This is a genomic window from Paraburkholderia sp. MM6662-R1 (assembly GCF_050436245.1).
GTDB lineage: Bacteria > Pseudomonadota > Gammaproteobacteria > Burkholderiales > Burkholderiaceae > Paraburkholderia > Paraburkholderia tuberum.
Window position 1 is genome coordinate 3,028,000 of sequence record NZ_JBNDLV010000001.1, and the last position, 115,000, is coordinate 3,142,999.

A 115,000-nucleotide genomic window follows, 5' to 3' on the forward strand; every position below is an offset into this window, starting at 1 on the left:
GTCAATCAAGAGCTTGCGGAGCTGCAAGTCGTTCTAGAAGCAGCGTTGTCGTTGTTGGAGCAAGGGGGGCGGCTGGTGGTCATCAGCTTTCATTCGCTCGAGGACCGGATCGTCAAGCGATTCATGCAGGCGCACGCGAGCACGCCGGCGGTGGATCGCCGTCTGCCGATCCGCGCGGTCGACCTGCCGAGCCCTCCGCTCAAGATCATCGGCCGCGTATTCGCGAGCGACGCTGAGGTCGCCGGCAACCCGCGCGCCCGTTCTGCCGTGATGCGCGTGGCGGAGCGGATCGCGCCATGAACCGCCTCAATATTTTCCTGCTGATCATCGTGATGGGCTGTGCCTTGTCGGTCGTCAACGCGACCAATCAGCAGCGTCAGATCTTTATCCAGCTGCAGCGCGCGCAGTCGCAGGAGCGTCAGCTGCAGCAGGACTATTCGCAGCTTCAATATCAGCAGAGCGCGCTGTCCAAAACGTCGCGCATCGAGCAGCTCGCCACCGCCTCGCTGAAGATGCAATCGGTCACCACGGGCCGCACCCAGTACCTGACGCTCGCCCCGGGCGCCGCGACGGCGATCGACGCACCCATTCCGACTTCCGCGCCGGCCTCGGCGCCGGTCGCGACCCGTCGCGGAGCCACGCGATGAAAAAATCGTCGGCCCACAAGAGCGTTGCGTTTTCGGCCAACCCGATTCTGTCGGTGCGCCTGCCGATGTGGCGCTCGAAGCTCGTCGTGTTCCTGCTGTTCATGGCGTTCGTCGCGCTTGCCGCGCGCGCGTTCTGGATTCAGGGCCCGGGCAACGCGTTCTATCTGAAGCAGGGCGAGATCCGCTATCAGCGCCGCATCGACATGCCGGCCACGCGCGGCAAGATTCTCGACCGCAACGGTCTCGTGCTCGCCACGAGTCTGCCGGTGCGTGCAATCTGGGCGATTCCCGAATCGGTGCCCGACGACCTCGGCGCCGACAAGCTCGACGCGCTCGGCAAACTGCTCGGCATGACCACTAGGGAATTGCGCTCGAAGCTGTCGGAAGACAAGACCTTCGTCTACGTGAAGCGCCAGGTGCCGGTCGACGTCGCAGAAAAAGTCGCGGCGCTCGACATCCCCGGCATTTACTCGCGCGACGAGTACAAGCGCTTCTATCCGGAAGGCGAGATCACCGCTCACCTGATCGGCTTCACGAACGTCGAGGACGAGGGCCAGGAAGGCGTCGAGCTCGGCGACCAGAAGCTGCTCGCGGGCATGTCGGGCAGCCGTCGCGTGATCAAGGACCGGATGGGCCACATCATCGAGGACGTCGACGAACAGGTCGTGCCGCACAACGGCAAGGACGTCGATCTGTCGATCGACAGCAAGATCCAGTACATCGCCTATACGAACCTGAAAGCGGCCGTCGAGAAATTCAAGGCGAAGGCCGGCGCGGCGATGGTGATCGACGTGCGCACCGGCGAAGTGCTCGCGCTCGTCAATTACCCGACCTACAACCCGAACGACCGCTCGCACCTGACCGGCGACCAGCTGCGCAACCGCATCCTGACCGACACGTTCGAGCCGGGTTCGATCATGAAGCCGTTCACGGTGTCGCTCGCGCTCGATCTGCACCGGGTGACGCCGACTACACTGGTAGATACGGGCAACGGCCACTTCGTACTCGACGGCGCGCCGATTACCGACGACAGCGGCTTCGGCGTGCTGACGGTCGGCGGCGTGATCCAGAAGTCGAGCAACATCGGCGCGACCAAAATCGCGATGCAGTTGCGGCCCGAAGAGATGTGGAACATGTACACCAGCATCGGTCTCGGCCAGGCGCCGAAGGTCGGCTTTCCGGGCGCGGCGGCGGGCCGTCTGCGTCCGTGGAAGAGCTGGCGCCGTATCGAGCAGGCGACGATGTCGTACGGCTATGGCCTGTCGGTGTCGCTGTTCCAGCTCGGCCGCGCGTACACCGCGATCGCGCACGACGGCGAAATCATGCCGGTGACGATTTTCCACACGCCGGGCGACCCGCCGGCCACCGGTCCGCAGATCTTCTCGCCGACCACCGCGCGTGAAGTGCGCGCGATGCTCGAAACCGTGGTGTCGCCGCAAGGCACGTCGCCGGATGCGGCGGTGCCCGGCTATCGCGTCGGCGGCAAGAGCGGTACCGCGTACAAGCACGGTCCGCACGGCTACGACCACTCCAAATATCGCGCCTCGTTCGTCGGCATGGCGCCGATGCCGAATCCGCGCATCGTCGTTGCGGTGTCGGTCGACGAGCCGACGGCCGGTAGCCACTTCGGCGGCCAGGTGTCGGGCCCGGTGTTTTCGGGCATCGCCGGGGATACGCTGCGCGCGCTGAACGTGCCGCCCGACATGCCCGTCAAGCAGATGGTCGTGTCCGACGATTCGGCGCCGCCCGCGCCCGGCGCGCCGGCCACGCCGCCCGTGGTGAAGAAGCTGTCGACGAGCCCCGGCGTGAAGAAGATGACCATTTCCGCCAACCCGAAAAATCATCCAGGAGTCGAGCGATGAGCGCGCTGCGCGAGCAACATCCAGCGCACCGGCAGATCGCCGACGCCCTCGCCTGGCTGCACGCACACGTGCAGCCAGGCGCGCATCTGCACGCCGACACGCGCTCGCTCGCGGCCGGCGACGCGTTCTTCGCGTACGCGGTCGATGGCGCGGACAACCGCGCATTCATCGACGCGGCCATCGAGCGCGGTGCGGCCGCCGTGCTCGTGCAACCCGAAGGTTTCAGCGGCACGCTCGACGCGGCCGCCGCACATGCGGTGCCGGCGTTGAACGAACTCGCCGGCACGATCGCGAGCGCGTGGTATCGCGATCCGAGCGACGCGATGCTCGCGGTCGGCATCACCGGCACGAACGGCAAGACCTCGTGCAGCCAGTGGGTCGCCGCGGCGCTGTCCGCGCGCGGCACGCGCTGTGCGATCGTCGGCACGCTTGGCACTGGGCTCGTTGGCCAACTCGTGCACACCGGCTTCACGACGCCCGACGCACCGCAATTGCAACGCAGCCTCGCGCAATTGCGCGACGCGGGCGCGCAGGCGGTGGCGATGGAAGTGTCGTCGCATGCGCTGCACCAGGGGCGCGTGAACGGCACCGCTTTCGACATCGCGGTGTTCACGAACCTGACGCAGGACCATCTCGACTATCACGGCACGTTCGAAGCCTATGAAGCCGCCAAGGCGCGTCTGTTCGCCTGGCCCGAGCTGCGCGCGGCCGTAATCAATCGCGACGATGCCGCCGGCCGGCGTTTGCTCGCGAGCACGCGTAGTCACGCGCGCACGATCGCGTATGGCATCGAGGGCGAGCATGGCGACGCCGACGCTGACGGCACACCGCAAGCCGACGCGTGGCTCACTGCATCGAACGTGCATGCCACCGCGACCGGCACCGCGTTTCATCTGAGCACCTCGGACTGGGGCAACGCCGAAGTCGAAGTGCAAACGCTCGGCCTCTTCAACGTCGGCAATCTGCTCGCGGTGCTCGGCGTGCTGCTCGCCGCCGACGTGCCGTTCGACGCTGCGCTCGCCGAACTCGCGAAGCTCGAACCGGTGAACGGCCGCATGCAGCGTCTGGGCGGCCGTCTGCAGAACGACGAGCCGCTCGTCGTGATCGACTACGCGCACACACCCGACGCGCTCGAAAAGACGCTCGAAGCACTGCGGCCGATCGCGACCGCGCGCGGCGGCGAACTCGTCTGCATGTTCGGCTGCGGCGGCGACCGCGATGCGACCAAGCGTCCGCTGATGGGCGCGATCGCCGAGCGGCTGGCGGACAACCTCGTCGTGACGAGCGACAACCCGCGCAGCGAAGATCCGCTCGCGATCATCGAGCAAATTGCCGCGGGCATGCAGGAAGCGTCGCAGGCGCGCCGCATCGAGGACCGCGCGAGCGCGATCCTGCAGGCGATCCGCGGCGCCGCGCGCGAAGACGTGATCGTGCTGGCCGGCAAGGGGCACGAAGCCACACAGGAAATCATGGGCAAGAAACGCGCTTTCTCCGATCAGGACCACGCCCGCCTCGCGCTTGCCGCGCGCGCCACACAAACACGCGGAGGTGGCGAATGAACATGTTCTCGCTACGTGCAGCCGCCGCGCAGATCCCCGGCGCGAGCGTCACCGGCGACGACAGCGTGCGCTTCGAGCGCGTGTCGACCGACAGCCGCAGCGCTGGCCCCGGCGATCTGTTCATCGCGATCAAGGGCGACCGTTTCGACGCGCACGACTTCCTGCCGCAAGTGGCCGAGCGCAACGTCGCGGCGGTGCTCGTCGCGCGCACGCCGGATAGCTGGAGCGTGCCCGCGATCCGGGTCGCCGATACGCGCGAAGCGCTCGGCGCGCTCGCGCGCGGCTGGCGTCGTCAGTTCGACCTGCCGCTCGTCGCGGTCACGGGCAGCAACGGCAAGACCACGGTCAAGGAAATGATCGCCTCGATCTTCGCGGCCGCGGTCGGCGCGGATGCGCGTCTCGCGACCGCGGGCAATTTCAACAACGACATCGGCCTTCCGCTCACGCTGTTCCGTCTGCATGCCGCGCATCGGCTCGCGGTGGTCGAACTCGGCATGAACCATCCGGGCGAAACTGAACAGCTCGCGAAGCTTGCCGAGCCGACGGTTGCCGTCGTCAACAACGCGCAGCGCGAGCACCAGGAATTCATGGCGACCGTCGAGGCGGTCGCGCTCGAACACGCGAGCGTGATTCACGTGCTGTCGCCGGAAGGCACGGCGGTATTCCCCGCCGACGACGCATACGCGAGCATCTGGCGCGTCGCCGCGACCGGCAGCCGCATCATCGATTTCGCGTTGGACAGCGCGGAGCGCACGACCGAAGCCGCGGTGAAGGGCAGGTTCGACGGCAAGCGTTTGAGTATCGACACGCCGCAAGGCCATCTCGACGTCACGCTGCAGGTGCTCGGCAATCACAACGCGCACAACGCGCTCGCGGCGGCCTCCGCCGCGTTGGCAGCGGGCGTGTCGCTCGACGCGATCCAGCGCGGCCTCGAATCGTTCGGCGCGGTGAAGGGCCGTCTGCAGGTCAAGCAGGCCGTGCTCGGCACGCTCGCGGGCGCAACCGTGATCGACGACACCTACAACGCGAATCCCGATTCGATGCGCGCCGCGATCGACGTGCTCGCGTCACGTGAATCGCCGCGTGTGCTCGTGATGGGCGACATGGGCGAAGTCGGCGACAACGGCCCGGCGTTTCACCGCGAAATCGGCGCGTATGCGAAAGAGCGCGGTATCGACGCGCTGTATGCGATCGGCGACGCCTCGCGCGACGCCTGCGCCGCATACGGCGCGGGTGCGCACCACGTCGCCGATGTCGGCGCACTGGTCGCGCACCTGCAGCAGGCCGGCTTCGGCGCTGCCGCAACGCTTCTCGTGAAAGGCTCGCGCTTCATGCAGATGGAGCGCGTGGTGGACGCCGTTACGAGTCCACAACCCAACGCCGCGGGCACGACGCCCGCTGCACATTGAAATAGAAGGATCCAGGCATGCTACTGGCGCTGGCGCAATGGCTGCAGAATGACGCAAGCTTCTTGCGCGTGTTCAGTTATCTGACGTTTCGCGCGGTGATGGCGACCATCACCGCGTTGTTGATCGGGCTCGTTTGCGGCCCGGCGGTCATTCGCAAGCTGACCGCGATGAAGGTAGGCCAGGCCGTTCGCAAGGACGGCCCCCAAACTCACCTCGTCAAATCGGGCACGCCGACGATGGGCGGCGTGCTGATCCTGCTCGGCATTGCCGTGGCCACGCTGCTGTGGGCCGATCTGACCAACCGCTTCATCTGGATCGTGATGCTCGTCACGTTCGGCTTCGGCGTGATCGGCTGGGTCGACGATTACCGCAAGGTCGTCCACAAGGACCCGCGGGGCATGTCGTCGCGCGAGAAGTATTTCTGGCAATCGGTGATCGGCTTGTTCGCGGCGGTTTATCTCGCGTTCAGCGTGTCCGAGGCGAGCAACGTGCGCGTGTTCGACCTGTTCATGGCGTGGGTGCGCAGCGGCCTGTCGATGGGCCTGCCCGCGCGCGCCGACCTGCTGTTGCCGTTCTTCAAGTCGATGACCTATCCGCTCGGCGTGTGGGGCTTCATCGTGCTCACGTATCTGGTGATCGTCGGCGCGAGCAACGCGGTGAACCTGACCGACGGCCTCGATGGCCTCGTGATCATGCCGGTCGTGCTGGTCGGCGCGTCGCTCGGCGTGTTCGCGTACGTGATGGGCAGTTCGGTCTACTCGAAGTACCTGCTGTTTCCGCACATTCCCGGCGCGGGCGAATTGCTGATCTTCTGTTCGGCGATGGGCGGCGCGGGTCTCGCGTTCCTTTGGTTCAACACGCACCCGGCGCAGATGTTCATGGGCGACGTCGGCGCGCTGGCCCTCGGCGGCGCGCTCGGCACCGTTGCGGTGATCGTGCGTCAGGAAATCGTGCTGTTCATCATGGGCGGCATTTTCGTCGCGGAAACGCTGTCGGTGATGCTGCAGGTCACGTGGTTCAAATACACGAAGCGCCGTTACGGCGAAGGGCGGCGGCTCTTCAAGATGGCACCGCTGCATCACCATTTCGAATTGTCGGGCTGGAAGGAAACGCAGGTGGTCGTGCGTTTCTGGATCATCACGTTGATGTTGTGCCTGTTCGGTTTGTCCACGCTCAAATTGCGTTAAGCAGCAGTATTTAAGGAAGCAGGCGATGTTCGGCGAGAAGTTTCGGGATCGGCAAAAGCCGATGGTGCTCGTGCTGGGACTGGGTGAATCCGGTCTCGCGATGGCGCGCTGGTGCGCCAGGCACGGCTGTCGGCTGCGCGTGGCCGATACGCGCGAAGTGCCGCCGAATCTGTCCGCGCTCGAAGCGCATGGCGTCGATGCCGATTTCGTCGGCGGTCCGTTTTCGCCGGTGCTGCTCGAAGGCGTCGAGCTGGTCGCGATCAGCCCGGGACTGTCGCCGCTGGCCGCCGATCTGCTGCCGCTGGTCACGGCGGCGCGCGAGCAGGGCATCCCGGTGTGGGGCGAACTCGAACTGTTCTCGCAGGCGCTGCGCACGCTCGGCGAGTCCGGCTACGCGCCGAAGGTGATCGCGATCACCGGCACGAACGGCAAGACCACGACGACGAGTCTCGCCGGCTTGCTGTGCGAACGCGCAGGCAAGAAGGTCGCGGTGGCGGGCAACATCAGCCCGTCGCTGCTCGACAAGCTCTCCGAAGCGATCGACCAGACCGCGCTGCCCGACGTGTGGGTGCTCGAACTGTCGAGCTTCCAGCTAGAGACCTCGCATACGTTTACGCCGGACGCGGCCGCCGTGCTCAACATCACGCAGGATCATCTGGACTGGCACGGCGGACTCGATGCGTACGCGGCCGCGAAGGGCCGCATCTTCGGTACACGGACGGTGCGCGTGCTGAACCGCGACGACGCACGCGTGATGGCGCTCGCGCCCGCCAGTGGCGACGCGGAGGTCGTCACGTTCGGCGTGACCGAGCCGAAGAACGACGGTGACTATGGCCTCCTGCGCGACAACGGCATGGTGTGGCTCGTCGAAGCGCAAGATCGCGACGCGAGCGACGAGTCCCCCAAGGGGACTTCCTTCGGGGCGCCGACGCCGAAGCGCCGTCGCAAGAACGAAGCAGCCGCAACGCCCGACATCGCGTCGAAGCGTCTGATGCCCGCCGACGCACTGCGCATCCGTGGCCTGCACAACGCCGCCAACGCGTTGGCCGCGTACGCGCTCGCACGCGCGATCGGCCTGCCCGGCGCGCCGCTTTTGCACGGCCTGCGCGAATATCGCGGCGAGCCGCATCGCGTGGAACTGATCGCGTCGATCGACGGCATCGACTATGTGGACGACAGCAAGGGCACCAACGTCGGCGCGACGGTCGCCGCGCTCGACGGTCTCGCGCAGCGCGTCGTGCTGATCGCCGGCGGCGACGGCAAGGGTCAGGAGTTCGAGCCGCTCGCCGCACCGGTGATGCGCTGGTGCCGCGCGGTGATGCTGATCGGCCGCGACGCGCCACAGATTCGCGCGGCGCTCGAACATTGCGGCGTCGCGATGACCGATCACGCGACTCTTGAAGACGCGACGCGCGCGGCCACCGCGCTCGCGCAGCCCGGCGACGCGGTGCTGCTGTCGCCCGCGTGCGCGAGCTTCGACATGTTCAAGGGTTACGCACACCGCGCGGCGGTATTCCGCAGCACGGTCGAAGATATCGCGGCCGAACGGGGGACGATGATATGAGCTGGTCGGAACGTTTCGGCTCGCGCGAACCCTCCGGCGGCAACGGCGCCGCGGCGCGCACGTCCACCCGCACGGGCGGCAGCGGTCTCGCGAGCGCGGTCAACGGCGTGCGGCCGCTGCGCTCGCGCATGCTCGACTACGACCACTCGCTGCTGTGGGTCGTCGTCGCGCTGCTCGGGCTCGGCGTCGTGATGGTGTACTCGGCGTCGATCGCGATGCCCGATTCGCCGAAGTACGCGTCGTATCGCGATTGGGCGTTCCTCGTGCGCCAGCTCATCTTCGTGCTGATGGGCGCGGCGGTCGGCGTCGCGTCGTTCCGCATTCCGATTTCGACGTGGGACAAGTACGCACCGAAGCTCTTCCTGATCTCGCTCGTCGCGCTCGTGATCGTGCTGATCCCGCACATCGGCAAGGGCGTGAACGGCGCGCGCCGCTGGATTCCGCTCGGCATCACGAACATGCAGCCGTCGGAAATCATGAAGCTCGCGGTGACGATCTACGCGGCGAACTACACGGTGCGCAAGCAGGAATACATGCACAGCTTCGCCAAGGGCTTTCTGCCGATGGCCGTCGCGGTCGGTCTCGTCGGCATGCTGCTGCTGCTCGAGCCGGACATGGGCGCGTTCATGGTGATCGCGGCGATCGCGATGGGCGTGCTGTTCCTCGGCGGTGTGAACGGCAAGCTGTTTGGCGGCCTCGTCGCGACCGCGGTGGGCACGTTCACGTTGCTGGTGTGGGCGTCGCCGTGGCGTCGTGAGCGGATCTTCGCCTACCTCGATCCGTGGGACGATCGCTAACGCGCAGGGCAAGGCGTATCAGCTGACGCACTCGCTGATCGCGTTCGGGCGCGGCGAGTGGTTCGGCGTCGGTCTCGGCGGCAGCGTCGAGAAGCTCAACTATCTGCCGGAAGCGCATACCGACTTCATTCTCGCGGTGATCGGCGAGGAGCTCGGTTTCGTCGGTGTGCTCGTCGTGATCCTGATGTTCTACTGGATCGTGCGCCGTTCGTTCGAGATCGGCCGCCAGGCGCTCGCGCTCGATCGCACGTTCGCGGGTCTGGTCGCGAAGGGCGTCGGCATATGGTTCGGCGCGCAGACCTTCATCAACATGGGCGTGAACCTCGGCCTACTGCCGACCAAGGGCCTGACGTTGCCGCTCGTCAGTTACGGCGGCTCGGGCATTTTGTTGAACTGCGTGGCGATCGCGGTGCTGATGCGGGTCGACTATGAAAATCGTGTGTTGATGCGCGGGGGCAAGGTATGACGGCTCTGCCACAACGCACGCTGATGGTGATGGCCGGCGGCACCGGGGGACACGTGTTCCCGGGGCTCGCGGTCGCCCATCTGATGCAGGCGTGGGGCTGGAAAGTCGTGTGGCTCGGCAACCCCGCGGGCATGGAAGCGACGCTGGTACCGAAGCACGGCATTCCAATGGAGTACCTGCGCTTCGGCGGCGTGCGCGGCAAAGGCCTGAAGACCAAGCTGATGCTGCCGGTGAATCTGCTGCGCGCGTGCACGCAGAGTTTGAGCGTGCTGCGTCGCGTGAAGCCCGACGTCGTGCTCGGCATGGGCGGCTACATCACGTTCCCGGCCGGTCTGATGACCGCGCTGAGCGGCCGGCCGCTCGTGCTGCACGAACAGAATTCGATCGCGGGTCTCGCGAACAAGGTGCTCGCGAAGCTCGCGAAGCGCGTGCTGGTCGCATTTCCGGATGCGCTGCCGCACAGCGAATGGACCGGTAATCCGATTCGCGAGGAACTTGCGCGGGCGAATCCACCCAAAGCACGCTACGCGCAGCGTAATGGTCCGCTGAACATGCTCGTCGTGGGCGGCAGTCTCGGCGCCGCGGCGTTGAACGAAGTCGTGCCGCGCGCGCTCGCGCTGCTTGGCTCCAACGAGAGACCGCGCATCGTGCATCAGGCGGGCGCGAAGCATATCGACGCGCTGCGCGAGAACTACGCGGCGGCTGGTTTGCAGGCTGGTGCGGACGTCTCGCTCGTGCCGTTCATCGACGACATGACGAGCGCTTACGAAGCAGCCGATCTGGTGATCTGCCGCTCGGGCGCGATGACCGTGTCGGAGATCTCGGCGGTCGGCGTCGCGGCGCTGTTCGTGCCGTTCCCGTACGCGGTCGACGATCACCAGACCACTAATGCAGCGTTCCTCGCCAGCAACGGCGCGGCGCTGGTCGTGCAACAACGCGATCTGTCGGCGGAAAAGCTCGCCGACTGGTTGCGCAGCCAGACGCGGGAAAGTCTCGCGGAAATGGCGGAGCGTTCGCGCTCGCTCGCGAAACCGGATGCCACCGAACAGGTCGCGCAGATCTGCGCGACCGTGGCGGCTGCGGGTTCGATGGCGGGCGTGAGCCCGGAAGGAAAGCAATGAAACACATCGTCAAACACATTCATTTCGTCGGCATCGGCGGCGTGGGCATGAGCGGCATCGCCGAAGTGCTCGTCAATCTCGGCTATCAGGTGAGCGGCTCGGACCTGTCGGGCAACGCGGTCACCGAGCGCCTCGCCGGGCTCGGCGCGCGCATTTCGATCGGGCACGCGGCGCAGAACATCGAAGGCGCGAACGCGGTGGTGGTGTCGACCGCGGTGCGCAGCGACAACCCGGAAGTGCTGGCCGCGCGTCATCGCCGCATTCCGATCGTGCCGCGCGCGGTGATGCTCGCGGAGTTGATGCGTCTGAAGCAGGGCATCGCGATTGCCGGCACGCACGGCAAGACCACGACCACGTCGCTGGTCGCGAGCGTGCTCGCCGCGGGCGGGCTCGATCCGACCTTCGTGATCGGCGGCCGGCTGATCAGCGCGGGCGCGAATGCGCGCCTCGGCACCGGCGACTTCATCGTCGCCGAGGCGGACGAATCGGACGCGTCGTTCCTGAACCTGTTCCCGGTGATCGAGGTCATCACGAACATCGACGCCGATCATATGGACACCTATGGTCACGACTTCGCGCGTCTGAAGCAGGCCTTCATCGAATTCACGCACCGTTTGCCGTTCTACGGCATCGCGGTGCTGTGCGTCGACGATCCGAACGTGAAGGAGATCCTGCCGTTCGTGTCGAAGCCGATCATCCGCTACGGTTTCGCGGCCGATGCGCAGGTGCGCGCGGTCAACGTCGAAGCTCGCGAAGGCCGCATGCATTTCACCGTGATGCGCGAAGACGCGGCGCCGCTCGACGTCACGTTGAACCTGCCGGGCGAGCACAACGTGCAGAACGCGTTGGCCGCAATTGCAATTGCGACTGAACTCGAAGTGAAAGATGCCGATATCCAGCGAGCGCTCGCGGATTTCAACGGCGTCGGCCGACGCTTCCAACGCTATGGCGAAGTGCCGGTTCTCAGCGACGGCCAGGCCGCGGGCTCCTACACGCTGGTGGACGACTACGGTCACCACCCGGTCGAAATGGCCGCCACGTTGGCGGCGGCGCGCGGCGCATTTCCGGGCCGGCGTCTGGTGCTGGCGTTCCAGCCGCACCGCTTCACGCGCACGCGTGATTGCTTCGAGGATTTCGTGAAAGTGCTGTCGACCGTCGACGCGCTCGTGCTGACCGAAGTCTATGCGGCCGGCGAAGCGCCGATCGTCGCCGCCGACGGCCGCGCATTGGCGCGCGCGCTGCGCGTCGCGGGCAAGGTCGAGCCGGTGTTTGTCGATACGGTGGATGAAGTGCCGGACGCGCTGTCCACGGTGGTGCGCGACGGCGATGTGGTGATTACGATGGGCGCGGGTTCGATCGGCGGTGTGCCGGTTCGACTCGCTCAGGAACAGAAGGTGTGAGATGAGCAGTATCGACCCTAAACAATTCGGCAAGGTGGCAGTGCTGCTCGGCGGTAATTCCGCCGAGCGCGAGGTGTCGCTCAATTCCGGGCGCCTGGTGTTGCAAGGCCTGCGTGACGCGGGCGTCGACGCGCATCCGTTCGATCCGGCCGAGCGTCCGCTGTCCGCGTTGAAGGATGAAGGCTTCGTGCGCGCGTTCAACGCGCTGCATGGCGGCTACGGCGAGAACGGCCAGATCCAGGGCGCGCTGGATTTCTATGGCATCCGTTACACCGGTAGCGGCGTGCTCGGCTCGGCGCTCGGTCTCGACAAGTTCCGCACCAAGCTCGTGTGGCAGCAGCTCGGCATTCCGACTCCGCCGTTCGAAGCGGTGCTGCGCGGTGACGACTACGAAGCGCGCGCCAAGGAGATCGTCGCGAAGCTCGGTCTGCCGCTGTTCGTGAAGCCGGCGAGCGAAGGTTCGAGTGTCGCCGTGATCAAGGTGAAGCGCGCGGATGCGCTGCCGGCCGCGTTGATCGAAGCCGTGAAGCACGACCGTATCGTCGTGGTCGAGAAGAGCATCGAAGGCGGCGGCGAATACACCGCGTGCATCGCCGGCAATCTGGACCTGCCGGTGATCCGCATCGTGCCGGCCGGCGAGTTCTACGACTACCACGCGAAGTACGTCGCCAACGACACGCAGTATCTGATTCCGTGCGGTCTCGGCGCCGAAGAGGAAGCGCGCCTGAAGGTGCTCGCGCGCCGCGCGTTCGATGTGCTCGGCTGCACCGACTGGGGCCGCGCGGACTTCATGCTCGACGGCGAAGGCAAGCCGTACTTCCTCGAAGTGAATACGGCGCCCGGCATGACCGATCACTCGCTGCCGCCGAAAGCGGCGCGCGCGGTCGGCATCAGCTATCAGGAACTGGTGGTCGGCGTGTTGGCGCTGACGCTGCAGGATTAACCAAGGCAACCGCAAGCGACACCATGTGGAACAACGTTCGCCAGCTCAATCTCGCCACCAACGCGCTGCACGCGTTGCTGGTGCTCGTGCTGCTGGCGGCGGGCGGTTACTGGCTGATCCAGCGCCCGAATTTCGCGCTGCGCGAGATCCAGATCGACGGCGATACCGAGCACATCAATTCGCCGACGGTACGCGCCGGCGTGGTGGGGCGACTGAAGGGCAACTTCTTCACGGTCGATCTCGACGCCGCACGGCAGGCGTTCGAGCAGATGCCGTGGGTGCGTCACGCGAGCGTACGGCGCGTGTGGCCGAATGCACTGGCTGTCACGCTCGAGGAGTACAAGCCGCTTGGGACGTGGGGCAGCGATCAGCTGGTGAGCGTCGACGGCGAGCTGTTCACCGCGAATCAGGGCGAGCTCGACGGAGACCTGCCGGCGTTCGACGGCCCGGACGGTACGGCGAAGGAAGTCGTCGCGCGTTATCACGACTTCCAGAAGTGGTTCGCGGCGATCCACGAGACGCCCGAGGAAGTGACGCTGTCGCCGCGCTACGCGTGGACGGTGAAGCTGTCGAACGGCACGCAGGTGGAGTTGGGCCGCGAACGCAATCAGGACACGCTGGCCGATCGCAGCAAGCGCCTGACCGCGGCATGGAGCGCGGTGACGCAACGTTGGGGAAAGGATATCGAGAATGCGGACTTGCGCTATCCGAACGGTTTCGCGATTCGTGCCACTGGCATGCGCTTCATCAGCGAACCCGACAAGGGCAAGAAGTAAACGGACATCACACGCACTGAGCACGCTATGAGTAAAGACTATAAAGATCTGCTGGTCGCCCTCGACATCGGAACGTCGAAGGTAGTGGCCATCGTCGCCGAGTTGAAGGGCGAGGGTCACTACGAGGTGATCGGTCTCGGCCAGAGCGAATCGAAGGGGCTCAAGAAGGGCGTGGTGGTGAATATCGAAGCCACCGTGCAGTCGATTCAGCGCGCGCTCGAGGAAGCCGAGCTGATGGCCGACTGCAAGATCACGAACGTGTTCACCGGGATCGCCGGCAGCCATATCCGCAGCTTCAATTCGAGCGGCATGGTCGCGATCAAGGAGAAGGAAGTCACGCAGGCCGACGTCGCGCGCGTAATCGAAACCGCGAAGGCGATCAACATTCCGACCGACCAGCAGGTGCTGCATATCCTCACGCAGGAATTCATCATCGACGGTCAGGAAGACGTGCGCGAGCCGATCGGCATGAGCGGCATCCGCCTCGAAGTGAAGGTGCATATCGTGACCGGTGCCGTGAGCGCGGCGCAGAACATCGTCAAGTGCGTGCGTCGCTGCGGCCTCGAAGTGAACGACCTGATTCTGCAGCCGCTCGCGTCGTCGCTCGCAGTGCTGACGGAAGACGAAAAGGAACTGGGCGTGGTGCTGGTCGACATCGGCGGCGGCACGACGGACATCGCGATCTTCAGCGAAGGCGCGATTCGCCACACGGCCGTGATTCCGATCGCCGGCGACCAGATCACGAGCGACATCGCGATGGCGCTGCGCACGCCGACGCCGGATGCCGAGGACATCAAGGTCGACTACGGCATCGCCAAGCAGGCGCTCGCCGATCCGGACGAGATGATCGAAGTGCCGGGTCTCGGCGAGCGCGGTCCGCGCACGCTGTCGCGCCAGGCATTGGCGGCCGTGATCGAGCCGCGCGTCGAAGAACTGTTTTCGCTCGTGCAGCAGGTGGTGCGCGAGTCGGGTTATGAGGAACTGCTGAGCTCGGGCGTCGTGCTGACGGGCGGCGCGTCGATGATGATCGGCATGGTCGAGCTCGGTGAGGACATTTTCCTGAAACCGGTGCGCATCGGCGTGCCGGAGTATGCGGGCGGTCTCGCCGACGTCGTGCGCAATCCGCGCTATTCGACGGCGATGGGTCTGCTCGTCGAAGGACGCTCGCAGCGCATGCGCGGGCGCAAGGTTGCGGTGCAGTCGGGGTCGATGGGACAGGTGTTCTCGCGCATGAAGGACTGGTTCCTCGGCAACTTCTGACCACGGGTTTCGAGAAATTCGCGCTGGTGCCGGCGGCCGGCGCGCGACAGGGGGTTGCCCGATCTCCTGCCGGATAACGCCGAGTGGCGGTAACTTTTTATCTTGACGGAGGCAACATGGAATTCCAGATGCTGGAAACCGAAACGAGCGGCACGATCATCAAGGTCGTCGGAGTCGGTGGCGCTGGCGGCAATGCCGTTCAGCACATGATCAACAAAGGCGTGCAAGGCGTCGACTTCATCGTGATGAACACGGACGCGCAGGCGCTGTCGCGTTCGCGCGCCACCGCGGTGATCCAGCTCGGCAACACGGGTCTGGGCGCGGGCGCCAAGCCGGAAATGGGGCACGCCGCCGCTGAAGAAGCACGCGAGCGTATCGCCGACGCACTGCGCGGCGCGCACATGGTGTTCATCACCGCCGGCATGGGTGGCGGTACCGGCACGGGCGCGGCACCGGTCGTCGCGCAGATCGCGAAGGAAATGGGTATTTTGACCGTTGGCGTCGTCAGCAAGCCGTTCGAATTCGAAGGCGGCAAGCGTATGCGCGTGGCGGAAGCCGGTTCGCAGCAACTGGAGGATCACGTCGACTCGCTGATCGTCGTGCTGAACGACAAGCTGTTCGAGGTGATGGGCGACGACGCCGAGATGGACAAGTGCTTCCAGTGCGCTGACGACGTTCTGAACAACGCGGTCGCGGGCATTGCGGAAATCATCAACGTCGACGGTCTCGTCAACGTCGACTTCGAAGACGTGAAGACCGTGATGGGCGAGCAGGGCAAGGCGATGATGGGCACGGCGACGGTTGCCGGCGTCGATCGCGCGCGTCTTGCGGCCGAACAGGCCGTCGCGAGCCCGCTGCTGGAAGGCGTCGATCTGTCGGGCGCGCGTGGCGTGCTGGTCAACATCACGTCGAGCCGTTCGCTGCGTCTGTCGGAAACGCGCGAAGTGATGAACACGATCAAGAGCTATGCCGCGGAAGATGCCACGGTGATCTTCGGCGCCGTGTACGACGACGCGATGGGCGACGCGCTGCGCGTGACGGTCGTCGCGACGGGCCTCGGCCGCGCGGCGAAGAAGCAGCAATCTGCACCGATGACGCTGCTGCGCACCGGCACCGACAACCAGCCGATCGGCGCGATGACGCATGCGGCGTACGCACCGGCGGCAGGCCACGCCAGCACGGCCGACTACGGCGCGCTCGATACGCCGGCCGTGTGGCGCACCTCGCGCGACACGGCGGCCTCGCACGTGCAGGCGCTGCAGGAAAAGGGCGTCGATACGTACGACATTCCGGCATTCCTGCGCAAGCAGGCGGACTGAGCGCACGGGCAGGCTTCGTTGCCGCGTTGCGAGTAAGGTCGCAGATGCAGCGCTGGCGGACGAACGCACGAGCGTGGCGGGTGAACGGCAAGCAGGTCGCTTATCGTCTGATTCGCGGCAGGGGCAACTGCCCTCTGCGGATTCGCGAAGCGGACGAAGTGGCTGCCGCCGAACGGCGTTGGCTTATAGTTGAATGGGCCGAACCGAAATTCACTGCGACACGAGGACGTGCGAGCGTGCTTCGCATCGATGCAAAGGACTGAGCATGATCAAGGAAGGTGAAAAGTTGCCCGACGCGACGCTCTTCGAGTACGTCGAAGACGACCGGGCGGGCTGCACGATCGGACCGAACAGTTTCGACGTGCACGAGCAGACGGCGGGCAAGCGCGTGGTGATCTTCGGATTGCCCGGCGCGTTCACGCCGACCTGTTCGGCCAAACATGTACCGGGCTATGTCGAGCATGCCGAGCAGTTGCGCGCTGCCGGCATCGACGAAATCTGGTGCGTGTCCGTCAACGACGCGTTCGTCATGGGCGCGTGGGGACGCGATCAGCACACCTCGGGCAAGGTGCGCATGATGGCGGACGGTAGTGCGGCTTTCACACGGGCGCTTGGTCTGGAGCAGGATCTGTCGGCGCGCGGCATGGGGATCCGTTCCCTGCGCTACGCGATGGTGATCGACGACGGCGTGGTCAAGACGCTGAATGTCGAGGCTGCCGGCAAATTCGAAGTCAGCGATGCAGCGAGTATTCTCGCCACGTTGAGCTAGTTGCTGACGTCGCACCTTCGCCGCGACCCTGCGCTTATGCCGCGTGGCGTTACGGCAACGGTGATTACGACGCTTTTGTGACAGGCCGTTACGCGGGCCGATGACCGGAAACGCCTCCGTTCCGGGGCATCGGCCCGTCACGCTTTCCGTCGGGGAGCCCGGTGGGTAATGCAGCGAAACAGATTGTCACGTTCCCCGCAAAGACGCTGGTCTGGGGATTGGAGTATAATTCGCGCTATGAAATAAAAAATCCTGATTAGGATTTTCAATCGAACAGAATGCCACCATGTTGAAGCAGCGCACAATTAAATCGATCGTCAAGACTGTCGGCATCGGGCTGCACTCCGGCCGTAAAGTCAATCTGACGCTCCGCCCGGCGGCGCCGGGCACTGGCATCGTTTTTTCGCGCGTGGATTTGCCCACGCCGGTGGACATTCCTGCGTCGGCGCTGGCGATTGGCGATACGCGTCTGGCTTCCGTGTTGCAGAAAGACGGCGCGCGCGTGTCGACCATTGAGCATCTGATGTCCGCCTGCGCCGGTCTTGGCATCGACAATCTTTACGTCGACGTCACCGCCGAGGAAATCCCGATCATGGATGGCAGTGCGGGTTCGTTCGTGTTCCTGATCCAGTCGGCGGGTATCGAAGAGCAGAACGCGCCGAAGAAATTCATCAAGGTCACGAAGCCGGTCGAAATCCGTGACGGCGACAAGTTCGCGCGCCTCGATCCGTACTTCGGTTTCAAGCTCAAATTCACGATCGACTTCCGTCACCCGGCCGTGGACAAAACCGGTCAGGCGTTGGAAGTGGATTTCGCCAACACGTCGTACGTGCGCGAAATCGCGCGTGCCCGCACGTTCGGCTTCGCGCACGAAGTGGAAATGATGCGTGAGCTTGGCCTCGCGCGCGGCGGCAGCATGGACAACGCGATTGTGCTCGACGAGTATCGCATCCTGAACAACGACGGCTTGCGTTACGACGACGAGTTCGTCAAGCACAAAATGCTCGACGCCATCGGCGACCTGTACGTGGTCGGCCACCCGCTGCTCGCGTCGTACACCGCGTACAAGTCGGGCCACGGTCTGAACAACGCGTTGCTGCGTGAGCTGCTCGCGCACGAAGACTCGTACGAAATCGTCACTTTCGACGACACGCAGAAGGCCCCACGCGGCTTCGCGTACGAGACGCAGACTGCGTTCGCATAAAGCCAGCGTAACGGGCAAGCGAATGAAAAACGGCCCCTCGGGGCCGTTTTTTTTCGTCGAGCGTTCAGCGATTGCGCCGATGCCGCGCGGCCATGCGCGCGAGCGCCTCCTGCAACGGCGAAGGCTCAAGCGATTCGCTCAACGCCTGCAGTGCGGCGGCGCCCGCCGGCGTCATGCGCGCTTGTTTTACGGGCGGCGGTTCTTTCAGCGGCTGCGGCCGCACGCGAATCTTCAGCGCCTGCACGGGCCAGCCGCGCTGCTGCAAATCCGCCAGCAGCCGCGGCTCCAGATGCCGCAGACGCGCCGCGAGCGCGTTGTGCGCGGCGAACAGGGCCAGCACGCCCTCCTTGATGAAGCCAGGCTCGACGCTCGTCGCCAGATAATCGGGCAGCAGCTCGCGCAGATCCTTCTCGAGCGCGGCGATCTGCTCGACGCCTGCGCGCAGCGCAGCGAACGCGTCCGTGCGGCCGAGTACCTCGGCAAGCGGTTGCGGACGGCGCCGATCGAACTGCTTCGGCGGCCTTGAAAAGGACGAAAAACGGCTCATGTTTGGGATTGACGACGTGAGCTCGCCCCATGCGCGCTCACGCCGCGATTGTACCGCGCGGGCAGCTTGCGAAGTCGGTCCGCGCCGCGCCGGAGGTTGCCGGGCGGGGCTGGCGGAGGCCGGCGCCGTCACGCCTGCGACACGAGCGCGGCCGGAGGCGCGTGCTAAAATGCCCGATTCGAATTCACACTTGGACTAAGCCGCCGAGGACTTTCCGACCCAGGCGCGGTATGCGCATAGTGCATACCGCGAGCCAGCCGAAGCCGCGACGCAGACACCGATCCGATGACCACCGGTTTTCTACAGAAGATTTTTGGCAGCCGTAATCAGCGGCTAGTCAAGCAATATCAAAAGACCGTCGCGGCGATCAATGCGCTCGAGCCGCAGATCGAGCAATTGACGGATGACCAACTGCGCGCCAAAACGGGTGAATTCCGCCAGCGCGTCGCGAGCGGCGAATCGCTCGACAAGATCCTGCCGGAAGCGTTCGCGGTCTGCCGCGAGGCCAGCAAGCGGGTGCTGAAGATGCGCCACTTCGACGTGCAGCTGATCGGCGGTATGGCGCTGCACTACGGCAAGATCAGCGAAATGCGCACCGGCGAGGGCAAGACGCTCGTCGCGACGCTGCCGGTGTACCTGAACGCGCTGTCGGGCCGCGGCGTCCACGTGGTCACGGTCAACGACTACCTCGCGCAGCGCGCGACGCCGAATGGATGGCGCGTCTCTACAACTTCCTCGGTCTGTCGGTCGGTATCAACCTGTCGCAGATGGAGCACACGGCGAAGCAGCAAGCCTACGCCGCCGACATCACCTACGGCACCAACAACGAATTCGGCTTCGACTACCTGCGCGACAACATGGTCTACGAGACCGACGCGCGCGTGCAGCGTAGCCTGAACTTCGCGGTCGTCGACGAGGTGGACTCGATCCTGATCGACGAAGCGCGTACGCCGCTGATCATCTCCGGCCAGGCCGAAGATCACACCGAACTCTACGTGCGCATGAACGCGTTGCCGCCGCTGCTCGAGCGCCAGATCGGCGAAGAGAAGGCGGACGGCACCGGCGTCGAGAAGCCGGGCGACTACACGCTGGACGAAAAAGGCCGTCAGGTCTTCCTGACCGAGTCGGGCCACGAAAAGGCCGAGCGCCTGCTCTCCGAGTGGGGCCTGATCGGCGACGGCGAAAGCCTGTACGCGCCGCAGAACATCACGCTGATGCACCACGTGTACGCGGCGTTGCGCGCGCACACGCTGTTCTTCAAGGATCAGCACTACGTCGTGCAGAACGGCGAAGTGATCATCGTCGACGAATTTACCGGCCGTCTGATGGCCGGCCGCCGCTGGTCTGACGGTCTGCACCAGGCGGTCGAGGCGAAGGAACACGTGAAGATCCAGAGCGAGAACCAGACGCTCGCATCGATCACGTTCCAGAACTACTTCCGCATGTACGCGAAGCTGGCCGGCATGACCGGCACGGCCGACACCGAAGCGTACGAATTCAACGAGATCTACGGTCTCGAAACGGTCGTGATCCCGACCAACCGTCCGCCGAAGCGGATCGACAAGCAGGATCAGATCTACAAGACCGCGAAGGAACGCTACGACGCGGTGATCCGCGACATTCGCGAGTGCTTCGAACGAGGTCAGCCGGTGCTGGTTGGCACGACGTCGATCGAGAACTCGGAGCTGCTGTCGCATCTGCTGAAGCAGGTCAGCTTGCCGCACGAAGTGCTGAACGCGAAGCAGCACGCGCGCGAAGCGGAGATCGTCGCCGAAGCGGGCCGTCCGCAGCGCGTCACGATCGCGACCAACATGGCCGGCCGTGGTACGGACATCGTGCTCGGCGGCAACGCGGAGAAGCAGGCGTCGTTCATCGAGCAGGACGAAACGCTCGCCGCCGACGAAAAGCAGCGCCGCATCCAGAAGCTGCACGACGAATGGCAGACGCTGCACGACCAGGTGAAGGCCGCGGGCGGTCTGCACATCATCGGCACCGAACGTCACGAGTCGCGCCGGATCGACAACCAGCTGCGCGGCCGTGCGGGCCGTCAGGGCGACCCGGGTTCGTCGCGCTTCTATCTGTCGCTGGAAGATCCGCTGCTGCGCATTTTCGCGGGCGACCGCGTGCGCGCGATCATGGACCGCCTGAAGATGCCGGAAGGCGAGGCGATCGAAGCAGGCATCGTGTCGCGCTCGATTGAATCGGCGCAACGCAAGGTCGAGGCGCGCAACTTCGATATTCGTAAGCAATTGCTCGAATACGACGACGTATCGAACGACCAGCGCAAGGTGATCTACCAGCAGCGCAACGAACTGCTCGAAGCGAACGACATCACCGAGACCATCAGCGCGATGCGTCACGGCGTGGTCGGCGACATCGTGCATCAGTTCGTGCCGGTGGGCAGCATCGAAGAGCAGTGGGACGTGCCCGAGCTCGAGGAAGTGCTGCGCAACGAATGGCAGCTCGACCTCGCGATTCAGGAAATGATCAACGAGTCGAACTCGATCAGCGCGGAAGAGATTCTCGAAGCGGTCGAGGCCGCCGCGGACGAAGGGTACGAGGCGAAGGTCCAGCTGGTCGGCCGCGAATCGTTCAGCGCGTTCGAGCGCTCGATCATGCTGCAGACGCTCGACCGCGCGTGGCGCGAGCATCTGGCCGCGCTCGATCATCTGCGTCAGGGCATCCATCTGCGCGGCTATGCGCAGAAGAACCCGAAGCAGGAATACAAGCGCGAGGCGTTCGAACTGTTCGCCGCGATGCTCGACGCCGTGAAGCTCGAAGTCACGCGCATCGTGATGAACGTGCAGATCCAGTCGCCGGAGCAGCTCGAAGCGGCCGCGGAGCAGATGGAAGAGCAGGGCGGTCATCTGGAGAACGTCGAGTTCCGTCATGCCGAGTTCGCGGAAGCCGGCGCCGCCGCGCCGGTCGCGGCCGAAGCGGCCACCGCCGCGATGATCGGCGACGCGATGAGCCACGGCCACGGCGCAGCGCCGCAGGCGGCCGTGCACATGAATGCCGACAACGTGCCGAAGGTCGGCCGCAACGACCCGTGCCCGTGCGGCAGCGGCAAGAAGTACAAGCAGTGCCACGGCAAGATCGCCTGATGGCGATGCGGCGCGCTTCCGGGCGCGCCGTGTCGTTTTTAAGCGCCGTTTGGCCGTTCTGATTTCGCGGATGACCCGGCAACACACCCTGGTCATCAGTTCCGTTTCCCAGATGCCGGCGTCCGCCGGCATTTTCTTCGACAGGTCGCGACCATGGCTGTCAACTTTCCCTCGATCGATCCCGCTCAACTCCACCCCGTCGCCGGCGTCACGCTAGGCTGGGCGGAAGCGAATATCCGCAAACCGAACCGCAAGGACGTGCTCGTCATTTCCGTCGACGAAGGCGCGACGGTAGGCGGCGTGTTCACGCAGAACCGCTTCTGCGCGGCGCCCGTCACGGTCTGTCGCGAGAACCTGCAGCGCGTGCGCGCGGGCGGCAAGCCGATTCGCGCGCTGGTGATCAACACCGGCAACGCGAACGCGGGCACCGGTGAGCCGGGCCTCGCCGCGACGCGCGAAACCTGCGCGGAACTCGCGCGTCTCGCCGACATCGTGCCCGAGCAGGTGCTGCCGTTCTCGACGGGCGTGATTCTCGAACCGCTGCCGGTCGATCGTCTGAAGGCGGGCTTGCCGGCCGCGCTAGCGAACCGCAAGGAAGCGAACTGGTACGACGCGGCGCAGTCGATCATGACGACCGACACGCTGCCGAAGGCGAGCTCGCGCCAGGTCACGATCGACGGTCACACGGTCACGCTGACCGGCATCAGCAAGGGCGCCGGCATGATCAAGCCGAACATGGCGACCATGCTCGGCTTCCTCGCGTTCGACGCAGCCGTCGCGCAGCCGGTCCTCGACGAGCTCGTGAAGCACGTCGCGGATCGCTCGTTCAACTGCATCACGATCGATGGCGATACGTCGACCAACGATTCGTTCATCCTGATCGCGTCGGGCAAATCGAGCCTGCCCGCGATCACGTCCACCGATTCGCCCGCTTATGCAGCGCTGCGCGACGCGGTGACCGAGGTCGCGCAGAACCTCGCGCAACTGATCGTGCGCGACGGCGAGGGCGCGACCAAATTCATGACCGTGCATGTCGAAGGCGGCTCGAGCGTCGGCGAATGCCGCCAGATCGCCTACGCGATCGGCCACTCGCCGCTTGTCAAGACGGCCTTCTATGCATCGGACCCGAACCTCGGCCGTATTCTCGCGGCCATCGGCTATGCCGGCGTTGACGATCTCGACGTCGGCAAGATCGATCTGTATCTGGACGACGTGCTGGTCGCGACTGCCGGCGGACGCAACCCGGCCTACCGCGAAGAAGACGGCCAGCGCGTGATGAAAAAAAGCGAGATCGGCATTCGCGTCGTGCTCGGCCGCGGTAATGCGCAAGCCACGATCTGGACCTGCGATCTGTCGCACGACTACGTGAGCATCAACGCCGACTACCGCTCGTAATCAGCTTCAAAGCGCGGCCACGGGCCGCCTACTCACCATGGACAAACTCGAACAGTTTCTGAACCGGGCCGAAGCCGTGCTCGGCCGCCTGGAAGCGATGCTTCCGCCCGCCGCGCCGGACATCGACTGGTCGGCCGCGGTCGCTTTCCGCTGGCGCAAGCGCCAGGGTCGCGGCTACTTGCAGCCGGTGCATGCCATTTCGCCGATCACGCTCGACGACTTGCAGAACATCGATCGCCAGAAGGGGTTGATCGAACAGAACACGCGCCAGTTCGTGCGCGGTCAGCCGGCCAACAACGTGCTGCTGACGGGCGCGCGCGGTACCGGCAAGTCGTCGCTGATCAAGGCGTGCCTGAACGCGTATGCGAAAGACGGCCTGCGCCTGATCGAAGTGGACAAGGACGATCTGCACGACCTCGGCGACATCGTCGATCTGATCGCGAAGCGGCCGGAGCGCTTCGTCGTGTTCTGCGACGACCTGTCGTTCGAAGAAGGCGAGTCGGGCTACAAGGCGCTGAAGGTCGCGCTCGACGGCTCGGTGGCCGCGCAGTCCGACAACGTACTGATCTATGCGACGTCGAACCGCCGCCATCTGCTGCCCGAGTACATGAGCGACAACGAGACGTACAAGCACACTTCGGACGGCGAGATTCATCCGGGTGAACTGGTCGAAGAGAAGATTTCGCTGTCCGAGCGTTTCGGGCTGTGGGTCAGCTTCTATCCGTTCAAGCAGGACGACTACCTGACGATCATCGCGCACTGGCTGCGCCATTTCGGTTGCGACGACGCCGAGATCGAATCGGCGCGCGGCGATGCGCTCGTGTGGGCGCTCGAACGTGGCTCGCGCTCGGGACGGGTCGCATGGCAGTTCGCGCGCGACTGGTCCGGCCGTAAGACGCCGGCATGAGCGACGCTAACAAAAGCGCCGGCCATAGCGTCGGCGCCAACGGCGCGGGCCGTCCGGTCACCGAAGTCGCGGTTGGCGTGCTGGTGCAGCCGGATGGGCGCTATCTGCTCGCGCAGCGTCCGACGGGCAAGCCGTACGAGGGCTACTGGGAGTTTCCGGGCGGCAAGCTCGAAGCGGGCGAATCGGTCGAGGCCGCGCTCGCGCGCGAACTGCACGAGGAGCTGGGAATCGAGGTCGAGGCGAGCCATCTGTGGCATACGCTCGAACACGATTATCCGCACGCCTATGTGCGCCTCTTCTTCTGCAAGGTGACACAGTGGTCGGGCGAGCCGCACGGGCGTGAAGGCCAGGCCTTCGTCTGGCAGAGCTTGCCTGCGGATGTCTCGCCGTTGCTGCCGGCCACGATCCCGGTGCTGGAGTGGCTCGCGGCTGAGAAGAAGTGATTGATTGAAGGCAGTGACTGAAAAAGCCACGCGGTAGCGGGCGCTGTATCGGCAGCGCCGGTTCGCGTGGCTTTTTTACTGACTCGCTCAGTGCGGGTTGTAGTCGCCGCGCGGCGTTTCCTCTTCGGACGAAGATCCTTCCTGTTCGTTGCCGCCAATCCTGTATTTTTCGGCGGCCCATGCGCCCAGATCGGTCTGTTTGCAGCGCTCGGAGCAGAACGGACGGAAGCGGCTCTCGGAGGTCCAGCGGACATCTTTACCGCAGGTAGGACATTTGACGACGGTAGGCATACGGTCGGACGGTCAATCGCAAACGGAACAAGTAACGAATATAGGGCTATTTCGCGCCGGTTCAAAGGCGCGTTCGGTCAAATCCGGTGTGCGCTGCTCAATGCGGCGGTGATTGACAGGCGATTACAGGCTGCAGAGCGTGAGTTGGAACGGCACGTCGACGTCGACCGCGCGCGGCCGCAGATCGCCGTCCTGCACCGTAAAGCGCACCCACAGCATATACTTGTTGGCGCTCGCTTCGGGAATCACGCGCAATTCGGGAGCGACGCGAACCTGCATCAATTGATACGAGCGGCCCGACAGCATTTGCTGATAGCTGCCTTGCATCGCCATCACCTTCGACGCCTGGCCCGACTCACGCGCGAGCCGCAGCACGATGGTGGCCGCGTCGCGCAGCGGCAAAAGCGGTGTCACCCACTTGGCGATGTCCTGGCGACGCTGATCAGGATGCAACTGTTGCCACGCGTAATACGAGGGCAGGTCGAATTTGCAGGTACCACCGGGGATGATTGCGCGGCTGCGAATGCTCGCGAGCCACTCGTTGTCTGCAAGATGCTGGCCGGTCTTGCCTTGCATCTGCGTGAGCCCCGCAAGCGTCTGCTCGATTTCGCCGAGCACCGCTTCGAGCGCGTTCTGCTCGATGCCCGGATTGCCGCGAAATGGCGCGAGCGTTTGCCGCTGCCGCTCGAGCTCTTTCATCAGATCCGATTTCAGATCCGCGCGGCCCGCCACTTCGGAGATTTCGAACAGCGTTGTCAGTGCGACGTGATGTTCCCGCGCGTCTTCCTGAGTCAGAAAGAACGTGAAGCGCTCGAACAGATCTTCGAGCCGCAACAGCGTCCGGATTCGCTCATTGAAGGGGTACTCGTAAAGGATCAAGCGGGCTCGCCTCGGGCGTGGTCGGTGACAGGAATGCAAAACATTCTAATGCCGTGGGACTACCCAGGCAATCACGCACTTTTTCTGCGCGCTTTCGCAACTTTTTTGTGAGTTCCCGGTGTTATGAGCGCTTCGGCTGCCAGGTGCGCGCAAAGTTCAATGTGCCGGTGACGACGCGTCTGCGCGCGCTACAACTCGGCATCGCCCTTCGCCAGCGACAGATAGGCTTGATGGTGAGCGTCCACCTGCGCCTCGAGTTCTTCGAGCGGCGCATTGTCATTGACGATCACGTCGTCGGCGGCGGCGAGTCGCGCTTCGCGCGTGGCCTGGCGCGCAATGATTGCGAGCACCTGCTCACGGCTGAAGCCGTTGCGGCTCACCACACGCGCGATCTGCGTGTCGACGCTGCAATCGACGGTGAGCACGCGATTCACGCGGTTCTTCCAGGTCCCGGACTCGACCAGCAACGGCACCACGACGATCACATACGGTCCTTTCGCTTCGCGCTCTTCGCGCTCGGTTTCCGCGCGAATCAGCGGATGCGTGATGCCTTCGAGACGTTTGCGCGCGGTCTCGTCGCTGAACACGAGCGTGCGCATGCGCGCGCGATCGAGGGAGCCGTCGGCGGCGACGAATTGCGCGCCGAATGCGGCGGCGATGTGCGGCATTGCGAGGCCATGCGGCGCGGTGATGCGATGCGCGATCACGTCCGTGTCGACGAGCGGCACGCCGCGCGCGGCGAACAGATCGGCCACCGTCGATTTGCCGCTGCCGATGCCGCCAGTGAGTCCCACAACGAACATGGTTCAGCCCCCCAGAGCCAGATAAAGCGGCGTGCCGGCAAACAGCGTCAACACACCGCCCGCCGCGAGAAACGGCCCGAACGGCAGCGGCTCCTCGAAGCGCATTCGGCCGCGCCACGTCGCCGCGAGGCCGATCACGGCACCGGCCACCGCGGCGACCAGCACGATCTGCGGCAGCGCGGGCCAGCCGAGCCACGCGCCGAGCGCGGCGAGCAGCTTGAAGTCGCCATAGCCCATGCCTTCGATACCACGCACGAGCTTGAACGCCCAATGCACGGCCCACAACGCCAGATATCCGAAGATAGCGCCGAGCACCGCATCATGCAGATTCGTGAACATGCCGTTGAAATTGACGATCAGGCCGGCCCACAACAGCGGCAGCGTCAAGGAGTCGGGCAGCAAATGCGTGTCGACGTCGATCGCGCTCATCGCGAGCAACGTCGCGCACAGGCCGAACGCGGCGAGTGCCGTCAGCGTCGGGCCGAACGCTATCAGTGCGCCTGCCGCGAAAGCGGCGCTCGCGATTTCGAGCAGCGGATAGCGTGCGCTGATATGCGTGCCGCACGCGGAACAACGGCCGCGTAACAGCAGGTAGCTCAGCACCGGCAAGTTTTCCCACGCGCTCAGCACATGGCCGCAATGCGGGCACGCGCTGCGCGGCACCCACAGGTTGTAGCGCGCGGGCAGTCCGTGGTCGGGCGGCGGCACGTCGGTGGTCTCGCTGATTTCGGCGCGCCATGCACGCTCGAGCATGATCGGCAATCGATGCACGACCACGTTCAGGAAGCTGCCAATCACGAGGCCAAGCACGATCGCGAATGCGATCTGCACGCCGGCGGGCAGGCTCGCGAGCGCGAGGCCGATATCGCTGGCAAAGCGGCCCGGCAGTAAGCCCGCGAGCAGGCTGGAGAAAGTTTGTGACACGAGCGGAAGAGGAGCCTGCATGGTGACGAAGTGGATTCGGCTGCGATGCTACACCACGTTGCCGAGTTGAATAATGGGAAGATACATCGCGATGACGAGGCCGCCGACCAGTGTGCCGAGCACGACGATCACGAGCGGTTCACACAGGCTCGATAGCGTGCCGATCCTGTCGTCGACCTGGCGATCCGCAAGCGACGCGACATCGAGCAGCATGCTGTCGAGCGCGCCGGATTCCTCCGCGACCGCAACGGGCTGCACGACTTCGGGAGGAAAGCAGCGGGCCGCGAGCATAGCCGCGGCGAGTCGTTCGCCGCGCCGCAATCTGATGGCGATGCTTGCCGTCGCGCGATCGAAGAAGGCATTGCCGGTCGCCTGAGTGAGCGAATCGAATGCGTCGGCGAGCGGCGTGCCGGCGGACAGCAAGGTGCCAAGCGCGCGACTCCAGCGCGCCGCGCACAGCGTGCGCAGCAGCGGGCCGGCCACCGGCAGGTCGAGCGACAGGCGCGCGAAGCGGATGCGCGCGCCTACCGAACGACGCAGCACGAGCGTGAAGGCCGAGCTCATTGCGAGCATCAGTATGAACAGCGGCACACTCCAGCGCGCGGCGGCCGCCGAGAGCGCCAGCACGAACTGCGTCGGCGCGGGCAGCTTCGCGCCGAAGCCATCGAAGATCTGCTTGAACGTCGGCACGACCCACACCAGCAATGCGGCAGTTATCGCGAGCGCGAGCAGCAGGATCGCGGCTGGATAGGTGAGAGCCGCGCGCACCTTCGCGCGCTGCGCAGCGGCGCGTTCGCGATCGTCGGCGAGGCGGGCGAGCACGGTGACGAGCGCGCCCGCCGCTTCGCCCACCTCGACGAGCTGGCAATACAGCGCATTGAACTGCGCCGGGTGCCGCTGCAAGGCCGCCGAAAACTGCAGGCCGGCGGTGATGTCGCGCGCGATAGTGCCGACGATGCGCGGCATGCCTTGCCGCTGACCCGACGTCGACGCCTGCGCGAGTAGTTCGAGCGCGGGCGCGAGCGCCAAACCGGCACGCAGCAGACTGGACAGTTGTCGCGTGAACAGCGTGACAGCGGCCGCGCTCGTCTTCGGGCGTGGCGCCGGCCCTTGCGTTGCGAGTTCGACGATAAAGAGGTTGTCGCGTTTGAGCATCGTGCGTGCGGCGCTCGCGTCGGGCGCGATCAGCGTGCCGCTCTGGCGCGTGCCGTCCGCGTCGACGCCGCGCCATCTGAAGCGTAGGTCGGCTGAGACGGACCGGGTTGGTGACAGCGCGGCGGTACTCATGCGACCTCCGTGGCGGCGAGCGCTTCGGCGAGACTCGTGGTGCCGTCGCGCACGCGCGCAAGCGCCGCGTCGCGTAACGTCGCGACCTGTTCCATCTGCGCGAGGCGCGCCAGCTCGTGCGCGCCCGCGCTTGCGACGATCTGCTCACGCATCGCGTCGGAGACGGGCATCACCTGATGAATGCCGACGCGCCCCCGATAGCCGATGCCATGACAAACCGCGCAGCCGGTCGCCGCATACGGTTGCCAGCCGTCGAGGTCATGTTCGCCAAAGCCCGCGGCGTGGAGTGCCGCCGGCGAATGCGGCGCGGGCGCGCGGCATGCGACGCACAGTCGCCGCACCAGCCGCTGCGCGGTCACCATGCGCAGCGCGGCGGCAAGGTTGTACGGCTCGACACCGATGTCGATGAGCCGCGCGATGGCCGCGGGCGCGTCGTTCGTATGCAGCGTGGACAGCACGAGGTGACCGGTTTGGGCGGCCTTCACGGCAACGTCGGCGGTTTCGTTGTCGCGGATTTCGCCGACCATGATCACGTCCGGGTCCTGACGCAGAAAAGCCCGCAGCGCGACCGCGAAAGTCAGTCCGGCTTTTTCGCGCACGCTGACCTGGTTGATGCCGGCCAGCTGGATCTCGGCTGGGTCTTCCACCGAGCAGAGGTTGCGTGCCTCGCCGTTCAGCAGGTTCAGGAAGCAGTACAGCGATAGTGTCTTGCCGCTGCCCGTCGGTCCGGTGACGAGCATCAGACCGTGCGGCGCGCGGATCGCGGCGTCGACGGCTTCGCGCTGCTGCGGATCGAGGCCGAGCGAATCGAGCGAAAGATCGGCGGGCAACGCGTCGAGCCGTCGTAGCACGAGCTTTTCGCCGAACAGTGTCGGCAGCGAATTGACGCGGTAATCCTCGAGCCGCCCTGGCGACGTCGCGAGGCGTAGCCGGCCGTCCTGCGGCACGCGTCGCTCGGCGATGTCCATGCGCGCGAGCACTTTCACACGCGTGACGAACGCGTCGCGCAGATGGGCGGGCGGCCGCGGGATTTCATGCAGCACGCCGTCGATACGCAGGCGCACACGCCAGCCATGCTCGGCCGGCTCGATGTGGATATCCGACGCATTGCGCCGCGTCGCTTCGTGCAACGTGTCGGTCAACAGACGCACGGCTGGGGCGTTGTCGGGATCGTTCAGACTCGTTGCGCTGGATTCGCCGTCGATAGCGAGTGGGCGCGGCAATGCCGCGGCGGTGGCAAAAGGTGTTTGCATGAGAGACCGGTGATGAGCCGCCTTTAGAACATGACGGCTTCATCTTCCGGTTGCGGGCGTCCGAATGCCATTCGGCCATTCGGCTAATGGCGCGTTTCGCGAGCCTGTGCGATGCTGACCGTAAATCAGCGTGCGGCGGCGCGAAGTTCACCCTGACCGTGCTTTACCGGCCTTCGTGCGCGACGGCGGTTTGAAAAGCTTGACGGTGCGGATCGCCTGATCGTCGCTGCGCATCACTTCGAGCTTGGTGTCTCCGATGTGGACGCAGACGTCGCCGTCGGGGATGTCTTCGAGGATTTCGAGAATCAGGCCGTTCAGCGTTTTGGGGCCATCGGTGGGTAGCCCCAGTTGCAGCCAGCGGTTCAGCTCGCGCAACGGCATGCTTCCCGCGACGATGCATTCGCCCGCCTCGTTCCAGCCGCCGCGCGAGCTGGCGCTACGCGGAATCGACGTGGTGAATTCGCCGATCAGTTCCTCGATGATGTCTTCCGGTGTGACGAGGCCTTGCAGTTCGCCGTATTCGTTGACGACGAGCGCGATGCGTTGCCGGCTCTCCTGAAAGTATTGCAGCTGCTGGAACACCGGCGTGCCGCTTGGCACGAAGTACGGCTCGGCGAGCAGCTCGCGCAAGGTATCGCGCTCGAGCTCCTGGTTGTGCAGCGCTGACAGCGTCTTGCGCACGTGCAGCACACCGAGCACGCGGTCGATGTCGCCCTGGTAGACGATCAGCTTGTTGTGATAGCAGGTCTCCAGTTGATGCAGGATCTGTTCGAACGGGGCATCGAAGTCGAGGGCCTCGATACGGCGACGCGGGATCATCACGTCATCGACGGAGATGTTTTCGAGGTCGAACAGGTTCAGCAGGATGCTGCGGTGCTTGGTGGGCATGAAGCTTCCCGACTCGAGCACGATGGTGCGCAGTTCTTCGGTGGACAGCCGCTGGTCGCGCGCGCCCTTCGTGTTGATGTGCAGCACGCGCAGGATGCCGGTCGCGAACAGGTTGACAAACCAGATCAGTGGTCTCGCGACGCGCATCAACGGCGCGATCAGCAGGCTCGCGGGTAGCGCGATTTTCTCGGGAAACGTCGCGCCGACGATCTTCGGTGTGATCTCCGCGAACACGATAATGAGGAACGCGACGATACCGGTCGCGATCGACAGCACGAGGCTATTGCGGCCGAACGTATGCAGCGCGAGCGATGTCGTCAGTACCGGAATGATCGTGTTGAACAGGTTGTTGCCGATGAGGATCACGCCGAGCAGCTGATCGGTTTTTGCGAGCAGGCCCTGAGTCGTCTTTGCGCCGAGCGTGTTCTTGCTGGCGAGATGTTTGAGGCGATGACGATTGAGCGCCATCATCGCTGTCTCGGAAATGGAAAAGAAGGCGGAGCAGACAAGCAGCAGAAGGACGGCGCCGATCTGCGCCCATAAGGGAAGTTGTTCCACGCGTCGTGAAAAATAAGGGAAAGGATGGAGAGAATATAGCAGAGGGGGCCGGGTGCTCCGGTGTGGACGACGGCCGACGCCGCTAGGACGACAACGTGGCAACGTACGCGCTGTGCCTGGCGAGCCGGAGGAAAGAAAGCGGCGAAGGGCAGCACGAGAGCAACGAAAAAAGCGCCGCGCAAAACAAAAAACCGCCCAGCAACGCTGCGGCGGTTTTGAACCTTGAGCTAACAAGGAGAATCTGGTCGGGGTGAGAGGATTCGAACCTCCGGCCTCTACGTCCCGAACGTAGCGCTCTACCAGGCTAAGCTACACCCCGATTGGGTACTGCTGACTCGATTCAGACTAATTCGGTGTTTCAGTCTCGTTCAAGACTGTCTTGCCGTCGAGTAAGAGCATAATTCTAGCAGGCTCTCTTTGAAAATGGAATGGGGAAATGACGAAATTGCTGCCGCGGCTGCCTGCGCCTCCTGTTTCGCGCACTCGAGCGTGTGATCCAGCGCGCCCGAGCGCGTGATCGCGTCGAAAATCGTATCGAAACGGTCAGTGCCACCTTGCTCGATGGCTTCGCGCGCGAGCGCCGACTGCTCGGGCGTGCCGCGTTCGATCAGATAGATGAGCGGAAGCGTCGGTTTGCCTTCGCGCAGATCGTCGCCGGCGTTCTTGCCCATCGACTCGGCCGTGCCCGTGTAGTCGAGCCAGTCGTCCATGATCTGGAACGCGGTGCCGATGCGACGACCGTACTCGGCGGCGGCGGCTTCGGTTTTCGCGTCCGCGCCGGCCAGCACCGCGCCGAGCTGGGCGGCCGCCTCGAACAACTTTGCGGTCTTGTAGCGGATCACCTGCATGTAACGGGCTTCGTCGACGTCGGCATCGTGCATGTTCAACAACTGCAGCACTTCGCCTTCAGAGATGATGTTGGTCGCCTCCGACAGAATTTCCATCACGCGCATCTTGCCCACGCCGACCATCATCTGGAACGACCGTGAGTAAAGAAAGTCACCGACCAGCACGCTCGCCGCGTTGCCGAACAGCGCATTGGCGGTCTGGCGGCCGCGCCTCAGGTCGGACTCGTCGACCACGTCGTCATGCAGCAGCGTGGCCGTGTGGATGAATTCGACGACCGCTGCCAGCTCGTGCCGGTGCCCCGTCGTATCGCCCAGCGCGCCCGCCACCAGCAACAGCAGCGCGGGCCGCAGCCGCTTGCCGCCGGCGCTGATGATGTACTCGGAAATCTGATTGATCAGCATCACGTCCGACGCAAGACGTTGCCGGATGACGCGATTGACCTGCTGCATGTCTTCGGCGATCGGAGCAAGCAGGCTGGCGACGTTGGGGGAGGTGGTGGCAGTCGACGACATGATGGCTGAATTGGGTAGTGCCGCGAATTATAAGGCGATCGGGGCGCTTCCGGGTCGTCGGCTGCGGCGTGGATGCGTTCCGCATGGCGCGCGGGGCGCCTGCCAAGGCCGTCTGCGGGGCGCCGCGCGTCGCAGGTATGCCATCTGCGAGCGCCTGCGAGGGAGGGCAAAGCCGGACGGTAGACGGTTTGGTAAGCAGGTTTTGACCGAGCAGCTAACTCTATGTATAATTGACAGTTTCCGCGCGCGGTGCGTGGGAAAAATGAATACAGAGTGAGGTTCTCAATGTACGCGGTCATAAAAACCGGTGGCAAGCAGTACAAGGTTGCCGTCGGCGAAAAACTTAAAGTAGAACAGATACCGGCAGACATTGACGCTGAAATCACGCTCGACCAGGTTCTCGCAGTGGGCGAAGGCGAATCGATTAAGTTCGGTACGCCGCTGGTCAGTGGGGCTTCCGTCAAGGCTACCGTCGTGTCGCAAGGTCGTCACGCCAAAGTGACGATCTTCAAGATGCGTCGCCGGAAGCACTACCAGAAGCATGGCGGCCACCGCCAGAACTATACCGAACTGCGCATCGACGCGATCGACGCGTAAGCGCACCGGTTAAGGAGCAAATCAAATGGCACACAAAAAGGCAGGCGGATCGTCCCGAAACGGCCGCGACTCCGAGTCGAAGCGCCTCGGCGTGAAGGTTTACGGCGGCCAGGCTATCAACGCTGGTGGCATCATCGTGCGTCAGCGCGGTACGCGCATGCACGCTGGCGAGAACGTCGGCATGGGCAAGGATCACACCCTGTTCGCGCTGAAGGACGGCCACGTCCAGTTCTCGACGAAGGGCGCGGCGAAGAAGCACACCGTTTCCGTCGTCCCGGCAGCCTGAGTTTAATCAAGCACGGGCTTCAGGACCGGAAAAAGGCCCCGCGAAGTACGCGGGGCTTTTTTTATTGCGGCGCCTCTTTAGCTTGGCGCCGAAGCCGCGCAGCCGACCGCTCCTCATCGGCGGACTACGCCGGTCGGTCGATTGATCAACGCGCGGCGCGCGCGGCAAAATAGCAGCATCCAATCAGTATCAACCCCTGCATCGAATCGGGCAGTACACCACGGGACGGAGTAACACATGAAGTTCATTGACGAAGCGAGGATTGAAGTCATCGCCGGCGACGGAGGGGATGGCAGCGCGTCGATGCGCCGCGAGAAGTTCGTCCCGTTCGGCGGCCCCGATGGCGGTGACGGCGGCCGGGGCGGCAGCGTGATCGCGGTGGCTGACCGCAACATCAACACGCTGATCGATTACCGCTACGCGAAAAAACATCTGGCGCGCAACGGCGAAAACGGCCGCGGCTCGGATTGCTACGGCAAGGGCGGTGATGACATCACGCTGCGCATGCCGGTCGGCACCACCATCACGGACATGGAAACCGGCGAGCTGATCGCCGATCTGACCGAGCACAACCAGAGCGTGCAAATCGCGCAAGGGGGAGCCGGCGGCCTCGGCAACCTCCATTTCAAGTCCAGCACGAACCGCGCGCCGCGTCAGAAGACCGACGGCAAGCCGGGCGAGCGCCGCATGGTCCGCCTCGAACTGAAAGTGCTGGCCGACGTCGGTCTGCTCGGCATGCCGAATGCCGGCAAGTCGACGTTTATCTCGTCGGTGTCGAACGCGAAGCCGAAAATCGCCGATTATCCGTTCACCACGCTCGCGCCGAACCTCGGCGTCGTGCGCGTCGGGCCGAGCCGCAGCTTCGTGATTGCCGACATTCCGGGGCTGATCGAAGGCGCGGCGGAAGGCGCCGGCCTAGGCCATCAATTCCTGCGTCACCTGCAGCGCACCGGGCTGCTGCTGCACATCGTCGACATCGCACCGTTCGATGAATCGATCGATCCGGTCGCCGAAGCGAAGGCGATCGTCAACGAATTGCGCAAGTACGACGAAGAGCTTTATCAGAAGCCGCGCTGGCTTGTGCTGAACAAGCTGGACATGGTGCCTGAGGACGATCGCGAAGCGCGCGTGGCGGCGTTCCTCGAAGGCTTCGGCTGGGACGGTCCGGTGTTCGAGATCTCGGCGCTGACTGGCCAGGGCTGTGAAAATCTTTGCTACGCCGTGTTCGACTATCTCGCCGAGCACTCCGACGCGCAACGCGCGGCCGAAGCCGAAGACCTGGCCTCCGACGTGCGTTTCCGCGACGGGACGCAAGTACCGGCCGCGACCCGCGAAGCCGGCACCGATCCGCAGGAATAACAACTCGAGCGCCGGCGCCAGCGGCGGGTGCCGGTATGCATCACGCGTCATCTTGGGAGACAGCGCACAATGCGTTCCGTCATCGCAGATTCACGGCGATTGGTCGTCAAAGTCGGTTCGAGTCTCGTCACGAACGACGGGCGCGGCCTCGATCATGCGGCGATCGGCCGCTGGGCCGCGCAAATTGCCGCACTGCGCGCGCAAGGCAAGGAAGTGGTGCTGGTCAGCTCGGGCGCGATCGCCGAGGGCATGCAGCGGCTCGGCTGGACGAAGCGGCCGCGTGAAATCGATGAGCTGCAGGCGGCCGCGGCGGTCGGTCAGATGGGGCTCGCGCAAGTGTACGAAAGCCGCTTCGCCGAACATTCCATCCAGACTGCGCAGATCCTGCTTACTCACGCTGACCTTGCTGACCGCGAGCGCTATCTGAACGCTCGCTCCACGCTGCTCACGCTGCTGGGGCTCGGAGTTGTACCGATCATCAACGAGAACGACACGGTCGTCACCGACGAAATCAAGTTCGGCGACAACGACACGCTCGGCGCGCTGGTTGCCAATCTGATCGAGGGCGACGCGCTGATCATTCTGACGGACCAGCAAGGCCTCTTCACCGCAGATCCGCGCAAGGACCCGACCGCGACACTAGTCCAGCAAGCCGACGCCGGCGCGCCCGAGCTCGAGGCGATGGCGGGCGGTGCGGGCTCGAGCCTCGGCCGCGGCGGCATGCTGACCAAGATTCTCGCTGCGAAGCGTGCGGCCCATAGCGGCGCCAATACGGTGATCGCGAGTGGGCGCGCGTCGGACGTGCTGGTGAGACTGGCGGCCGGCGAGGCGATCGGCACCCAACTGATCGCGCGCACCGCGCGCATGGCGGCGCGCAAGCAATGGATGGCCGATCACCTGCAGGTGCGCGGCCACGTCGTGATCGATGACGGCGCGGTCGAAAAACTGACCGCCGGCGGCAAGAGCTTGCTGCCGATCGGCATCGTCGGTGTGCAGGGTGCATTCGCGCGCGGCGAGGTGATCGCGTGTCTGAGCGCGTCAGGCCGCGAGGTCGCACGTGGTTTGACGAACTACAGCAGCGCGGAAACCAAACTGATCCAGCGGCGTCCGAGCGGCGAAATTGAGTCAGTGCTCGGCTATATGCTCGAGCCCGAACTGATTCATCGCGACAATCTCGTGGTGCTTTGATCTGCGAGGCGGCGCGCATATCGCGCGTATGAAGAGCCAACAATTAAGCCGTTCCAGCGCAGGCTGGAACGGCTTTTTAATCGTCACGGATAAGCAACGGCGCCTGAGTCGGGCGCGCGCCGCGCAACCGGCCTCAATGAATCTGCGACGTCTGCGTGCGCTTGTAACGAATGTTCTCGACGATGTGCTGCGCGCTGCCGGTCGGAATCTTGTTGGCGCACATATAGTCCTGATACAACGCGGCCTGGTACGCATTCAGCGCGCCGTTTTCTATCCGCGAAAACGGGTTTGCGACCGTCGTGTCCCAGCCGTCGTGATCGGCGTTCAGGCCCGCATACTGACGCCATTCATACGTATCGCAACGGATGCCCTCGTAATTGACGTTGCGCGCACCGCCCGGGCTCGTGACGACCACCGTGTAACGCACCACGCCGTCGTCGCCGACGCTGACGGACTTCGGGTCGATCGCAAATTGCAGCGGCGTATTGCCGGAGACTTCGAACGGCAGCAGGTTCGCGTCGGAGGGCAGCGGCGGCAACGTGTCGACCTTGTTTTCAACCCAGTTGCTCTTGCGATCCAGCAGATAGGTGAACTCGCTGTCGTCTTTGTTGGTCGGTTTGCCGGCGCTCGAACAGCCTGCCAGCAGGGCGCCGGTGGCGACGCACGCCACGGCGAATGCAAGTGCTTTCAATCTGATTCCCTCGAGAGACAGACGCGGCTCGAAAGCCGCGCCAGAGAGAGGCGGCGCGAGCCGCCGCCTGGAATGGTTAATCGCGCACGCCTCGTCGGACTAACGGGGCGACGGCCTCGTCGGCTTCGGCCGTTTCGCGCTCATCCTCCGATCTCATGTTGGCATCCGGTGAGCCGGGACCGCAATCCGGCGCGACCAGCACGTGCGTCGAAGTTTCGACGCTGACCGAAGTTACGGTCGTGACGGTGGTGACCACCGTGCTTACCGTGGAATCCGGCGGGCTTTGCATCGACGACGCTATCCGGGGATAACGCGACCCATGATGCCCGCCAGGTTTTTCCGCACGCGGCGCAGGCCGGCGCATGAAACGGGACAGCTCCGTTAGCGCCAACTGATACACATCCCGCTTGAACTCGATCACACAGTCGAGCGGCACCCAATACTCGTTCCAACGCCACGCATCGAACTCAGGGTGGTCGGTGGCGCGCAAACAGATGTCGCAGTCGCGTCCTACCATCCGGAGCAAAAACCAGATTTGTTTCTGGCCGCGGTAATGACCGCGTACTTCGCGCTTGATGAACTTGTCAGGCACCTCATAACGCAACCAGTCGCGCGTGCGACCGATCACCTTGACGTGCTCAGGAAGCAGCCCGGTCTCTTCGTGTAACTCCCGATACATCGCTTGCACGGGGGTCTCACCATATTTGATGCCCCCTTGCGGAAACTGCCAGGAATGTTCACGGAGTCGTTTGCCCCAAAACACCTCGTTGTGCGCGTTCAAGAGGATGATGCCGACGTTCGGGCGAAAGCCTTCACGATCCAGCATACAACCACCTTCGAATCCTTTAAAATTGCTTTGATTATAAACAGATAACGGACCCTTCGCACCGAATCGCATCAGAATGGAGCGATTCGCCGCAACAGGCCCGGGTTTGCGGTAGCCTGTCGGTTTTCCGTGCCTATCCCTTGTGAGAGAGGCTTTGCGCGGCGGTTTCGGCGCCGCACGGGGGCAGGGCGCCCCCAGTCGGGCGAACCCTGCCGGCTTCGCCGCGGATCTGTGTCGATTTCCCTCATTTTCCCCTTTTCTGGCGGTCCTACCGGAAGCCGCCGCTTTTGGACACCTTGAATGAAAGCTTCCCGTTTCTTTATCGGCACTCTCAAAGAAGCGCCCGCCGACGCCGAAATCATCAGCCACAAGCTCATGGTGCGCGCGGGCATGATCCGTCGCGTCGCGGGCGGTATCTATAACTACCTGCCGGTCGGCCTGCGTTCGATCCGCAAGGTGGAAGCGATCGTGCGTGAGGAAATGAACCGGGCGGGCGCCATCGAGCTGTTGATGCCGGCCGTGCAGCCGGCCGAACTGTGGCAGGAATCGGGGCGCTGGGAGAAGTACGGTCCCGAGCTGCTGCGCTTCAAAGACCGCAAGCAGGCCGATTTCGTGATGGGCCCGACGCACGAGGAAGTGGTCACCGACATCGCGCGCAAACCAGATCAAGAGCTATCGCCAACTGCCGGTCAACTTCTATCAGATCCAGACGAAGTTCCGCGACGAGATCCGTCCGCGTTTCGGCGTGATGCGCGGCCGCGAGTTCATCATGAAAGACGCGTATTCGTTCGACAAGGACGCGCAGGGTCTGCGCGAGTCGTATCGCAAGATGTACGACGCGTACGTGCGCATCTTCACGCGCCTCGGTCTGGACTTCCGCGCGGTGGCGGCCGACAACGGCTCGATCGGCGGCAGCGGCTCGCATGAGTTCCATGTGATCGCCGACACCGGCGAAGACGACATCGCGTATTGCCCGACCTCCGATTTCGCCGCGAACGTCGAGGCGGCCGAAGCGCTACCGCTGATCGCAGAGCGCGCGGCGCCGGCAGAAGAGATGAAGAAGACCGCGACGCCCGGCAAGGCGAAGTGCGAGGCGGTTGCCGAGCTGCTGAACATTCCGCTCGAACGCACGATCAAGTCGGTCGTGCTCGCCACCGAGAACGAAGGCGCCGAGCCGACGATCTGGCTGCTGATGCTGCGCGGCGATCATGATCTGAACGAGATCAAGGCGGCCAAGCTCCCGGGCCTCGGTAGTTTCCGCATGGCGACCGAAGCCGAGATCGTTGAGACGTTCGGCACACCGCCGGGCTATCTCGGTCCGATCAACACGAAGAAGCCGGTCAAGGTGATCGCGGACCGCACGGTCGCGAACATGAGCGACTTCGTGGTCGGCTCGAACGACGTCGACTATCACACCACCGGCGTGAACTGGGGCCGCGACCTGCCGGAGCCGGTCGTCGCCGACATCCGCAATGTGAAGAAGGGCGATCCGTCGCCGGACGGAAGGGGCGTGCTCGACATCTGCCGCGGCATCGAAGTGGGCCACGTGTTCCAGCTCGGCACCAAGTATTCCGAAGCGATGAACGCGGCCTGTCTCGACGAAACCGGAAAGCCTCGGCCGATGGAAATGGGCTGCTACGGCATCGGCGTCACGCGGATTCTCGGCGCCGCGATCGAACAGAATTTCGACGACAAGGGCATCATCTGGCCGGAGTCGATTGCGCCGTTCGAAGTCGTGCTGTGCCCGATGGGCTATGACCGCAGCGACGCGGTGCGTGAGCAGGCCGACAAGCTGTACGCGGAACTCGTCGCGGCCGGTATCGACGTGATCCTCGACGATCGCGGCGAGCGGCCGGGCGTGATGTTCGCCGACTGGGAACTGATCGGCGTGCCGCATCGACTGGTGATCGGCGACCGTGGTCTGAAGGACGGCAAGATCGAGTATCAGGGCCGTCGCGAGGCCGAAGCGACGCTGCTGCCGGTCGCGGATGCCGCGCAGACCGTGATCGGCAAAGTGCGCGCGGCGCTGGCGAACTAAGCGGAGCGGGCGGTGGAGTACACCTTCCTGTCCGCGACGGTGCTGCTGATCCTGATCACCGATCCGCTCGGCAACATCCCGATCTTCGTCAGTTGCCTGCGAGGTGTGTCGCCGGAGCGTCGCACGGTCGTGATCCTGCGCGAGGTCGCGATCGCGTTTGCGATCCTGCTGGTGTTCATGATGCTCGGGCAGAGCTTTCTGCGCATGATGAGCCTCAGCGACCAGTCGTTGCGGATCGGCGGCGGCATCGTGCTGTTTCTGATTGCGCTGCGCATGGTGTTTCCGCATCCGGACGGTCCGTTCGGCGGCGACGCGCGCGGGGGCGAGCCGCTGATCGTGCCGCTCGCGATTCCTGCGCTAGCGGGTCCGTCGGCGTTGGCGACGGTCATGCTGCTGACCTCGCAGGCGCCGGGCAAAACGGTCGAGTGGGTCGGCGCGCTGACCGTCACGATGATCATCTGTGCGATCGTGCTGATGCTCGCCGAGCGCATTCAGGCGTGGCTCGGTGAACGTGTGATGGCGGCGTTCGAGCGACTGATGGGGCTCGTGCTCGTCGCGATTTCAGTCGAGATGATGCTCGGTGGAATCCGCTCTTTCGTGCACAAGCTGTGAAACGCGAGCCGGTGCGCGCATTGCCACCGTCGCAGCCATAAAAAAAGCAGCCAGGCAGGCTGCTTTTTTTTCGCCGGTGGGGCGGGGCGGATGCCCCGCTCACGCTCCCTCGGTCAACGCCCGAATGGTCGGCAGGTTGCGCCAGTAGCCCTTCGCATCCATCCCGCAGCCGAACACGTACCGGTCCGGCACTTCGAAGCCGCAGTAATCGGGGCGCAGCGGTTTCGCCTTCGGAATGATCTTCTCGCACAGCACCGCGGACAGGAAGCGCTTCGCGCCCATCGCGAGGATGCGGTCGCGGATTGCGGCCATCGTCTCGCCTTCGTCGAGGATGTCGTCGAGCACGAGCACCGCGCGATCCTTGACCGACTCGGCCGGCGCGACGCGCCATTGCATCTCGTTGCTGCCCTTCGTCGTATTGCGGTAGCGCGTCAGGTGGATGTAGTCGAACTCGAGCGGGAAATCGAGGTGCGGCAGCAGCATGCCGGTGAATACCGCGGCGCCGCCCATCACCGACAGCACGAGCGGGAAGTCCTCGCTCATCTCGTCGCGGATGGCAGCCGCCATGCGGGCGATCGACGCAGTGACGTCCGAGGCCGAAACTATCTCTTCGGAGTGTTGAAAAATATGGAGGGCTTCTTCGCGGTTCATGACGTCTGACGGACGGTAACTGTATACATAGTGTGAGTGGCAACGTCCCGAGGGACGTTCCCGCGAGGGACGGCGCAATGCGCTACAGAATAAACCCGCACGGTGCCGAAGTCAGCCGCGCCGCCCTCGGCGCGAGCGCGCGCCGGTCCCATCAAGCTTAGCGCATGCCGGGCATCATGCCCTTCATGCCGCGCATCATCTTCTGCAGGTTGCCGCCCTTGAGCTTCTTCATCATCGTGCGCATCTGTTCGTACTGGTTCAGCATGCGGTTGACTTCCTGCACCTGCACGCCCGCGCCCGCGGCGATGCGGCGCTTGCGGGTCGCCTTGATCAGTTCGGGCTTGGCGCGCTCGGCCGGCGTCATCGAGTTGATGATGCCTTCCATGCGGCGCATCTGCTTCTCGGCCTGACTCATGTCGGCGCCGGCCGCGGCTTGCTGAAACTGCGCGGGCAGCTTGTCCATCAGCGACGACAGGCCGCCCATGCCCTTCATTTGCGTGAGCTGAGCGCGGAAATCGTTGAGGTCGAAGTCGCCGCCTTTCTTGACCTTGTCGGCGAGCTTCTGCGCCGCCTGCACGTCGACGCCGCGCTGCGCTTCCTCCACCAGCGCGAGAATGTCGCCCATGCCGAGAATCCGGCTCGCCATGCGGTCCGGGTGGAACACTTCGAGGCCGTCGAGTTTTTCGGCGACACCCACGAACTTGACCGGCTTGCCCGTCACGTGACGCACCGAGAGCGCCGCGCCACCGCGCGAATCACCGTCGAGCTTGGTGAGCACGACGCCGGTGAGCGGCAGCGCGTCGCTGAACGCCTTCGCGGTGTTGACCGCGTCCTGGCCGAGCATCGCGTCGACGACGAACAGCGTTTCCGCCGGCTTCAGCTCGGCGTGCAGCGCGGTGATTTCGTTCATCATCACCTCGTCGATACCGAGACGGCCGGCCGTGTCGACGAGCAGCACGTCGTGATAGTGGCGCTTGGCCCAGTCGAGCGCGGCGCGGGCAATGTCGACCGGCTTCTGGTTCAGCTCCGACGGGAAGAAGTCCGCGCCGACCTGCTCGGTCACCGTTTTCAGCTGCGCGATGGCGGCTGGACGATAGACGTCGCACGAAACGGTCAGCACCTTCTTCTTGTACTTCTCGCGCAGCAGCTTGGCGAGCTTGCCGACCGTGGTCGTTTTGCCGGCGCCCTGCAGACCCGCCATCAGGATGATCGCGGGCGGCGCGACGGCGAGATTGAGCTCGGAGGCCTTGCCTTCGTAATCGCCGCCGATCACCGCGGTCAGTTCGCGCTGCACGACGCCGACGAGCGCCTGACCCGGCGACAGGCTGGAGATCACTTCCTCGCCGAGCGCCTTCTCCTTGACCTTCGCGATGAACTCGCGCACGACGGGCAGCGCCACGTCGGCCTCGAGCAGTGCGAGACGCACCTCGCGCAGCATTTCCTGGGTGTTCGCCTCGGTGAGCCGGGCTTCGCCGCGCAGCGTCTTGACGACGCGCGCCATCCGTTGAGTCAGATTGTCGAGCATGGGGAGCGATGAACGGTGGGGCCCGCGCAGCGCGCGAAGCGCAAGACGTCGCGGAGTAGGGCCCTAGTGTAAACTTCGAATATGGATATTGTACTGTATGCCCTCACCGCGCTTCTCTATGGCGGTCTTGCCGTGGCCGGCTGGCGCTCGCACCGGCACGCGGCCGTGCGGCCGCTGCTCGAGAGCGTGCCGCCGCTGCCCGGTCATGCCGCCAACGCGGGCGCTCTGGTGGCCTCCGGCATGAGCGCGCCCGGGCGCGCGCTGCTGTTCGTCGCGCTGCTCGCTCACGGCGTGCTGCTGCATAGCACGATCTTCCCGCAGAACGCGATGGTGTTCGGCTTCGCGTTCGCGCTGTCGGCGATGTTCTGGCTCGGCGCCGGCATCTACTGGATCGAGAGTTTCTTTTTCCCGCTCGACGGACTGCGCCTGCTGGTGTTGCCACTCGCGTGCGTCGCGTCGCTGCTGCCGCTCGCGTTCGGCGGCGTGCGCGTGCTGCCGTATGCGGCCGCGCCGATGTTCAAGCTGCACTTCCTGATTGCGAATATCGCGTACGGTCTGTTCGCGATCGCGGCGCTGCACGCGGTGCTGATGCTGGCGGTCGAGCGGCGTCTGCATTCGATGCGCGGTGGTCTCGCGCAAAGGCACGCGGCGGCGGACAATGGCTGGTGGTCGAGTTGGCTCGACGCGCTGCCGCCGCTGCTCACGCTCGAGAAGCTGCTGTTCCGTCTGATCGGCGCCGGCTTCGTGCTGCTCACGCTGACGCTGCTGTCGGGCATCCTGTTCAGCGAGCAGCTGATCGACCGCGCGTTGCGGCTCGATCACAAGACCGTGTTCGCGATTCTTTCGTGGGTGATGTTCGGCGCGCTGCTGACCGCGCGCAAGGTGTCCGGCTGGCGCGGCCGTGCGGCGTTGCGCTGGGTGCTGGCCTCGTTCGTCGCGCTGTTGCTCGCGTACGTCGGCAGCCGTTTTGTTTTCGAGGTGCTGTTGCACCGGCCCGTGGTGTGAGTGTCCCCATGCGACAAATCTTTTTGCTGATTCTGCTGTTCATCGTCGGTCAATGGCTCGTGAAGGCGCTGCGCCGCCACGACGCGCAGTCCGCGCAACGCACCGGTGCCGGCGGTGCCAACGCTGCCGGCACCGCAAATGGCGGCGCGCGTTCTTCGAATGGGCAACAGCCGCAGCTTGCCGAGCCGATGATCCGCTGCGTCGAGTGCGGCGTGCACGCACCGAAGAGCGACTCGGTCAGCGTCGCGGGGCAGGCGTTCTGCTGCGCCGCGCACGCGCAGCGCCACGGCGCGCGTCCGAGCGGCCGCGACGCCCGATGAGCGGCGCGTACACCGTCGATGCCGACGGTTGGGTTCCTGCCGCACGCAAGCTTGCCTCGCCAAACTTCGAAGCGCGGCCGCAAGGCGCGCTGCCGACGCTGATCGTCGTTCACAACATCAGCCTGCCGCCGAACGAGTTCGGCGGCACCGCGATTGCCGAGCTGTTCCAGAACGCGCTCGACTGCAACACTCACCCGTACTACGACACGCATCTGCGCGGCGTGCGCGTGTCCGCGCATTTCGTGATTCATCGCGATGGCGCACTCGAGCAGTTCGTGTCGTGCAACGAGCGCGCGTGGCACGCGGGGCCGTCGAATTTTTTTGGCCGCGAGCGCTGCAATGATTTCTCGATCGGCATCGAGCTCGAAGGCAGCGACACCACCGCCTTCGAAGCGGCGCAATACCGCACGCTCGCCGCGCTCGTCAGAGCACTGAAGGCACGCTATCCGATCGACGCGCTTGCCGGCCACTCCGACATCGCACCCGGTCGCAAGACCGATCCCGGTCCGTATTTCGAGTGGCCGCGACTGCAGCGCGACACCTTGCTCGACGGTCGGTATTTCCCCTATCGCAAGTTTTCCGAAACGCGGTAACCCCTTCGCACGATCTTGCGTGATCCACGCAGAACGAGGCGCAGCCTGCTTCTCCGGGGAGCTTCTGCGCGCCGCGTGAAGCAAAAGTCAAGACTGCAAGCGCAAATAAAAACCTTTTGACCTGTCTCGAAACTCCACTATACTTGGTGCCGACAACTGAGTTTCGCACTATATCTTGTGTTGTGCTGTGAATAACCATGTGCATAACCGAGTGAATAAGAGTGGATAAGTCTGCGGCGTCCCGCTCCCCGAGCCTGGCACCGCAAGCATTCCAGACAGCGAAAAAAATTCCTGGGGAGCAGCCGGTAGGGGATCTCCGGCCGCATCCAGAAGCATTCAGGAAAGGACCAGCCAGTGATCGCGACCGACCCGATGAAGACCGTCATCAAATCGAACCAGGCTTCCTCGCAGTTGCATCCCGCCAACCGGCGTAGCCGGCCTTCCTGCACCTCATCGCACGCGCACGCGCACGCGGCGGCGCGGCGTTTGATTTAATCCGCGGCACTCGCCGCAATATTTCCAAGACCAGGAGCTTTGCACATGCAAACCACCGACAACGTGACGACCCGTTACGAGGGCTCACCGACTGGCCAGGCCTTCGGCCAGACCCAAGGCGCGCAGGCGCTCGCGCCGCAAGCGAATTACGCCGACTACAAGGTGATCCGCCGCAACGGCAGCGTGGTGTCGTTCGAGCCGTCGAAAATCGCGATCGCCGTGACGAAGGCGTTCCTCGCCGTCAACGGTGGTCAGGGCGCGGCGTCGGCACGGGTGCGCGAACTGGTCGAGCAACTCACGCAGAACGTGGTGCGCGCGCTGGTGCGCAGCCGTCCGAATGGCGGCACGTTCCATATCGAAGACATTCAGGATCAGGTCGAACTCGCGCTGATGCGCGGCGGCGAACACAACGTCGCGCGCGCTTACGTGCTGTATCGCGAGAAGCGCAACCAGGCGCGCGCGCATGACGCTCATGAAGGTCAGGCAGCGGAAGGCGCCAGCACCCCGGGCCTGAACGTGACCGACAACGGCATCACGCGTGCGCTGGACATGGCTGCGCTGCGCGGCATCATCGAATCCGCGTGCGCGAACCTCGGCGAGGCCGTAAGCGCCGAGCCGATCGTCGCGGAAACGGTGAAGAACCTGTACGACGGCGTGCCGATGAGCCAGGTGTACGACTCGGCGATCCTCGCTGCCCGTACGATGATCGAAAAGGACCCGGCCTACAGCCAGGTCACCGCGCGCATCCTGCTGCATACGATCCGCCGCGAGATTCTCGAAGAGGAAGTCACGCAAGCCGAGATGGGCGAGCGCTACGCCGAGTACTTCCCGCAGTTCATCAAGCGCGGCGTGCAAGCCGAGCTGCTCGACGACAAGCTGCTGCAGTTCGACCTGAAGCGCCTCGGGGCCGCGCTCGACGCGAACCGCGACCTGCAGTTCGGCTACCTCGGTCTGCAGACGCTGTACGACCGCTACTTCCTGCATCACGACAACGTGCGTATCGAAATGCCCCAGGCATTCTTTATGCGTGTCGCGATGGGTCTGTCGCTGAACGAGATCGACCGCGAAGCGCGCGCGATCGAGTTCTACAACGTGCTGTCGAGCTTCGACTTCATGAGTTCGACGCCGACGCTGTTCAACTCCGGCACGCGCCGCTCGCAGCTGTCGTCTTGCTACCTGACCACGGTCGACGACGACCTCGACGGCATCTACGAAGCGCTGAAGGAAAACGCGCTGCTGTCGAAGTTCGCCGGCGGCCTCGGCAACGACTGGACGCGTGTGCGCGCGCTCGGCTCGCACATCAAGGGCACCAACGGCAAGTCGCAGGGCGTGGTGCCGTTCCTGAAAGTCGTCAACGACACGGCGGTCGCCGTGAACCAGGGCGGCAAGCGCAAGGGCGCGGTGTGCGCGTACCTCGAATCGTGGCACCTCGACATCGAGGAATTCCTCGAGCTGCGCAAGAACACCGGCGACGACCGTCGTCGCACGCACGACATGAACACCGCGAACTGGATTCCCGATCTGTTCATGAAGCGCGTGATGGAAGGCGGCGACTGGACGCTGTTCTCGCCGTCCACCTGTCCGGACCTGCACGACAAGTTCGGCGCCGCGTTCGAAACGGCTTACACGGCTTACGAAGACAAGGTCGCGCGCGGCGAGATCAAGCTGTTCAAGAAGATCCCGGCGGCGCAGCTGTGGCGCAAGATGCTGGGCATGCTGTTCGAAACCGGCCATCCGTGGATCACGTTCAAGGATCCGTGCAACGTGCGCTCGCCGCAGCAGCACGTCGGCGTCGTCCACTCGTCGAACCTGTGCACGGAAATCACGCTGAACACGAGCGACGCCGAAATCGCCGTCTGTAACCTCGGCTCGGTGAACCTCGTCGCGCACCTGAAGGAGCAGGCCGACGGCACGCTCGCGCTCGACCACGACAAGCTGAAGCGCACGGTCAGCGTCGCGATGCGCATGCTCGACAACGTGATCGACATCAACTACTACGCGGTCGCCAAGGCGCGTAACTCGAACCTGAAGCACCGTCCGGTCGGCCTCGGCATCATGGGCTTCCAGGACTGCCTGCACGTGCTGCGCACGCCGTACGCGTCGCAGGAAGCGGTCGAGTTCGCCGATCGCTCGATGGAAGCGGTTTGCTACTACGCGTACTACGCGTCGACCGAGCTTGCCGAACAGCGCGGCCGCTACTCGAGCTACCGCGGTTCGCTGTGGGATCGCGGCATCCTCCCGCAGGATTCGGTGGCGCTGCTCGCCGAGGCGCGCGGCGGTTATGTCGAGGTCGATTCGAGCGAGTCGATGGACTGGCCCGCGCTGCGCTCGCGCATCTCGACCTACGGCATGCGCAACTCGAACTGCGTGGCGATCGCGCCGACCGCGACGATCTCGAACATCATCGGCGTGTCGGCGTGCATCGAGCCGACCTATCAGAACCTGTACGTGAAGTCGAACCTGTCGGGCGAGTTCACGGTGGTCAACGACTACCTGGTGCGCGACCTGAAGGCGCGCGGCCTATGGGACGAAGTGATGGTCGCCGACCTGAAGTACTTCGACGGCACGCTGTCGCGCATCGACCGCATCCCGGCCGACCTGCGCGCGATCTACGCGACCGCGTTCGAAGTCGATCCGGTGTGGCTCGTCGAGTCGGCTTCGCGTCGTCAGAAGTGGATCGACCAGGCGCAGTCGCTGAACATCTACATGGCGGGCGCATCGGGCAAGAAGCTCGACGAGATCTACAAGCTCGCATGGCTGCGCGGACTGAAGACCACCTACTACCTGCGCACGATGGCGGCGACGCACGTCGAGAAGTCGACGGTTGCGCACGGCGCGCTGAACGCGGTGAGCTCGGGTCATGACGGCTCGGGTGGCGCGGGCGGCGCGGCAGGCGGCTTCGGCGTGGGCGGCGGCGCGGCGGGTGGTGTGGGCGGCGGCTTCCAGGCTGCTGCAGCGGTCGCAGCGACTGCCGCGGTCGCGCTCGACGCGGCACCCGAAGCGGATGGTCCGGTCTGCATGATGCGTCCGGGCGATCCTGGCTTCGACGAGTGCGAGGCTTGCCAGTAAAGATTGGCAAGCAGCGGGAGCGATGCTTGCTGACTGCACGCGAGGGTCGTAGGTGGTGATCCGCAGGCGGTGAGCGACGCGCCCCGTCGATGAAGTAGAAAGCAGGTCGACGAGCGGTGAGCAGTATCGAAGTCTCACCGCTCGTCGATGCAGTGAAGCAATCCAGCCGTTGGCAACACCAGACGATCGCTCGACATGGCATCGCACCTCGACCGCCAACGCTGACGCAACACGCTCGACACGGCTCACCGCCGACTCTCGCGATGCGCGGCTCGTGCGGCATCGATCAGTCCATCGATCAGTGGGCGGATGCCGCGAACGCACTGCGCAATACATATAGATAGAGCAACGAAACGTCGTGTCGAAACGTTGCTCTTCGAGTTCGCGAAGGACCTCGGCAACACATGTTCAACACGCGTTCATCACGCGTCACTCGATGCGTCACTGGATGGGTCACACGCAGCATGTCGAACAAAGTGTTGTATGAACGTAGCAACGCGAATCGAAAACAGGAATTTTCGCGAGTGAACTCTTTTATCGCTCGTGAAAAGATGGTACAAACCGTTCTAAATTGATGGTGACATTTATGCTCAACTGGGATGACGAGATCACTGCCGTAACTCCCTCGAGCGCGACGCAACCGAACGTGTTGCGCAACGCTGCGGGGTCGGCTGTTGATTCGCAAATCGGAACGCGTTCCGCTCCGCATGCTCCCTCCGCTCAAGAAGTCTTCGCGAACGACGTCGCTGTCGCTCCCGTCGCTCATATTGGCAACGCGGTTGCCAACGCGGCGGCCGCTTCCGAAGCGCGCGTCAATGTCGCCGACAAGCGCATCATCAACGGCCAGACTGACGTCAATCAGTTGGTGCCGTTCAAGTACAAGTGGGCTTGGGAAAAGTATCTGGCGGGTTGCGCCAACCACTGGATGCCGCAGGAAGTGAACATGTCGCGCGACATCGCCCTGTGGAAAGACCCGAACGGGCTGACCGAAGACGAGCGCCGCGTCGTCAAGCGCAACCTCGGCTTCTTCGTGACGGCAGATTCCCTCGCCGCCAACAACATCGTGCTGGGCACCTACCGCCACATCACGGCGCCCGAATGCCGCCAGTTCCTGCTGCGCCAGGCGTTCGAAGAGGCGATCCACACGCACGCTTACCAGTACATCGTCGAGTCGCTCGGTCTGGACGAGGGCGAAATCTTCAACGCGTATCACGAGGTCCCGTCGATCCGCGCGAAAGACGAATTCCTGATTCCGTACATCCACGTGCTGACCGACCCGGCCTTCAAGACCGGTACGCTCGAAGCAGACCAGACGCTGCTGCGCTCGCTGATCGTGTTCGCCTGTGTGATGGAAGGCCTGTTCTTCTACGTCGGCTTTACGCAAATCCTGGCGCTCGGCCGCCAGAACAAGATGACCGGCGCGGCGGAGCAGTACCAGTACATCCTGCGTGACGAGTCGATGCACTGCAACTTCGGCATCGACCTGATCAACCAGATCAAACTCGAAAACCCGCACCTGTGGACGGCCGAATTCCGCGCCGAAATTCGCGCGATCTTCCAGCAGGCGGTCGAGCTCGAATACCGCTACGCCGAAGATACGATGCCGCGCGGCGTGCTCGGCCTCAACGCGTCGATGTTCAAGAGCTATCTGCGCTTCATCTGCAACCGCCGTTGCCAGCAGATCGGTCTCGATCCGCTGTACCCGAACGAGGAAAACCCGTTCCCGTGGATGAGCGAGATGATCGACCTGAAGAAGGAACGCAATTTCTTCGAGACGCGAGTGATCGAATATCAGACTGGCGGTGCGCTTTCCTGGGAGTAAGCCGGGATTCGTATCGCGGATGTATTCATTGATGGGGATGCCGCCGCCTGTGGCCGCGGCGCCCCGGGTTAGGAGCAGAACGGCCTGATGCAAAGCGTGCCCGGTGCCTTGACGGCCCACAAACATGACAGGCACTTTGCGGACCCTTCAGTGGGATGGGCAAACTTCCCCCCGGAAAAAGCCGCTGGCGTCGTTGCCGGCGGCCCGATCAAGCAATTGCCGGCGTCGCCTTGCGACGCCGACCAGATTTGGCGCGCGGTGCCTTCGGGCACGGCGCGCCTTACCGCATTCATTAGCGTAAGCGCGCCGCACCTGCGTACGCCGATGAATAGCCCGCTTCGTAGCGCGCGCCCTGAGAAGCGTCCGCGGGAAGCGGGTTTTGACGAAGGGTGTAGTTTGAACTGACCTCATCTGAAAACCTGAAGGAGAAAATGATGGCAACTGCAAAGAAGGCCGCGGCCAAGAAGCCCGCAGCAAAGAAGACCGCAGCAAAGAAGGCTGCTCCGGCTAAGAAGGCTGCTCCGGCCAAGAAGGTCGCCGCGAAGAAGGTCGCAGTGAAGAAGGTCGCCGCGAAGAAGGTTGCAGCGAAGAAGGTCGCGGCGAAGAAGGCAGCACCGGCGAAGAAAGCCGCAGTGAAGAAGGTCGCGGCGAAGAAGGTTGCAGCCAAGAAGGTCGCGGCGAAGAAGGCAGCACCGGCGAAGAAAGCCGCGGTGAAGAAGGTTGCAGCGAAGAAGGTCGCAGCGAAGAAGGCAGCACCGGCGAAGAAGGCCGCAGCGAAGAAGGCAGCACCGGCGAAGAAGGTCGCGGCGAAGAAGGCCGCTGCCAAGAAGGCGGCGCCTGCCAAAAAGGCTGCAGCCAAGAAAGCTGCACCTGCCAAGAAGGCTGCCGCGAAGAAGGCCGCTGCGCCTGCGAAGAAGGCTGCCCCTGCGAAGAAGGCTGTCGCCAAGAAGGCCGCGCCTGCTCCCGCTGCGCCTGCTGTCTCGAGCGCACCGGCGGCGACGGTGAAGACCGCGCTGAACCCGGCAGCGGCATGGCCGTTCCCGACGGGCAGCCGTCCGTAAGCAGTAGCAGTAAGTCGACACATCGTACGATGTGCCGGATGACCGGGTCGTGCTCGATTTCTTGCGGGCGCCACCCGGTCAATGACCCGTTACCGGTGTGCCGGTGGCGGGTTTTTTTTGCCCGTCGTCCCGAAAAGAAAAAACACGCATGGACCCGTGAGGACCCATGCGTGTGAAGTCGTCGTCGCGGCGCTGAACTACGCGCCGCCGCGCGGGAGGTGCGCTTAGTGTGTGACGCGCGTGACGCCGCCGCTCGACAGCAGCCTCACGCGATCGCCTGCGCGGAAGATTTCGCCGGTAGCAGTTTGGGTGACGGCGCGCATGTCGCCGTTGTCGAGGCGCACGGTGATTTCGATACCGTCGCGCATGGCGACGCGGTTTTCGATTGCATTGCCGGCGACCGCACCGCCGATGCCGCCGACGATACCCGTCGCGACCGAGCCACGTCCGCCGCCGATCGTGCTGCCGGCGAGCGCGCCGAGCGCCCCGCCACCGAGTGCGCCGATGCCGATCGGCTGACCGTCGTTCGTGCTGATCCGCACCGCGCGCACGCTCTCCACCGTGGCCATGCGAACCGTCTGTTCACGCTGCGCCTGCGAGGCGGTGAAAACGTCGGGAGAGCTGCTGTTGACCGCACACCCCGACATGGCCAGCGAACCGGCGAACAAGGTGACGACGATCAGGCGACTCGATGTTCTCATTCCCAAACTCCCATAGCACGCGATATCAGTGCAGGTCGTATCCGAAGGCCTGCTTGAACCGCTCGTTGATTTCCGCCCGACTGGGCGCGTAGTTTTGCGGGCCTTGATGCTCGATCTTCAGTGCGCCCATCAGGCTGGCGAGACGGCCGGTCGTGGCCCACCCGAGACCCTTCTCGATACCGTAGAGCAAGCCGCCGCGAAACGCGTCGCCGCAGCCGGTGGGATCGAGCACCTGCCTGGCCGTGACCGCCGGAATCTCTTCGATACCCGCCGCCGTGATGGATCTGCGCACCCTTCTCGCCGAGCGTGATGATCAGCGCGTCGACCTTGCCGGCGATCTGTTCGATCGACCAGCCGGTCTTGTTGCTCACCAGCGCGGCTTCGTAATCGTTGACCGCTACATAAGTAGCAAGTTCAATGATGCGCCGCAGCGTCTCGCCGTCGAACAGCGGCAAGCCCTGGCCCGGATCGAAGATGAACGGCACGCCTGCGGCGGCAAGCTGTTCGGAGTGCTGGACCATGCCGTCATAGCCGTCCGGCGCGACGATGCCGAGCGTCAGGCCCGCCACTTCGTCGGCGCGGTTCTGATGCGACTGCATCATCGCGCCCGGATGGAAAGCGGTGATCTGGTTGTTCTCGAGGTCGGTCGTGATCATCGCCTGCGCCGAGTAGGTGTCGGGCACGACGAGCACGTTTTCCGTCGACAGGTCGAGCTGCGCGAGCCGGTCCAGATAGAGCTGTGCGTCGACGGCGCCGATCGCGCCCATGATCCGTGCCTCGCCGCCGAGCAGATTCAGCGCATAGGCGATGTTGCCCGCGCAGCCGCCGAACTCGCGACGCATGGTCGGCACGAGAAAGCTCACGTTCAGGATGTGGACCTGCTCCGGCAGGATGTGCTCCCGAAAGCGGCCTTCGAAGGTCATGATGTTGTCGTACGCGAGCGAGCCGCAGATGAGCGTAGCCAAGGCGAGCGTTCCTGTATGAAAGCGGTGGGAAGAGACGCGCCGCGCCGACGGCGCCGCGCGCGAGGCGCGGCGCCGTGGTTCGCGCGCGAGAGGGCTTACTTCAGCGCGGCGAGCGCTGCGTCGTAGTTCGGCTCGTTCTTGATCTCGCCGACCAGCTCGGCGTGCACGACCTTGTCGTTTTCGTCGAGCACGACGACCGCGCGCGCGGTCAGGCCGGTCAGCGGACCGCTCGTCACGTCGACGCCGTACGCTTGCGCGAACTCATGGCCGCGAAACGTCGACGCGGTCACCACGTTCTCGATGCCCTCGGTCGTGCAGAAGCGCGACGCCGCGAACGGCAGGTCGCCCGACACGACGATGACGGCCGTGTTGCTGAGCTTCGCGGCGGCTTCGTTGAACTTGCGCGTCGACGTCGCGCAGGTCGGCGTGTCGAGACTCGGGACGATGTTGAGCACCTTGCGCTTGCCGGCGAAGTCGGCGAGCGTCAGCGGCTTCAGGTCTCGGCCGATCAGGGAGAATGCGGCGGCCTGCTGGCCGACCGACGGGAACGTGCCGCTTACTTCGATCGGGTTGCCGCCCAGCGTGACTTGACTCATGTGTTGTGCTCCGAAAAGGGCTTCAGTGATGACAATGATGCGCCCGCTCGGGAGCGGGCGCGCGAGGGTGCGTTACGGATAAAAAATCTGTACGCGAAAATTGGAGGCAATCGCGCTGCCGGTGTCGAGGTGCACGATCATCGTCTGCGTCGCGTGCGCGGGCAGGCCGGACGCGATCACGGTGCCGGGCGGCACGTAATCCTGCGGCCACAGCACGCGCCGCACGGCGACGTTGTTCTGATCGTCGAGCAGCGTGAGTTCGATCGCGGGGTAGGCGAGCGCGATGTTCAGGCGGTTGTGCAGCGGCATCTTCAACTCGAGCTTGTGCGGGCCGTCGATCTGCCGCAGATCGGACGGCTCGACCAGCAAGCCTTCGAGGTCGTGCGGCGGCGTCAGCTGACAGCCGAGATGCGCGCAGGCCTGCGCGTACAGGATCTGCGAGCGCGGCAGGTTGACCATCACGGTCTCGCGTTGCCACCACGCGAGTTGCGCGAGCAGCGCAATGACGAGCAGCGCGGCGAGCACCACACCGGCGACGATCCAGCCGACGCGTCCGGCGTCCACCGGGCGGGTTTCGCGCACGACCGGGAACGGATCGTCGCCATCGCTGACGGGCGGATTGACCGAGAACGGTTCGCCGCTCGATGGGGCGAGCGACGGACCGCCCGGCGGGCGCGGGCCGCCGGGACCGCCGGCGCCCGAAGCACCTGCGGCAGCCATGCCTGCGGCGGCGCCGAAGCCGCCCACGCCCCCACCGACCGGGCCGAAGTGCGGCTCGTTGTCGGGCATGCCATGCAGACTTGCTGGTTCGCGCAGCGCCGGTTCATCGAGCGTGGACGGCTCGGGGCGTTCGATCTTGTGCCAGACGCGCGGCGCTTCGTCTTCGACTCGCGGTGGGGGAGCAGACGCGGTGGGCGGGACGACAGGTGGTTCATCGACCGCATTGTCGGCGGGATAGGCGAAGGGTTCGAGCGGCGCGTCGGCCAGCGTCGGCTCATCGTCCGCGGGTAGCGGTGCCGTGAAAGCGCCGGCGCGCAATTCCGGTTCGGTCGCCTGGCGAGGAGTGTCCGATGCGACGGGTGCGTGCTCGTTGCCGCCAGGCGGCAGCGGCGCGAGCGGCACGCTGCTCACGTGGTCGCGCAAACGGGCATCCAGCGTGCTGCGGGAAATGCTGGTGGAGTCTTGTTCCGAAGCCGGCGCCCATGGGTCCCACGCGACCCCGCTGAAGTCCGGGTTGGGTTGCCGCACACCCGACAGCGCTTCGATTGCCGCCGCGGCGGCAACCGGTTTGGCCGTGGAAAAATCGCCGCCTTCGGAGACGTCGAACAGACTGCTCGACGCGTCGAAGACTTCTTGGCAATGCCCGCACCGCACGAGGCCGCGGCGCTGCGCAAGCTGCGCCGGTTGCAGAAGGAAGACAGTTTCGCAGAAGGGGCAACGCGTCGCCAGGTGCATATCGAGCCGTTGAGCCTGAGGCCGTTAGGTTGACAATACGCCTTATTCTAATTGCTTTCGCGGCGCGTTCCGGCGAGGCACACCCAACCTTCATGTTCGCGCCACACGCTGATATCGATCCAGCGCGCGTAGACCTGCGCGACCTCCTCGGCCTGGCGGGCGAGAATGCCCGACAGCGCGATGTGGCCGCCCGGCTTCACCTTCGACGACAGCATCGACGCCATCAGCTTGAGCGGATTGGAGAGAATGTTCGCGACCACGACGTCGAATTCGCCGGCCGGACAGGCGTCGGGCAGGCCATAGGTGACTTCGGCGTGATTGCGTTCGCTATTGTGACGCGCCGATTCGACCGCCTGCGGATCGATATCGATGCCGATCACCGGATCGGCGCCGCACTTCTTCGCGAGAATCGCGAGGATGCCCGAGCCGCAGCCGTAGTCGAGCACGGACTGGCCGGGCTTGATCGACTGCTCGATCCACTCCATGCACAGACGCGTAGTGGGGTGGCTGCCGGTGCCGAACGCGAGACCCGGATCGAGTTCGAGCACGAGCGCGTCGGGGTCCGGCGCATCGTGCCACGACGGCACGACCCAGATGCGCTCGCCGATCTGGATCGGATCGAACTGCGACTGCGTGAGCCGCACCCAGTCCTGCTCCTCGACCTCGCGCACGGTATATGCCGGCGCGGCATCGAGTCCGATCTCGTTGGCCGCGGCGGTCAGCAGCACGGCCGGATCGTGTTCCGGCGCGAGCAGCGCGATCACCCGCGAATGCTGCCATGCCGTGCGATCCGGCGTGAGGCCGGGCTCGCCGAACAGCGGCTGCTCGTCGGGCGTGTCGGCGTCGGCGTCTTCGACCGATACCGACAGCGCGCCCAGCTCGAGCAGCGCGTCGGACAACTCCTCCGCGTGCTCGCGCGCCAGTTCGGCAACCAGTTCCCGATAGCTCATGACTTACGCTTCTTCCGCGACCTGCTGACGCGCGGCCAGCCGGTTTTCGAGGTAGTGGATGCTGGTGCCGCCTTCGACGAACTTCGCGTCGAGCATCAGCTCACGGTGCAGCGGGATGTTGGTCTGAATACCTTCGACCACCATTTCCGACAGCGCGATGCGCATCCGCATGATCGCCTGTTCGCGCGTGGCGCCGTAAGCGATCAGCTTGCCGATCATCGAATCGTAGTTCGGCGGCACGAAATAACCATTGTAGGCGTGCGAATCGACGCGGATGCCGGGACCGCCCGGCATATGCCACGAGGTCAGGCGTCCCGGTGACGGCGTGAACTTGAACGGATCTTCGGCGTTGATCCGGCATTCGATCGCATGGCCGCGGAACTGGATGTCGCGCTGACGGAACGTGAGCTTCTCGCCGGCCGCGATGCGGATCTGTTCCTGCACGATGTCGACACCGGTGATCAGTTCGGTCACCGGATGCTCGACCTGCACGCGCGTGTTCATTTCGATGAAGTAGAACTCGCCGTTCTCATACAGGAACTCGAAGGTGCCCGCGCCGAGATAGCCCATCTTCTTGCACGCGTCCGCGCAACGATCGCCGATGCGGTCGATCAGACGGCGCGCGATGCCCGGCGCCGGCGCTTCCTCGATCACCTTCTGGTGACGGCGTTGCATCGAGCAGTCGCGCTCGCCCAGCCACACGGCGTTCTTGAACGAGTCGGCCAGCACCTGGATTTCGATGTGCCGCGGGTTCTCGAGGAATTTCTCCATGTAGACCTGCGGGTTGCCGAACGCGCGGCCGGCTTCCTCCCGGGTCATGATGACCGCGTTGACGAGCGCCGCTTCCGTGTGGACCACGCGCATGCCGCGGCCGCCGCCGCCGCCCGCCGCCTTGATGATGACCGGATAGCCGACCTGGCGGGCGATCTTCACGATTTCTTTCGGATCGTCCGGCAGCGCGCCTTCCGAACCCGGCACGCAAGGCACGCCGGTCTTGATCATGGTCTGCTTGGCCGTGACCTTGTCGCCCATCATGCGGATCGTTTCCGGACGCGGGCCGATGAAAGTGAAGCCGGACTGCTCGACGCGCTCGGCGAAGTCGGCGTTCTCCGACAGGAAGCCGTAGCCGGGGTGGATCGCTTCGGCGTCGGTGACTTCGGCCGCGCTGATCAGCGCGGGCATGTTCAGATAGCTCAGATTCGACGGTGCCGGGCCGATGCAGACCGCCTCGTCGGCGAGCTTCACGTACTTGGCTTCCTTGTCGGCTTCCGAATAGACGACGACCGTCTTGACGCCGAGCTCGCGGCAGGCGCGCTGGATACGAAGCGCGATCTCGCCACGATTGGCAATGAGGATTTTTTCAAACATAGCGGGTTTTCGACTCATCAATGGGCGCCGGGTCGGTCACGACGCCGGCTGCCGCAGAGGATCGGTCGCGCGCCTCGGGACGAGCGGCGCGCGGGCGGCAAATCGTGCGTGCCGCGTTAGCCGACCACGAACAGCGGTTGGCCGTATTCGACCGCCTGGCCGTTTTCGACGAGGATTTCCTTGACCACGCCGGACTTGTCCGACTCGATCTCGTTGAGCAGCTTCATCGCTTCGATGATGCAGATGGTCTGGCCTTCCTTGACCGTGTCGCCGACCTGCACGAACGGATCGGCGCCCGGCGACGGCGCGCGGTAGAACGTGCCGACCATCGGCGAGGTGACGACGTGACCCTGCGGTGCGGCGGCGGCCGGCGTGGCCGGAGCGCCCGCGGGGGCTGCCGGTGCTTCGACAGCGCCGAACGGTGCGGGTTGTGCGAATTGCGGTACGGCGTATGAGGCGGACGGCTGGACGTAAACCGGCGGCGCATTCTTGACGATGCGGACCTTGCCTTCGCCCTCGGTCACTTCGAGTTCGGAAATACCGGACTCCGAGACGAGGTCGATCAGAGTTTTGAGTTTACGTAGATCCATCAGGTTGCCCCTTTTCAATGCGTAGTGTGCCGGCGTGTGCAAGTCGCAGTAGCCGGCTCAAATTGGACGTGTTTGGATTCAGCCGCGCGACGACCCGGCCGCGAGCCGGTCGAGCGCGAATTCGAGCGCGTACAGATACCCCTTCCAGCCGAGGCCGCAAATGACGCCCTCAGCCTGGTCGGAGAAATACGAGTGATGCCGGAACGGTTCGCGGCGATGCACGTTCGACAGATGAATCTCGACGAACGGGATGCCGACCCCCGCCAGTGCGTCGCGAATGGCCACGCTCGTGTGTGTGTACGCGGCGGGATTGATCAGGATGAAATCGGTTTGCTCGGTGCGGGCCGCCTGAATACGGTCGACCAGTGCGCCTTCGTGATTGCTCTGAAACGACGCGAGTTCGACGCCTGCGTCGGCTGCGCGGTCCGCCAGCGCCTGATCGATCTGCGGCAGGGTCACGCGACCGTAGACCTCGGGTTCCCGGCTGCCGAGAAGATTGAGGTTGGGTCCGTGCAGTACCAGCAGTCGCGTCATGGTCGCTTCTTTTTCCGTGGAATTGCGCGCACTTTAGCGCTGATTAGAGAAACTTGTCTAGTTTTGCGCGCGTACGCGGCGACGGCCGGCGCGGGCCGCCGCGCAGCCTTGGGTCCAACTTCACTCAAATTCGGGAATTATCCGCGTATTTTTGCTCGTTCTGCACGGAATCGCATGCCAAAAGCATAGCGTGGGAAATCGGGAAATTTACAGCGCGTCGAGCGTCTGACGCAGCGCCGTCGGGTCGATCTGGCCCAATTTTGTCGAGCGGATGTTGCCTTTTGCGTCGATCACGACGGTAAACGGCAAACCGCCCGCATTGTTGCCGAACGCGCGCGCGAGGTCGGCGCCCCCGAAGCCGGTCACGTAGATGGGGTACGCGACCTTGACCTTCTGCAGGAAGGTCTGGATGTTCTTTTCCGAGTCGACGCCGAGGCCGACGAACTGGATGCCTTTCTTCGCGTACTCGCGCTGGATCTGCGACAGCGCCGGCATTTCCTCGACGCACGGAGCGCACCACGACGCCCAGAAGTTGACGACGATCGGGTGGCCCTTGAGCAGGTTCAGCGACTGCGGTTTGCCGTCGACGTTCGTGACCGGCGCGGTCCACAGTTGCTGCACGGGACTCGCAGAGGTGGCAGGCTGCGCTACGGCCTGCGCCCCGGCGTGCGCTCCGGCCTGCGCCGCGTTCGCGACGTCGGAACCGCGATTGAGCCAGTGATTGGCCAGTACGCCGCCGCCCGCGGCAATCAGCGCGACGAGCGCGCCCGCCAGCATACGTCTCGTATTCATCGTGCTCCGTTCTGTCTGATCAATTGGTGAAGGACGGCACTTCGTCGCCGTCGAGCAGCGCCTGCACCGCCGGCAAATTGGCCCGCGCCGTGCGGCCGCGCGCGTCGGCGCGTACCGCGCCACGCAGGTCGTCGGTTTCGTACAGCGCGACGTGGATGCCGACCGGCTCGGCGTTGCGCTCGCCCGCGGGGCGCCACAGAAAGCTCAGCGTCTCCACGTAGCCGCGGCCCGCGAAGTGGCGCGTTTCCGACACGTCGTACTGGATGTTTGCATTGAGCATGTAGATCGCGACTTCCTTCGGGTTGTCGCAAAACACCTGCAGATGCACATCCGAATGCTCGCCGGCCGTACCGCCGAGCACCGCGCCCGTCAGATACGGATTGAACGGCGCGAGCCGCTCCATCCAGTCGACCGCGATCATGCGCAGGCGCCGCAGCAGCGCCGGCTGGCTGTCGCTCTGGAACAGCGACTGATATTCGCGGATTTCTTCTTCGATCTGATCGTTGTCCGGCAGCCATTCGCCGGCAACACGAGTCTCGCCGACGACCTGCCGGGCCGCCTTGCGCTTCGCGCTGGCGTAATCCAGGCCGTCTTCGGCAATCAGGCGTGCCGCCGCGATTGCGATTTCCTCGCGCACGCGCTGCGGATCGAAATGTGATTTGCGGACCATCCTTGCATGATACTCGATCGAGCCTGCGACGCGGTTCGGCGGCCCGCACGGGGCGGCGCCTGGCGTGGCCGGCAGGGGGCAGCGCGCGTCGCGTCGGTTACAATAGGCGTCCTTTGCAGACGGACGTTCCGACCGTCCTGTGGCTCTCTCATCCCTCGCAAGAAACGCCCCCGCGGCACGACAGGCTTATGCATATCCACATCCTCGGCATCTGCGGCACCTTCATGGGCGGTCTCGCGGTGCTCGCGCGCAATGCGGGCCACACGGTGACCGGCTGCGACGCCGGCGTCTATCCGCCGATGAGCACGCAGCTCGAGGCGCAAGGCATCGGTCTGATCGAGGGTTATGACGCGGACCAACTGAACGGCCTGAACGCGGATCTATTCGTGATCGGCAACGTGGTCACGCGCGGCAACCCGCTGATGGAAGCGATTCTGGACCGCGGCCTGCCGTACGTGTCCGGTCCGCAGTGGCTCGGCGAGCACGTGCTGAACGGCAAATGGGTGCTGGCCGTGGCCGGCACGCACGGCAAGACCACTACGAGCTCGATGCTGACCTGGCTGCTCGAAGACGCGGGCCTGAACCCCGGCTTCCTGATCGGCGGTGTGCCGCTGAATTTCGGCGTGTCGGCGCGGCTCACCGATTCGAGCTTCTTCGTGATCGAAGCCGACGAATACGACACCGCATTCTTCGACAAACGCTCGAAGTTCGTCCATTACCGCCCGAAAACGGCGGTGCTGAACAATCTCGAATTCGATCACGCCGACATCTTCCCCGATCTCGCCGCGATCGAAACGCAGTTCCATCATCTGATCCGCACGGTGCCGCGCTTGGGCCGCGTCGTCACGAACGGCCGCGAGAACGCGCTCGAGCGCGTACTGACGCGCGGCTGCTGGAGCGAGGTCGAGCGCTTCGGCGTCCAGGGCGGCTGGGAGATCCAGGCGGCGGAGCAGGGCGTGCCCGTCGACGAACGCTTCGCCGTCTATCACAACGGCGAGCGCGTCGGCGTGGTCGACTGGCAGGTGCAGGGCGAGCATAACCGCCTGAACGCGCTCGCCGCGATCGCCGCCGCGCGCCATGTCGGCGTGCCGCCCGCGCAGGCCGCGAAGTCGCTGTCCGGCTTTCGCAACGTGAAGCGCCGCATGGAAGTGCGTGGCAGCGTCGAGGGTGTGACCGTGTACGACGACTTCGCGCATCACCCCACCGCGATCGAGACGACGGTGGCCGGCCTGCGCGCGCGGGTCGGCCGCGACAACACGCGAATCCTTGCGGTGCTGGAACCACGCTCGAACACGATGAAGCTCGGCGTGATGAAAGCGCAACTGCCGGCGAGCCTCGCCGACGCCGATCTCGTGTTCGGCTACGGCGCGCCGAGCGGGCGCGACGCGCTCGGCTGGAACCTCGGCGAAGCGCTCGCGCCGCTCGACGGCAAGGCGCAGGCGTTCGACAACCTCGACGCGCTCGTGAAGGCGGTGGTCCACGCGGCGCGCCCCGGCGACCAGATTCTGGTGATGAGCAACGGCGGCTTCGGCGGCGTGCATCAGAAACTGCTCGACGGTCTTTCGACGCGAGGCGCGTCGTGATTCTGTATCTGCACGGTTTCCGTTCGTCGCCGAATTCGTTCAAGGCGCGCCTGCTCGCGGCGCGTCTCGCCGAGCTGGGTCGCGCCGACGAGTGGTGCTGCCCGATGCTGCCGGTGTCGCCGTTCGAGACCGTGGCGCTCGCCGAATCGCTGGTCGCCGACGCACGCGCGAAGGGCGATGCGCGGCAGGTGACCGTGATCGGCAGTTCGCTCGGCGGCTACTTCGCCACCCATCTGGCCGAGAAACACGGCTGGCCGGCCGTGCTGCTGAACCCGGCGGTCGTGCCGCAGCGCGACCTGAGCGCGTATCTCGGCGAGCAGCCGTTGTGGCACGGTGGCGGCAGCATCGTCGTCGAGCCGCATCATCTGGATGAATTGCGCGCGCTCGGCGTGGCGTCGATCACGCAGCCCGAACGCTATTATTTGATGGCAGCCACCGGCGACGAAGTGCTCGACTACCGCGAAATGCTCGCGCACTATCCGGGCGCGCGCACCACGCTGATCGAGGGCAGCGACCACGCGATCAGCGAGTTTGCGCAGTATCTCGGCGACGTGCTGGCCTTTTGCGACGCCGAATATGTCGAGCCGCCGGCGCCGCGCGCGGCGGCCTGACGGCATGCAAGGGCGGCGGCACCGAACCCTGCCAGGACGTCAGTCAGAGAGGCACACCGACCGCCACCGCTGGTCGCAAGATTCAACCCGCTGGCACGCGCAGTGCGCGCCGCGGATTCACTATCACGAACAGGTTGCCGTGCCGCGCATGCAGTGATCGATCGCCACAGGGCGTCGGGCGCGACGGCAGACGCAAGTCAGAACGAGAGTATTGAGTGAACGTCTTCTTCGAGGAATCGGGCAGTTTCAAGGCCGGCAGCGTGCTGTCGCGCCAGGGCGACGCGTTTCAGGTCGAGTTGCCGGGCGGGCGGCGCGCGAAGGTGCGCGCGAAGGATGTGCTGATCGAGTTCGAGAAGCCCACCGCGGCCGAACTGATGCAGCAGGCCGACGCGTTGGCGCAAGAGATCGATCTGGACTTCCTGTGGGAATGCGCGCCGGACGATGAATTCCCGTTCGCGACGCTGGGCGCCGAGTACTTCGGCGCGAGCTTCGGCGCGATCGAGCGCGCGGCGCTGGTGCTGCGCATGCACGGCTCGCCGGTGTACTTCCGCCGCAAGGGCCGCGGCATGTACCAGCGCGCGCCGCAAGAGCAACTGAAGATGGCGCTCGCGGGCCTCGAGCGCAAGCGTCAGCAGGCGCTCGTGCAGGCGCAGTACGAGGAAGAGCTGAAGGCAGGCCGTCTGCCTGAAGCGTTCGCGGGCGGCAAGGGGCTCGCGCTCCTGACGAAGCCCGACAAGAACACGATCGAGTACAAGGCGCTCGAGGGCGCCGCGGCCGCGCGCGGCATCTCGCAGGCGCGGCTGATGCTCGAATGCGGCGCGATCGCGTCGCCGCGCGCGCTGCACGAAGCGAAGTTCCTGTCCGAGTTCTTCCCGCACGGCACCGGCTTCCCGTCCGTCGCGGCCGCGAACGTGCCCGACGATCTGCCGCAGGCGGACGTCGAGGCGTTCTCGATCGACGACATCACCACGACCGAAATCGACGACGCGTTCTCGGTCGAGCATCTGGCCGACGGCCGTGTGCGCATCGGCGTGCACATCGCCGCGCCGGCGCTCGGCATCCAGCGTGGCGACGACGTCGATGCGATTGCGCGCGCGCGTCTGTCGACGGTCTACATGCCCGGCGACAAGATCACGATGCTGCCCGACAGCGTCGTCGACACCTTCACGCTTGCCGAGGGTGGGTATCGGCCGGCGCTGTCGCTGTACGTGATCGTCAATCGCGAGACGCAGGAGATCGTCGCGAGCGAAACGCGCGCCGAGCGCGTGTTCGTGAAGAACAATCTGCGCCACAACACGCTCGACGAAATCGTCACCGAGAAGGCGCTCGCCGAGGGCACCGGCGAGTATCCACACAAGGACGATATCGCCGTGCTGTGGCCGTTCGCGCAAGCGCTGTTCGAAAAGCGCCAGACCGCGCGCGCCGGCTACGGCCTGCGCCGCGAAGTGCAGCGCAATACCGACTTCAATTTCTACGTCGACGGCGAGCACGTCACGATTACGCCGCGTCGGCGCGGCTCGCCGCTCGACACGATCGTCGCCGAGCTGGCGATTCTCGCGAACTCGTCGTGGGGCGGGTTCCTGCACGATCACGGCGTGCCGGGCATCTATCGCACGCAGCGCGCGTTCGGCGTGCCGAGCGGCCCGAAGCGCACGCGCATGCAGACCAACGCCGCGCCGCACGAAGGGCTCGGCGTCACGCAGTACGCGTGGAGCACGTCGCCGCTGCGCCGCTACGTCGACCTCGTGAATCAGTGGCAGCTGATCGCGTGCGTGCAGCATGGCGTGACCGCCAAGCTCGCCGCGCCGTTCAAGCCGAAGGACGCCGATCTGTTCGCGGTCGTGCAAGGCTTCGACGACACCTACACCGCGTACGCCGACTATCAGCGTCGCATGGAGTACTTCTGGTGTTTGCGCTGGCTCACGCAGGAAAACCGCAAGCAGGTGGTCGCGTCGGTCGTGAAGGGCGACCTCGTGCGTCTCGAGGAAATTCCGCTGCTGCTGCACGTGCCGGGCCTCGGCGTGCATGCGCGCGGCACGCGTTTGCAGATGGAAGTCATGTCGATCGATGAACTGACGATCGAAGCGTCGGTGCGTCTGTTGCACGTGCTCGATGCACCGACCGTGACGAGCGGCGCCGAAGCCGAAGAAGGCGAGGACGAGAGCGAGGAAGAGTTGCTCGACGCATCCGACGACAGCGCCGAAAGCGAAGCCGAAGCTGAAGCGGAAGCCGAAGCCGACGGCGGCAATCCCAACGACAATCCCAGCGCAGACGAATCCGCGGCGGCCGGCGACGGCAACGACGCCGCGAACAACGCCGACAACGACCAACACATCACGGAGCCGGGACGATGAGCGGCAACCCAACGCGCGAGCGCTACGCGGTCATCGGCAACCCCGTCGGGCATAGCAAGTCGCCGTTCATCCACGGCCGCTTCGCCGCGCAAACCGGCGAGCCGGTCGAGTACGGTCATCTGCTCGCGCCGCTCGACGCGTTCGTGCCGCACGTGCGCGCGTTCATCGAAGCGGGCGGACGCGGCCTGAACGTGACGGTGCCGTTCAAGCTCGACGCGCATGCATTCGCGAATACGCTGTCGCCGCGCGCGGCGGCGGCGGGTGCGGTCAACACGCTGCGGGTCGACGCCGACGGCATCTACGGCGACAACACGGACGGCGTCGGCCTCGTGCGCGACATCGAGGTGAATCTCGGCGTGTCGCTGAAGGGCGCGCGCATCCTGCTGCTCGGCGCGGGCGGGGCCGCGCGCGGTGTCGTGCTGCCGATGCTCGAGCGCGCACCGCATACGCTGACGATCGTCAATCGCACGGCGCAGAAGGCCGAGGCGCTGGTCGACCAGTTCGCGCAGGCTGCCAGCGGCGCGCACTGCCGTCTGACCGGCGGCAGCGCGCGCGCGATCGAAGCGGGCCGGTACGACGTGATCGTCAACGCGACCGCGGGCAGCCTCGATGCGTCGCTGCCCGAGTGCGACGATTGCGCGTTCGGCAACGGCACGCTCGCCTATGACATGATGTACGGCGCGCATCCGACCATCTTCATGCAGCACGCGGCGAAACTCGGCGCGCGCGGCGCCGACGGACTCGGCATGCTGGTCGAGCAGGCCGCCGAATCGTTCCATGTGTGGCGCGGCGTGCGTCCGGACAGTGCGCCGGTGCTCGCCGAATTGCGCGCGCTGCTGACGGCGCCGTCGCCCGCGTAACGTCGGCGCGCGGATAGCACGCACCATGACAGCGACGCGGCGCGCCAGCGGTTCACGCGGCCAGTCCGGCCCGCTGCGCTGGCTCGCCTGGTTGACCGCGGTCGTGGCCATCGCCTGGCTCGCGACGCAGGCGTACTACTTCGCGCAGATCGCAATCTGGAACGTCGTCAATCCGCGTTCGACCGCGTTCATGCGCTCGGACGCATGGCGTCTGTCGCAGGACCGGCCGGATCTGTCGGTGCAGCGAACGTGGGTGCCGTACGAGCAGATTTCGCGCAACCTGAAGCGCGCGATCATCGCGTCCGAAGACGCGAACTTCGTCAACAACAAAGGCTACGAAACCGACGCGATCCTGCAGGCGTGGGAGCGCAACAAGGCGCAAGGCCGGATCGTGCGCGGCGGCTCGACGATCTCGCAGCAGCTTGCGCGCAACCTGTTTCTGTCGCGCGAGAAAAGCTATATTCGCAAAGGCCAGGAGCTGATCATCACGTGGATGCTCGAAACGCTGATGGACAAGCAGCGCATCTTCGAGATCTATCTGAACTCGGTCGAATGGGGCAGCGGCGTGTACGGCGCCGAGGCGGCCGCGCAGTACTACTTCAAGACCTCGGCGAGCAAGCTCACGGCCGCGCAGTCGGCGCGGCTCGCGGTGATGCTGCCACGCCCCAGGTATTTCGATGAACACAGGAATTCGGCGTATCTCACGCAACGCGCGCGCGTGATTGCGCGGCGGATGGGCGCGGCCGAATTGCCGGATTGAAAGAGCCCTCGATCCCGTTGTCCTGCTTCGAAGCCCGCCTCGCGCGGGCTTTTTTGCGTCAGCAGACCGCGACCGTGACAGCTCGCTAAACACTCGATCGCCCACTAAAATCTCACTATATGGACTCAACATTCACATATTGGTGATTCTCAAAAGTCGCCCTACAATCCAAGCCGACATGCATCGCGAGTCGGCGCCCCAGCGCGCCGAAACAGCGAACAGCGACAGAAAAAAACCGGAGACGAGACCGACCATGTCTGGCAGCCAACCACAGCAGCCGCGCGAGCGCGGCGCCGCACCCGTTTCCGCCCTGTTCTCCGGCCCCGCGCGCTAAGCGCAGAAACCATCCGAAGGCGAATCGCCATGAACAAAGCGATGCCCACTCCCGCCGCCAGCGCGACCGAGGCCGCGCAGGGCTCGAACGGCGGGCCGAACAGCGCCGCGAATCCGGCGCTGAATTCCGCGCCGCGCGAGGCTTCAGCCGTCACCGCCAATGTCGCCGCCAGTGCGTCCGCTACCGCGAGGGCGTCGCGCCCGGTGGCGCGCGCGGCGACCGTCGACGATCTCGGGCTGCCGGTCACGCTGCTGGAAATCACACCGCAGCAGGCCGGCACGCAGACACTGTTGCGCGGCCTCGCGATTCTCGAGGCGGCCGCGGCCGGTGTGCGCGATCTGCGCAGCTTCGGCGCCGCGCTCGGCACGACCCGCAGCACCACACACCGGCTCGTCAGCAGCCTCGTGCAGGCGCGCTATCTGCGCCAGGTGCAGGGCGGCTATCTGCTCGGGCCGAAGCTGATCGAGCTCGGCACGATCGCGCTCGAACAGATGCCGCTGACGGCCGTCGCGCGTGCGCACCTCGAGTCGCTGGCCGAGCAGACGCGCGACACGATCCACCTCGGCGTGCGCGACGGCGACGACGTGCTGTACATCGACAAGATCCCCGGCACGCGCGGCCTCGAAATGCGCTCGCGCGTCGGCCATCGGATGCCGCTCGCGTCGACCGGCATCGGCAAGGCGATGATGCTCGACCTCGCGCCGGACGCATGGCAGTCGCTGTTCGACGCGTCGCGCCGCGCGCTCGCAGGCGTCAGCTTCAAGCCGGACAACCGCCCCGATGCGCCGACCTTCCTGCAGCGCATGACGAACTACGCGGCCGGCGGCTACACGTTCGATCTCGAAGAGAACGAAGCGGCGATCCGTTGCGTCGCGGCGCCGGTGCGCGATGCGTCGGGCGCGATCGTCGCGGCGTTGTCGGTGGCCAGCACGATTCCCTATATGCCGCTCGAACGGATGGACGAACTGATTCCGGTCGTGCAGCGCGAGGCGCGCGCGATTTCGGAAGAACTCGGTTGGCGCGCACCGCGACCGGCCACGCGCAGGATCAAGCGATGAAACAAGCGGGCACCGCCACGCCGGCGAACCACCGGGCGTCCGCCGCGCCCACCTCGGGCGTGAAGCCCGACGCGACCGCCGCCGCCGATACCGCCGCCGTCGATTTCACGCACGCCGCGCTGATCGCGCTCGACTGGGGCACGACGTCGCTGCGCGCCTATCTGTTCGACGCGCACGGTCGCGTGCTGGCGACGCGCGCATCGACGGCCGGCATCATGAATCTGCCGCGTAGCGCGGCCGAGGGCGGCTTCGACGCCGCGTTCGACGACGCCTGCGGCGCATGGCTCGACCATGCGCGCGGCGTGCCGGTGATCGCGGCGGGGATGGTCGGCAGCGCGCAGGGCTGGCTCGAAGCGCCGTATGTCGAGACACCCGCGAACGCCGATGCGTTGGTGGCCGGTATCGTCCGCGTGCAGACCGCGCGCGGCGCGACGCTGCATATCGTGCCGGGCGTGCTGCAACGCGGTGAATTGCCGAACGTGATGCGCGGCGAGGAGACGCAAATTTTCGGCGCGCTCAGCGCGGAGGCGGACGGCGTGCACGACGCGAACTCGGTCGACAGCAACGCCCGCTCGCTGATCGGCCTGCCCGGCACGCACGCGAAATGGGCGGTCGTGCAGGCGGAGCGCATCGAGCGTTTTCATACGTTCATGACCGGCGAGGTGTTCGCCGCGCTGCGCGAGCACACGATTCTCGGCCGCACGATGGTCACGCCGGATCGCCCGGATACCGAAGCATTTCTGCGCGGCGTGAACATCGCGCGCGAGCAGGGCCAGGCAGGCGTGCTCGCGACCGTGTTCAGCACGCGCACGCTCGGCTTGACCGGCGCGCTGTCGAGCGAGGCACAGCCGGACTATCTGTCGGGCCTGCTGATCGGGCACGAACTCGCCGGCCTCGAAGCGGTCCTCGCGCAGCAAGGCAGCTCGCTCGCGCAGCAGAGTCTGCGGCTGATCGGCAACGAAGCGCTGTGCGAGCGCTACCGCCTCGCGCTCGCGCAATTCGGCTGTCTGCGCGCGGAGCCGGTCAGGCATGCAACCGAACGCGGCCTGTGGCGCGTCGCCGTCGAAGCGGGGCTGGTCCGGCCGCCCGCCCAGGCGGCGCGCGCAGGCTGACCGGCGGCAGAGCCCTTTACGACGCTCACGAAACAAGGAACCGACATGCAACCACACATCAATCTTCCCGCACCGTACATGCCGCACGCGGGTCTGATCGCCGCGTTCGAAGCCTGTCCGCTGATCGCGATCCTGCGCGGCGTCACGCCCGCCGACGCGGCCGATCACGGTCAGGCCCTGTACGAAGCCGGTTTTCGCATCGTCGAAGTACCGCTCAATTCGCCGCAGCCGTTCGACAGCATCTCGGCGATCCGCAAGGTGCTGCCGGCCGACGCGATCGTCGGCGCGGGCACGGTGCTGCATCCGCTGTTCGTGGACGATGTGAAGGCCGCAGGCGGCGAACTCATCGTGATGCCGCACAGCGATCCGGAAGTCGTGATCGCCGCGAAGGCGCGGGGCCTCGCCTGCGCGCCCGGCGTCGCGACGCCGACCGAGGCGTTCGTCGCGCTGAAGAACGGCGCGGACGTGCTGAAGATGTTCCCCGCCGAGCAGCTCGGCTGCCAGGTCGTCAAGGCATGGCGCGCGGTGATCGCCGCGCAGGTGCCGCTCGTGCCGGTCGGCGGCGTCACGCCGGACAACATGGGGCCGTTCCTGAGCGCCGGCGCGAACGGTTTCGGCCTCGGCTCCGCGCTGTACAAGCCGGGCCAGAGCGCGGCGGTGACCGCGTCGCATGCGAAGGCGTTCATCAACGGTCTGCGGATCGCCCGCGCGGGCGTGAAGAAATGAACCGGCTCGCCGGCAAAGCCGCTCTCGTGACGGGCGCTGGACGAGGCATAGGCGCGGCGATCGCGCTGGCGTTCGCGCGCGAGGGCGCGGCGGTCGTGCTGGCGGAACTCGACTTCGACACGGCGCAGCGCACGGCCGCGCAGATCGAGGCAGACGTTGGCGCCGGCGCGCGCGTGCTCGCGGTGCAGACCGACGTGACGCAATCCGCGTCGGTGCGGCACGCGGTCAGCGAAGGCGAACGCGCGTTCGGCGCGCTCGACATCCTCGTCAACAACGCGGGCATCAACGTGTTCTGCGATCCGCTGACGATGACCGACGCCGACTGGCGGCGCTGCTTCGCGGTCGATCTCGACGGCGTGTGGAACGGCTGTCGCGCGGTGCTGCCGGGCATGGTCGAGCGTGGCGCGGGCAGCATCGTGAACATCGCGTCGACGCACGCGTTCAAGATCATTCCGGGCTGCTTTCCGTACCCGGTCGCGAAGCACGGCGTGATTGGCCTCACGCGCGCGCTCGGCATCGAGTACGCGCCGCGCAACGTGCGCGTGAACGCGATCGCGCCGGGCTACATCGAAACGCAGCTGACGCACGACTGGTGGAACGAGCAGTCCGATCCGGCCGCCGCGCAGCAGGCGACACTCGATCTGCAGCCGATGAAGCGCATCGGCCGTCCGGCGGAGGTGGCGATGACCGCAGTGTTCCTCGCGTCGGACGAGGCGCCGTTCATCAACGCGAGCTGCATTACCGTCGATGGCGGACGCTCGGCGCTGTATCACGACTGAATTTGCGTCGCCAAAAGACGCACAGAACACCGGACGACGCGCTGGCCGCGTGTGTCAGACCGGTACAAGAAGACGCGGCCGATTACCTTCTCGTTATCAATTAGTCAGGAGACACGCATTATGAAACGCAGAATTTTCCTCACGCTGGCAGCGGCGGCGGCGGGTGTGCTCTTCAACGCACCGGTCGTACAGGCCGCCGATTCGGTCAAGATCGGCTTCCTCGTGAAGCAGCCGGAAGAGCCGTGGTTCCAGGACGAATGGAAGTTCGCCGAGATCGCCGCCAAGCAGAAGGGCTTCACGCTCGTGAAGATCGGCGCGCCGTCGGGCGAGAAGGTGATGAGCGCGATCGATAACCTCGCCGCGCAGAAGGCACAGGGCTTCGTGATCTGCACGCCCGACGTCAAGCTCGGGCCGGGCATCGTCGCGAAGGCGAAGGCCGACGGCCTGAAGATGATGACGGTCGACGACCGCCTCGTCGACGGCGCGGGCAAGCCGATCGAAGCGGTGCCGCACATGGGCATCTCGGCGTATAACATCGGCAAGCAGGTCGGCGACGGCATCGCGGCTGAAATCAAGAAGCGCGGCTGGGACATGAAGGACGTCGGCGCGATCGACGTGACCTACGAGCAGTTGCCGACCGCGCATGACCGCACCACCGGCGCGACCGACGCGCTGGTCGCCGCGGGCTTCCCGAAAGCGAACATCGTCACCGCGCCGCAGGCGAAGACCGACACGGAAAACGCGTTCAACGCCGCCAACATCGCGCTGACGAAGAACCCGCAGTTCAAGCACTGGGTCGCTTACGCGCTGAACGACGAAGGCGTGCTCGGCGCGGTGCGCGCGGCGGAAGGCCGTGGCTTCAAGGCCGACAACATGATCGGCATCGGCATCGGCGGTTCGGAGTCCGCGATGAACGAGTTCAAGAAGCCGCAGCCGACGGGCTTCTACGGCACCGTGATCATCAGCCCGAAGCGCCACGGCGAGGAAACCTCGGAACTGATGTACGCGTGGATCACGCAGGGCAAGGAACCGCCGCTGCTGACGCTGACGACCGGCATGCTGGCGACACGCGACAACGTCGGCGAAGTGCGCGAGAAGATGGGCCTCGCGTCGAAGTAGTCGCAAGACTGGCGGTGGTATGAAGTACACCGCCGGCGCGTCGCTTTCCCTGCCTGGCGCAGGGGACCGCACGCCGGCGGCGAGAGAAGATCTGCGGTAGACAGACGGACCGTCCGCGATACGCGTACGGTAAACATGAGGCAGCAATATCTTGCATGGGACCAGAGTAAGCGCTAAAGCGCTAACTCCGGTCGACAAGGAGGCGAAGTGTCAGCGACGCTACGTTTTGACAATATCGGCAAGGTTTTTCCAGGCGTGCGTGCGCTCGACGGCGTGTCCTTCGACGTCAACGTCGGCCAGGTGCACGGCCTGATGGGCGAAAACGGCGCCGGGAAATCGACGCTGCTGAAAATTCTCGGCGGCGAGTATCAGCCCGATTCGGGCCGCATGATGATCGACGGTAACGAGGTGCGCTTTCCGAGCGCGGCCGCGTCGATCGGTGCCGGCATCGCGGTGATTCACCAGGAACTGCAGTACGTGCCCGACCTCACGGTCGCGGAGAATCTGCTGCTCGGCCAGCTGCCCAATGCGCTCGGCTGGGTCAACAAGCGCGAGGCGAAGCGCTTCGTGCGCGAGCGGCTCGAAGCGATGGGCGTCGCGCTCGATCCGAACGCGAAGCTGCGCAAGCTGTCGATCGCGCAGCGGCAGATGGTCGAAATCTGCAAGGCGCTGATGCGCAACGCGCGCGTGATCGCGCTCGACGAGCCGACCAGCTCGCTGTCGCATCGCGAGACCGAGGTGCTGTTCAAGCTGGTGCGCGATTTGCGCGCCGACAACCGCGCGATGATCTACATCTCGCACCGCATGGACGAGATCTACGAGCTGTGCGACGCGTGCACGATCTTCCGCGACGGCCGCAAGGTCGCGTCGCATCCGACGCTAGAAGGCGTGTCGCGCGACACGATCGTCAGTGAGATGGTCGGGCGCGAAATTTCGGACATCTATAGCTATTCGGCGCGGCCGCTCGGCGAAGTGCGTTTCGCGGCGAAGGCGATCGAAGGTCATCCGCTCGCGCAGCCGGCGAGCTTCGAGGTGCGGCGCGGCGAGATCGTCGGCTTCTTCGGACTCGTCGGCGCGGGCCGCAGCGAGCTGATGCATCTGGTGTACGGCGCCGAGCATCGCAAGGGCGGCGAACTCATACTCGACGGCAAGCCGATCAAGGTGCGCAGCGCGGGCGAGGCCATTAAGCACGGCATCGTGCTGTGCCCCGAGGATCGCAAGGAAGAGGGCATCGTCGCGATGGCGAGCGTCGCGGAGAACATCAACATCAGCTGCCGCCGTCACTATCTGCGCGCGGGCGTGTTTCTCGATCGCAAGAAGGAGGCGCAGACGGCCGACCGTTTCATCAAGCTGCTGAAGATCAAGACGCCGCATCGGCGGCAGAAGATCCGCTTCCTGTCGGGCGGCAACCAGCAGAAGGCGATTCTGTCGCGCTGGCTCGCCGAGCCCGATCTGAAAGTCGTGATTCTCGACGAACCGACACGCGGCATCGACGTCGGCGCGAAACACGAGATCTATAACGTGATCTATCAGCTCGCGGAGCGCGGCTGCGCGATCGTGATGATTTCGTCGGAATTGCCGGAAGTGCTCGGCGTGTCCGACCGGATCATCGTGATGCGCCAGGGCCGCATTTCCGGCGAGCTCGCGCGCAAGGACGCGACCGAACAGTCGGTGCTGAGCCTCGCGCTGCCGCAAAGCTCGACCGCGCTGCCTGAAAACGCGAACGCCAACGCCGCCAACCAGAGCGCGTCGCGCGCGGCCTGAACCTTATCCGGACGCGAGTCCGCAACCCGTGGGGAACGGGGAGGAGTATTGAACATGCAAGCCAGAGAAAACCTCGCGCAGCAGACCGCCAAGAGCGCGGCCGACGCGCTGATTCCGCAGACCGGCGACAAGGCCAAATGGTGGCAGCAGATCACCGAATACAGCCTGATCGTGATCTTCATCCTGATGTTCGTCACGATGTCGCTGACCGTCGATCATTTCTTCTCGATCGAGAACATGCTCGGCCTCGCGCTGTCGATCTCGCAGATCGGCATGGTCGCGTGCACGATGATGTTCTGCCTCGCGTCGCGCGACTTCGACCTGTCGGTCGGCTCGACCGTCGCGTTCGCCGGCGTGCTGTGCGCGATGGTGCTCAACGCGACCAACAGCACGGTTATCGCGATCATCGCGGCGGTCGCGGCGGGTGCGATGATCGGCTTCGTCAACGGCGCGGTGATCGCGTACCTGCGCATCAACGCGCTGATCACGACGCTCGCGACGATGGAAATCGTCCGCGGCCTCGGCTTCATCGTGTCGCATGGGCAGGCGGTCGGCGTGTCGTCGGATACGTTCATCGCGCTCGGCGGCCTGACGTTCTTCGGCGTGTCGCTGCCGATCTGGGTCACGCTGATCTGCTTCATCGTGTTCGGCGTGATGCTTAACCAGACCGTGTACGGCCGCAATACGCTGGCGATCGGCGGTAATCCGGAAGCGTCGCGGCTCGCCGGTATCAACGTGGAGCGCACGCGCGTCTACATCTTTCTGATCCAGGGCGCCGTCACCGCGCTTGCCGGCGTGATTCTCGCGTCGCGTATCACGTCGGGTCAGCCGAACGCCGCCGAAGGCTTCGAGCTGAACGTGATCTCCGCGTGCGTGCTCGGTGGCGTGTCGCTGTTGGGCGGCCGCGCGACGATTTCCGGCGTCGTGATCGGCGTGCTGATCATGGGTACGGTCGAGAACGTGATGAACCTGCTGAACATCGACGCGTTCTATCAGTACCTGGTGCGCGGCGCGATCCTGCTCGCGGCCGTGTTGCTCGACCAGTTGAAGAACCGCGGCTCGCGCGATTGAGTCGCTTTCACCCCATCCCAAGCACATCCAAGCTCATAAAGGAATCGAACGATGTCGTCTCCGGCCAATGCAAACGCCAGCCTCGCTGACACCGCGTACGCGCGCTATCCGAGCCTCGTCGACCGTACGGTGCTGATCACGGGCGGCGCGACCGGCATCGGCGCATCGTTCGTCGAGCACTTCGCGGCGCAGGGCGCTCGCGTCGCGTTCTTCGATATCGACGCGAGCGCGGGCGAAGCGCTCGCCGACCAGCTCGGCGATTCGAAGCACAAGCCGCTGTTTCTGGCCTGCGATCTGACCGACGTCGACGCGCTGCAAAAAGCGATCGCCGACGTGAAGGCCGCGCTGGGTCCGATCCAGGTGCTCATCAACAACGCTGCGAACGACAAGCGCCATCAGATCGGCGACGTGACGCGCGAGTCGTTCGACGCGGGCATCGCCGTGAACATCCGCCATCAGTTCTTCGCGGCGCAGGCCGTGATGGAGGACATGAAGGCCGCGCGTAGCGGCTCGATCATCAACCTCGGCTCGATCAGCTGGATGCTGAAGAACGGCGGCTATCCGGTGTACGTGATGTCGAAGTCGGCGGTGCAGGGTTTGACGCGCGGGCTCGCGCGCGACCTCGGCCACTTCAATATCCGCGTCAACACGCTGGTGCCGGGCTGGGTGATGACAGACAAGCAGCTGCGCCTGTGGCTCGACGACAACGGCCGCCGCCAGATCAAGGAAGGCCAGTGCATCGACGCCGAGCTGATGCCGGCCGACCTCGCGCGCATGGCGCTGTTCCTCGCCGCCGACGACAGCCGCATGATCACCGCGCAGGACATCGTCGTCGACGGAGGCTGGGCGTGAGCGCCAGCCCGCGCGTGCAGCGGGCCACGCTGCTGCTCGACGCGCAATGCGAGCTCGGCGAAGGCGCGACCTGGTGCGCGAGGAGCGGCCGCTTCTACTGGACCGACATCGAAGGCGCGCGGCTGTGGCGCTACGATCCGGCCGACGGCCGCAGCGATTCGTTCGACATGCCCGAGCGGCTCGCCACCTTCGCACTGTGCGAAAACCCGCGCTACGTGCTGCTCGGGCTCGCATCGCACCTCGCGTTTTTCGATCTGCGGACAGGCAGCACACAGCGCATCGTCGACGTCGAGCCCGGCATGAATACACGGGTCAACGACGGCCGCTGCGATCGGCAAGGGCGTTTCGTGTTCGGCACCAAGGACGAAAGCGGGCAACGGCAGACGGTCGCCGGCTTTTATCGGTTGAATCACGATCTGTCGCTCGAACGTTTACCGTTGCCAGCGCCGGCGATTTCGAACAGCATCGCATTCAGTCCCGACGGCGCGACGATGTACTACTGCGATTCGCCGACGCGTGAAATCCGCGCGTGCGACTATCGCGCGGACGGCGGCATCGCGAACGATCGCCTGTTCACTCGCCTGACCGATGCGAACGGCATCCCCGACGGCTCGACCGTCGACAGCGACGGCGGCCTGTGGAACGCGCAATGGGGCGGCGCGCGCGTGGTGCGTTACGGCCCCGATGGCGTGGAAACCGAGCGCATCGACGTGCCCACCACGCAGCCGAGCTGCGTCGCGATCGGCGGTGCCGCGCTCGGCCAGGCCACGGGCAGCGCCCAGGGCGAGACGGCGCTCGACACGCTGTACATCACGAGCGCCTACGCCGAGCTCGATGCGACGGCGCGCGCGGCCGACACGCTCGCGGGCGACCTGTTCGTCGCGACGCTCGCGCGGCGCGGTGTTGCGGAGCCGCTGTTCCAGGGCGCGCCTATCTAGCGCAGAATGACGCAGCCCCGGCCGCACGCCGGGGCCGCGATCCTGAAGGTGAAGCAGAAGTCGATGTGGCAGTTTCGGTCCGCGAGCAATACGCCCGCGACCGGCCGGCAACGAATCGGCAACATGCAGTTCGGACTCGAGGCGAATTGGTCACAAAAAGTCGCCCGCCACTCCCGTCAACCCTGACGGCAACGTCCCACGCCTCTCGATGGAGCCAGATATGACTGTTGCGAATCTCGTTTCAGCCTCATCCCCAACCTCTCAAACGCGACGCTCGCGACTCGCCGCGGCCGCCAATCCCGTGCTGGCGGGCCCGAGCACGTCGGCGGTGGCCCTCGGCGAAGGCAGCGCCGGCGATGTCGCGTGCATCACGCTCGCCAACTCGCAATTGCGTCTCGATGTCGCGCCGACGCTCGGCGGCGGTGTGACCCGCTTCGACTGGCGCGACGACGGCGCGCTGACGCCGATCTTCCGGCGCTGCAGTCACGTCGGTGGCGATACGCAACCGAACCAACTGGCCTGCTATCCGCTCTTGCCGTACTCGAACCGCATCGGCGGCGGCCATTTCAGCGTGGCCGGGCGGCGCGTCGAGGTGCCGCGCAACCGCGCCGACGAGCCGCTGCCGATTCACGGCGACGGCTGGCTCGCGCAATGGCAGGTGCTCGACGCGGGCCGCGAGCACGTGCGTCTCGCGCTCGACCGCAGCGACGGCAAGCCGTACGCGTTCCGCGCGACACAAACCTATACGCTGGACGGCCCAACGCTGGTCGTCTCGCTCGACATCGAAAACGCTGGCCGCGAGACGCTGCCGTTCGGGCTCGGCGTGCATCCGTTCTTCGTGCGCGACGCGGACACCGAGCTGTCGGCGGCGGCCGGCGGCCTGTGGCTCTCGGGCGACGACTGGCTGCCGGTGCGCCACGTGCCGGCGCCCCCCGCGTGGCAGTTCGGCGTCGCGTATCCGCTGCCGGAGACGATCGTCAATCACGCGTTCACCGGCTGGAGCGGCCAGGCGGCAGTGGTGTGGCCGAAGCGCCGTCTGTCGCTGAACATCGCCGCCGACACCGACTATTACGTGCTGTACACGCCGCCCGGCGAAGACTTCTTCTGCTTCGAACCGGTCGATCATCCGATCAATGCAATGAACCTGGCGGGCGGCGCGAGCGAAAACGGCATGACGCTGCTCAAGCGCGGCGAGCGGTTGACGCGCACGTTCCGCTTCACGGTCGAGCGGACTGGACTGCGCTCGATGCCGGGCGGGCGTGGCGCGCGGCGCAGGTAGTAGTCGCAGCCGTAGCCGCAGTCGTAGCCGCCGGGCCGCCGGCCGGACGAACGTCCGAACGGGCGGCCTGGCGCTGCTATCGCCTATGAGGCGCGGGCCGCGCGGTGACCGCCATCGACGGACGGCGTTCGTGGGACAGGTAAAATACGCGCCTCCTCCGATTACCGGCTCGCCGCGAGACTCACCATGTCCAATTTCATCCAGACACTCAACGACGCCTGGCAGCGCACGAATTCGCTGCTGTGCGTTGGCCTCGATCCCGAGCCCAGCAAATTCCCGGGTGCGCTCGCGGGCCGCGCCGACGCGATCTTCGAGTTCTGCCGCACGATCGTCGATGCAACCGCGCCGTACGCGTCGTCGTTCAAGCCGCAGATCGCCTACTTCGCCGCGCATCGCGCAGAAGAGCAGCTCGAGCAGCTGATCGCCCACATTCACGCGAACCATCCGGGCCTGCCGGTGATTCTCGACGCCAAGCGCGGCGATATCGGCAGCACGGCCGAGCAATACGCACGCGAGGCCTTCGAGCGCTACCAGGCCGACGCGGTGACGGTCAATCCGTACATGGGTTTCGATTCCATCGAGCCGTATCTCGAGCACGCAGGCAAGGGCGTGATCGTGCTGTGTCGCACGTCGAACGCGGGTGGCTCGGATCTGCAGTTTCTCGAGACAAGCGGTCGGCCGTTGTATCAGGTCGTCGCGCAACTGGCCGCGCAGAAGTGGAATGCGAGCGGCCAGCTTGGGCTCGTGGTCGGCGCGACGTTTCCGAAGGAAATCGAAGTGGTGCGGGGGATCGTCGGCGACATGCCGCTGCTGATTCCGGGCATCGGCGCGCAAGGCGGCGACGTGCAGGCCACCGTGAGCGCCGGACGCACCGCGAACGGCACCGGCATGCTGATCAACTCTTCGCGCGCGATCATCTACGCGGGCAAGGGCGACGATTTCGTGCAAGCGGCCGCGCAGGCCGCGAAGGACACCCGCGACCGGATCAACGCGTTTCGTTGAACCGGCGGGCGATCTCGCGGCGGGCGATCCCGCGGCGGCCGGCGCGGCGCGTCAGCGCGCCGGTGCGAGCCGCCCGATCAACCCCGCATGCCGCGGATGCCGCGCCTTCAGCGCATCCACCTCCGCGAGTTCGAACTCGCTGAATTCGAAACCCGGCGCGACCGTGCAGCCGACCAGCGCGAACGATGCCGGATCGGCGCACTCGGCCGCGAACCACAAGCCGGCCGGCACGACGGCTTGACAGACCGTATCGGGATGCGTGAGCGGATTGCCGAGCCGGTGCGTGACGAGCGCACCGCCGGCATCGCTTTCATCGAGCACGTGGACCAGCAGCGGCTCGCCGGCATAGAAATGCCAGACTTCATCGGAACGGATCCGATGCCACGCCGAATGCGCGCCGTCGCACAGCAAGTAATGGATCGCAGTCGACGCCGCACGGGCGTTCCCAACCTCGCTCGGCTCGCCGGCGCGCAGCACACGCGCGGCCGAGCGGTAGGTCTCCGCAAAAAAGCCGCCTTCAGGATGGGGCTTCAGATCGAAGCGGCGGATCAGTTCGTCTGCGATCGCGCGCGAATCCGGCATTGTCCGCCTCCTCAGTGATAGTTAGCCGCCGCTCAATGCTCGCGTTCGTCGAGTAGCGCCAGCAGGCCGCGCAGCGCGTGCGCCGCGGCCTGCACGCGGATCTGGTCGCGGTCGCCCTTGAAAATCTTCGTTTCCACCGACGTGTGCAGCCGGTTGCTCCAACCGAACGACACCATGCCGACCGGCTTGGTTTCCGTGCCGCCGCCGGGGCCGGCGACGCCGGTGATCGACAGCGACACCTGCGCTCGGCTGTTGCGCAGCGCGCCTTCGGCCATCGCTCGTGCGACCGGCTCGCTGACCGCGCCGTGCTTTTCGATCAGGTCGGCCGGCACGCCGATCATTTCGCTTTTCGCCTGGTTCGAATACGTGACGAAGCCGCGTTCGAACCAGCCGCTGCTGCCGGAGATGTCGGTGATCGCGGTCGCGACCATGCCGCCCGTGCAGGACTCGGCGGTCACGAGCATCAGGCGCTCGTCGCGCAGACGGTTGCTCACGCGGATCGCAAGCTGGTGAACGACGGAATCGGTAGGCATGGCGTCAGTCAATCCGGAAAACGAAGCCGGCCGGGCGGCGCGGCGAACGGCAGGGGCCTGGCGGCGACCAAAAGAGTCGAACGGTACTCGAACGGTGAACAGGCAGCGCTCAAACCGACATCCGCCACAGCGCAATCACCAGCAACGTAAAAAATGCGGCGATCAGGTCATCGAACATGATGCCAAAGCCACCTTTCAGCCGGCGGTCGAAGTAGCCGATCGGCGGCGGCTTCACCATGTCGAAGAAGCGGAAGATCAGGAACGCGCACACCTGGCCGGTGAGCGTGGCAGGCGTGACCATCAGCAGCACGAGCCAGATCGCGACGATTTCGTCCCACACGACCGCCGACGGATCCTCGACGCCGAGCCGCTTCGCGGTAAAGCCGCACAACGCGATGCCGCCGAGAAAGCCGACGCCGATCAGCACGCCCCATTCAATAACTGTCAGATAACGACTCAGCACCGCGAACGAGGCCCACCCGAGCAGCGTGCCGATCGTGCCCGGTGCGACGGGCGACAGCCCGCTGCCGAAGCCGAGCGACAGAAGGTGGACTGGATGCGACAGCATGAAGCGCGCGGTCGCGCGGCGCGGCTGAGCAGGCTTCGGCTCGCGCGGTCCAGGCGGCTGGGGCGGCTCGCCGCCGAGGAAGTCGTCGGCGGGGCCGAGCGGGGGGTCATTCTGCATGAAAGTGATCGAAACCTTGCAAGGTCAGAGTGAGCGGCGCGCCGCTGGCGTTGCGCCACGCGATGGCCGGGCGGTCGGTGGCCGCCTCCAGTGCGCTTATTGTACCGATGCGGGTGACCGGCACGGCGGCCTTCTGCGCGGCGGCCTCGACCGCGGCGCGCGCGGCGGCGGGCGCGGTGAAGCACAGCTCGTAGTCGTCGCCGCCGGCGAGCGTGCAGCGCTGCTGGACGTCGGGCGGCAGGCGGCGTAGCGCGGCCGAGCGCGGCACCGCATCGACGTCGACGCTCGCGCCCACCGACGAGCGTTCGAGGATGTGCCGCAGATCGCCGGCGAGTCCGTCCGACAGGTCGAGCGCCGCGTGTGCGATGCCGCGCAGCGCGAGGCCGAGCGCGATGCGCGGCTCGGGGCGTTCGAGCGCCCGGCGGAACGTCGCGGCGTCATTCGGGGTGGCGGACCATTCGCCGCGCTGCGCGCCGAGGCCGGCGCGCGCATCGCCGAGAGTGCCGGAGATCCAGATGTCGTCGCCGGGTTGCGCGGCATCGCGGCGCAAGGCTGTTCGTGGCGGCACGCTGCCGAATACCGTAATGCACAGATTGAGCGGCCCGCCCGTCGTATCGCCGCCGATCAGCTCGCAACCGTAGCGCTCGGCGAGCGCGAACAGGCCTTCGCTGAAACCGGAAAGCCAGGCTTCGTCGGCTTTCGGCAGCGAGAAGGCCAGCGTGAACGCCCGCGGCTGCGCGCCCATTGCGGCGAGGTCAGACAGATTGACGGCAAGCGCCTTGTGACCGAGCGCTTCGGGATCGATATCGGCGAAGAAATGACGGCCTTCGACCAGCATGTCCGTCGATATCGCCAGCATTTCGCCGGCAGGCGGCGCCAGCAACGCGCAATCGTCGCCGATGCCGAGCGTGCCGCCTTCGGCATTGGCGGGCCGCCCGGCGGCGGCGCGGCGGGCAAAGAAACGATCGATCAGCGAAAACTCGGAAAGCATGATGGCGGACGGTGAGCGGAGAACGATTGGAGAAATGGCGCGGATCAGGGCGATTGAGCATGATGCCCCGTCGCAAGCGCCGGACCATCCGGACAACGGGCAACGCGCGCTTTCACGCTGTTTCAGTCGCGGCTGTTGTACCCGTATTGAAGGAATTGCGTAGGCAATTGGGGCTACAATGCCGTCGAACGTCTATTCTAATCCGCCCTCCGAAGCCCGCCTTATGTCGAATTCCGTCAATACCAAACTCCGCGAAGCAGCTCTCGATTACCACGAGTTCCCGACTCCCGGCAAAATCGCGATCGCCCCGACCAAGCAGATGATCAACCAGCGCGACCTCGCGCTGGCGTATTCGCCTGGCGTCGCGTTCGCGTGCGAGGAAATCGTCGAAAGCCCGCTGAACGCCGCGCGCTTCACCGCGCGCAGCAACCTCGTTGGCGTCGTCACGAACGGGACCGCGGTGCTGGGCCTCGGCAACATCGGGCCGCTCGCGTCGAAGCCGGTCATGGAAGGCAAGGCCGTCCTGTTCAAGAAGTTCGCCGGCATCGACGTGTTCGATATCGAGATCAACGAGAACGATCCGCACAAGCTGGTCGAGGTGATCGCCGCGCTCGAACCGACCTTCGGCGGCATCAACCTCGAAGACATCAAGGCGCCGGACTGCTTCATCGTCGAACGCGAATGCCGCAAGCGCATGAAGATTCCGGTCTTCCACGACGACCAGCACGGCACCGCGATCGTCGTCGCGGCGGCGGTCACCAACGGCCTGAAGGTCGTCGGCAAGGACATCAAGGAAGTCAAGCTGGTCGCGTCGGGCGCGGGCGCGGCGGCGCTCGCGTGTCTGGACCTGCTGGTCGACATCGGCCTGTCGCTCGAAAACATCACCGTGACCGACCTCGCGGGCGTCGTGTACAAGGGCCGCACCGAACTGATGGACCCGGACAAGGAGCGTTTCGCGCGTGAAACCGACGCGCGCTCGCTTGCCGAGGTGATCGAAGGCGCGGACGTGTTCCTCGGGTTGTCGGCTGGCGGCGTGCTCAAGCAGGACATGGTCAAGCAGATGGCCGCCAGGCCGCTGATCCTCGCGCTTGCGAACCCGACGCCGGAAATCCTGCCGGAACTCGCGCTCGAAGTGCGTCCGGACGCGGTGCTGTGCACGGGCCGCACCGACTACCCGAACCAGGTCAACAACGTGCTCGTGTTCCCGTTTCTGTTCCGCGGCGCGCTCGACGCCGGCGCGACGACGGTCACGCGCGAAATGGAAATCGCCGCCGTCAACGCGATCGCCGAGCTGGCGCGCCAGGAGCAGAGCGACATCGTCGCGACCGCGTACGGCATCCAGGACCTATCGTTCGGACCGGAATACCTGATTCCGAAACCCTTCGATCCGCGTCTGATCGTGAAGGTCGCGCCCGCGGTGGCGAAGGCCGCGATGGAATGCGGCGTCGCCGAGCGTCCAATCGAGGACATGGACGCATACGCGCAGCATCTGCAACAGTTCGTTTATCACAGCGGCACGACGATGAAGCCGATCTTCCAGCTCGCGCGCAGCATCGAGCCGGAGAAGAAGCGCATCGTGTTCGCGGAAGGCGAAGAAGAGCGCGTGCTGCGCGCGATGCAGATCATCGTCGACGAAAAGCTCGCAAAGCCGATCCTGATCGGCCGGCCGGCCGTGATCGAGCAGCGGATCGCGCGTTATGGCCTGCGGCTCGTCGCGGGGCAGGACTACACGGTCGTCAACACCGATCATGACGAACGTTACCGCGAGTTCTGGCAGGAATACGCGAAGATGATGTCGCGCAAGGGCATCACCACGCAGATGGCCAAGCTCGAGATGCGCCGCCGCACCACGCTGATTGGCTCGATGATGGTCAACAAGGGCGAGGCGGACGGCATGATCTGCGGCACGGTCAGCACCACACACCGCCACCTGCACTTCATCGATCAGGTGATCGGCAAGAAGCCCGGCGCGAAAGTCTATGCGGCGATGAACGCGCTGGTCCTGCCGAATCGGCAGATTTTCCTCGTCGATACGCACGTGAACGTCGATCCGACACCGGCCGAGCTGGCTGAGATCACGATCATGGCAGCCGAGGAAGTGCGCCGTTTCGGCATCGAGCCGAAGGTTGCACTCGTGTCGCACTCGAACTTCGGTTCGAGCAATGCGCCGACGGCGCAGAAGATGCGCGATACGCTCGAGATCCTGCGCGAACGCGTGCCGGAGCTGCAAGTTGACGGCGAAATGCACGGCGACGTCGCGCTCGACGCCAACCTGCGCCGTGAGGTATTGCCCGATTCGACGCTCGAAGGCGACGCGAACCTGCTGGTGCTGCCGAACATCGACGCGGCCAATATCTCGTACAACCTGCTGAAGACGGCGGCCGGCAACAACATTGCGATTGGCCCAATTCTGCTCGGCGCGGCCAAGCCGGTGCACGTGCTGACGCCGTCGGCGACGGTGCGCCGGATCGTCAACATGACGGCGCTGCTGGTCGCGGACGTCAGCGCAACCCGCTAACTGCGCATCGTGATCGGGCCGCGACGGGCCCGGCGCCGGTTTTCCAACCGGTGTACCTGAAAAAAAAGGCGTGCCCGCAATGGGCACGCCCTCAGGGCAAGCAGGGGATCGCCACCCCGAAAAATGGCAATGACACGGCCTTTCGGCTCAGTGGTTACAGGCTCTAACAACCGCAATCGAGCGCTTCGGCCAGCGGCCGCTTGCACCGCCCGCACTGCATTCGATCACGGTTGAGCTCAGTTTAGCCTGATTGAGCTAAACATTTTGTCAAAAGTCGTCAAAGTCCGCGCCACCGGCTTTTCCGCGGGGTGAGGCGGGGTGCCATCGGCCGTCGAACGTTGATTCCAAAGGCTATTAGCGATACCCTTACGACTTTCATGGTCGTCAAACTCGTGATCTGACAGCGGGGAAACCGGATACATGGCACGCAACTGGTTGCGCATGAAAGGCGTGCTGATCGGTGCCGCCGCACTCTGCGCGTTGTCCAGTTCCGCGCCCGACGCGCTGGCGCGAGATTACTCGGCGCCAACTGGGGTGGAAGCGCAGGTGGGCACCATCGCGCTGGCGCAATTGCCGCGCGAGGCGGTCGATACGTTGAACCTCATTGCCGCCGGCGGGCCTTACCCGTATCAGAAGGACGGCATCGTATTCGGCAACTACGAACGGGTGCTGCCCGCCCACCGGCGCGGCTATTACCATGAATACACCGTCCCCACGCCTCACGCGCGTAATCGCGGGGCGCGCCGCATCGTCTGCGGAGGTCCGCTACAGCGGACCGACAATTGTTATTACTCGGACGACCATTACACCAGTTTTAACCATATTGTTGAATGACATTGGGATGAACGGCATGAGCGACAACATCTACGCGCACGATTCCGGAGTCGCGACGGATCTTTTCGCGGCCGGCGACGGCAATTTGTTCCAACGCGTCATGAAGATGCGCGCCGACCAGCAGGGTCGCGACAATCAAAGCGAGGCTGCCACGGTGGTTTCATCGAACGAGGAGCCCATGAGCCTTTTCAGGACGGTGCGGCCGAACATCGTGCAGTCGATCCGCGCGTTCCGCGTGCAGGATCTCGCCGACGAGGCCAACCTGCTCGGCCAGCACTTTCTGTATGCGTACTGCGCGAACGCCGCCTCGAAGCAGGAAGTGCTCGAGACGATCGCGACGTCGTTCCTGTTTCCCAAGCATTTCGGCAAGAACTACGACGCGCTCTACGACTGCCTGACCGACCTCGTGCACAAGGCCGGCGCGCAGCCCGGCTTCGTGATCGTGCTCGAACACCTGCCGATCGCGCAGAAATTCGACAAGGAAGGGCGCGAGACGCTGCTCGACGTGTTCCGTGAAGCGGCCGAATTCTGGGCCGAGCGCAAGGTCGCGTTCCGGGTGTTCTACTCGTTCGCTTGAGGTTCGCCGGATTTTCGCCTGTTCAGGCGTAGCTGCTTGAGTCTGACAGTCAACGTCGCGGTATAAACGGCAAAGGCCCGCTAATTGGCGGGCCTTTGCTTTTGTCGCGCTGCTTGGGCAAGCTCCCGCTCACCAGCCGCCCCAGCGCGCCGCGAGCCCCGCCAACACTGCGATTCCGGCGGTCTCTGTGCGCAGCACACGCGGTCCCAAGCCAATCGCGGTAAAGCCCTGTTCGCCGGCGGCGGCTTCCTCGTCGGCGCAAAGGCCGCCTTCGGGGCCGATCAGCAGCGTCACGCCACCAGGCGGCGGCGCGTCAGGCAGCGCCGCAAAGCCGATGCTCGCGCGCGGCGATAACAGCAGGCGCAGCTCGTCAGGCGCCGGCTCGCGCGACAGCGTATCGAGCCACGCGCCAATCTCGCACACCGGCATCACGTCCGGAACCCGATTACGTCCGCACTGTTCGCACGACGCCCGCACCACACCCTGCCAGTGCTGCCGCCGCCGCTGCGCGCGCTCGCCGGTAAGCCGCACGACGCTGCGCGCGGTCGCGAGCGGCACGAAGCCCGAGGCGCCGAGTTCGACCGCCTTCTCGATCAGCCAGTCCATCTTGTCGCCGCCGGCGATGCCTTGGGCGAGCGTCAGCCGATACGGCGGCTCGACCTCGATCGCGCGAAATTCGCCGATTTTCACGCGAGCCGCACGACGCTCGACCTCGACGAGTTCGGCGCCGTATTCGCCGCCCTGGCCGTTGAACAACGCCAGGGAATCGCCTGGCTGCAGACGCAGCACGGCCACGTGGCGCACGACGTCGTCGGGCAGTGCGATCACGTCGTCGGCGTAAAGCGGGATATCAACAAAAAAACGGGGCATCGACGGGAGACTCTTGAATTCAGGACAGGTGGCGGGCGAGTGCCCAGCGATAGCCGTCGATATCCTCGACCTGCGCGAAGCGGTCGCCCCAGAACTGGTCCTGTGGCTCGCTCAGCGACTTCGCGCCGGCCGCGAGCGCGCGAGCATACACGGCGTCGACGTCCTCGACATAGACATAGAACGATTGCGGCGCGATCGTGCCCGCGCTTTTCGGCGTCTTCGCGGTCGAGCCGAACGCGCCTTCAGGCGCGAACATCACGATCAGCTGGCCTTGATAGGTCATCTCGACATGCATGACGACGCCGTCGTCCTGCACGCTGTCGCGCACGTCGAAACCGAACGCCGCCGAGAAGAATGCCGTCGACGCGCGCGCGTCGCGCACCGTCAGATAGGGGGTGAGCCAAGGCACACCGGCGGGGTGGGGGGCGGTCATGGAGTTCTCCGGATCTCGTGAGGCGGCGAGGCCACGGTTGCGGGTTTCGGTCGGGCGCGGCACGCCGGCATCACACGAACCGATTCGCGCAAGGTGTCCGCGCTTCAAAAGGACGACTTCGTCAACGGGCTCAGTTTATCGCGCGCCGATCGCGCCGCCGAGAATAGCCCCGCGTGCAGGGCTGGTTCGTAATGACGCAGCGAATCGATGCCGCGCGCGGCGAGACGCTCGGTGAGCGTGTCGGCGGTGAGCACGGCGGGGTCGAGCGTGTCGCTGGCGATCGCCATCAGCCATAGCGAGCCGTAGAGCGGCACGAAGGTGCCCAGCGTGCGCACCTGTGCGAACGCGGCGTGCAGATCGCCGAGCAGCGCGGCGATGCGCGGCGCGTGGTGGTACGGCGAGCCGAGATGGAGCGACAGCAACGCATCAGCACGTAGCACGCGCTTCAACTGCGCGTAGAAGCTCGGCGTGTACAGGCCGGCCGCGGGCGAATCGGGTGGCGTCAGGTCGAATACGACGAGGTCGAACTGCGCGGCCGCGACGTTCGTTGCACCCTGCGTCGCGCGGGCCGCCGCCGCGACGTAGTCCGCCGCATCGCCGATCACCAGCTCGACGCGCGGATCGTCGAACGCACCGCCATGCACCTGCGGCAAATGTCCGCGCGTGAGCCGCACGACCTCGGGATCGAGCTCCGCGACGACGATCCGCTCGATGCCCGGATGCCTGAGCAATTGCCTCGCGGCCCCGCCATCGCCGCCGCCGAGCACCAGCGCCGCGCGCGGCGCCGGATGCGCGAGCGCGGCCGGATGCACCATGCATTCGTGGTAGATGAACTCGTCGCCTGCGGACGTCATCGGACGGCCGTCGAGCGTGAACAGCGCGCCGAGCTGCGGCGTGTCCCAGATCTCGATCGTCTGATAACGGGATTCGACACGCTCGACGAGGCGCGCGTGAGGAAAGCCGTAGACGGCGTCGGGACAAGGCTGGAACAATAGCGGGGCGTTCACGGCGGACGGGCTCGATCGGTAGTGCGGACACACAGCTGCTCGAATTGTAAATGCCGCCGCCTGGCGGTGCGCGTTGAACCACGCGGCCAGGCGGCTTTCCGGCCGGATAGGGGGTAGCCTTCTGCTAGAATGTGACGCTTTCAGCCTTGTCCGCTTGCTCTGCCCGTTTCGCGTCTCCTGGCGCCGCATCGTGCGCCGTAGCGAAGTGACCGCCGAGCTTCCGGGCCTCAAGCGCGCCCCCGCTTTCTGACTCTGTCTCCGGACTCGACATGACGACCCCGTCTCCCGCACCCACCTCCCTGATGGCCAACGCGATCCGCGCGTTGGCCATGGACGCCGTTCAAAAGGCGAACTCCGGTCACCCCGGCATGCCGATGGGCATGGCCGAAATCGGCGTCGCCCTGTGGTCGCGTCATCTGCGCCATAACCCGAAGAACCCGCAATGGGCCGATCGCGACCGCTTCGTGCTGTCGAACGGTCACGGCTCGATGCTGCTGTACTCGCTGCTGCATCTGACCGGCTACGACCTGCCGATGGACGAGCTGAAGAACTTCCGCCAGCTCCATTCGAAGACGCCGGGTCACCCGGAATACGGCATCACGCCGGGCGTCGAGACGACCACCGGCCCGCTCGGCCAGGGTCTCGCGAACGCGGTCGGCATGGCGCTCGCCGAATCGCTGCTCGCCACCGAATTCAACAAGCCCGACGCCAGGATCGTCGATCACCACACGTACGTGTTCGTCGGCGACGGCTGCCTGATGGAAGGCATCTCGCACGAAGCCTGCTCGCTCGCGGGCGTGCTGAAGCTGAACAAGCTGATCGCGTTCTACGACGACAACGGCATTTCGATCGACGGCGAAGTGGTGCACTGGTTCCACGACGACACGCCGAAGCGCTTCGAAGCATACGGCTGGAACGTGATCCCGAACGTGGTCGGCCATGACGTCGACGCGGTCGACGCGGCGATCAGGCAGGCGAAGCTGTCGGACAAGCCGACGCTGATCTGCTGCAAGACCGTGATCGGTGAAGGCGCGCCGACCAAGGCGGGCTCGCACGATTCGCACGGCGCGCCGCTCGGCGACAAGGAAATCGCGGCGACGCGCGAAGCGATCGGCTGGAAGTGGGAGCCGTTCGTGATTCCGCAGGAAGTCTACACGGCATGGGACGCGAAGGAAGCGGGCGCGCGCTTCGAAGCGGAATGGGACGAGGCGTTCGCTGCCTACGCGGCGAAGTACCCGCAGGAAGCGGCCGAATTCAAGCGCCGCAGCGCGAAGCAACTGCCGGCCGACTGGAAAGATAAGGCGAAAGCGATCATCGCCGGCGCGAACGAGCGCGCTGAGACCGTGGCGACGCGTAAGGCATCGCAGCAGGCCATCGAAGGTCTGTCGGTCGTGTTGCCCGAACTGCTCGGCGGTTCCGCCGACCTGACCGGCTCGAACCTCACCAACTGGAAGGCCGCCAAGCCGGTGCGCGTGAATGCCGAAGGCCGTGCCGCCGGCAACTACGTGAACTACGGCGTGCGCGAATTCGGCATGAGCGCGGCGATCAACGGCGTCGCGCTGCATGGCGGCTACAAGGCGTTCGGCGGCACGTTCCTGACGTTCTCCGACTACAGCCGCAACGCGCTGCGCGTCGCCGCGCTGATGAAGTCGCCGTCGATCTTCGTGTTCACGCACGACTCGATCGGTCTCGGCGAAGACGGCCCGACCCACCAGTCGATCGAACACGTCGCGAGCCTGCGCCTGATCCCGAATCTGCAAACGTGGCGCCCGGCCGACACGGTCGAAACCGCGGTGGCCTGGACCCATGCGATCGAGCATGAAGGTCCGTCGTGCCTGATCTTCAGTCGCCAGAACCTGCAGTTCAACGAGCGCACCGACGCGCAGATCGCCAACATCGAGAAGGGCGGCTACGTGCTGCGCGACTGGGATGAAGAGATCGTCGCGCGTAAGATCATCCTGATCGCGACGGGCTCGGAAGTCGAACTCGCGATGAAAGCCGTCGAGCCCCTCGCGCGCGAAGGCATCGCCGCCCGCGTCGTGTCGATTCCGTCGACGACCGTGTTCGACAGGCAGGACGCCGAGTACCGCGAACGCGTGCTGCCGCATGGCGTGCGTCGCGTCGCGATCGAAGCGGGCGTGTCGGATTTCTGGCGCAAGTACGTGGGTCTGGAAGGCGGCGTGGTCGGCATCGACACGTTCGGCGAATCGGCCCCGGCAGGCGTGCTGTTCAAGCATTTCGGTTTCACCGTCGAGCACGTGGTGGCGACGGTCAAGGCCGCGCTCGGCTGATGGTTGCGTCGCGTTGCCGTCGTGCACCTCGTGGCTGCGCGCGGCAACGCACCGAACCGGATGTCCGACCAGGCGAACCTAAACGGATTTTTTAGCCATCAGGAGATAAATCATGACGATTCGCGTCGCAATCAACGGCTACGGCCGGATCGGCCGCAATACCCTGCGCGCCTTCTATGAAAACGGCAAGAAGCACGATATCGAAATCGTTGCCATCAACGATCTGGGCGATGCGAAGACCAACGCCCACCTGACGCAGTACGACACCGCGCACGGCAAGTTCCCGGGCGACGTGTCGGTGGACGGCGACTACCTCGTCGTGAACGGCGACAAGATCCGCGTGCTGGCGAACCGCAACCCGGCCGAACTGCCGTGGGGCGAGCTGGGCGTCGACGTCGTGATGGAGTGCACGGGCTTTTTCACGACCAAGGAAAAGGCGAGCGCGCACATCAAGGGCGGCGCGAAGAAGGTCATCATCTCGGCGCCGGGCGGTAAGGACGTCGACGCGACGATTGTCTACGGCGTGAACCACAACGTGCTGAAGGCGTCGGACACGGTCATCTCGAACGCATCGTGCACGACCAACTGCCTCGCGCCGCTGGTCAAGCCGTTGAACGACAAGATCGGCCTCGTGAACGGCCTGATGACGACGATCCACGCGTACACGAACGACCAGGTTCTGACCGACGTGTACCACGAAGACCTGCGCCGCGCGCGTTCGGCCACGCATAGCCAGATCCCGACCAAGACCGGCGCGGCATCGGCGGTCGGCCTCGTGCTGCCGGAACTGAACGGCAAGCTGGACGGCTACGCAATCCGCGTCCCGACGATCAACGTATCGGTCGTCGACCTGTCGTTCATCGCCGCGCGCGACACGACGGTCGAGGAAGTCAACGCGATCATGAAGGAAGCATCGGAAGGCGCGCTGAAGGGCGTCCTCGGTTACAACGACGCACCGCTCGTGTCGATCGACTACAACCACAACCCGGCTTCGTCGACGTTCGACTCGACGCTGACCAAGGTGTCGGGCCGACTCGTGAAAGTGTCGAGCTGGTACGACAACGAGTGGGGCTTCTCGAACCGCATGCTGGACACGGCTGTGGCGCTCGCGAACGCGAAGTAAGTTTCGGGTTTCACGCTGCATGAAAAAGCCGCTCTTCGGAGCGGTTTTTTTTCGTCTGCGATTTTTGCCGTCTACGGCGTGGGGAAATAGACGCCGGCGCGCTGTGCGGCGTTCGCGATGTGCGTCTCGATCGCCTTGCCCGCGGCGAGCGAATCGCGGGCCTTCAACGCGTCGAGAATCGCGCGATGTTCGGTGTACGTGGACAGCACCCGCTCGCGCCGGTAGAACGGCATGCGCTGGCTTTCCTGCATGATCTCGGCGCTGCTGCGCAGGATCGACTCGATCGCCGCATTGCCCGCGATGCTGACGATGCGCATATGGAACGCGTAGTCGAGCCGAGCTGCTTCGTCGAGTTCCTCGCAGGCGAGCGCGCTTTGCATCGCGGTGATGTTTTCCTCGAGCCACGCAAGGTCGTCGTCGGTGACCGCGAGCACCGCCATACGCGCGACGAAGCCTTCAAGCGCGTAGCGCATTTGATACGTGTCGGGCAGCGACGACTGCTCGGCGAAGCGCCACGCCTGCGCGTTTTTCGCCTGCGCGCTTTCCACGTAGACGCCTTTGCCAGGGCGGATCACCAGCAGACCAAGCGCTTCCAGCGTGGAAAGCGCTTCGCGCAGTGACGCGCGGCTGATCGACAGTTCATCGGATAGCTGGCGCTGCGCCGGCAGCAGACTGCCCACCGGATAGACGCCCCCCTCGATACGCTCGCGGATGGTCGCGATGGCCGCGTCGGTGACGGTGTGCGGGACGTTTTTCATGAGGGATCGCTCGGTAGCGTGGTCTGACCGCAATTCTAATACTTGCGCGCGCGAAGGCGCGCCGCGCGCCGTCTGAAATCCCGAAATCCGACCCGAAATCGCCGAAAACACAACGGGTAAACACTGCTCGATGAGTCCTTGACGCGGGTATATCGGCTTTCTACTATTCGCCATAACAGCACTGGTCGGACCAGTCTGAACAGAAGTGATCGAGATAACCATCCGCAGGAGGAAGCCGTGTTGAAATTCTTCAATTCGCTATTTGGCCGGGTCGTGATAGCGCTCGTGGCCGGCATCGTGCTCGGTGCCGTGTTTCCGCATTTCGCGCAGTCCTTGCGGCCGCTTGGCGATGGTTTTCTGAAGCTGATCAAGATGGTGATCGGGCCGATCGTGTTCTGCGTGGTGGTGAGCGGCATGGCGCACGCGGGCGATCTGCGCAAGGTCGGCCGCGTCGGCTTGAAGTCGGTGATCTACTTCGAGGCGATGACGACGATCGCGCTCGTGATCGGCGCGGTGCTCGCTTACGCGACGCGTCCTGGTGCAGGTATGAACGTGAACCTGAACTCGCTCGATGCGGCGTCGCTCGCGACCTATACCGAACACGCGAAGAGCCTGAAGGACACAGCGGGCTTCCTGCTGAAGATCATCCCCGACACGGCGATCAACGCGTTCGCGACCGGCGACATTCTGCAGATCCTCGTGTTCTCGGTGCTGTTCGGCTCGGCGCTGTCGCTGCTCGGCAAGCGCGCGCAGCGCGTGAGCGGGTTGATCGATGAGCTGTCGCAGGTGTTCTTCCGCGTGATGGGCTTCATCATCAAGCTCGCGCCGCTCGGTGTGCTCGGCGCGATCGCGTTCACGACCGGCACCTACGGCGTCGAGTCGCTGAAGCAGCTCGGCATGCTCGTGCTGGTGTTCTACGCGAGCTGCGTGGTGTTCGTCGTGCTCGTGCTCGGCGCGGTGATGCGGCTCGCCGGCTTCAGCATCTTCAAGCTGATCCGCTATCTGCGCGAAGAACTGTCCATCGTGCTCGGCACCGCGTCGTCCGACGCCGTGCTGCCGCAGATCATGCGCAAGCTCGAATGGATGGGCGTCAAGGATTCGACGGTCGGTCTCGTGATTCCGACCGGCTACTCGTTCAACCTCGACGGCTTCTCGATCTATCTGACGCTCGCCGTGCTGTTCATCGCGCAGGCGACCAACACGCCGCTGTCTATTCATGACCTGATCGTCGTCGTGCTGGTGTCGCTGGTGACATCGAAGGGCGCGCACGGCATTCCGGGCTCTGCGATCGTGATTCTCGCGGCGACGCTGTCCGCGATTCCCGCGATTCCCGTGCTCGGTCTCGTGCTGATTCTGCCGGTCGACTGGTTCGTCGGCATCGCCCGGGCGCTCACCAACCTGATCGGCAACTGCGTCGCGACGGTGGTGGTCGCCGTGTGGGAAAACGATATCGACAAGGCGCGCGCGCATCGCGTGCTGAATCGCGACGCGGCGCTGCGCTACGTGCCCGTCGTCGACGACACGCTCGTCGAACCCGGTGCGGCCGAACCCGCACCGGCGGTATGACGGCTGGTCTGACCAGACGAACCGGCATCGCTTCCTAGATAGCTCCTCGACCTTTTTTCGCAAAGCCGGCGGTTGCCGTGGCGCCGCCGGCTGTTTCCGACCTCTTCGACACCGACCGACATCATGGCCAACCCGATCCTCGACCCGAACGCTCCCGCCTTCACACGCCGCTACATGAACCTCGCCGATCCGCGCCTCGGCGCGAAGGCGCTGTTCGCCAGCGACGAATTCTTCGCGCCGAAAGAGCGCATGCTCGACCCGCAGCCGGCGGTGTTCATCCCCGGCAAATACGACGACCACGGCAAGTGGATGGACGGCTGGGAGACGCGTCGCAAGCGCACGACCGGCCACGACCATTGCGTGATCCGGCTCGCGCGGCCGGGCGTCGTGCATGGGGTCGATCTCGATACGAGCCACTTCACCGGCAATTTCCCGCCGGCGGCGTCGATCGATGCCTGTCATAGCGACGCTGACGTTCCGCCCGAGCACGCCGACTGGCAGCCGCTCGTGCCGGCGACAACGCTACAGGGCAACCAGCATCACTACGTCGAGGTGAAAGACGCGCGCCCGGTCACCCATCTGCGCGTGAATCTGTATCCGGACGGCGGGCTCGCGCGACTGCGCGTGTATGGCCAGCCGCAGCGCGACTGGAGCCGCGTCGAGCGCGGCACGCTGCTCGATCTCGCCGCGATCGAAAACGGCGCGTACCTCGTCGCCGCGAACAACCAGCATTTCGGGCCGGCCTCGCAGATGCTGATGCCGGGCCGTGGCGTGAACATGGGCGACGGCTGGGAAACGCGGCGGCGTCGCGAGCCGGGCAACGACTGGGCGATCGTCGCGCTCGCGCGGCCCGGCGTGATCCGCAAGATCGAAGTGGACACCGCGCACTTCAAGGGCAACTTCCCGGATCGCTGCTCGCTGCAGGCGGCATCGGTGACGGGCGGCACAGACGATTCCCTCGTCACGCAGGCGATGTTCTGGCCGGTGCTGCTCGGCGAACAGAAACTGCAGATGGATCACATGCACGCGTTCGCGGACGACCTCGCCGCGCTCGGGCCGGTCACGCACGTGCGCTTCAACATCTTCCCGGACGGCGGCGTGTCGCGCCTGCGTCTGTGGGGCGAGATCGCTTAACGCAAGCAACGTCATGGAGCGGCACGCATGAAGATCCTGCAGATGGAACGCCTGACGCGCTCGGCCTTCGCGCCGTTCGGCGACGTGATCGAACTCGACGGCGCGCGTCGTTTTCCGATCAACGGCGGTACCACCGAGCGCTATCACGACCTTGCGCGCGTCGACGTGGTGGAGCAGGGCGGCCGGCCGCTCGTCAGTCTGTTTCGCGCGCAGCCGCGCGCGCTGCCCGTCGAGATCACGATGATGGAGCGGCATCCGCTCGGCAGCCAGGCTTTCATTCCCTTACGCGCGGGCCGATATCTGATGGTGGTCGCGCCGGCCGGCGAGTTCGACGGCGCGCGCATGCGCGCTTTCTGGACCGATGCGTGGCAGGGCGTCAATTACGCGAAAGGGGTCTGGCACCATCCGCTGCTCGCGCTCGATCAGGTCAGGGATTTCATCGTCGTCGATCGCGGCGGCGATGCGCCGAATTGCGACGAATTGCAGTTGGCCGAGCCGTGGCGGCTCGCCTTCGAGCCGAGCGCGGAGTTGATTGGATAGCGGTGCTTGCGGCCGCCTGAACAAAAAAACCCGGCCGATCCCCATCGGCCGGGTTTTTTTGTTCGACTTGCCAGGCCGCATGCTCCCACGCGACTGCGACGCATCAATGCTTGCGATGCGGGCAATTCTCCTTCGTGCACGCCCCATACAGTGCCAGCGCGTGTTCCTGCAGCTTGAAGCCACGTGCCTTGGCGATGGACTGCTGACGGCTTTCGATTTCGGGGTCGAAAAATTCTTCGACCAGCCCGCAATCGAGGCACACGAGATGGTCGTGGTGCGACCCCTCGTTCAGTTCGAACACCGCCTTGCCCGATTCGAAATTGCTGCGCGAGAGCAGTCCGGCCTGCTCGAATTGCGTCAGCACGCGATACACGGTGGCAAGACCGATATCGAGTTCCTCGTGCAGGAGGTTGCGGTACACGTCTTCGGCGGTCAGGTGACGTACCGGACTATGCTGAAAAATCTCAAGGATTTTGAGGCGCGGAAGGGTCGCCTTGAGCCCGATATTCTTGAGATCGGTTGGATTGGTCATGACAAGGGATCCCTAGAGTACAATGCTGGGCTCTCATAGTAATGTGTTTTTGCCGTTCTGGTCATCTTCGATGGAATGAGCGCGGCCCGCAAGCGGGCCCGCACGGTGAGTGAAATGATTTCTAAATCTCAATTGATCTACCGGGGGAGCCGCATGCGGGGTACCTTGATCGCTGTTGCGACTGTCGCGGTTCTTGCCGGATGTTCCACATACGACAGCCTGACCCAGCGCATTGCCCAACGCATTACGCCGTATCGGATTACGGTTGTGCAAGGTAATTTTGTGTCGCAGGAAATGGCCGACCAGATGAAGGTCGGCATGACGCGCGCGCAGGTGCGTCAGTTGCTCGGCACGCCGCTGCTGACCGACATGTTCCACGCGAATCGCTGGGATTACGTGTTCTATTTCAAGCGCGGCTCGACGTCGATCGTGCAGCAGCGTGACTTCGTCGTGTACTTCTCCGGCGACCTCGTGACCCACTGGACGGGCGGCGAGGATCTGCCGACCAATCTCGAATTGCTGGCCGAAATCGACGGTGATCGCCGTGGCCGCCGCCCGAACGCGACGCCGCCGCGCGCGACGAGCGCGGCCGAGGCCGCCAACGCCGTGGCAGCCAGCGACGCAGCGGCCGCCGCCGCGGCACCGGCTACCGTGGATACGACGCGCTCGCCGTCGGTCGAAGGCGCCCAGCAGGCCGCCACGCCGTCCATGGACGCCAACGCGGAAGCCGCTCAGGCGGCCAATCGCGCAACGAGCGCGGTGCCGACGCCGAGCCGCGCGCCGTCCGTGCGGTCGGCCGTGCCGCGAGCGAACGCTGGCGGGATCCCGACGCAAGGCCCGACGTCCGGCGGTCAGCCGCAGTTCCAGTTCAAGCGTCCGCCGCCGCCCGCTCAGGAGAACGAAAGCAACCCGGTCGGCCCGACGGGCTCGCAAAGCAGCGGCAGCCCGACGCTGAACACTTCGCCGGCGACGCCGGGAACGAGCAACTGATTTGCTCGTCGGTGTTGTGAGGCGGGCTGCGCGCCACATGTGCGGCGCCCGCCAGATGTGTGTTTGTCCGGCACCAGGCGAGGTCGGAAATGCGCCGCTTGGGCCGCATGAATGTGTTGCCGCGGTTGCCGCGACAGTGGGTCGCCGCAGCGGGCCGTATCGGTCAGTCACCTGAGCGAGCCGTCCCGGTTGGCCGCCCGCATTGGCTCCAGCAGCGAGCCGGGTGACTTTGCTCCCTGCCGCCGCGTGTCCCTATATCGGCCGGGCGCATTCCCCGGCACACTGGTCCGGGCATTCGCCGGGCCGCGTTTGCCGGGCTCCATACCGGTTGACTCTTTTCGAATCCTCATCGTCATGAAAATTGCCATTGCAGGCGCATCGGGCCGGATGGGCCGCATGCTCATCGAAACCGTCCTCGACGATGCCGACGCGACGCTGTCCGGCGCGCTCTGCCGCACGGGCGCTGCGCAGCTTGGCCAGGACGCCGGCGCGTTCCTCGGCAAAGAGACCGGCGTGCTGCTGTCCGACGACATCGAGCGTGTGTTCGCCGAATCCGACTACCTGATCGACTTCACGCGTCCCGATGCGACGCTCGCGCATCTCGAAGCCGCGCAGCGCCACGACGTGAAAATGGTGATCGGCACGACCGGCTTCGACAACGGGCAAAAAGCGCAGTTGCGCGCGGCGGCGCAGAGGATCGGCGTCGTGTTCGCGTCGAACATGAGCGTCGGCGTGAACGTCACGCTGAAGCTGCTCGAATACGCGGCGCGGCACTTCTCGACCGGCTACGACATCGAGATCATCGAGGCGCATCATCGTCACAAGGTCGACGCGCCGTCCGGCACCGCGCTGACGATGGGCGAAGTGATCGCCAACGCGCTCGGCCGCAACCTCGACGACTGCGCGATCTACGGCCGCGAAGGCGTGACCGGCGAGCGCGATCCGTCGACGATCGGCTTCTCGGCGATTCGCGGCGGCGATATCGTCGGCGATCATACGGTGCTGTTCGCGGGCATCGGCGAGCGCATCGAGATCACGCACAAATCGGCAAGCCGCCTGTCATATGCACAAGGCGCGCTTCGTGCTGTACGCTTCCTCGAAGGCTACGACAACGGCTTCTTCGACATGCAGGACGTGCTCGGCCTGCGTTGAGCGAAGCCCGTTGCGCAGAGGCGGAGTAGCGCATCCAGCGCGCCCTCCCGAAGTCACTTTCCCAAGGCGAGGTCAGATGGCAGGCAGCAGCGGCATCATCCATTACCTGCAAACGAGCGACGCAATCACGCATGGCGTCGCCTATGTGCTGCTGGCCATGTCGATTGCGAGCTGGTGTTTTCTGATCGTCAAGAGCTGGATTCTGACGCGCGCGAAACACCAGGCCGACCGGGCGATCGCGCGCTTCTGGCAGGCGCCGACGCTCGCCGAAGGCGTCGCCATCCTGCGCCGCACTGATCGTGAGCGCGTGTTCGCGCCGCTCGCCGAAGCGGCGCTGAATGCGGCCGAGGTCGACATTCCGGGCGCGCTGCTCGCGCGCGTCGAGCGCAGCGAACGGGTGCTGCGCGCGCTGCGCCAGGCGCTCAATGCGTCGCAGCGGCGGCTCGAGTTCGGTCAGGTGCTGCTTGCGTCGGTTGGCAGCACCGCGCCGTTCGTCGGTCTGCTCGGCACCGTATGGGGTATCTATCACGCGCTCGGCAGCATCGCGGCGAGCGGGCAGGCGCAGATCGAGAACGTCGCGGGACCGGTGGGCGAAGCGCTGATCATGACCGCGTTCGGTCTGGTGGTGGCGATTCCGGCGGTGCTCGCGTACAACGTGCTGGGCCGTCTCGTGCGGCAGTTGTCCGAGGAGTTGGACGGATTCGCGCACGATCTGCATGCGTACGTGTGCTCCCCAACCGAGCACGCGCCGACGCCTCCGCGCGCGCAGCAGGCGGCGCGCGAGGCGCACCGCTGACTTGTCACGCGCGGCGGGCTCGGCACATCGCGACCTTTCTCGCACGACACACCGCCCATCGCACGGGCAAGCTCAGACGCAAGGAGGCGACATGGCATTCGGCGGACTCGAGAAGAAGCAGACGGCCGCGCCGATGGCCGAGATCAACATGACGCCGCTGATCGACGTGATGCTGGTGCTGCTGGTGATTTTCATCATCACCGCGCCGCTGTTCTCGCACGCGATTCGGCTCGATCTGCCGAAGGTCGCGGCGGCGCCCGCGCGCCAGACCCCGCAAACCATCTCCCTTTCGATCGACGGCGCCGGCAAGCTCTACTGGAACGGCAAGCCGATCACGCTCGCGCAGATGCGCGCGCAGTTCGCCGAGGCCGGCAAGCGGGCGGACCAGCCGGACCTCCAGTTGCGCGCGGAGCGCTCGACGCGCTACGAAGTGATTGCGCAGGTGATGGGCGCCGCGCAGCAGGCGGGGCTCGAGCGGATCGGCTTCGTGACGGACCCGCCGCCGCCCGCCGCGCAGCACTGAGCGCCACCGGGTGCGCACCGCGTTCACGAATCCGGCATACCCAGTCCCGCACCACGCCGCGCGGCGCACCCGTCCGCGAACGGTATAATCAGCCCTTTCCCCGCCGAAGGGGACACGACGCAACGACATTCTGCAGAGCACCGGGCCGGTGCGAAAGCACCGAACCTGGCGATCCCATCACACCATGCACGAAAAATACGTTCCCTCCGACGTCGAAGCCGCCGCGCAAGGGCAATGGCGCGCGATCGACGCCTACAAGACGACGGAAACCACCGACAAGCCCAAGTTCTACTGCGTCTCGATGCTGCCGTATCCGTCGGGCAAGCTGCACATGGGGCACGTGCGCAACTACACGATCAACGACGTGATGTACCGCTATCTGCGGATGAACGGCTACAACGTGCTGATGCCGATGGGTTGGGACGCCTTCGGCATGCCGGCGGAGAACGCCGCGATGGCCAACAACGTGCCGCCCGCGCAGTGGACCTACGACAACATCGCTTACATGAAGAAGCAGATGCAGTCGATGGGCCTCGCGATCGACTGGTCGCGCGAAGTCGCGACCTGCAGCCCTGACTACTACAAGTGGAACCAGTGGCTGTTCCTGAAGATGCTCGAAAAGGGGATCGCGTACAAGAAAACCGGCACCGTGAACTGGGACCCGGTCGACCAGACCGTGCTCGCGAACGAGCAGGTGATCGACGGGCGCGGCTGGCGCTCGGGCGCGCTCGTCGAAAAGCGCGAAATCCCGATGTACTACATGCGCATCACGCAGTACGCGGATGAACTGCTGAACGATCTCGAAGGCCTCGGCTGGCCCGAGCGCGTGAAGATCATGCAGCAGAACTGGATCGGCAAGAGCTTCGGCGTGAACTTCGGCTTCCCGTATGAAATCGACGGCGAACAGAAGCTGCTGCGCGTGTTCACTACGCGCGCCGACACGATCATGGGCGTCACGTTCTGCGCGATCGCCGCCGAGCATCCGCTCGCCACGCGTCTCGCGCAAGACAAGCCGGAACTGCAGCCGTTCATCGACGAATGCAAGCGCGGCGGCGTCGCCGAAGCCGACGTCGCGACGATGGAAAAGAAAGGCATGGCCACCGGCTTCTACGTCACGCATCCGCTGACGCAGGCGAAGGTCGAGGTGTGGATCGGCAACTACGTGCTGATGACTTACGGCGAAGGCGCGGTGATGGGCGTGCCGGCGCACGACGAGCGCGACTTCGCGTTCGTGAAGAAGTACGGTCTGCCGGTCAGGCAGGTCGTCGCGGTCGAGGGCAAGGAATTCTCGACCGAAGCGTGGGCGGAGTGGTACGGCGAGAAGACCGGCACGCTGGTGAACAGCGGCAAGTACGACGGCCTCGCCTACGACGAAGCCGTAGACCGCATCGCCGCCGATCTCAAGGAACTGGGCCTCGGCGACAAGCAGATCACGTGGCGTCTGCGTGACTGGGGCGTGTCGCGCCAGCGTTACTGGGGCACGCCGATCCCGATCATCCACTGCCCGAAGTGCGGCGACGTGCCGGTGCCGGAAAAAGACCTGCCGGTCGTGCTGCCGGAAGACCTGGTGCCGGACGGCACGGGCAATCCGCTCGCGAAGTCCGAAGCGTTCCTGAACTGCACGTGCCCGAGCTGCGGCGGCGCGGCAAAGCGCGAAACCGACACGATGGACACCTTCGTCGATTCGTCGTGGTACTTCTACCGCTACGCGTCGCCGGATGCGAAGACGATGGTCGACGAGCGCACCGACTACTGGGCGCCGATGGACCAATACATCGGCGGTATCGAACACGCGATCCTGCACCTGCTGTACTCGCGTTTCTGGGCGAAGGTGATGCGCGACCTCGGTCTCGTGAAGTTCGGCGAACCGGCGAAGAACCTGCTCACGCAGGGCATGGTGCTCAACGAAACCTATTACCGCGAAAACGAAGCGGGCAAGAAGACCTGGTACAACCCGGCGGAAGTGACCGTGTCGTTCGACGACAAGGGCCGCCCGGTCGGCGCGGTGCTCAACGCTGACGGCCAGCCGGTCGTGCTCGGCGGCATCGAAAAGATGTCGAAGTCGAAGAACAACGGCGTCGACCCGCAGATGCTGATCGATCAGCACGGCGCGGACACCGCGCGTCTGTTCGTGATGTTCGCGGCTCCGCCCGAGCAGCAGCTCGAGTGGTCGGGTTCGGGCGTCGAAGGCGCGAGCCGCTTCCTGCGTCGCGTGTGGAACTTCGGCTATTCGAACGAAGCCGCGCTGCGCGCGGGCGGCCAGTTGGACGCCGCACGATTCAACGACGCCGACAAGGCGCTGCGTCGTGAGATCTATAGCGTGCTGAAGCAGGCCGATTTCGACTATCAGCGTCTTCAGTACAACACGGTGGTATCGGCCGCGATGAAGATGCTCAACGCGCTCGACGGCGCGAAGGGCGCGCAGACCGCCGTGCTGCGTGAAACCTACGGTGTGATGCTGCGCGTGCTGTACCCGGTCGTGCCGCACCTGACGTTCCAGCTGTGGCAGGAGCTCGGCTATGCCGACGAATTCGGCCCACTGCTCGACGCGCCGTGGCCGAAGGTCGACGAGAAGGCGCTCGAACAGGCCGAGATCGAACTCGTGCTGCAGGTGAACGGTAAGGTGCGCGGCGCGATCACGGTCGCGAAAGACGCGTCGCGCGAAGCGATCGAGCAGCTCTCGGCCGAGCACGCAATGGTCGTGAAGTTCAGCGAAGGCAAGGCGCCTAAGAAGATCATCGTGGTGCCGGGCCGCCTCGTGAACGTGGTCGTTTGACGTTCCAGGCCCTCATCCGGCAGACGGAGCGCCGCCCGCCCGGCGGCGTTCCTCGGCACCGCGAATCCACTGCGAACCGGGAGCGAATGTGACTCGCAGATCGTTTTTGACGCTCGCTTGCAGCGTAATGATGTTGTCGGCCTGCGGCTTCCAGTTGCGCGGCCAGCAGGACTTCGCGTTCAAGCGCCTCTATGTGGCCGGCGGCTCGCCCGCGGCCATGGCGCGCTTCACGCGCATCGTGCAGGGCGGCAGCGACACCGTGGTGGTCAGCTCGCCCGCCAATGCCGATGCGCTGCTGCAGATCACGCAGAACCGCAACGTCAGCACGCTGACGCTGAATTCGCTGGGCGTCGTCGCCGAGTATCAGCTGAATCTGCAGATGACCTACACGCTGACCGGCAAGGACGGCACCGTGTTGATTCCAGGCAGCGTGATCGCGCTGAACCGCGCGATGACCTATAGCGACCAGTTCTCGCAGGCGAAGGCCGCCGAGTCCGACATCCTGTTCGCCGACATGGAAAACGACGCGGTCGATCAGCTCGTCCGCCGTCTCGGCGTGGTGCGCTCGCTGCATCCGACGCCGGCCGAGGCCGTGCCGGCCATCGTGCCGCGCGCACCGCTGCCGCCGCCGCCGCTGTGAGCATCGCGCCGTTCGTGATTCGTCGAATCTCATTCATCCCGTCAACCGCCAGCCATGCAACTGCGACCTGACGCGCTCGAAGCGCATCTCGCCCGCGGCCTCGCCGGACTGTACGTCGTATACGGCGACGAGCATCTGCTCGCGCAGGAAGCATGCGATCGCATCCGCGCGGCGGCGCGCGCGGCCGGCTTCACCGACCGCTCGGTGTTCACGGTCGAGCGCGGTTTCGACTGGAGCTCGCTGCTCGGCGCGAGCCAGTCGATGTCGCTGTTCGGCGACCGTCAACTGGTCGAGTTGCGCATTCCGTCGGGCAAACCCGGTAAGGAAGGCGCCGATGCGCTGAAGGTGCTCGCATCCACCGTCAACGACGACGTGCTGACGATGATTACGCTGCCGCGCCTCGATGCGGCCACGCAAAAGTCGGCATGGTTCACCGCGCTCGCCGACGCCGGCGTCGCGCTGAAGATCGATCCGGTCGAGCGCGCGCAGCTGCCGAACTGGGTCGGGCAGCGGCTCGCGGCCCAGGGTCAGCGCGTCGCAGCCGGCGAGGAGGGGCGGCGTGCGCTCGCGTTCATCGCCGAGCGCGTCGAGGGCAATCTGCTGGCCGCGCATCAGGAAATCCAGAAGCTCGGGCTGCTGTATCCGAACGGCTCGCTGAGCTTCGATCAGGTTCAGGACGCGGTGCTCAACGTCGCGCGCTACGACGTGTTCAAGCTCAACGAGGCGATGCTCGCGGGCGACGTCGGCCGTCTCGCGCGCATGCTCGACGGGCTGCGCGGTGAAGGCGAGGCCGCGGTGCTCGTGCTGTGGGCGGTCGTCGAAGAAGTGCGCACGCTGCTGCGGATCAAGCGCGGCGTCGCGGCCGGCAAGCCGCTCGCGATGCTCACGCGCGAGAACCGCGTGTGGGGTCCGCGCGAACGGCTGATCGGACCTGCGCTGTCGCGCGTCAGCGAAGCGGCGCTCGAGAAGGCACTCGCGCTGGCGGCGCGGCTCGACCGGCAGGTGAAGGGGCTGTCGGGCGGCACGCCGGGTAATCATCGCAACGATCCGCCGCCCGATCCGTGGGACGGCCTGTTCGAACTCGCGATGACGGTGGCGGCGCCGAAACCGTCGGCAGCTTCGCCAGTGCCGCCGCCGCGACCTAGGGTGCCAACTGCGGCGCCGGTGCGGCGGCCAGTCTGAAGCGGCACAGCTGATTCGCGCGAGCGTCGAAGCAGTGGCTGACGCGAGCAATCGTGTACCAACTGCCAGTCGTTCCACACATACAGACCAGCGTGTTTCGCGTGCCACGCGCCGAACGAAACGCATCGGCGAACCTGCGACAGCCCAGTGCACCCGCCGCCCGCGTGCGAGCAAAGCCCCGGTACCCGACTTACAATCGTTTGATCTTTCGCTAATCCTGCCCGACCACCGCATGCCAACGTGCGGGGCATCACGAGAATGACCATGGATATCGACCAGTACATGACCGACCTCGGCCAACGCGCCCGTCAGGCTTCGCGCGCGATGGCGCGGGCGTCGACCGCCGCGAAGAATGCGGCGCTTGCGGCCGTTGCCGAGGCGATCGAGCGCGATGCCGATCTGCTGAAGGCCGCCAACGCGCGCGACCTCGAACGCGCCCGCGGCAACGGCCACGATGCCGCGTTCATCGACCGGTTGACGCTGTCCGACAAGGCGCTGAAAACGATGGTCGAAGGCCTGCGCCAGGTCGCGGCGCTGGCTGACCCGATCGGCGAGATCAGCAATCTGAAGTACCGGCCGAGCGGCATCCAGGTCGGCCAGATGCGTGTGCCGCTCGGGGTGATCGGCATCATTTACGAATCGCGCCCGAACGTGACGATCGACGCGGCGGCGTTGTGCCTGAAGTCCGGCAACGCGACCATTTTGCGCGGCGGCTCGGAAGCGCTCGAATGCAATACCGCGCTCGCGAAGCTGATCGGCGAGGGCCTCGAAGCGGCCGGTCTGCCGCAGGACGCGGTGCAGGTGGTCGCGACGTCGGACCGCGCGGCGGTCGGCAAGCTCATCACGATGACCGAGTACGTCGATGTGATCGTGCCGCGCGGCGGCAAGAGCCTGATCGAGCGTTTGATGAACGAAGCGCGCGTGCCGATGATCAAGCACCTCGACGGCATCTGCCACGTTTATGTCGACGATCGCGCGGACTTGACGAAGGCGCTCAACGTTTGCGACAACGCGAAGACGCACCGCTACGGCACCTGCAACACGATGGAGACGCTGCTGGTCGCGCGCGGCATTGCGGCCGAAGTGCTACCGCCGCTGGGCATGCTGTATCGCGGCAAGGACGTCGAACTGCGCGTCGATGCGGCGGCGCGCGCGGTGCTGGCCGATGCGGGCGTCGGTCCGCTCGTCGATGCGAGCGAGGAAGACTGGCGCACCGAATATCTCGCGCCGGTGCTCGCGATCAAGGTGGTCGACGGCATCGACGCGGCGATCGAGCACATCAACACGTATAGCTCCCAGCACACCGACGCGATCGTCACCGAAGACCACGACCGCGCGATGCGCTTCCTGCGCGAAGTCGATTCGGCGAGCGTGATGGTCAACGCGTCGACGCGTTTCGCGGACGGCTTCGAGTTCGGCCTCGGCGCCGAGATCGGCATTTCCAACGACAAGCTGCACGCGCGCGGCCCGGTCGGCCTCGAAGGGCTGACGTCGCTGAAATACGTCGTGCTGGGTCATGGCGAAGGCCGTCAATAAAGCACGAGTCGAAGCGCCACAACAACAAGGACCACAAGGACCCCCGCCGATGCTTTGGGTAAAGACGTTTCACATCGTATTGATTGCCTCCTGGTTTGCCGGCCTGTTCTATCTGCCGCGCATCTTCGTCAATCTGGCGATGGAAACGGAACCCGCCGCGACGGCGCGTCTTCTGCTGATGGCGCGCAAGCTGTTCCGCTTCATGAGCTTCATCGCCGTGCCCGCGATCGCGTGCGGCCTGTGGTTGTGGCTCGTGATCGGCATCGGCAGCGGGCAGGGCTGGATTCACGCGAAGGTCGGCGTGGTCGTGCTCCTCGTCATCTATCACGCGTATTGCGGCGTGCTGTTGCGCAGGTTCGAGCGCGGCGAGAATCGCCACTCGGACAAGTGGTATCGGATGTTCAACGAGCTGCCGGTGCTCGGTATGCTCGCGGCGGTCGCGCTGGTAGTGATCAAGCCGTTCTGAGCGGCTGACGGCGTTAAGCAGGGCGCTGGAATAGACCAAAGGGCGGTATGCCGGCTGAATGGCACACCGCCCTTTTGCGTTACCCCGTCGTTCCGCGTTACATCGCAGCGGATCACCCCTGCGAATCCACCCGCCGCCGGTGGATCACTTCCTTCGTTTGCGCGAGCTTCTCCAGCAGTTCGGGCCCGCGGCTCAGCGCGACGCCGACCGCCAGAATGTCGCCGATCGCCAGATGTGACACGCGCGAGGTCATCGGGGAGAAGATGTCGGTGTCTTCGTCGACGTTCGCAAAGAGGCCCACGGTTGCGAGCCGCGCGAGCGGCGAGTTGCCGTGCGTGATCGCGATCACCTTCGCGCCCGCGTTCAGCGCGGCCTTCGCGGCATCGATGATGTCGCGCGTGCGGCCCGTATTGGAAATCGCGACGACCACGTCCCCAGGTCCGAGCAGCGCGGCCGACATCAGAAACGTATGCGGGTCCGAATACGCGACGCTCGGCATGCCGAGCCGAAAGAACTTGTGCTGCACGTCGAGCGCGGCGATGCCTGAGCCGCCCGCCCCGTAGAACTCGATGCGCTTCGCTTGCGCGAGCATGTCGATCGCCGCGGCGACGCTATCCGACGACAGATTGTTGCGCACCTGAATCAGCGCGCCGATCGTCCGGTCGAGCACCTTCGCGGCGACGCCCGGCGTCGGCTCGTCGGGCCGCACGTCGCGATAGACGGCGGGCACTTCGCTGGCGATGCCCTGCGCGAGACGGATCTTGAATTCGCGAAAGCCGGAGAAACCGAGCGCGTGGCAGAAGCGCGCGATCGTCGGCTGACTCACGCCCGCGCGCGCGGCGACCTCGGTCATCGACAGATCGAGTACCTCGCGCGGCGCCTCGATCACGTAATCGGCCAGCTTGCGCTCGGACGGGCGCAACTGGTCGCGCATCTCTTCCACCTGGGACAGCATCATCGGAAAACTCGCACTATGCTGAAGAACGTGTGGACTATATCCGATTGGTCGTTGGCGCACAAAAGCTAGGTACAAAAACTACATATCGGCGAGTAAGTGTATTCCCTAGGTTTCTGCTGTAAAGCGCTAAGGCGCCGCCAATAGGGCGACTTGGCGATCCGCGCCATGCGGCGCCGCAACAGAGTTCGTCATTGCGATCATGTAGTTTTTCTACTAAGATGACGTCGTTCGATATCACAACCCCGCGATACCGCCAGGTGTCATGCGTGCGCCTGCCGCCAGCGACGAAGGAGTTCCGATGGTTTCCCCGCATTCGCAATTGTTGAAGGTCACGCAACGCGTGATCGAGCGCAGCAAGCCCACGCGCGCAGCGTATCTGGCCCGCATCGAGCATGCGCAGGGGCGCTTTCCGGCGCGCGGCGCGTTGTCGTGCGCGAACCTCGCTCACGGTTTCGCCGGCCTCGAGGGCAACGACAAGCTCGTGATCAAGCAGATTCGCGAGCCGAATATCGGCATCGTGTCGTCGTACAACGAGATGCTGTCGGCGCACGCGCCGTACAAAAACTACCCGGACATCATCAAGCAGGCCGCGCGCGAAAACGGCGGCGTCGCGCAATTCGCGGGCGGCGTGCCGGCGATGTGCGACGGCGTCACGCAGGGCAACGCGGGCATGGAGCTGTCGCTGTTCTCGCGCGAAGTGATCGCGATGAGCACGGCCGTCGCGCTCACCCACAACATGTTCGACGCGGCGCTGTGCCTCGGCATCTGCGACAAGATCGTGCCGGGCCTGCTGATCGGCGCGCTGCAGTTCGGCCATTTGCCGACCATCTTCGTGCCGGCCGGCCCGATGGCAAGCGGCCTGTCGAACGACGACAAAGCCAGGACGCGTCAGCAGTTCGCGACCGGCCAGTGCGGCCGCGACGCGCTGCTCGAAGCGGAAGCGGCCGCCTATCACAGCCACGGCACCTGCACCTTCTACGGCACCGCGAACAGTAATCAGATGCTGATGGAAGTGATGGGCCTGCATCTGCCGGGCTCGGCCTTCGTGCATCCGCACACGCCGCTGCGCGACGCGCTGACCGCGCAGGCCGCGCGCCGCGTGCTCGATCTGACGGTCGAGCGCGGCCACTACATGCCGATCGGCCATGTGGTCGACGAGAAGGCGATCGTCAACGGCATCGTCGCGCTGCTGGCGACGGGCGGCTCGACCAATCACACGCTGCACCTCGTCGCAATCGCGCGCGCGGCCGGCATCGTGATCGACTGGGACGACTTCGACACGCTGTCGCAGGCGGTACCGCTGCTTGCGAAGATCTATCCGAACGGCAAGGCCGACGTGAACCACTTCCACGCGGCGGGCGGCGTCGCGTTCCTCGTGCGCAATCTGCTCGAAGGCGGTCTGCTTCATGAAGACGTGAACACGGTCGCGGGCAAGGGTCTGAAGCGCTACACCGAGGAGCCGAAGCTGCTCGACGGCAAGCTGCAATGGGTGGCAGGTGTCGAGGCAAGCGCGGACACAGCGGTGCTGCGCGGCATCAAGGAGCCGTTCCAGCCGGACGGCGGCCTGCGTCTGATGCAGGGCAAGCTCGGCCGCGGCGTAATCAAGATTTCGGCGGTCGCGGCGCAGCATCGCAAGGTGAAGGCGCCGGCAATCGTGTTCGATTCGCAGGAAGCGGTGCAGGAAGCGTTCGACAAGGGCGAGCTCAAGCGCGACTTCATCGCGGTGGTGCGCTTCCAGGGCGCACGCGCCAACGGCATGCCCGAGTTGCATCGTTTGACGCCGCTGCTCGGTGTGCTGCAGGATCAGGGGTTCCATGTCGCGCTGGTGACCGATGGCCGTATGTCGGGCGCGTCGGGCAAGGTGCCGGCGGTCATCCATCTGTCGCCGGAAGCGTTGCTGCAAGGCCCGATCGGCAAAGTGCGCACGGGCGACATGCTGGTGATCGACGCCGAAGCGGGCGTGCTCGACATCGAGATCGACGCAGCCGAGTGGGCCGCGCGTCCGAACGCCGAGCCGCTGCATCAGGCGGACAACGAAGTCGGCTTCGGCCGCGAGCTGTTCGGCGTGTTCCGTGCGGCGGCGGCGCCGGCGGAGCAGGGCGCGTCGGTGTTCGGCAAGCTGGTCGGCGAGGGCGGCACGGTCGATGGCCAGCACGGCCACGGCAGCCATCACAAGCACGGCCACGACGGTGACCATCAACCCAGCGACCATCATCACACGAGCACCGCGCAAGCCGGCGCGGCGCTGCAGAAACAAGGAGTCTGACTATGACGTCGAAAACAGTAAGCGATATCGTGCGCCTCGGCCCGGTGATTCCGGTGCTCGCGTTCGACACGGTCGAACAGGGCGAACACGTGTCGCGCGCGTTGCACGCGGGCGGCGTGAAGGTGCTCGAAATCACGCTGCGCACGTCGGCGGGCCTCGGCGCGATCGAGCGTGCGTGCGAACTCGCGGACGACATCGTGGTCGGTGTCGGCACGATCACGAAGCCCGAGCATTGCGCCCAGGCGAAGAAGGCGGGCGCGCAGTTCGGCGTGTCGCCGGGTCTGACCAAGGACATGCACAAGGCCGCGCAGGATGTGGGTCTGCCGCTGTTGCCCGGCGTGATGACGCCGTCGGACATCATCCTCGCGCTCGAACTCGGCTACGAGATAGTCAAGTTCTTCCCCGCACAGCAGGCAGGCGGCGTGCCGATGCTGCAGGCGTTCCACGGCCCGTTCCCGGCGCTGAAGTTCTGCCCGACCGGCGGCATCACGCCGGAAAGCGCGCCGCACTTCCTGTCGCTGCCGAACGTGGTCTGTGTCGGCGGTTCGTGGCTCACGCCGAAGGCCGCGCTCGCCGCGCAGAACTGGGACGAGCTCACGCGCCTCGCGCGCGCCGCGAGCCAACTGGCGGCACCCGCGCACTAAGCTCCACAACCCAATAGCGCATCGGTCAACTGAACCGGGCCCAGGAGTCTCGTCGATACAGCCGCATCAGGCTGTCGCGGCGAGACTCTTTTTTTACCTGATATGCGTGCTGGATTTGCGCGCGCTTTCTGGAAACAAACAGTAGAATTCAGCGTCCGCGCGGCTAGCCGGGTTTTCAGGCATCGCGCAGGTTGCCGTGAGACGAAGTGCCGGCCGCATCCGCACTCTGAAGTCAATAAACCAAAGGAGGGGCTTCATGGAATCTGCCCACGGCAGCTTGCTGCTGGTCTACGCATTGATCGCGATCGCGCTGCTGATCTTGCTGATCACGCGCTTCAAGGTCTATCCGTTTCTCGTTCTGATCATCGTGTCGTTGCTGCTGGGCCTCGTGGCCGGCATGCCGATGCAGACCATCGTCAAATCGTTCGAAACGGGGAACGGCAACACGCTCGGGCACATTGCCATCGTCGTCGGTCTCGGTACGATGCTCGGCAAGATGATGGCCGAATCGGGCGGCGCCGAGCGCATCGCGACCACGCTGATCAACTGGTTCGGTGAGAAACACATTCACTGGGCGATGATGGTGGTCGCGATCATCGTCGGCTTGCCGGTGTTCTTCGAAGTCGGCTTCGTGCTGCTGATTCCGATCGCGTTCAACGTCGCCAAGCGCACCAACAAATCGCTGCTGCTGGTCGGCCTGCCGATGGTCGCGGGTCTGTCCGTCGTGCACGGGCTGATTCCGCCGCACCCGGCCGCACTGCTCGCCGTGCAGGCGTATCACGCGGACATCGGCAAGACGATCGCCTACGGTCTGATCGTCGGCGTGCCGTGCGCGATCGTCGCCGGTCCGCTGTTCGCGTTGCTGGTGAGCCGTCATGTCCAGTTGCCGAAGGAAAATCCGCTTGCCGCGCAATTTCTGGGCAGCGACGTGAAGGACGCCAACGGCGTGCAAAGTGGTAACGCCGCGAAGACCGCTGCACCGAAGCGCGAACTGCCGGGCTTCGGCATCACGCTGGTCACGATCCTGTTGCCGGTGGTCCTGATGCTGGTCGGCAGCTGGGCCGACCTGGTTTTCGAGCCGAAGACGCTGCCGAACGATCTGCTGCGCTTTTTCGGCAACACCGACGTCGCGCTGCTGACGGCCGTGCTGGTCAGCTTCTGGACCTTCGGCGCGAGCCGCGGCTTTAACCGCGAGCAGATTCAGAAGTTCTGCGGAGAATGTCTCGCGCCGATCGCGGGTATTACACTGATCGTCGGTGCGGGCGGTGGTTTTGGCCGCGTACTGATGGATAGCGGCATTTCGAAGGAAATCACCAGCGTGGCGACCGCGGTGCATCTGTCGCCGCTGCTGTTCGGCTGGCTCGTCGCGGCGATGATGCGTCTCGCGACCGGCTCGGCCACCGTCGCGATGACGACCGCCTGCGGCATCGTCGCGCCGATCGCGGCGGCGGGCGCGGTGCAGGTGAAGCCGGAACTGATGGTGCTCGCGACCGGCTCGGGCTCGCTGATCTTCTCGCACGTGAACGACGGCGGCTTCTGGCTGATCAAGGAATATTTCGGCATGACGGTGGTGCAGACCTTCAAGACGTGGTCGCTCCTCGAAACCATCATTTCGGTGATGGGGCTGGGCCTGACCTTCGCACTCGCGGCGGTCCTGTAAGGAGTTTCAAATGATTCTGATCGCAATGGGCGTGTCGGGCGCCGGCAAGACGAGGATTGGCGAAATGCTGGCCGAGCGCCTGCATTGCGCGTTCACCGACGGCGACGCGTTCCATAGCGCGGCGAACAAGGAGAAGATGCACCACGGCATTCCGCTCACCGACGAAGACCGCTGGCCGTGGCTGAAGACGATCCGCGCGGCGATCGAGGAAAAGCAGAAAGCGGGCGAGACGGCGGTGTTCACGTGTTCGTCGCTGAAGCGCTCGTATCGCGACATTCTGCGTGCCGGCGACAAGGACGTGTGCTTCGTCTACCTGAGGGGTTCGCGCGAGGTGCTCGCGGAGCGTCTCGAGGATCGCACCGGGCATTTCTTCGATCCGTCGCTGCTGCAAAGCCAGCTCGACACGCTCGAGGAGCCCGGTGACGACGAAGCGATCACGGTCAGCATCGATCTGACGCCGGAACAGATCGTCGACGAGGTGCTCAGGCAGGTCGAAGCGCGCTGAGTCGTTGATTGCTTCGCGTTCCAGCTTTGAACGCGGGACGAAAAAAAAGCCGCTCCTCGGAGCGGCTTTTTTATGCATTGAAGAAGCTGGGCCAGCCGATCAGCCGATCCGCTTCGCCAGTTCGACGGCCCGGCCGATGTACGAGCCGGGCGTCATCGCGAGCAGGCGGTCCTTCGCGTCCTGCGCAATCGCCAGGCCGCCAATGAAGCTCTGCAGCGCCTCGCGCGTGATGCCCTTGCCGCGCGTGAGCTCCTTCAACTGCTCGTACGGATTCTCGATGCCGTAACGGCGCATCACGGTCTGCACCGGCTCGGCCAGCACTTCCCAGCAGTTGTCGAGGTCTTCGTTCAGACGCTGCGCATTCACTTCGAGCTTGTCGAGGCCGCGGATCAGCGAGTCGTACGCGAGCAGCGAGTAGCCGAACGCGACGCCGATGTTGCGCAGCACCGTCGAGTCGGTCAGGTCGCGCTGCCAGCGCGACACCGGCAGCTTGTCGGCGAGGTGACGCAACGTCGCGTTCGCGAGGCCGAGGTTGCCTTCCGAGTTTTCGAAGTCGATCGGATTGACCTTGTGCGGCATCGTCGACGAACCGATTTCGCCGGCCTTCGTGCGCTGCTTGAAGTAGCCGAGCGAGATGTAGCCCCACACGTCGCGGTCCAGATCCAGCAGGATCGTGTTCGCGCGCGAGATCGCGTCGAACAGCTCGGCCATGTAGTCGTGCGGCTCGATCTGGGTCGTGTATGGATTGAACGCGAGCTTCAGACGGTTCTCGACGACGTCCTTCGAGAATGCTTCCCAGTCGAACTCCGGATACGCGGACAGGTGCGCGTTGAAGTTGCCGACCGCGCCGTTCATCTTGCCGAGCAGTTCGACCTTCGCGATACGTTCGATCGCACGCGCGAGCCGCGCGGCGACGTTGGCGATTTCCTTGCCGAGCGTGGTCGGGCTGGCCGGCTGGCCGTGCGTGCGCGACAGCATCGGCTGGGCGGCGTGCGCGTGCGCGAGCGCAACGAGGCGTTGATGCACCGAGCGCAGCGCCGGCAGGATCACGTGTTCGCGCGCGCCGGCGAGCATCAGGCCGTGCGACGTGTTGTTGATGTCTTCCGACGTGCACGCGAAGTGGATGAACTCGCTGGCACGCTCCAGTTCTTCATGGCCCTTCACCGATTCCTTCAGCCAGTATTCGACGGCCTTCACGTCGTGGTTCGTCACGCGCTCGATTTCCTTGATGCGCGCGGCGTCGTGCGCGGTGAAGCGCTCGGCCAGTTGCAGCAGGAATTGCTCGGACGCCTCGGAGAAGCGCGGCACTTCAGCGAAGCCGGCGCGCGACAGCGCGATCAGCCAGTGGATTTCGACCGTCACGCGATTGCGCATGAAGGCGGCTTCCGAGAGCCAGTCGCGCAGGGCTTCGGTTTTGGCGGCGTAGCGGCCGTCGAGCGGAGAAAGCGCGTTCAGCGCGAACAGGGTGTCGGGGCGGGTGTCGGACATGATGAGGACCGGGTTGAAGCGGTTGAGCGCTCAGCGAGCGGGTCGGGAACGGAGGGAACCCTGAATTTTACCACTGTGACGCGATCGGCCCGCCCGGATGCGTCGGTCGCAATCGGCGCCGCTAGAATGCAGACTTCTTCCCTCTCGACGGCAAGCGCAATCGCATGGAACTGAAATGGCTCGAAGACTTTATTTCGCTCGCGGAAACGCGTAGCTTCAGCCGCTCGGCCGAGTTGCGCCACGTCACGCAGCCGGCTTTCTCGCGCCGCATCCAGGCGCTCGAAGCGTGGCTCGGCACGGAACTGATCGACCGTTCTGTTTATCCGACGCGGCTCACGGCGGCCGGTCAGGTGTTCAACGAGCAGGCGCTCGCGATGCTGTCGCAATTTCACGAGGCGCGCGCGCTGCTGCGCGGCCACACGGCGACGCCCCAGGCGACGATCGAATTCGCGGTCCCCCACACGCTGTCGCTCACTTACTTCCCGCGCTGGCTGCAGCGCATCGAGGCGCAGATGGGCCCGATCCACACGCGGCTGCGCGCGCTGAACGTGCACGACGCGGCGCTCTCGCTGGTGGAAGGCGGCTGCGATCTGATGATGGGCTACCACCATCCGAGCCATCCGGTCGCGCTCGATCCGGCGCGCTACGACATGCTGACGCTCGGCCACGAGCCGATCAGCCCGTTCTCGGCGCCGGCCCGGGCGGGCCGGCCGCGTCACACGCTGCCAGGCTCGGCCGATGCGCCCGCGCCGTATCTGTCGTACACGCCGAACGCGTACCTCGGGCGCATGACCGAGGTGATTCTCGCGAACGCGCCGGAGCGCCTGTACCTCGACCGGCTCTACGAAACCGACATGGCCGAGGGGCTCAAGGCGATGGCGCTCGCTGGTCACGGCATCGCGTTTCTGCCGCATAGCGCGGTCGAAGATGCGGTGGCCGAAGGCCGGCTGATCCGCCTCGATCGCGCGACGCGCGGCTCGCCGGAAGGGCAGCTGACGCTCAGCATGGAGATTCGCCTGTATCGCGACAAGCTCGCCGCGAAAAGCGACGACGCGCGCCAGATTCTCGTGCGCCGGTTGTGGGACGTGGTGTCGGAGGAACTCCGGCAGAGCGCCGCCTGAGCCGCGGCATAAAACTCAAACTCGAACCTGCGTCGCGACGACGCGAATTTGCGGCTTTGCGAACGTTATGCAAGAAAAACATAACGGGATAAGGAAACGGCATTGGATTTCGATACGGCGTTTTTCCACAATGCCCGTACTCGATCAAACGCCGGAGCGTTCATGTCATCCCAGCAACAAGCCGCAGAATCGGTCCAAGCCGCCTCAACGTTGCAAGCCGTTCCCTCCTACCTCAATAAGGAAGACCTCGGCCCTTGGGGCAACTATCTGCGCCAGGTCGACCGCGTCGCGCCGTATCTCGGTTCGCTGTCCCGCTGGCTCGAAACCCTGAAACGCCCGAAGCGCATTCTCGTCGTCGACGTGCCCATCGAACTCGACAACGGCACGGTCGCGCACTTCGAGGGTTATCGCGTGCAACACAACGTGTCGCGCGGTCCGGGCAAGGGCGGCGTGCGTTATCACCAGGACGTGACGCTATCCGAAGTGATGGCGCTGTCCGCGTGGATGTCGGTGAAGAATGCGGCGGTGAACGTGCCGTACGGCGGCGCGAAGGGCGGCATCCGCGTCGATCCGCGCACGCTGTCGCGTGGCGAGCTCGAGCGCGTGACGCGCCGCTATACGAGCGAGATCGGCATCATCATCGGACCGAATACCGACATCCCCGCGCCGGACGTGAACACGAACGAGCAGATCATGGCGTGGATGATGGACACGTACTCGATGAATCAGGGCCAGACGGCCACCGGCGTCGTGACTGGCAAGCCAATCACGCTCGGCGGCTCGCTCGGCCGTCGCGAGGCGACCGGCCGCGGCGTGTTCGTGGTGGGCTGCGAAGCGGCTCGCCGCATCGGCTTCGACATCGAAGGCGCGCGTATCGCGGTGCAGGGCTTCGGCAACGTCGGCGGCATCGCCGCGCGTCTGTTCCAGGAGGCGGGCGCGAAGGTCGTCGCGGTGCAGGACCACACCGGCTCGGTGTACAAGTCCACCGGCATCGACGCGGTCGCGCTGCTCGACTACGTCGCGAAGACGGGCGGCGTCGGCGGTTTCCCCGAAGCCGACGCGATCACCGGTGAGGAGTTCTGGACCGTCGAGTCGGACATCCTGATTCCGGCGGCGCTGGAAAATCAGATCACCGAAAAAAACGCCGGCAAGATCAACACCAGGATCATCGTCGAGGGCGCGAACGGCCCGACCACCACGGCGGCAGACGACATCCTGCACGATCGCGGCATCCTCGTGATTCCGGACGTGGTCGCGAATGCCGGCGGTGTGACAGTGTCATATTTCGAATGGGTCCAGGACTTCTCGAGCTTCTTCTGGACCGAGGACGAGATCAACGAGCGCCTCGAGCGCGTGATGCGCGAAGCGTTCGCGGCGGTGTGGCAGGTGTCGAGCGAGCAGAACGTGTCGGTGCGCACGGCTGCGTTCATCGTCGCGTG

At 65.2% G+C, this 115,000-nt stretch carries 102 protein-coding genes, 1 tRNA gene and 4 pseudogenes (2 of these 107 running past the window's edge); 72 read left to right on the top strand and 35 right to left on the bottom strand.

Annotated features, from left to right (window positions below; translation table 11 throughout):
* The 16 genes and pseudogenes from rsmH to lpxC form a co-directional block, all read left to right on the top strand.
* On the top strand, positions 1 to 300 hold the 3' end of the coding sequence (rsmH, locus tag OKW39_RS14325; RefSeq protein WP_090801977.1) for a 16S rRNA (cytosine(1402)-N(4))-methyltransferase RsmH. 654 nt of this gene lie to the left of the window's left edge; the window shows 300 of its 954 coding nt (coding positions 655-954); its start codon lies off the left edge, out of view; its stop codon occupies positions 298 to 300.
* The gene (gene ftsL, locus OKW39_RS14330) at positions 297 to 647 is read left to right on the top strand and encodes a cell division protein FtsL (protein WP_090801975.1); all 351 of its coding nucleotides are present in this window, start codon (positions 297 to 299) and stop codon (positions 645 to 647) included. Before rsmH ends, ftsL begins: the two co-directional genes overlap by 4 nt.
* Positions 644 to 2,509, top strand: a complete 1,866-nt coding sequence (locus tag OKW39_RS14335) for a peptidoglycan D,D-transpeptidase FtsI family protein (RefSeq protein WP_429362904.1) — start codon at positions 644 to 646, stop codon at positions 2,507 to 2,509. Before ftsL ends, OKW39_RS14335 begins: the two co-directional genes overlap by 4 nt.
* The gene (locus tag OKW39_RS14340) at positions 2,506 to 4,068 is read left to right on the top strand and encodes a UDP-N-acetylmuramoyl-L-alanyl-D-glutamate--2,6-diaminopimelate ligase (RefSeq protein WP_429562910.1); all 1,563 of its coding nucleotides are present in this window, start codon (positions 2,506 to 2,508) and stop codon (positions 4,066 to 4,068) included. The genes OKW39_RS14335 and OKW39_RS14340 overlap by 4 nt, the downstream gene beginning before the upstream one ends.
* The gene (locus OKW39_RS14345; protein WP_429562911.1) at positions 4,065 to 5,477 is read left to right on the top strand and encodes a UDP-N-acetylmuramoyl-tripeptide--D-alanyl-D-alanine ligase; all 1,413 of its coding nucleotides are present in this window, start codon (positions 4,065 to 4,067) and stop codon (positions 5,475 to 5,477) included. Before OKW39_RS14340 ends, OKW39_RS14345 begins: the two co-directional genes overlap by 4 nt.
* Positions 5,478 to 5,494: 17 nt before the next feature.
* The gene (gene mraY / locus OKW39_RS14350; RefSeq protein WP_090801969.1) at positions 5,495 to 6,664 is read left to right on the top strand and encodes a phospho-N-acetylmuramoyl-pentapeptide-transferase; all 1,170 of its coding nucleotides are present in this window, start codon (positions 5,495 to 5,497) and stop codon (positions 6,662 to 6,664) included.
* A gap of 25 nt (positions 6,665 to 6,689) precedes the next feature.
* Positions 6,690 to 8,228 (top strand): UDP-N-acetylmuramoyl-L-alanine--D-glutamate ligase, encoded by a 1,539-nt coding sequence (gene murD / locus OKW39_RS14355; protein WP_429562912.1) that lies wholly within the window; start codon positions 6,690 to 6,692, stop codon positions 8,226 to 8,228.
* Positions 8,225 to 9,491, top strand: a pseudogene (gene ftsW / locus OKW39_RS14360) (putative lipid II flippase FtsW). Before murD ends, ftsW begins: the two are co-directional and overlap by 4 nt.
* Positions 9,488 to 10,612, top strand: a complete 1,125-nt coding sequence (gene murG, locus OKW39_RS14365) for an undecaprenyldiphospho-muramoylpentapeptide beta-N-acetylglucosaminyltransferase (RefSeq protein ID WP_429562913.1) — start codon at positions 9,488 to 9,490, stop codon at positions 10,610 to 10,612. The pseudogene ftsW and the gene murG overlap by 4 nt, the downstream one beginning before the upstream one ends.
* Positions 10,609 to 12,012 (top strand): UDP-N-acetylmuramate--L-alanine ligase, encoded by a 1,404-nt coding sequence (gene murC, locus OKW39_RS14370; RefSeq protein WP_184022865.1) that lies wholly within the window; start codon positions 10,609 to 10,611, stop codon positions 12,010 to 12,012. Before murG ends, murC begins: the two co-directional genes overlap by 4 nt.
* Before the next feature lies 1 nt (position 12,013).
* Positions 12,014 to 12,955, top strand: coding sequence for a D-alanine--D-alanine ligase (locus OKW39_RS14375; protein ID WP_429335350.1), 942 nt, complete (start codon positions 12,014 to 12,016; stop codon positions 12,953 to 12,955).
* A 23-nt stretch (positions 12,956 to 12,978) separates the two neighbouring features.
* Entirely contained in the window at positions 12,979 to 13,731 is a 753-nt protein-coding gene (locus tag OKW39_RS14380; RefSeq protein WP_429562914.1) for a cell division protein FtsQ/DivIB, read from the top strand.
* Positions 13,732 to 13,758: 27 nt separating this feature from the next.
* Entirely contained in the window at positions 13,759 to 14,991 is a 1,233-nt protein-coding gene (ftsA, locus tag OKW39_RS14385) for a cell division protein FtsA (RefSeq protein ID WP_008921172.1), read from the top strand.
* Positions 14,992 to 15,107: 116 nt separating this feature from the next.
* A complete protein-coding gene (ftsZ, locus tag OKW39_RS14390; RefSeq protein WP_090801959.1) occupies positions 15,108 to 16,310 on the top strand; it encodes a cell division protein FtsZ in 1,203 nt (400 codons plus the stop codon).
* Between the two features lie 265 nt (positions 16,311 to 16,575).
* A complete protein-coding gene (locus tag OKW39_RS14395; protein WP_090801956.1) occupies positions 16,576 to 17,079 on the top strand; it encodes a peroxiredoxin in 504 nt (167 codons plus the stop codon).
* A 286-nt stretch (positions 17,080 to 17,365) separates the two neighbouring features.
* Positions 17,366 to 18,283, top strand: coding sequence for a UDP-3-O-acyl-N-acetylglucosamine deacetylase (lpxC, locus tag OKW39_RS14400; protein ID WP_090801955.1), 918 nt, complete (start codon positions 17,366 to 17,368; stop codon positions 18,281 to 18,283).
* Positions 18,284 to 18,347: 64 nt separating this feature from the next.
* On the opposite strand, the gene OKW39_RS14405 is transcribed toward lpxC, so the two are convergent.
* Positions 18,348 to 18,830 (bottom strand): DciA family protein, encoded by a 483-nt coding sequence (locus tag OKW39_RS14405; protein WP_090801953.1) that lies wholly within the window; start codon positions 18,828 to 18,830, stop codon positions 18,348 to 18,350.
* Between the two features lie 285 nt (positions 18,831 to 19,115).
* Between OKW39_RS14405 and secA the strand changes: the two are divergent.
* The 4 genes and pseudogenes from secA to OKW39_RS14425 all read left to right on the top strand — a co-directional run bounded on the left by secA (position 19,116) and on the right by OKW39_RS14425 (position 24,679).
* Positions 19,116 to 21,934, top strand: a pseudogene (gene secA / locus OKW39_RS14410) (preprotein translocase subunit SecA).
* A gap of 153 nt (positions 21,935 to 22,087) precedes the next feature.
* Positions 22,088 to 23,329: a bifunctional glutamate N-acetyltransferase/amino-acid acetyltransferase ArgJ gene (argJ, locus tag OKW39_RS14415; RefSeq protein ID WP_090801950.1), complete on the top strand. Its 1,242-nt coding sequence runs from the start codon at positions 22,088 to 22,090 to the stop codon at positions 23,327 to 23,329.
* Positions 23,330 to 23,366: 37 nt separating this feature from the next.
* On the top strand, positions 23,367 to 24,236 hold the full coding sequence (locus OKW39_RS14420) for an ATP-binding protein (RefSeq protein ID WP_090801949.1): 870 nt from the start codon (positions 23,367 to 23,369) through the stop codon (positions 24,234 to 24,236).
* A complete protein-coding gene (locus tag OKW39_RS14425; RefSeq protein WP_187610011.1) occupies positions 24,233 to 24,679 on the top strand; it encodes an NUDIX domain-containing protein in 447 nt (148 codons plus the stop codon). The genes OKW39_RS14420 and OKW39_RS14425 overlap by 4 nt, the downstream gene beginning before the upstream one ends.
* A gap of 87 nt (positions 24,680 to 24,766) precedes the next feature.
* On the opposite strand, the gene OKW39_RS14430 is transcribed toward OKW39_RS14425, so the two are convergent.
* The 9 genes from OKW39_RS14430 to OKW39_RS14470 all read right to left on the bottom strand — a co-directional run bounded on the left by OKW39_RS14430 (position 24,767) and on the right by OKW39_RS14470 (position 32,923).
* Positions 24,767 to 24,970: a DNA gyrase inhibitor YacG gene (locus OKW39_RS14430; RefSeq protein WP_084754177.1), complete on the bottom strand. Its 204-nt coding sequence runs from the start codon at positions 24,968 to 24,970 to the stop codon at positions 24,767 to 24,769.
* Positions 24,971 to 25,093: 123 nt separating this feature from the next.
* Positions 25,094 to 25,849 carry a cell division protein ZapD gene (gene zapD / locus OKW39_RS14435; RefSeq protein ID WP_008921182.1) on the bottom strand — a complete coding sequence of 252 codons (756 nt, stop codon included), beginning with the start codon at positions 25,847 to 25,849 and terminating at the stop codon, positions 25,094 to 25,096.
* Between the two features lie 188 nt (positions 25,850 to 26,037).
* Positions 26,038 to 26,652: a dephospho-CoA kinase gene (gene coaE / locus OKW39_RS14440; RefSeq protein ID WP_429335348.1), complete on the bottom strand. Its 615-nt coding sequence runs from the start codon at positions 26,650 to 26,652 to the stop codon at positions 26,038 to 26,040.
* 3 nt (positions 26,653 to 26,655) lie between these two features.
* Complete coding sequence (locus OKW39_RS14445) at positions 26,656 to 27,597, bottom strand: prepilin peptidase (RefSeq protein WP_429562915.1); 942 nt, start codon at positions 27,595 to 27,597, stop codon at positions 26,656 to 26,658.
* Positions 27,598 to 27,624: 27 nt separating this feature from the next.
* Positions 27,625 to 28,863 (bottom strand): type II secretion system F family protein, encoded by a 1,239-nt coding sequence (locus tag OKW39_RS14450; protein ID WP_429562916.1) that lies wholly within the window; start codon positions 28,861 to 28,863, stop codon positions 27,625 to 27,627.
* Complete coding sequence (locus OKW39_RS14455; RefSeq protein ID WP_429562917.1) at positions 28,860 to 30,116, bottom strand: GspE/PulE family protein; 1,257 nt, start codon at positions 30,114 to 30,116, stop codon at positions 28,860 to 28,862. Before OKW39_RS14455 ends, OKW39_RS14450 begins: the two co-directional genes overlap by 4 nt.
* A gap of 147 nt (positions 30,117 to 30,263) precedes the next feature.
* Positions 30,264 to 31,562, bottom strand: a complete 1,299-nt coding sequence (locus OKW39_RS14460) for an HlyC/CorC family transporter (protein WP_090801938.1) — start codon at positions 31,560 to 31,562, stop codon at positions 30,264 to 30,266.
* A 242-nt stretch (positions 31,563 to 31,804) separates the two neighbouring features.
* Positions 31,805 to 31,881 (bottom strand) — tRNA-Pro (locus OKW39_RS14465).
* Between the two features lie 49 nt (positions 31,882 to 31,930).
* Positions 31,931 to 32,923, bottom strand: a complete 993-nt coding sequence (locus OKW39_RS14470) for a polyprenyl synthetase family protein (protein WP_026229109.1) — start codon at positions 32,921 to 32,923, stop codon at positions 31,931 to 31,933.
* Between the two features lie 285 nt (positions 32,924 to 33,208).
* Here OKW39_RS14470 and rplU point away from each other — a divergent pair, with 285 nt between their 5' ends.
* The 4 genes from rplU (at position 33,209) to proB (ending at position 36,353) form a co-directional block, all read left to right on the top strand.
* A complete protein-coding gene (gene rplU, locus OKW39_RS14475) occupies positions 33,209 to 33,520 on the top strand; it encodes a 50S ribosomal protein L21 (protein ID WP_090801935.1) in 312 nt (103 codons plus the stop codon).
* Positions 33,521 to 33,545: 25 nt separating this feature from the next.
* Complete coding sequence (gene rpmA / locus OKW39_RS14480) at positions 33,546 to 33,806, top strand: 50S ribosomal protein L27 (protein ID WP_008923994.1); 261 nt, start codon at positions 33,546 to 33,548, stop codon at positions 33,804 to 33,806.
* A 237-nt stretch (positions 33,807 to 34,043) separates the two neighbouring features.
* Positions 34,044 to 35,165 (top strand): Obg family GTPase CgtA, encoded by a 1,122-nt coding sequence (gene cgtA / locus OKW39_RS14485; protein WP_184051016.1) that lies wholly within the window; start codon positions 34,044 to 34,046, stop codon positions 35,163 to 35,165.
* A 69-nt stretch (positions 35,166 to 35,234) separates the two neighbouring features.
* Positions 35,235 to 36,353 (top strand): glutamate 5-kinase, encoded by a 1,119-nt coding sequence (gene proB / locus OKW39_RS14490; protein ID WP_429562918.1) that lies wholly within the window; start codon positions 35,235 to 35,237, stop codon positions 36,351 to 36,353.
* A 133-nt stretch (positions 36,354 to 36,486) separates the two neighbouring features.
* Here proB and OKW39_RS14495 read toward each other — a convergent pair whose 3' ends face one another.
* Positions 36,487 to 37,044, bottom strand: coding sequence for a CNP1-like family protein (locus OKW39_RS14495; RefSeq protein ID WP_184058542.1), 558 nt, complete (start codon positions 37,042 to 37,044; stop codon positions 36,487 to 36,489).
* A 76-nt stretch (positions 37,045 to 37,120) separates the two neighbouring features.
* Entirely contained in the window at positions 37,121 to 37,870 is a 750-nt protein-coding gene (locus OKW39_RS14500) for an RNA pyrophosphohydrolase (RefSeq protein ID WP_090801927.1), read from the bottom strand.
* A 300-nt stretch (positions 37,871 to 38,170) separates the two neighbouring features.
* Here OKW39_RS14500 and OKW39_RS14505 point away from each other — a divergent pair.
* Both OKW39_RS14505 and OKW39_RS14510 read left to right on the top strand, forming a co-directional pair.
* Positions 38,171 to 39,908: pseudogene (locus tag OKW39_RS14505) on the top strand (proline--tRNA ligase).
* A 12-nt stretch (positions 39,909 to 39,920) separates the two neighbouring features.
* A complete protein-coding gene (locus tag OKW39_RS14510; RefSeq protein WP_090801923.1) occupies positions 39,921 to 40,520 on the top strand; it encodes a MarC family protein in 600 nt (199 codons plus the stop codon).
* A 99-nt stretch (positions 40,521 to 40,619) separates the two neighbouring features.
* Here the strand turns inward: OKW39_RS14510 and OKW39_RS14515 are convergent, their stop codons facing one another.
* Positions 40,620 to 41,171, bottom strand: a complete 552-nt coding sequence (locus OKW39_RS14515) for a hypoxanthine-guanine phosphoribosyltransferase (RefSeq protein ID WP_429562919.1) — start codon at positions 41,169 to 41,171, stop codon at positions 40,620 to 40,622.
* 157 nt (positions 41,172 to 41,328) lie between these two features.
* A complete protein-coding gene (gene ffh, locus OKW39_RS14520; protein ID WP_090801921.1) occupies positions 41,329 to 42,696 on the bottom strand; it encodes a signal recognition particle protein in 1,368 nt (455 codons plus the stop codon).
* 81 nt (positions 42,697 to 42,777) lie between these two features.
* Between ffh and OKW39_RS14525 the strand changes: the two genes are divergently transcribed.
* From OKW39_RS14525 to OKW39_RS14555, 7 genes are all read left to right on the top strand, one after another.
* Entirely contained in the window at positions 42,778 to 43,701 is a 924-nt protein-coding gene (locus OKW39_RS14525; RefSeq protein ID WP_090801919.1) for a cytochrome C assembly family protein, read from the top strand.
* Between the two features lie 8 nt (positions 43,702 to 43,709).
* A complete protein-coding gene (locus tag OKW39_RS14530) occupies positions 43,710 to 44,021 on the top strand; it encodes a PP0621 family protein (protein ID WP_090801917.1) in 312 nt (103 codons plus the stop codon).
* Entirely contained in the window at positions 44,018 to 44,614 is a 597-nt protein-coding gene (gene ampD / locus OKW39_RS14535; RefSeq protein ID WP_429562920.1) for a 1,6-anhydro-N-acetylmuramyl-L-alanine amidase AmpD, read from the top strand. The genes OKW39_RS14530 and ampD overlap by 4 nt, the downstream gene beginning before the upstream one ends.
* A gap of 540 nt (positions 44,615 to 45,154) precedes the next feature.
* On the top strand, positions 45,155 to 48,178 hold the full coding sequence (locus OKW39_RS14540) for a ribonucleoside-diphosphate reductase subunit alpha (protein ID WP_429335340.1): 3,024 nt from the start codon (positions 45,155 to 45,157) through the stop codon (positions 48,176 to 48,178).
* Between the two features lie 586 nt (positions 48,179 to 48,764).
* Positions 48,765 to 50,000 carry a ribonucleotide-diphosphate reductase subunit beta gene (locus OKW39_RS14545; protein WP_090805471.1) on the top strand — a complete coding sequence of 412 codons (1,236 nt, stop codon included), beginning with the start codon at positions 48,765 to 48,767 and terminating at the stop codon, positions 49,998 to 50,000.
* Positions 50,001 to 50,087: 87 nt separating this feature from the next.
* Entirely contained in the window at positions 50,088 to 50,405 is a 318-nt protein-coding gene (locus OKW39_RS14550) for a hypothetical protein (RefSeq protein ID WP_084754174.1), read from the top strand.
* Between the two features lie 29 nt (positions 50,406 to 50,434).
* Entirely contained in the window at positions 50,435 to 51,061 is a 627-nt protein-coding gene (locus OKW39_RS14555; protein WP_184066851.1) for a histone H1-like DNA-binding protein, read from the top strand.
* Between the two features lie 224 nt (positions 51,062 to 51,285).
* Here the strand turns inward: OKW39_RS14555 and OKW39_RS14560 are convergent, their stop codons facing one another.
* The 10 genes and pseudogenes from OKW39_RS14560 to OKW39_RS14605 all read right to left on the bottom strand — a co-directional run bounded on the left by OKW39_RS14560 (position 51,286) and on the right by OKW39_RS14605 (position 59,682).
* Positions 51,286 to 51,762, bottom strand: a complete 477-nt coding sequence (locus tag OKW39_RS14560) for a hypothetical protein (protein ID WP_184058527.1) — start codon at positions 51,760 to 51,762, stop codon at positions 51,286 to 51,288.
* Positions 51,763 to 51,787: 25 nt separating this feature from the next.
* Positions 51,788 to 52,727 (bottom strand): annotated as a pseudogene (locus OKW39_RS14565) (carbohydrate kinase family protein).
* Positions 52,728 to 52,822: 95 nt separating this feature from the next.
* Positions 52,823 to 53,323 (bottom strand): thiol peroxidase, encoded by a 501-nt coding sequence (gene tpx / locus OKW39_RS14570; protein WP_090801909.1) that lies wholly within the window; start codon positions 53,321 to 53,323, stop codon positions 52,823 to 52,825.
* Positions 53,324 to 53,395: 72 nt separating this feature from the next.
* Entirely contained in the window at positions 53,396 to 54,778 is a 1,383-nt protein-coding gene (locus OKW39_RS14575) for a DUF3426 domain-containing protein (RefSeq protein ID WP_429562921.1), read from the bottom strand.
* Positions 54,779 to 54,825: 47 nt separating this feature from the next.
* Positions 54,826 to 55,728, bottom strand: a complete 903-nt coding sequence (gene prmA / locus OKW39_RS14580; RefSeq protein ID WP_090801906.1) for a 50S ribosomal protein L11 methyltransferase — start codon at positions 55,726 to 55,728, stop codon at positions 54,826 to 54,828.
* A 3-nt stretch (positions 55,729 to 55,731) separates the two neighbouring features.
* Positions 55,732 to 57,096, bottom strand: a complete 1,365-nt coding sequence (accC, locus tag OKW39_RS14585; protein ID WP_090801904.1) for an acetyl-CoA carboxylase biotin carboxylase subunit — start codon at positions 57,094 to 57,096, stop codon at positions 55,732 to 55,734.
* A gap of 116 nt (positions 57,097 to 57,212) precedes the next feature.
* Positions 57,213 to 57,686 (bottom strand): acetyl-CoA carboxylase biotin carboxyl carrier protein, encoded by a 474-nt coding sequence (gene accB / locus OKW39_RS14590; RefSeq protein ID WP_090801903.1) that lies wholly within the window; start codon positions 57,684 to 57,686, stop codon positions 57,213 to 57,215.
* A 78-nt stretch (positions 57,687 to 57,764) separates the two neighbouring features.
* Entirely contained in the window at positions 57,765 to 58,220 is a 456-nt protein-coding gene (gene aroQ / locus OKW39_RS14595) for a type II 3-dehydroquinate dehydratase (protein ID WP_090801901.1), read from the bottom strand.
* 207 nt (positions 58,221 to 58,427) lie between these two features.
* Entirely contained in the window at positions 58,428 to 59,012 is a 585-nt protein-coding gene (locus OKW39_RS14600) for a TlpA family protein disulfide reductase (protein ID WP_429562922.1), read from the bottom strand.
* 19 nt (positions 59,013 to 59,031) lie between these two features.
* The gene (locus tag OKW39_RS14605) at positions 59,032 to 59,682 is read right to left on the bottom strand and encodes a UDP-N-acetylmuramate--alanine ligase (protein WP_090801898.1); all 651 of its coding nucleotides are present in this window, start codon (positions 59,680 to 59,682) and stop codon (positions 59,032 to 59,034) included.
* 188 nt (positions 59,683 to 59,870) lie between these two features.
* On the opposite strand from OKW39_RS14605, the gene mpl reads away from it, so the two are divergent.
* The 16 genes from mpl to pyrF all read left to right on the top strand — a co-directional run bounded on the left by mpl (position 59,871) and on the right by pyrF (position 77,884).
* Positions 59,871 to 61,265, top strand: coding sequence for a UDP-N-acetylmuramate:L-alanyl-gamma-D-glutamyl-meso-diaminopimelate ligase (gene mpl / locus OKW39_RS14610; protein ID WP_429562923.1), 1,395 nt, complete (start codon positions 59,871 to 59,873; stop codon positions 61,263 to 61,265).
* Entirely contained in the window at positions 61,262 to 61,876 is a 615-nt protein-coding gene (locus tag OKW39_RS14615; protein ID WP_429362936.1) for a YqiA/YcfP family alpha/beta fold hydrolase, read from the top strand. Before mpl ends, OKW39_RS14615 begins: the two co-directional genes overlap by 4 nt.
* Positions 61,877 to 62,091: 215 nt before the next feature.
* Positions 62,092 to 64,230, top strand: coding sequence for a ribonuclease catalytic domain-containing protein (locus OKW39_RS14620; protein WP_429562924.1), 2,139 nt, complete (start codon positions 62,092 to 62,094; stop codon positions 64,228 to 64,230).
* Positions 64,227 to 65,090, top strand: coding sequence for a shikimate dehydrogenase (aroE, locus tag OKW39_RS14625; RefSeq protein ID WP_429362939.1), 864 nt, complete (start codon positions 64,227 to 64,229; stop codon positions 65,088 to 65,090). The genes OKW39_RS14620 and aroE overlap by 4 nt, the downstream gene beginning before the upstream one ends.
* A 25-nt stretch (positions 65,091 to 65,115) precedes the next feature.
* A complete protein-coding gene (mtgA, locus tag OKW39_RS14630) occupies positions 65,116 to 65,850 on the top strand; it encodes a monofunctional biosynthetic peptidoglycan transglycosylase (RefSeq protein ID WP_184058505.1) in 735 nt (244 codons plus the stop codon).
* Between the two features lie 363 nt (positions 65,851 to 66,213).
* Complete coding sequence (locus OKW39_RS14635) at positions 66,214 to 67,242, top strand: IclR family transcriptional regulator (protein ID WP_429562925.1); 1,029 nt, start codon at positions 66,214 to 66,216, stop codon at positions 67,240 to 67,242.
* Positions 67,239 to 68,354 carry a 2-dehydro-3-deoxygalactonokinase gene (locus tag OKW39_RS14640; protein WP_429562926.1) on the top strand — a complete coding sequence of 372 codons (1,116 nt, stop codon included), beginning with the start codon at positions 67,239 to 67,241 and terminating at the stop codon, positions 68,352 to 68,354. The genes OKW39_RS14635 and OKW39_RS14640 overlap by 4 nt, the downstream gene beginning before the upstream one ends.
* Positions 68,355 to 68,399: 45 nt before the next feature.
* A complete protein-coding gene (locus tag OKW39_RS14645) occupies positions 68,400 to 69,080 on the top strand; it encodes a 2-dehydro-3-deoxy-6-phosphogalactonate aldolase (protein ID WP_184006557.1) in 681 nt (226 codons plus the stop codon).
* The gene (locus OKW39_RS14650; protein WP_429562927.1) at positions 69,077 to 69,859 is read left to right on the top strand and encodes an SDR family oxidoreductase; all 783 of its coding nucleotides are present in this window, start codon (positions 69,077 to 69,079) and stop codon (positions 69,857 to 69,859) included. The genes OKW39_RS14645 and OKW39_RS14650 overlap by 4 nt, the downstream gene beginning before the upstream one ends.
* Before the next feature lie 120 nt (positions 69,860 to 69,979).
* On the top strand, positions 69,980 to 70,978 hold the full coding sequence (locus OKW39_RS14655; RefSeq protein ID WP_187609987.1) for an arabinose ABC transporter substrate-binding protein: 999 nt from the start codon (positions 69,980 to 69,982) through the stop codon (positions 70,976 to 70,978).
* A 207-nt stretch (positions 70,979 to 71,185) separates the two neighbouring features.
* Positions 71,186 to 72,742 carry an L-arabinose ABC transporter ATP-binding protein AraG gene (gene araG, locus OKW39_RS14660; RefSeq protein ID WP_090801883.1) on the top strand — a complete coding sequence of 519 codons (1,557 nt, stop codon included), beginning with the start codon at positions 71,186 to 71,188 and terminating at the stop codon, positions 72,740 to 72,742.
* Between the two features lie 54 nt (positions 72,743 to 72,796).
* Positions 72,797 to 73,813, top strand: coding sequence for an L-arabinose ABC transporter permease AraH (gene araH / locus OKW39_RS14665; RefSeq protein WP_090801882.1), 1,017 nt, complete (start codon positions 72,797 to 72,799; stop codon positions 73,811 to 73,813).
* Between the two features lie 51 nt (positions 73,814 to 73,864).
* Entirely contained in the window at positions 73,865 to 74,665 is an 801-nt protein-coding gene (locus OKW39_RS14670; protein ID WP_090801880.1) for an SDR family NAD(P)-dependent oxidoreductase, read from the top strand.
* On the top strand, positions 74,662 to 75,603 hold the full coding sequence (locus OKW39_RS14675; RefSeq protein WP_429562928.1) for an SMP-30/gluconolactonase/LRE family protein: 942 nt from the start codon (positions 74,662 to 74,664) through the stop codon (positions 75,601 to 75,603). The genes OKW39_RS14670 and OKW39_RS14675 overlap by 4 nt, the downstream gene beginning before the upstream one ends.
* A gap of 220 nt (positions 75,604 to 75,823) precedes the next feature.
* Positions 75,824 to 76,882, top strand: coding sequence for an aldose 1-epimerase (locus tag OKW39_RS14680; RefSeq protein WP_429335328.1), 1,059 nt, complete (start codon positions 75,824 to 75,826; stop codon positions 76,880 to 76,882).
* 186 nt (positions 76,883 to 77,068) lie between these two features.
* On the top strand, positions 77,069 to 77,884 hold the full coding sequence (gene pyrF, locus OKW39_RS14685) for an orotidine-5'-phosphate decarboxylase (RefSeq protein ID WP_184058485.1): 816 nt from the start codon (positions 77,069 to 77,071) through the stop codon (positions 77,882 to 77,884).
* 51 nt (positions 77,885 to 77,935) lie between these two features.
* Here the strand turns inward: pyrF and OKW39_RS14690 are convergent, their stop codons facing one another.
* The 4 genes from OKW39_RS14690 to thiL all read right to left on the bottom strand — a co-directional run bounded on the left by OKW39_RS14690 (position 77,936) and on the right by thiL (position 80,675).
* On the bottom strand, positions 77,936 to 78,466 hold the full coding sequence (locus OKW39_RS14690) for a cupin domain-containing protein (protein ID WP_184058483.1): 531 nt from the start codon (positions 78,464 to 78,466) through the stop codon (positions 77,936 to 77,938).
* 32 nt (positions 78,467 to 78,498) lie between these two features.
* Positions 78,499 to 78,999 (bottom strand): CinA family protein, encoded by a 501-nt coding sequence (locus OKW39_RS14695; protein WP_090801874.1) that lies wholly within the window; start codon positions 78,997 to 78,999, stop codon positions 78,499 to 78,501.
* A 109-nt stretch (positions 79,000 to 79,108) separates the two neighbouring features.
* Complete coding sequence (locus OKW39_RS14700; protein WP_429362951.1) at positions 79,109 to 79,684, bottom strand: phosphatidylglycerophosphatase A family protein; 576 nt, start codon at positions 79,682 to 79,684, stop codon at positions 79,109 to 79,111.
* Positions 79,674 to 80,675: a thiamine-phosphate kinase gene (gene thiL / locus OKW39_RS14705; RefSeq protein WP_429362952.1), complete on the bottom strand. Its 1,002-nt coding sequence runs from the start codon at positions 80,673 to 80,675 to the stop codon at positions 79,674 to 79,676. Before thiL ends, OKW39_RS14700 begins: the two co-directional genes overlap by 11 nt.
* 178 nt (positions 80,676 to 80,853) lie before the next feature.
* Here thiL and OKW39_RS14710 point away from each other — a divergent pair, with 178 nt between their 5' ends.
* The 3 genes from OKW39_RS14710 to OKW39_RS14720 all read left to right on the top strand — a co-directional run bounded on the left by OKW39_RS14710 (position 80,854) and on the right by OKW39_RS14720 (position 84,604).
* Positions 80,854 to 83,193: an NADP-dependent malic enzyme gene (locus OKW39_RS14710; RefSeq protein ID WP_429562929.1), complete on the top strand. Its 2,340-nt coding sequence runs from the start codon at positions 80,854 to 80,856 to the stop codon at positions 83,191 to 83,193.
* A 420-nt stretch (positions 83,194 to 83,613) separates the two neighbouring features.
* Entirely contained in the window at positions 83,614 to 84,027 is a 414-nt protein-coding gene (locus OKW39_RS14715; RefSeq protein ID WP_429335323.1) for a ribonuclease, read from the top strand.
* Between the two features lie 16 nt (positions 84,028 to 84,043).
* Entirely contained in the window at positions 84,044 to 84,604 is a 561-nt protein-coding gene (locus OKW39_RS14720; RefSeq protein ID WP_090805466.1) for a barstar family protein, read from the top strand.
* A 129-nt stretch (positions 84,605 to 84,733) separates the two neighbouring features.
* On the opposite strand, the gene OKW39_RS14725 is transcribed toward OKW39_RS14720, so the two are convergent.
* The 3 genes from OKW39_RS14725 to speE form a co-directional block, all read right to left on the bottom strand.
* Positions 84,734 to 85,474, bottom strand: coding sequence for a 16S rRNA (uracil(1498)-N(3))-methyltransferase (locus OKW39_RS14725; RefSeq protein WP_429335322.1), 741 nt, complete (start codon positions 85,472 to 85,474; stop codon positions 84,734 to 84,736).
* 19 nt (positions 85,475 to 85,493) lie between these two features.
* Complete coding sequence (locus OKW39_RS14730; protein ID WP_090801864.1) at positions 85,494 to 85,907, bottom strand: VOC family protein; 414 nt, start codon at positions 85,905 to 85,907, stop codon at positions 85,494 to 85,496.
* Between the two features lie 104 nt (positions 85,908 to 86,011).
* Positions 86,012 to 86,914 (bottom strand): polyamine aminopropyltransferase, encoded by a 903-nt coding sequence (speE, locus tag OKW39_RS14735; protein ID WP_429562930.1) that lies wholly within the window; start codon positions 86,912 to 86,914, stop codon positions 86,012 to 86,014.
* Between the two features lie 269 nt (positions 86,915 to 87,183).
* On the opposite strand from speE, the gene tkt reads away from it, so the two are divergent.
* On the top strand, positions 87,184 to 89,205 hold the full coding sequence (tkt, locus tag OKW39_RS14740) for a transketolase (protein ID WP_429562931.1): 2,022 nt from the start codon (positions 87,184 to 87,186) through the stop codon (positions 89,203 to 89,205).
* 112 nt (positions 89,206 to 89,317) lie between these two features.
* Positions 89,318 to 90,328: a type I glyceraldehyde-3-phosphate dehydrogenase gene (gap, locus tag OKW39_RS14745; RefSeq protein WP_008923882.1), complete on the top strand. Its 1,011-nt coding sequence runs from the start codon at positions 89,318 to 89,320 to the stop codon at positions 90,326 to 90,328.
* A 71-nt stretch (positions 90,329 to 90,399) separates the two neighbouring features.
* Here the strand turns inward: gap and OKW39_RS14750 are convergent, their stop codons facing one another.
* Entirely contained in the window at positions 90,400 to 91,086 is a 687-nt protein-coding gene (locus OKW39_RS14750; RefSeq protein ID WP_429335319.1) for a FadR/GntR family transcriptional regulator, read from the bottom strand.
* A 237-nt stretch (positions 91,087 to 91,323) separates the two neighbouring features.
* Between OKW39_RS14750 and OKW39_RS14755 the strand changes: the two genes are divergently transcribed.
* The 3 genes from OKW39_RS14755 to OKW39_RS14765 all read left to right on the top strand — a co-directional run bounded on the left by OKW39_RS14755 (position 91,324) and on the right by OKW39_RS14765 (position 94,326).
* Positions 91,324 to 92,652 (top strand): C4-dicarboxylate transporter DctA, encoded by a 1,329-nt coding sequence (locus OKW39_RS14755; RefSeq protein ID WP_090801858.1) that lies wholly within the window; start codon positions 91,324 to 91,326, stop codon positions 92,650 to 92,652.
* Between the two features lie 123 nt (positions 92,653 to 92,775).
* Entirely contained in the window at positions 92,776 to 93,786 is a 1,011-nt protein-coding gene (gene alc, locus OKW39_RS14760; RefSeq protein WP_429562932.1) for an allantoicase, read from the top strand.
* Positions 93,787 to 93,813: 27 nt separating this feature from the next.
* Positions 93,814 to 94,326: an ureidoglycolate lyase gene (locus tag OKW39_RS14765; RefSeq protein WP_429562933.1), complete on the top strand. Its 513-nt coding sequence runs from the start codon at positions 93,814 to 93,816 to the stop codon at positions 94,324 to 94,326.
* A gap of 103 nt (positions 94,327 to 94,429) precedes the next feature.
* Here the strand turns inward: OKW39_RS14765 and fur are convergent, their stop codons facing one another.
* The gene (gene fur / locus OKW39_RS14770; RefSeq protein WP_013090534.1) at positions 94,430 to 94,858 is read right to left on the bottom strand and encodes a ferric iron uptake transcriptional regulator; all 429 of its coding nucleotides are present in this window, start codon (positions 94,856 to 94,858) and stop codon (positions 94,430 to 94,432) included.
* Between the two features lie 153 nt (positions 94,859 to 95,011).
* Between fur and OKW39_RS14775 the strand changes: the two genes are divergently transcribed.
* The 9 genes from OKW39_RS14775 (at position 95,012) to OKW39_RS14815 (ending at position 104,919) form a co-directional block, all read left to right on the top strand.
* Positions 95,012 to 95,848: an outer membrane protein assembly factor BamE gene (locus OKW39_RS14775; RefSeq protein ID WP_090801852.1), complete on the top strand. Its 837-nt coding sequence runs from the start codon at positions 95,012 to 95,014 to the stop codon at positions 95,846 to 95,848.
* A gap of 354 nt (positions 95,849 to 96,202) precedes the next feature.
* On the top strand, positions 96,203 to 97,000 hold the full coding sequence (gene dapB / locus OKW39_RS14780; protein ID WP_429562934.1) for a 4-hydroxy-tetrahydrodipicolinate reductase: 798 nt from the start codon (positions 96,203 to 96,205) through the stop codon (positions 96,998 to 97,000).
* Positions 97,001 to 97,076: 76 nt separating this feature from the next.
* Positions 97,077 to 97,796, top strand: coding sequence for a MotA/TolQ/ExbB proton channel family protein (locus tag OKW39_RS14785; protein WP_090801849.1), 720 nt, complete (start codon positions 97,077 to 97,079; stop codon positions 97,794 to 97,796).
* A 91-nt stretch (positions 97,797 to 97,887) separates the two neighbouring features.
* A complete protein-coding gene (locus tag OKW39_RS14790) occupies positions 97,888 to 98,319 on the top strand; it encodes an ExbD/TolR family protein (protein WP_090801848.1) in 432 nt (143 codons plus the stop codon).
* Between the two features lie 184 nt (positions 98,320 to 98,503).
* Positions 98,504 to 101,095, top strand: coding sequence for a leucine--tRNA ligase (leuS, locus tag OKW39_RS14795; protein WP_429562935.1), 2,592 nt, complete (start codon positions 98,504 to 98,506; stop codon positions 101,093 to 101,095).
* A gap of 88 nt (positions 101,096 to 101,183) precedes the next feature.
* Positions 101,184 to 101,735 (top strand): LPS assembly lipoprotein LptE, encoded by a 552-nt coding sequence (lptE, locus tag OKW39_RS14800; protein WP_176078962.1) that lies wholly within the window; start codon positions 101,184 to 101,186, stop codon positions 101,733 to 101,735.
* Between the two features lie 54 nt (positions 101,736 to 101,789).
* On the top strand, positions 101,790 to 102,917 hold the full coding sequence (gene holA, locus OKW39_RS14805; protein ID WP_090801843.1) for a DNA polymerase III subunit delta: 1,128 nt from the start codon (positions 101,790 to 101,792) through the stop codon (positions 102,915 to 102,917).
* Between the two features lie 264 nt (positions 102,918 to 103,181).
* Entirely contained in the window at positions 103,182 to 104,453 is a 1,272-nt protein-coding gene (locus tag OKW39_RS14810) for a glutamate-5-semialdehyde dehydrogenase (RefSeq protein WP_429335316.1), read from the top strand.
* Between the two features lie 49 nt (positions 104,454 to 104,502).
* Complete coding sequence (locus OKW39_RS14815; RefSeq protein ID WP_090801840.1) at positions 104,503 to 104,919, top strand: CopD family protein; 417 nt, start codon at positions 104,503 to 104,505, stop codon at positions 104,917 to 104,919.
* Positions 104,920 to 105,031: 112 nt separating this feature from the next.
* Here the strand turns inward: OKW39_RS14815 and OKW39_RS14820 are convergent, their stop codons facing one another.
* The gene (locus tag OKW39_RS14820; RefSeq protein ID WP_090801838.1) at positions 105,032 to 105,877 is read right to left on the bottom strand and encodes a MurR/RpiR family transcriptional regulator; all 846 of its coding nucleotides are present in this window, start codon (positions 105,875 to 105,877) and stop codon (positions 105,032 to 105,034) included.
* A gap of 298 nt (positions 105,878 to 106,175) precedes the next feature.
* On the opposite strand from OKW39_RS14820, the gene edd reads away from it, so the two are divergent.
* From edd to OKW39_RS14840, 4 genes are all read left to right on the top strand, one after another.
* Positions 106,176 to 108,143: a phosphogluconate dehydratase gene (gene edd, locus OKW39_RS14825; protein WP_429362964.1), complete on the top strand. Its 1,968-nt coding sequence runs from the start codon at positions 106,176 to 106,178 to the stop codon at positions 108,141 to 108,143.
* 2 nt (positions 108,144 to 108,145) lie between these two features.
* Complete coding sequence (gene eda, locus OKW39_RS14830; RefSeq protein WP_429362965.1) at positions 108,146 to 108,787, top strand: bifunctional 4-hydroxy-2-oxoglutarate aldolase/2-dehydro-3-deoxy-phosphogluconate aldolase; 642 nt, start codon at positions 108,146 to 108,148, stop codon at positions 108,785 to 108,787.
* Positions 108,788 to 109,043: 256 nt separating this feature from the next.
* The gene (locus tag OKW39_RS14835; protein ID WP_429562936.1) at positions 109,044 to 110,447 is read left to right on the top strand and encodes a gluconate:H+ symporter; all 1,404 of its coding nucleotides are present in this window, start codon (positions 109,044 to 109,046) and stop codon (positions 110,445 to 110,447) included.
* 10 nt (positions 110,448 to 110,457) lie between these two features.
* On the top strand, positions 110,458 to 110,952 hold the full coding sequence (locus tag OKW39_RS14840; RefSeq protein ID WP_429562937.1) for a gluconokinase: 495 nt from the start codon (positions 110,458 to 110,460) through the stop codon (positions 110,950 to 110,952).
* Between the two features lie 99 nt (positions 110,953 to 111,051).
* On the opposite strand, the gene purB is transcribed toward OKW39_RS14840, so the two are convergent.
* Complete coding sequence (purB, locus tag OKW39_RS14845) at positions 111,052 to 112,440, bottom strand: adenylosuccinate lyase (RefSeq protein WP_184058442.1); 1,389 nt, start codon at positions 112,438 to 112,440, stop codon at positions 111,052 to 111,054.
* A 164-nt stretch (positions 112,441 to 112,604) separates the two neighbouring features.
* Between purB and OKW39_RS14850 the strand changes: the two genes are divergently transcribed.
* Both OKW39_RS14850 and OKW39_RS14855 read left to right on the top strand, forming a co-directional pair.
* Positions 112,605 to 113,561 (top strand): LysR family transcriptional regulator, encoded by a 957-nt coding sequence (locus OKW39_RS14850; RefSeq protein WP_429562938.1) that lies wholly within the window; start codon positions 112,605 to 112,607, stop codon positions 113,559 to 113,561.
* Positions 113,562 to 113,723: 162 nt separating this feature from the next.
* Positions 113,724 to 115,000, top strand: the 5' portion of a protein-coding gene (locus tag OKW39_RS14855; RefSeq protein ID WP_429335313.1) for a Glu/Leu/Phe/Val family dehydrogenase. Its footprint extends 46 nt past the window's final position; the window shows 1,277 of its 1,323 coding nt (coding positions 1-1,277); its start codon is at positions 113,724 to 113,726; its stop codon lies beyond the right edge, outside the window.

Coding starts and splice junctions, on each gene's coding strand:
- ftsL (WP_090801975.1), top strand. CDS start 297: ATGAACCGCCTCAATATTTTCCTGCTGATCATCGTGATGGGCTGTGCC.
- OKW39_RS14335 (WP_429362904.1), top strand. CDS start 644: ATGAAAAAATCGTCGGCCCACAAGAGCGTTGCGTTTTCGGCCAACCCG.
- OKW39_RS14340 (WP_429562910.1), top strand. CDS start 2,506: ATGAGCGCGCTGCGCGAGCAACATCCAGCGCACCGGCAGATCGCCGAC.
- OKW39_RS14345 (WP_429562911.1), top strand. CDS start 4,065: ATGAACATGTTCTCGCTACGTGCAGCCGCCGCGCAGATCCCCGGCGCG.
- mraY (WP_090801969.1), top strand. CDS start 5,495: ATGCTACTGGCGCTGGCGCAATGGCTGCAGAATGACGCAAGCTTCTTG.
- murD (WP_429562912.1), top strand. CDS start 6,690: ATGTTCGGCGAGAAGTTTCGGGATCGGCAAAAGCCGATGGTGCTCGTG.
- murG (WP_429562913.1), top strand. CDS start 9,488: ATGACGGCTCTGCCACAACGCACGCTGATGGTGATGGCCGGCGGCACC.
- murC (WP_184022865.1), top strand. CDS start 10,609: ATGAAACACATCGTCAAACACATTCATTTCGTCGGCATCGGCGGCGTG.
- OKW39_RS14375 (WP_429335350.1), top strand. CDS start 12,014: ATGAGCAGTATCGACCCTAAACAATTCGGCAAGGTGGCAGTGCTGCTC.
- OKW39_RS14380 (WP_429562914.1), top strand. CDS start 12,979: ATGTGGAACAACGTTCGCCAGCTCAATCTCGCCACCAACGCGCTGCAC.
- ftsA (WP_008921172.1), top strand. CDS start 13,759: ATGAGTAAAGACTATAAAGATCTGCTGGTCGCCCTCGACATCGGAACG.
- ftsZ (WP_090801959.1), top strand. CDS start 15,108: ATGGAATTCCAGATGCTGGAAACCGAAACGAGCGGCACGATCATCAAG.
- OKW39_RS14395 (WP_090801956.1), top strand. CDS start 16,576: ATGATCAAGGAAGGTGAAAAGTTGCCCGACGCGACGCTCTTCGAGTAC.
- lpxC (WP_090801955.1), top strand. CDS start 17,366: ATGTTGAAGCAGCGCACAATTAAATCGATCGTCAAGACTGTCGGCATC.
- OKW39_RS14405 (WP_090801953.1), bottom strand. CDS start 18,830: ATGAGCCGTTTTTCGTCCTTTTCAAGGCCGCCGAAGCAGTTCGATCGG.
- argJ (WP_090801950.1), top strand. CDS start 22,088: ATGGCTGTCAACTTTCCCTCGATCGATCCCGCTCAACTCCACCCCGTC.
- OKW39_RS14420 (WP_090801949.1), top strand. CDS start 23,367: ATGGACAAACTCGAACAGTTTCTGAACCGGGCCGAAGCCGTGCTCGGC.
- OKW39_RS14425 (WP_187610011.1), top strand. CDS start 24,233: ATGAGCGACGCTAACAAAAGCGCCGGCCATAGCGTCGGCGCCAACGGC.
- OKW39_RS14430 (WP_084754177.1), bottom strand. CDS start 24,970: ATGCCTACCGTCGTCAAATGTCCTACCTGCGGTAAAGATGTCCGCTGG.
- coaE (WP_429335348.1), bottom strand. CDS start 26,652: ATGTTCGTTGTGGGACTCACTGGCGGCATCGGCAGCGGCAAATCGACG.
- OKW39_RS14445 (WP_429562915.1), bottom strand. CDS start 27,597: ATGCAGGCTCCTCTTCCGCTCGTGTCACAAACTTTCTCCAGCCTGCTC.
- OKW39_RS14450 (WP_429562916.1), bottom strand. CDS start 28,863: ATGAGTACCGCCGCGCTGTCACCAACCCGGTCCGTCTCAGCCGACCTA.
- OKW39_RS14455 (WP_429562917.1), bottom strand. CDS start 30,116: ATGCAAACACCTTTTGCCACCGCCGCGGCATTGCCGCGCCCACTCGCT.
- OKW39_RS14470 (WP_026229109.1), bottom strand. CDS start 32,923: ATGTCGTCGACTGCCACCACCTCCCCCAACGTCGCCAGCCTGCTTGCT.
- rplU (WP_090801935.1), top strand. CDS start 33,209: ATGTACGCGGTCATAAAAACCGGTGGCAAGCAGTACAAGGTTGCCGTC.
- rpmA (WP_008923994.1), top strand. CDS start 33,546: ATGGCACACAAAAAGGCAGGCGGATCGTCCCGAAACGGCCGCGACTCC.
- cgtA (WP_184051016.1), top strand. CDS start 34,044: ATGAAGTTCATTGACGAAGCGAGGATTGAAGTCATCGCCGGCGACGGA.
- proB (WP_429562918.1), top strand. CDS start 35,235: ATGCGTTCCGTCATCGCAGATTCACGGCGATTGGTCGTCAAAGTCGGT.
- OKW39_RS14500 (WP_090801927.1), bottom strand. CDS start 37,870: ATGCTGGATCGTGAAGGCTTTCGCCCGAACGTCGGCATCATCCTCTTG.
- OKW39_RS14515 (WP_429562919.1), bottom strand. CDS start 41,171: ATGAACCGCGAAGAAGCCCTCCATATTTTTCAACACTCCGAAGAGATA.
- ffh (WP_090801921.1), bottom strand. CDS start 42,696: ATGCTCGACAATCTGACTCAACGGATGGCGCGCGTCGTCAAGACGCTG.
- OKW39_RS14525 (WP_090801919.1), top strand. CDS start 42,778: ATGGATATTGTACTGTATGCCCTCACCGCGCTTCTCTATGGCGGTCTT.
- OKW39_RS14530 (WP_090801917.1), top strand. CDS start 43,710: ATGCGACAAATCTTTTTGCTGATTCTGCTGTTCATCGTCGGTCAATGG.
- ampD (WP_429562920.1), top strand. CDS start 44,018: ATGAGCGGCGCGTACACCGTCGATGCCGACGGTTGGGTTCCTGCCGCA.
- OKW39_RS14540 (WP_429335340.1), top strand. CDS start 45,155: ATGCAAACCACCGACAACGTGACGACCCGTTACGAGGGCTCACCGACT.
- OKW39_RS14545 (WP_090805471.1), top strand. CDS start 48,765: ATGCTCAACTGGGATGACGAGATCACTGCCGTAACTCCCTCGAGCGCG.
- OKW39_RS14550 (WP_084754174.1), top strand. CDS start 50,088: ATGCAAAGCGTGCCCGGTGCCTTGACGGCCCACAAACATGACAGGCAC.
- OKW39_RS14555 (WP_184066851.1), top strand. CDS start 50,435: ATGGCAACTGCAAAGAAGGCCGCGGCCAAGAAGCCCGCAGCAAAGAAG.
- OKW39_RS14560 (WP_184058527.1), bottom strand. CDS start 51,762: ATGAGAACATCGAGTCGCCTGATCGTCGTCACCTTGTTCGCCGGTTCG.
- tpx (WP_090801909.1), bottom strand. CDS start 53,323: ATGAGTCAAGTCACGCTGGGCGGCAACCCGATCGAAGTAAGCGGCACG.
- OKW39_RS14575 (WP_429562921.1), bottom strand. CDS start 54,778: ATGCACCTGGCGACGCGTTGCCCCTTCTGCGAAACTGTCTTCCTTCTG.
- prmA (WP_090801906.1), bottom strand. CDS start 55,728: ATGAGCTATCGGGAACTGGTTGCCGAACTGGCGCGCGAGCACGCGGAG.
- accC (WP_090801904.1), bottom strand. CDS start 57,096: ATGTTTGAAAAAATCCTCATTGCCAATCGTGGCGAGATCGCGCTTCGT.
- accB (WP_090801903.1), bottom strand. CDS start 57,686: ATGGATCTACGTAAACTCAAAACTCTGATCGACCTCGTCTCGGAGTCC.
- aroQ (WP_090801901.1), bottom strand. CDS start 58,220: ATGACGCGACTGCTGGTACTGCACGGACCCAACCTCAATCTTCTCGGC.
- OKW39_RS14600 (WP_429562922.1), bottom strand. CDS start 59,012: ATGAATACGAGACGTATGCTGGCGGGCGCGCTCGTCGCGCTGATTGCC.
- OKW39_RS14605 (WP_090801898.1), bottom strand. CDS start 59,682: ATGGTCCGCAAATCACATTTCGATCCGCAGCGCGTGCGCGAGGAAATC.
- mpl (WP_429562923.1), top strand. CDS start 59,871: ATGCATATCCACATCCTCGGCATCTGCGGCACCTTCATGGGCGGTCTC.
- aroE (WP_429362939.1), top strand. CDS start 64,227: ATGAGCGGCAACCCAACGCGCGAGCGCTACGCGGTCATCGGCAACCCC.
- mtgA (WP_184058505.1), top strand. CDS start 65,116: ATGACAGCGACGCGGCGCGCCAGCGGTTCACGCGGCCAGTCCGGCCCG.
- OKW39_RS14635 (WP_429562925.1), top strand. CDS start 66,214: ATGAACAAAGCGATGCCCACTCCCGCCGCCAGCGCGACCGAGGCCGCG.
- OKW39_RS14640 (WP_429562926.1), top strand. CDS start 67,239: ATGAAACAAGCGGGCACCGCCACGCCGGCGAACCACCGGGCGTCCGCC.
- OKW39_RS14645 (WP_184006557.1), top strand. CDS start 68,400: ATGCAACCACACATCAATCTTCCCGCACCGTACATGCCGCACGCGGGT.
- OKW39_RS14650 (WP_429562927.1), top strand. CDS start 69,077: ATGAACCGGCTCGCCGGCAAAGCCGCTCTCGTGACGGGCGCTGGACGA.
- OKW39_RS14655 (WP_187609987.1), top strand. CDS start 69,980: ATGAAACGCAGAATTTTCCTCACGCTGGCAGCGGCGGCGGCGGGTGTG.
- araH (WP_090801882.1), top strand. CDS start 72,797: ATGCAAGCCAGAGAAAACCTCGCGCAGCAGACCGCCAAGAGCGCGGCC.
- OKW39_RS14670 (WP_090801880.1), top strand. CDS start 73,865: ATGTCGTCTCCGGCCAATGCAAACGCCAGCCTCGCTGACACCGCGTAC.
- OKW39_RS14680 (WP_429335328.1), top strand. CDS start 75,824: ATGACTGTTGCGAATCTCGTTTCAGCCTCATCCCCAACCTCTCAAACG.
- pyrF (WP_184058485.1), top strand. CDS start 77,069: ATGTCCAATTTCATCCAGACACTCAACGACGCCTGGCAGCGCACGAAT.
- OKW39_RS14690 (WP_184058483.1), bottom strand. CDS start 78,466: ATGCCGGATTCGCGCGCGATCGCAGACGAACTGATCCGCCGCTTCGAT.
- OKW39_RS14695 (WP_090801874.1), bottom strand. CDS start 78,999: ATGCCTACCGATTCCGTCGTTCACCAGCTTGCGATCCGCGTGAGCAAC.
- OKW39_RS14700 (WP_429362951.1), bottom strand. CDS start 79,684: ATGCAGAATGACCCCCCGCTCGGCCCCGCCGACGACTTCCTCGGCGGC.
- thiL (WP_429362952.1), bottom strand. CDS start 80,675: ATGCTTTCCGAGTTTTCGCTGATCGATCGTTTCTTTGCCCGCCGCGCC.
- OKW39_RS14710 (WP_429562929.1), top strand. CDS start 80,854: ATGCCGTCGAACGTCTATTCTAATCCGCCCTCCGAAGCCCGCCTTATG.
- OKW39_RS14715 (WP_429335323.1), top strand. CDS start 83,614: ATGGCACGCAACTGGTTGCGCATGAAAGGCGTGCTGATCGGTGCCGCC.
- OKW39_RS14720 (WP_090805466.1), top strand. CDS start 84,044: ATGAGCGACAACATCTACGCGCACGATTCCGGAGTCGCGACGGATCTT.
- OKW39_RS14725 (WP_429335322.1), bottom strand. CDS start 85,474: ATGCCCCGTTTTTTTGTTGATATCCCGCTTTACGCCGACGACGTGATC.
- OKW39_RS14730 (WP_090801864.1), bottom strand. CDS start 85,907: ATGACCGCCCCCCACCCCGCCGGTGTGCCTTGGCTCACCCCCTATCTG.
- tkt (WP_429562931.1), top strand. CDS start 87,184: ATGACGACCCCGTCTCCCGCACCCACCTCCCTGATGGCCAACGCGATC.
- gap (WP_008923882.1), top strand. CDS start 89,318: ATGACGATTCGCGTCGCAATCAACGGCTACGGCCGGATCGGCCGCAAT.
- OKW39_RS14750 (WP_429335319.1), bottom strand. CDS start 91,086: ATGAAAAACGTCCCGCACACCGTCACCGACGCGGCCATCGCGACCATC.
- alc (WP_429562932.1), top strand. CDS start 92,776: ATGGCCAACCCGATCCTCGACCCGAACGCTCCCGCCTTCACACGCCGC.
- OKW39_RS14765 (WP_429562933.1), top strand. CDS start 93,814: ATGAAGATCCTGCAGATGGAACGCCTGACGCGCTCGGCCTTCGCGCCG.
- fur (WP_013090534.1), bottom strand. CDS start 94,858: ATGACCAATCCAACCGATCTCAAGAATATCGGGCTCAAGGCGACCCTT.
- OKW39_RS14775 (WP_090801852.1), top strand. CDS start 95,012: ATGCGGGGTACCTTGATCGCTGTTGCGACTGTCGCGGTTCTTGCCGGA.
- dapB (WP_429562934.1), top strand. CDS start 96,203: ATGAAAATTGCCATTGCAGGCGCATCGGGCCGGATGGGCCGCATGCTC.
- OKW39_RS14785 (WP_090801849.1), top strand. CDS start 97,077: ATGGCAGGCAGCAGCGGCATCATCCATTACCTGCAAACGAGCGACGCA.
- OKW39_RS14790 (WP_090801848.1), top strand. CDS start 97,888: ATGGCATTCGGCGGACTCGAGAAGAAGCAGACGGCCGCGCCGATGGCC.
- leuS (WP_429562935.1), top strand. CDS start 98,504: ATGCACGAAAAATACGTTCCCTCCGACGTCGAAGCCGCCGCGCAAGGG.
- holA (WP_090801843.1), top strand. CDS start 101,790: ATGCAACTGCGACCTGACGCGCTCGAAGCGCATCTCGCCCGCGGCCTC.
- OKW39_RS14810 (WP_429335316.1), top strand. CDS start 103,182: ATGGATATCGACCAGTACATGACCGACCTCGGCCAACGCGCCCGTCAG.
- OKW39_RS14815 (WP_090801840.1), top strand. CDS start 104,503: ATGCTTTGGGTAAAGACGTTTCACATCGTATTGATTGCCTCCTGGTTT.
- OKW39_RS14820 (WP_090801838.1), bottom strand. CDS start 105,877: ATGATGCTGTCCCAGGTGGAAGAGATGCGCGACCAGTTGCGCCCGTCC.
- edd (WP_429362964.1), top strand. CDS start 106,176: ATGGTTTCCCCGCATTCGCAATTGTTGAAGGTCACGCAACGCGTGATC.
- eda (WP_429362965.1), top strand. CDS start 108,146: ATGACGTCGAAAACAGTAAGCGATATCGTGCGCCTCGGCCCGGTGATT.
- OKW39_RS14835 (WP_429562936.1), top strand. CDS start 109,044: ATGGAATCTGCCCACGGCAGCTTGCTGCTGGTCTACGCATTGATCGCG.
- OKW39_RS14840 (WP_429562937.1), top strand. CDS start 110,458: ATGATTCTGATCGCAATGGGCGTGTCGGGCGCCGGCAAGACGAGGATT.
- purB (WP_184058442.1), bottom strand. CDS start 112,440: ATGTCCGACACCCGCCCCGACACCCTGTTCGCGCTGAACGCGCTTTCT.
- OKW39_RS14850 (WP_429562938.1), top strand. CDS start 112,605: ATGGAACTGAAATGGCTCGAAGACTTTATTTCGCTCGCGGAAACGCGT.